Annotated in this window: 101 protein-coding genes, 3 pseudogenes and 1 riboswitch (1 of these 105 running past the window's edge); of the genes and pseudogenes, 63 read left to right on the top strand and 41 right to left on the bottom strand. The window is 71.6% G+C overall.

The genetic code is table 11. The features are described from left to right. Positions 1-19 precede the first annotated feature (19 nt). Positions 20-445, bottom strand: coding sequence for a MarR family winged helix-turn-helix transcriptional regulator (locus tag ACTMTJ_RS25690; RefSeq protein ID WP_441220281.1), 426 nt, complete (start codon positions 443-445; stop codon positions 20-22). A 74-nt stretch (positions 446-519) separates the two neighbouring features. On the opposite strand from ACTMTJ_RS25690, the gene ACTMTJ_RS25695 reads away from it, so the two are divergent. Next, positions 520-1,362: an NAD-dependent epimerase/dehydratase family protein gene (locus ACTMTJ_RS25695; protein ID WP_441220282.1), complete on the top strand. Its 843-nt coding sequence runs from the start codon at positions 520-522 to the stop codon at positions 1,360-1,362. An 829-nt stretch (positions 1,363-2,191) separates the two neighbouring features. After that, positions 2,192-2,545, top strand: a complete 354-nt coding sequence (locus tag ACTMTJ_RS25700) for an HIT domain-containing protein (RefSeq protein ID WP_441220283.1) — start codon at positions 2,192-2,194, stop codon at positions 2,543-2,545. On the opposite strand, the gene ACTMTJ_RS25705 is transcribed toward ACTMTJ_RS25700, so the two are convergent. Genes ACTMTJ_RS25705 through ACTMTJ_RS25730 form a run of 6 tightly spaced genes read right to left on the bottom strand, consistent with a single transcriptional unit; the run spans position 2,522 to position 9,944 of the window. Continuing rightward, positions 2,522-4,678: a glycoside hydrolase family 31 protein gene (locus ACTMTJ_RS25705; protein ID WP_441220284.1), complete on the bottom strand. Its 2,157-nt coding sequence runs from the start codon at positions 4,676-4,678 to the stop codon at positions 2,522-2,524. The genes ACTMTJ_RS25700 and ACTMTJ_RS25705 overlap by 24 nt on opposite strands. Continuing rightward, the gene (locus ACTMTJ_RS25710) at positions 4,678-5,718 is read right to left on the bottom strand and encodes a glycoside hydrolase family 15 protein (RefSeq protein WP_441220285.1); all 1,041 of its coding nucleotides are present in this window, start codon (positions 5,716-5,718) and stop codon (positions 4,678-4,680) included. Before ACTMTJ_RS25710 ends, ACTMTJ_RS25705 begins: the two co-directional genes overlap by 1 nt. Continuing rightward, on the bottom strand, positions 5,715-6,983 hold the full coding sequence (locus tag ACTMTJ_RS25715) for an ABC transporter substrate-binding protein (RefSeq protein ID WP_441220286.1): 1,269 nt from the start codon (positions 6,981-6,983) through the stop codon (positions 5,715-5,717). The genes ACTMTJ_RS25710 and ACTMTJ_RS25715 overlap by 4 nt, the downstream gene beginning before the upstream one ends. Before the next feature lie 12 nt (positions 6,984-6,995). After that, positions 6,996-7,808 (bottom strand): carbohydrate ABC transporter permease, encoded by an 813-nt coding sequence (locus ACTMTJ_RS25720; protein WP_441220287.1) that lies wholly within the window; start codon positions 7,806-7,808, stop codon positions 6,996-6,998. Then, positions 7,801-8,736 carry a carbohydrate ABC transporter permease gene (locus ACTMTJ_RS25725; RefSeq protein WP_441220288.1) on the bottom strand — a complete coding sequence of 312 codons (936 nt, stop codon included), beginning with the start codon at positions 8,734-8,736 and terminating at the stop codon, positions 7,801-7,803. Before ACTMTJ_RS25725 ends, ACTMTJ_RS25720 begins: the two co-directional genes overlap by 8 nt. Then, positions 8,733-9,944 (bottom strand): ROK family protein, encoded by a 1,212-nt coding sequence (locus ACTMTJ_RS25730; protein ID WP_441220289.1) that lies wholly within the window; start codon positions 9,942-9,944, stop codon positions 8,733-8,735. Before ACTMTJ_RS25730 ends, ACTMTJ_RS25725 begins: the two co-directional genes overlap by 4 nt. A 121-nt stretch (positions 9,945-10,065) precedes the next feature. On the opposite strand from ACTMTJ_RS25730, the gene ACTMTJ_RS25735 reads away from it, so the two are divergent. From ACTMTJ_RS25735 to ACTMTJ_RS25775, 9 genes are all read left to right on the top strand, one after another. Continuing rightward, on the top strand, positions 10,066-11,412 hold the full coding sequence (locus ACTMTJ_RS25735; RefSeq protein WP_441220290.1) for a serine hydrolase domain-containing protein: 1,347 nt from the start codon (positions 10,066-10,068) through the stop codon (positions 11,410-11,412). Between the two features lie 54 nt (positions 11,413-11,466). Continuing rightward, a complete protein-coding gene (locus tag ACTMTJ_RS25740) occupies positions 11,467-12,552 on the top strand; it encodes a hypothetical protein (protein WP_441220291.1) in 1,086 nt (361 codons plus the stop codon). After that, positions 12,549-13,073, top strand: a complete 525-nt coding sequence (locus ACTMTJ_RS25745; RefSeq protein ID WP_441220292.1) for a SigE family RNA polymerase sigma factor — start codon at positions 12,549-12,551, stop codon at positions 13,071-13,073. Before ACTMTJ_RS25740 ends, ACTMTJ_RS25745 begins: the two co-directional genes overlap by 4 nt. A 166-nt stretch (positions 13,074-13,239) precedes the next feature. Continuing rightward, on the top strand, positions 13,240-14,280 hold the full coding sequence (locus tag ACTMTJ_RS25750; protein WP_441220293.1) for a PhoH family protein: 1,041 nt from the start codon (positions 13,240-13,242) through the stop codon (positions 14,278-14,280). Positions 14,281-14,303: 23 nt separating this feature from the next. After that, positions 14,304-14,771 (top strand): rRNA maturation RNase YbeY, encoded by a 468-nt coding sequence (gene ybeY / locus ACTMTJ_RS25755; protein ID WP_441220294.1) that lies wholly within the window; start codon positions 14,304-14,306, stop codon positions 14,769-14,771. Then, positions 14,768-16,114, top strand: a complete 1,347-nt coding sequence (locus ACTMTJ_RS25760; protein WP_441220295.1) for a hemolysin family protein — start codon at positions 14,768-14,770, stop codon at positions 16,112-16,114. The genes ybeY and ACTMTJ_RS25760 overlap by 4 nt, the downstream gene beginning before the upstream one ends. A 139-nt stretch (positions 16,115-16,253) precedes the next feature. After that, on the top strand, positions 16,254-16,583 hold the full coding sequence (locus ACTMTJ_RS25765; protein ID WP_441220561.1) for a cytidine deaminase: 330 nt from the start codon (positions 16,254-16,256) through the stop codon (positions 16,581-16,583). Beyond that, a complete protein-coding gene (gene era / locus ACTMTJ_RS25770) occupies positions 16,580-17,452 on the top strand; it encodes a GTPase Era (protein ID WP_441220296.1) in 873 nt (290 codons plus the stop codon). The genes ACTMTJ_RS25765 and era overlap by 4 nt, the downstream gene beginning before the upstream one ends. Before the next feature lie 110 nt (positions 17,453-17,562). After that, positions 17,563-18,651, top strand: coding sequence for an acyltransferase family protein (locus tag ACTMTJ_RS25775; RefSeq protein WP_441220297.1), 1,089 nt, complete (start codon positions 17,563-17,565; stop codon positions 18,649-18,651). On the opposite strand, the pseudogene ACTMTJ_RS25780 reads toward ACTMTJ_RS25775, so the two are convergent. Next, positions 18,600-19,478: pseudogene (locus ACTMTJ_RS25780) on the bottom strand (DUF4097 family beta strand repeat-containing protein); the annotation flags it as partial. The gene ACTMTJ_RS25775 and the pseudogene ACTMTJ_RS25780 sit on opposite strands and share 52 nt — an antisense overlap. Here ACTMTJ_RS25780 and recO point away from each other — a divergent pair. Next, positions 19,396-20,142: a DNA repair protein RecO gene (gene recO / locus ACTMTJ_RS25785; RefSeq protein WP_441220298.1), complete on the top strand. Its 747-nt coding sequence runs from the start codon at positions 19,396-19,398 to the stop codon at positions 20,140-20,142. The pseudogene ACTMTJ_RS25780 and the gene recO overlap by 83 nt on opposite strands. 26 nt (positions 20,143-20,168) lie before the next feature. Further along, a complete protein-coding gene (locus ACTMTJ_RS25790) occupies positions 20,169-20,951 on the top strand; it encodes an isoprenyl transferase (protein ID WP_441220299.1) in 783 nt (260 codons plus the stop codon). On the opposite strand, the gene ACTMTJ_RS25795 is transcribed toward ACTMTJ_RS25790, so the two are convergent. The 7 genes from ACTMTJ_RS25795 to ACTMTJ_RS25825 all read right to left on the bottom strand — a co-directional run bounded on the left by ACTMTJ_RS25795 (position 20,944) and on the right by ACTMTJ_RS25825 (position 28,628). After that, a complete protein-coding gene (locus tag ACTMTJ_RS25795; RefSeq protein WP_441220300.1) occupies positions 20,944-21,861 on the bottom strand; it encodes a hypothetical protein in 918 nt (305 codons plus the stop codon). The two genes, ACTMTJ_RS25790 and ACTMTJ_RS25795, sit on opposite strands and share 8 nt — an antisense overlap. Beyond that, complete coding sequence (locus ACTMTJ_RS25800) at positions 21,858-22,385, bottom strand: hypothetical protein (RefSeq protein ID WP_441220301.1); 528 nt, start codon at positions 22,383-22,385, stop codon at positions 21,858-21,860. The genes ACTMTJ_RS25795 and ACTMTJ_RS25800 overlap by 4 nt, the downstream gene beginning before the upstream one ends. A gap of 742 nt (positions 22,386-23,127) precedes the next feature. Continuing rightward, positions 23,128-24,534: a peroxidase family protein gene (locus ACTMTJ_RS25805; protein ID WP_441220302.1), complete on the bottom strand. Its 1,407-nt coding sequence runs from the start codon at positions 24,532-24,534 to the stop codon at positions 23,128-23,130. Between the two features lie 299 nt (positions 24,535-24,833). After that, complete coding sequence (locus ACTMTJ_RS25810) at positions 24,834-25,532, bottom strand: HAD family hydrolase (RefSeq protein WP_441220303.1); 699 nt, start codon at positions 25,530-25,532, stop codon at positions 24,834-24,836. Between the two features lie 4 nt (positions 25,533-25,536). Further along, entirely contained in the window at positions 25,537-26,040 is a 504-nt protein-coding gene (locus ACTMTJ_RS25815; protein ID WP_441220304.1) for a hypothetical protein, read from the bottom strand. Continuing rightward, the gene (locus ACTMTJ_RS25820; RefSeq protein WP_441220305.1) at positions 26,037-27,737 is read right to left on the bottom strand and encodes a histidinol-phosphatase; all 1,701 of its coding nucleotides are present in this window, start codon (positions 27,735-27,737) and stop codon (positions 26,037-26,039) included. Before ACTMTJ_RS25820 ends, ACTMTJ_RS25815 begins: the two co-directional genes overlap by 4 nt. Positions 27,738-27,863: 126 nt before the next feature. Next, positions 27,864-28,628: a hypothetical protein gene (locus tag ACTMTJ_RS25825; protein ID WP_441220306.1), complete on the bottom strand. Its 765-nt coding sequence runs from the start codon at positions 28,626-28,628 to the stop codon at positions 27,864-27,866. A 180-nt stretch (positions 28,629-28,808) separates the two neighbouring features. Between ACTMTJ_RS25825 and ACTMTJ_RS25830 the strand changes: the two genes are divergently transcribed. The 3 genes from ACTMTJ_RS25830 to ACTMTJ_RS25840 are packed head-to-tail and all read left to right on the top strand — an operon-like array spanning position 28,809 to position 30,850. Then, the gene (locus tag ACTMTJ_RS25830) at positions 28,809-29,327 is read left to right on the top strand and encodes a hypothetical protein (RefSeq protein WP_441220307.1); all 519 of its coding nucleotides are present in this window, start codon (positions 28,809-28,811) and stop codon (positions 29,325-29,327) included. A gap of 31 nt (positions 29,328-29,358) precedes the next feature. Next, positions 29,359-29,784 carry a hypothetical protein gene (locus tag ACTMTJ_RS25835; protein WP_441220308.1) on the top strand — a complete coding sequence of 142 codons (426 nt, stop codon included), beginning with the start codon at positions 29,359-29,361 and terminating at the stop codon, positions 29,782-29,784. A gap of 13 nt (positions 29,785-29,797) precedes the next feature. Continuing rightward, a complete protein-coding gene (locus ACTMTJ_RS25840) occupies positions 29,798-30,850 on the top strand; it encodes a hypothetical protein (protein ID WP_441220309.1) in 1,053 nt (350 codons plus the stop codon). Positions 30,851-30,859: 9 nt separating this feature from the next. On the opposite strand, the gene ACTMTJ_RS25845 is transcribed toward ACTMTJ_RS25840, so the two are convergent. From ACTMTJ_RS25845 to ACTMTJ_RS25855, 3 genes are read right to left on the bottom strand one after another with little or no spacing between them, the layout of a single operon-like run. Then, the gene (locus tag ACTMTJ_RS25845) at positions 30,860-31,612 is read right to left on the bottom strand and encodes an energy-coupling factor transporter transmembrane component T family protein (protein ID WP_441220310.1); all 753 of its coding nucleotides are present in this window, start codon (positions 31,610-31,612) and stop codon (positions 30,860-30,862) included. Beyond that, on the bottom strand, positions 31,609-32,985 hold the full coding sequence (locus ACTMTJ_RS25850; protein WP_441220311.1) for an ABC transporter ATP-binding protein: 1,377 nt from the start codon (positions 32,983-32,985) through the stop codon (positions 31,609-31,611). Before ACTMTJ_RS25850 ends, ACTMTJ_RS25845 begins: the two co-directional genes overlap by 4 nt. Further along, positions 32,982-33,554: an ECF transporter S component gene (locus tag ACTMTJ_RS25855; protein WP_441220312.1), complete on the bottom strand. Its 573-nt coding sequence runs from the start codon at positions 33,552-33,554 to the stop codon at positions 32,982-32,984. Before ACTMTJ_RS25855 ends, ACTMTJ_RS25850 begins: the two co-directional genes overlap by 4 nt. A gap of 53 nt (positions 33,555-33,607) precedes the next feature. Then, positions 33,608-33,725, bottom strand: a riboswitch (TPP riboswitch). Positions 33,726-33,883: 158 nt separating this feature from the next. Here ACTMTJ_RS25855 and ACTMTJ_RS25860 point away from each other — a divergent pair. From ACTMTJ_RS25860 to ACTMTJ_RS25880, 5 genes are all read left to right on the top strand, one after another. After that, positions 33,884-34,840: a permease gene (locus ACTMTJ_RS25860; protein WP_441220563.1), complete on the top strand. Its 957-nt coding sequence runs from the start codon at positions 33,884-33,886 to the stop codon at positions 34,838-34,840. Next, complete coding sequence (locus tag ACTMTJ_RS25865; protein ID WP_441220313.1) at positions 34,837-35,571, top strand: TIGR03943 family putative permease subunit; 735 nt, start codon at positions 34,837-34,839, stop codon at positions 35,569-35,571. The genes ACTMTJ_RS25860 and ACTMTJ_RS25865 overlap by 4 nt, the downstream gene beginning before the upstream one ends. Continuing rightward, positions 35,564-36,319, top strand: a complete 756-nt coding sequence (locus tag ACTMTJ_RS25870) for a sugar isomerase domain-containing protein (RefSeq protein WP_441220314.1) — start codon at positions 35,564-35,566, stop codon at positions 36,317-36,319. The genes ACTMTJ_RS25865 and ACTMTJ_RS25870 overlap by 8 nt, the downstream gene beginning before the upstream one ends. Positions 36,320-36,721: 402 nt before the next feature. Beyond that, positions 36,722-37,192, top strand: a complete 471-nt coding sequence (locus tag ACTMTJ_RS25875; protein WP_441220315.1) for a DUF6328 family protein — start codon at positions 36,722-36,724, stop codon at positions 37,190-37,192. A gap of 49 nt (positions 37,193-37,241) precedes the next feature. Then, positions 37,242-39,128, top strand: coding sequence for an acyl-CoA dehydrogenase family protein (locus ACTMTJ_RS25880; RefSeq protein WP_441220316.1), 1,887 nt, complete (start codon positions 37,242-37,244; stop codon positions 39,126-39,128). Positions 39,129-39,360: 232 nt separating this feature from the next. Here the strand turns inward: ACTMTJ_RS25880 and ACTMTJ_RS25885 are convergent, their stop codons facing one another. From ACTMTJ_RS25885 to ACTMTJ_RS25915, 7 genes and pseudogenes are all read right to left on the bottom strand, one after another. Continuing rightward, on the bottom strand, positions 39,361-39,960 hold the full coding sequence (locus ACTMTJ_RS25885) for a hypothetical protein (protein ID WP_441220317.1): 600 nt from the start codon (positions 39,958-39,960) through the stop codon (positions 39,361-39,363). Between the two features lie 30 nt (positions 39,961-39,990). Continuing rightward, positions 39,991-40,401: a Fur family transcriptional regulator gene (locus ACTMTJ_RS25890; RefSeq protein ID WP_441220565.1), complete on the bottom strand. Its 411-nt coding sequence runs from the start codon at positions 40,399-40,401 to the stop codon at positions 39,991-39,993. Positions 40,402-40,478: 77 nt separating this feature from the next. Further along, positions 40,479-40,769: pseudogene (locus tag ACTMTJ_RS25895) on the bottom strand (ArsR/SmtB family transcription factor); the annotation flags it as partial. 30 nt (positions 40,770-40,799) lie between these two features. Continuing rightward, positions 40,800-41,675, bottom strand: a complete 876-nt coding sequence (locus ACTMTJ_RS25900; RefSeq protein ID WP_441220318.1) for a metal ABC transporter permease — start codon at positions 41,673-41,675, stop codon at positions 40,800-40,802. Continuing rightward, positions 41,672-42,433, bottom strand: a complete 762-nt coding sequence (locus ACTMTJ_RS25905; RefSeq protein ID WP_441220319.1) for a metal ABC transporter ATP-binding protein — start codon at positions 42,431-42,433, stop codon at positions 41,672-41,674. The genes ACTMTJ_RS25900 and ACTMTJ_RS25905 overlap by 4 nt, the downstream gene beginning before the upstream one ends. Next, entirely contained in the window at positions 42,430-43,386 is a 957-nt protein-coding gene (locus ACTMTJ_RS25910; RefSeq protein WP_441220567.1) for a metal ABC transporter substrate-binding protein, read from the bottom strand. The genes ACTMTJ_RS25905 and ACTMTJ_RS25910 overlap by 4 nt, the downstream gene beginning before the upstream one ends. A gap of 47 nt (positions 43,387-43,433) precedes the next feature. Beyond that, complete coding sequence (locus tag ACTMTJ_RS25915; RefSeq protein WP_441220320.1) at positions 43,434-43,682, bottom strand: DUF6703 family protein; 249 nt, start codon at positions 43,680-43,682, stop codon at positions 43,434-43,436. Between the two features lie 24 nt (positions 43,683-43,706). Here ACTMTJ_RS25915 and ACTMTJ_RS25920 point away from each other — a divergent pair, with 24 nt between their 5' ends. From ACTMTJ_RS25920 to ACTMTJ_RS25930, 3 genes are all read left to right on the top strand, one after another. Further along, positions 43,707-44,039 (top strand): antibiotic biosynthesis monooxygenase family protein, encoded by a 333-nt coding sequence (locus tag ACTMTJ_RS25920; RefSeq protein ID WP_441220321.1) that lies wholly within the window; start codon positions 43,707-43,709, stop codon positions 44,037-44,039. 25 nt (positions 44,040-44,064) lie between these two features. Next, on the top strand, positions 44,065-44,577 hold the full coding sequence (locus ACTMTJ_RS25925) for an Rv0361 family membrane protein (RefSeq protein ID WP_441220322.1): 513 nt from the start codon (positions 44,065-44,067) through the stop codon (positions 44,575-44,577). Positions 44,578-44,687: 110 nt separating this feature from the next. Beyond that, positions 44,688-46,067, top strand: a complete 1,380-nt coding sequence (locus tag ACTMTJ_RS25930) for a glycine--tRNA ligase (RefSeq protein WP_441220323.1) — start codon at positions 44,688-44,690, stop codon at positions 46,065-46,067. Positions 46,068-46,152: 85 nt separating this feature from the next. On the opposite strand, the gene ACTMTJ_RS25935 is transcribed toward ACTMTJ_RS25930, so the two are convergent. Beyond that, complete coding sequence (locus ACTMTJ_RS25935; RefSeq protein WP_441220324.1) at positions 46,153-46,677, bottom strand: XdhC family protein; 525 nt, start codon at positions 46,675-46,677, stop codon at positions 46,153-46,155. Between ACTMTJ_RS25935 and dusB the strand changes: the two genes are divergently transcribed. Further along, the gene (gene dusB / locus ACTMTJ_RS25940) at positions 46,668-47,822 is read left to right on the top strand and encodes a tRNA dihydrouridine synthase DusB (RefSeq protein WP_441220325.1); all 1,155 of its coding nucleotides are present in this window, start codon (positions 46,668-46,670) and stop codon (positions 47,820-47,822) included. The genes ACTMTJ_RS25935 and dusB overlap by 10 nt on opposite strands. Positions 47,823-48,000: 178 nt before the next feature. Beyond that, a complete protein-coding gene (gene ppdK, locus ACTMTJ_RS25945; protein ID WP_441220326.1) occupies positions 48,001-50,685 on the top strand; it encodes a pyruvate, phosphate dikinase in 2,685 nt (894 codons plus the stop codon). A 57-nt stretch (positions 50,686-50,742) separates the two neighbouring features. On the opposite strand, the pseudogene ACTMTJ_RS25950 reads toward ppdK, so the two are convergent. After that, positions 50,743-51,027, bottom strand: a pseudogene (locus tag ACTMTJ_RS25950) (hypothetical protein); the annotation flags it as partial. A gap of 130 nt (positions 51,028-51,157) precedes the next feature. Further along, positions 51,158-51,595: a hypothetical protein gene (locus ACTMTJ_RS25955; protein ID WP_441220327.1), complete on the bottom strand. Its 438-nt coding sequence runs from the start codon at positions 51,593-51,595 to the stop codon at positions 51,158-51,160. A gap of 328 nt (positions 51,596-51,923) precedes the next feature. Here ACTMTJ_RS25955 and ACTMTJ_RS25960 point away from each other — a divergent pair, with 328 nt between their 5' ends. The 3 genes from ACTMTJ_RS25960 to ACTMTJ_RS25970 are packed head-to-tail and all read left to right on the top strand — an operon-like array spanning position 51,924 to position 54,805. Then, complete coding sequence (locus ACTMTJ_RS25960; protein WP_441220328.1) at positions 51,924-52,277, top strand: VOC family protein; 354 nt, start codon at positions 51,924-51,926, stop codon at positions 52,275-52,277. Between the two features lie 9 nt (positions 52,278-52,286). Then, entirely contained in the window at positions 52,287-53,558 is a 1,272-nt protein-coding gene (locus ACTMTJ_RS25965) for a deoxyguanosinetriphosphate triphosphohydrolase (RefSeq protein WP_441220329.1), read from the top strand. Between the two features lie 5 nt (positions 53,559-53,563). Next, positions 53,564-54,805: an NAD(P)/FAD-dependent oxidoreductase gene (locus tag ACTMTJ_RS25970; RefSeq protein WP_441220330.1), complete on the top strand. Its 1,242-nt coding sequence runs from the start codon at positions 53,564-53,566 to the stop codon at positions 54,803-54,805. A 566-nt stretch (positions 54,806-55,371) separates the two neighbouring features. Here the strand turns inward: ACTMTJ_RS25970 and ACTMTJ_RS25975 are convergent. After that, positions 55,372-55,509: a hypothetical protein gene (locus tag ACTMTJ_RS25975; RefSeq protein WP_441220331.1), complete on the bottom strand. Its 138-nt coding sequence runs from the start codon at positions 55,507-55,509 to the stop codon at positions 55,372-55,374. 330 nt (positions 55,510-55,839) lie between these two features. On the opposite strand from ACTMTJ_RS25975, the gene ACTMTJ_RS25980 reads away from it, so the two are divergent. From ACTMTJ_RS25980 to ACTMTJ_RS25990, 3 genes are read left to right on the top strand one after another with little or no spacing between them, the layout of a single operon-like run. Then, positions 55,840-58,590 carry an AAA family ATPase gene (locus ACTMTJ_RS25980; protein WP_441220332.1) on the top strand — a complete coding sequence of 917 codons (2,751 nt, stop codon included), beginning with the start codon at positions 55,840-55,842 and terminating at the stop codon, positions 58,588-58,590. Between the two features lie 31 nt (positions 58,591-58,621). Beyond that, positions 58,622-59,479 (top strand): metallophosphoesterase family protein, encoded by an 858-nt coding sequence (locus tag ACTMTJ_RS25985; protein ID WP_441220333.1) that lies wholly within the window; start codon positions 58,622-58,624, stop codon positions 59,477-59,479. Continuing rightward, positions 59,469-60,182 carry a 4'-phosphopantetheinyl transferase family protein gene (locus ACTMTJ_RS25990; RefSeq protein WP_441220334.1) on the top strand — a complete coding sequence of 238 codons (714 nt, stop codon included), beginning with the start codon at positions 59,469-59,471 and terminating at the stop codon, positions 60,180-60,182. The genes ACTMTJ_RS25985 and ACTMTJ_RS25990 overlap by 11 nt, the downstream gene beginning before the upstream one ends. 4 nt (positions 60,183-60,186) lie before the next feature. Here the strand turns inward: ACTMTJ_RS25990 and ACTMTJ_RS25995 are convergent, their stop codons facing one another. Together ACTMTJ_RS25995 and ACTMTJ_RS26000 are read right to left on the bottom strand one after the other, a co-directional pair. Further along, positions 60,187-60,873: a LuxR C-terminal-related transcriptional regulator gene (locus ACTMTJ_RS25995; protein ID WP_441220335.1), complete on the bottom strand. Its 687-nt coding sequence runs from the start codon at positions 60,871-60,873 to the stop codon at positions 60,187-60,189. A gap of 110 nt (positions 60,874-60,983) precedes the next feature. Next, the gene (locus tag ACTMTJ_RS26000; protein WP_441220336.1) at positions 60,984-64,958 is read right to left on the bottom strand and encodes a galactose-binding domain-containing protein; all 3,975 of its coding nucleotides are present in this window, start codon (positions 64,956-64,958) and stop codon (positions 60,984-60,986) included. A gap of 373 nt (positions 64,959-65,331) precedes the next feature. Between ACTMTJ_RS26000 and ACTMTJ_RS26005 the strand changes: the two genes are divergently transcribed. The 8 genes from ACTMTJ_RS26005 (at position 65,332) to ACTMTJ_RS26040 (ending at position 74,977) form a co-directional block, all read left to right on the top strand. Beyond that, positions 65,332-66,936 carry a substrate-binding domain-containing protein gene (locus ACTMTJ_RS26005; protein ID WP_441220337.1) on the top strand — a complete coding sequence of 535 codons (1,605 nt, stop codon included), beginning with the start codon at positions 65,332-65,334 and terminating at the stop codon, positions 66,934-66,936. An 82-nt stretch (positions 66,937-67,018) separates the two neighbouring features. Beyond that, positions 67,019-67,573 (top strand): helix-turn-helix transcriptional regulator, encoded by a 555-nt coding sequence (locus ACTMTJ_RS26010; protein ID WP_441220338.1) that lies wholly within the window; start codon positions 67,019-67,021, stop codon positions 67,571-67,573. Beyond that, positions 67,570-68,307, top strand: coding sequence for an ABC transporter ATP-binding protein (locus ACTMTJ_RS26015; protein ID WP_441220339.1), 738 nt, complete (start codon positions 67,570-67,572; stop codon positions 68,305-68,307). Before ACTMTJ_RS26010 ends, ACTMTJ_RS26015 begins: the two co-directional genes overlap by 4 nt. Positions 68,308-68,310: 3 nt before the next feature. Beyond that, a complete protein-coding gene (locus ACTMTJ_RS26020) occupies positions 68,311-70,572 on the top strand; it encodes an FtsX-like permease family protein (RefSeq protein WP_441220340.1) in 2,262 nt (753 codons plus the stop codon). Continuing rightward, positions 70,572-71,747: an acyltransferase family protein gene (locus ACTMTJ_RS26025; protein ID WP_441220569.1), complete on the top strand. Its 1,176-nt coding sequence runs from the start codon at positions 70,572-70,574 to the stop codon at positions 71,745-71,747. Before ACTMTJ_RS26020 ends, ACTMTJ_RS26025 begins: the two co-directional genes overlap by 1 nt. 13 nt (positions 71,748-71,760) lie before the next feature. Beyond that, positions 71,761-72,123 (top strand): hypothetical protein, encoded by a 363-nt coding sequence (locus ACTMTJ_RS26030; protein ID WP_441220341.1) that lies wholly within the window; start codon positions 71,761-71,763, stop codon positions 72,121-72,123. A gap of 51 nt (positions 72,124-72,174) precedes the next feature. After that, positions 72,175-74,364, top strand: coding sequence for a protein translocase subunit SecD (gene secD, locus ACTMTJ_RS26035; RefSeq protein ID WP_441220342.1), 2,190 nt, complete (start codon positions 72,175-72,177; stop codon positions 74,362-74,364). A 118-nt stretch (positions 74,365-74,482) separates the two neighbouring features. Next, positions 74,483-74,977 (top strand): hypothetical protein, encoded by a 495-nt coding sequence (locus tag ACTMTJ_RS26040; RefSeq protein WP_441220343.1) that lies wholly within the window; start codon positions 74,483-74,485, stop codon positions 74,975-74,977. A 22-nt stretch (positions 74,978-74,999) separates the two neighbouring features. Here the strand turns inward: ACTMTJ_RS26040 and ACTMTJ_RS26045 are convergent, their stop codons facing one another. Both ACTMTJ_RS26045 and ACTMTJ_RS26050 read right to left on the bottom strand, forming a co-directional pair. After that, positions 75,000-75,662 carry a hypothetical protein gene (locus tag ACTMTJ_RS26045; RefSeq protein WP_441220344.1) on the bottom strand — a complete coding sequence of 221 codons (663 nt, stop codon included), beginning with the start codon at positions 75,660-75,662 and terminating at the stop codon, positions 75,000-75,002. A gap of 60 nt (positions 75,663-75,722) precedes the next feature. Then, on the bottom strand, positions 75,723-76,160 hold the full coding sequence (locus tag ACTMTJ_RS26050) for a GNAT family N-acetyltransferase (RefSeq protein ID WP_441220345.1): 438 nt from the start codon (positions 76,158-76,160) through the stop codon (positions 75,723-75,725). A gap of 277 nt (positions 76,161-76,437) precedes the next feature. Here ACTMTJ_RS26050 and ACTMTJ_RS26055 point away from each other — a divergent pair, with 277 nt between their 5' ends. The 4 genes from ACTMTJ_RS26055 to ACTMTJ_RS26070 are packed head-to-tail and all read left to right on the top strand — an operon-like array spanning position 76,438 to position 81,007. Continuing rightward, on the top strand, positions 76,438-76,692 hold the full coding sequence (locus tag ACTMTJ_RS26055; protein WP_441220347.1) for an acyl carrier protein: 255 nt from the start codon (positions 76,438-76,440) through the stop codon (positions 76,690-76,692). Continuing rightward, positions 76,682-77,890 (top strand): beta-ketoacyl synthase N-terminal-like domain-containing protein, encoded by a 1,209-nt coding sequence (locus ACTMTJ_RS26060; protein WP_441220348.1) that lies wholly within the window; start codon positions 76,682-76,684, stop codon positions 77,888-77,890. Before ACTMTJ_RS26055 ends, ACTMTJ_RS26060 begins: the two co-directional genes overlap by 11 nt. A gap of 1 nt (position 77,891) precedes the next feature. After that, positions 77,892-78,863 carry a beta-ketoacyl synthase N-terminal-like domain-containing protein gene (locus ACTMTJ_RS26065; protein WP_441220350.1) on the top strand — a complete coding sequence of 324 codons (972 nt, stop codon included), beginning with the start codon at positions 77,892-77,894 and terminating at the stop codon, positions 78,861-78,863. Then, on the top strand, positions 78,860-81,007 hold the full coding sequence (locus ACTMTJ_RS26070) for an alpha/beta fold hydrolase (protein WP_441220352.1): 2,148 nt from the start codon (positions 78,860-78,862) through the stop codon (positions 81,005-81,007). The genes ACTMTJ_RS26065 and ACTMTJ_RS26070 overlap by 4 nt, the downstream gene beginning before the upstream one ends. Before the next feature lie 294 nt (positions 81,008-81,301). Here ACTMTJ_RS26070 and ACTMTJ_RS26075 read toward each other — a convergent pair whose 3' ends face one another. Then, complete coding sequence (locus tag ACTMTJ_RS26075; RefSeq protein WP_441220354.1) at positions 81,302-81,946, bottom strand: LuxR C-terminal-related transcriptional regulator; 645 nt, start codon at positions 81,944-81,946, stop codon at positions 81,302-81,304. Further along, on the bottom strand, positions 81,898-83,199 hold the full coding sequence (locus ACTMTJ_RS26080; protein ID WP_441220356.1) for a sensor histidine kinase: 1,302 nt from the start codon (positions 83,197-83,199) through the stop codon (positions 81,898-81,900). Before ACTMTJ_RS26080 ends, ACTMTJ_RS26075 begins: the two co-directional genes overlap by 49 nt. A gap of 133 nt (positions 83,200-83,332) precedes the next feature. Here ACTMTJ_RS26080 and ACTMTJ_RS26085 point away from each other — a divergent pair, with 133 nt between their 5' ends. Then, positions 83,333-85,441: an MMPL family transporter gene (locus ACTMTJ_RS26085; protein WP_441220358.1), complete on the top strand. Its 2,109-nt coding sequence runs from the start codon at positions 83,333-83,335 to the stop codon at positions 85,439-85,441. 684 nt (positions 85,442-86,125) lie between these two features. Here ACTMTJ_RS26085 and ACTMTJ_RS26090 read toward each other — a convergent pair. Continuing rightward, complete coding sequence (locus ACTMTJ_RS26090; RefSeq protein WP_441220360.1) at positions 86,126-86,599, bottom strand: hypothetical protein; 474 nt, start codon at positions 86,597-86,599, stop codon at positions 86,126-86,128. A 248-nt stretch (positions 86,600-86,847) separates the two neighbouring features. Here ACTMTJ_RS26090 and ACTMTJ_RS26095 point away from each other — a divergent pair, with 248 nt between their 5' ends. From ACTMTJ_RS26095 to ACTMTJ_RS26110, 4 genes are all read left to right on the top strand, one after another. Further along, complete coding sequence (locus ACTMTJ_RS26095) at positions 86,848-88,518, top strand: fibronectin type III domain-containing protein (protein WP_441220362.1); 1,671 nt, start codon at positions 86,848-86,850, stop codon at positions 88,516-88,518. Positions 88,519-88,586: 68 nt separating this feature from the next. Continuing rightward, entirely contained in the window at positions 88,587-89,192 is a 606-nt protein-coding gene (locus ACTMTJ_RS26100) for a hypothetical protein (RefSeq protein WP_441220363.1), read from the top strand. Further along, complete coding sequence (locus tag ACTMTJ_RS26105; protein ID WP_441220365.1) at positions 89,189-89,902, top strand: HoxN/HupN/NixA family nickel/cobalt transporter; 714 nt, start codon at positions 89,189-89,191, stop codon at positions 89,900-89,902. Before ACTMTJ_RS26100 ends, ACTMTJ_RS26105 begins: the two co-directional genes overlap by 4 nt. 65 nt (positions 89,903-89,967) lie before the next feature. After that, positions 89,968-91,290 carry a jacalin-like lectin gene (locus ACTMTJ_RS26110; protein WP_441220367.1) on the top strand — a complete coding sequence of 441 codons (1,323 nt, stop codon included), beginning with the start codon at positions 89,968-89,970 and terminating at the stop codon, positions 91,288-91,290. A gap of 34 nt (positions 91,291-91,324) precedes the next feature. On the opposite strand, the gene ACTMTJ_RS26115 is transcribed toward ACTMTJ_RS26110, so the two are convergent. Then, positions 91,325-92,950, bottom strand: coding sequence for an alpha/beta fold hydrolase (locus ACTMTJ_RS26115; RefSeq protein ID WP_441220369.1), 1,626 nt, complete (start codon positions 92,948-92,950; stop codon positions 91,325-91,327). A gap of 146 nt (positions 92,951-93,096) precedes the next feature. Between ACTMTJ_RS26115 and ACTMTJ_RS26120 the strand changes: the two genes are divergently transcribed. Continuing rightward, complete coding sequence (locus ACTMTJ_RS26120) at positions 93,097-93,612, top strand: FHA domain-containing protein (RefSeq protein ID WP_441220371.1); 516 nt, start codon at positions 93,097-93,099, stop codon at positions 93,610-93,612. A 24-nt stretch (positions 93,613-93,636) separates the two neighbouring features. Here ACTMTJ_RS26120 and ACTMTJ_RS26125 read toward each other — a convergent pair whose 3' ends face one another. The 4 genes from ACTMTJ_RS26125 to ACTMTJ_RS26140 all read right to left on the bottom strand — a co-directional run bounded on the left by ACTMTJ_RS26125 (position 93,637) and on the right by ACTMTJ_RS26140 (position 99,153). Further along, on the bottom strand, positions 93,637-93,966 hold the full coding sequence (locus ACTMTJ_RS26125; RefSeq protein ID WP_441220373.1) for a hypothetical protein: 330 nt from the start codon (positions 93,964-93,966) through the stop codon (positions 93,637-93,639). Positions 93,967-93,990: 24 nt separating this feature from the next. Beyond that, positions 93,991-96,219, bottom strand: a complete 2,229-nt coding sequence (locus ACTMTJ_RS26130) for an esterase-like activity of phytase family protein (protein ID WP_441220375.1) — start codon at positions 96,217-96,219, stop codon at positions 93,991-93,993. 247 nt (positions 96,220-96,466) lie between these two features. Beyond that, positions 96,467-98,086: an extracellular solute-binding protein gene (locus tag ACTMTJ_RS26135; protein ID WP_441220377.1), complete on the bottom strand. Its 1,620-nt coding sequence runs from the start codon at positions 98,084-98,086 to the stop codon at positions 96,467-96,469. Between the two features lie 11 nt (positions 98,087-98,097). After that, entirely contained in the window at positions 98,098-99,153 is a 1,056-nt protein-coding gene (locus ACTMTJ_RS26140; RefSeq protein WP_441220378.1) for a hypothetical protein, read from the bottom strand. Between the two features lie 119 nt (positions 99,154-99,272). On the opposite strand from ACTMTJ_RS26140, the gene ACTMTJ_RS26145 reads away from it, so the two are divergent. The 13 genes from ACTMTJ_RS26145 to ACTMTJ_RS26205 form a co-directional block, all read left to right on the top strand. Further along, positions 99,273-100,856, top strand: a complete 1,584-nt coding sequence (locus ACTMTJ_RS26145; RefSeq protein ID WP_441220380.1) for an alkaline phosphatase D family protein — start codon at positions 99,273-99,275, stop codon at positions 100,854-100,856. Positions 100,857-100,900: 44 nt separating this feature from the next. Then, positions 100,901-101,767, top strand: a complete 867-nt coding sequence (locus ACTMTJ_RS26150) for a CHAD domain-containing protein (RefSeq protein ID WP_441220382.1) — start codon at positions 100,901-100,903, stop codon at positions 101,765-101,767. A gap of 80 nt (positions 101,768-101,847) precedes the next feature. After that, positions 101,848-102,579, top strand: a complete 732-nt coding sequence (locus ACTMTJ_RS26155; RefSeq protein WP_441220384.1) for a hypothetical protein — start codon at positions 101,848-101,850, stop codon at positions 102,577-102,579. 269 nt (positions 102,580-102,848) lie between these two features. Continuing rightward, positions 102,849-103,292, top strand: coding sequence for a hypothetical protein (locus ACTMTJ_RS26160; RefSeq protein WP_441220386.1), 444 nt, complete (start codon positions 102,849-102,851; stop codon positions 103,290-103,292). Further along, on the top strand, positions 103,292-104,353 hold the full coding sequence (gene pstC / locus ACTMTJ_RS26165; RefSeq protein ID WP_441220388.1) for a phosphate ABC transporter permease subunit PstC: 1,062 nt from the start codon (positions 103,292-103,294) through the stop codon (positions 104,351-104,353). The genes ACTMTJ_RS26160 and pstC overlap by 1 nt, the downstream gene beginning before the upstream one ends. A 4-nt stretch (positions 104,354-104,357) precedes the next feature. Then, positions 104,358-105,578: a phosphate ABC transporter permease PstA gene (pstA, locus tag ACTMTJ_RS26170; protein ID WP_441220390.1), complete on the top strand. Its 1,221-nt coding sequence runs from the start codon at positions 104,358-104,360 to the stop codon at positions 105,576-105,578. Continuing rightward, positions 105,575-107,197 (top strand): phosphate ABC transporter substrate-binding protein PstS, encoded by a 1,623-nt coding sequence (locus ACTMTJ_RS26175; RefSeq protein WP_441220392.1) that lies wholly within the window; start codon positions 105,575-105,577, stop codon positions 107,195-107,197. Before pstA ends, ACTMTJ_RS26175 begins: the two co-directional genes overlap by 4 nt. Continuing rightward, positions 107,197-109,770: a hypothetical protein gene (locus ACTMTJ_RS26180; RefSeq protein WP_441220394.1), complete on the top strand. Its 2,574-nt coding sequence runs from the start codon at positions 107,197-107,199 to the stop codon at positions 109,768-109,770. Before ACTMTJ_RS26175 ends, ACTMTJ_RS26180 begins: the two co-directional genes overlap by 1 nt. Positions 109,771-109,939: 169 nt before the next feature. After that, positions 109,940-111,088 carry a hypothetical protein gene (locus tag ACTMTJ_RS26185; RefSeq protein ID WP_441220396.1) on the top strand — a complete coding sequence of 383 codons (1,149 nt, stop codon included), beginning with the start codon at positions 109,940-109,942 and terminating at the stop codon, positions 111,086-111,088. Positions 111,089-111,176: 88 nt separating this feature from the next. After that, entirely contained in the window at positions 111,177-112,856 is a 1,680-nt protein-coding gene (locus tag ACTMTJ_RS26190) for an Ig-like domain-containing protein (protein ID WP_441220398.1), read from the top strand. Beyond that, positions 112,853-113,860: a sortase domain-containing protein gene (locus ACTMTJ_RS26195; RefSeq protein ID WP_441220400.1), complete on the top strand. Its 1,008-nt coding sequence runs from the start codon at positions 112,853-112,855 to the stop codon at positions 113,858-113,860. Before ACTMTJ_RS26190 ends, ACTMTJ_RS26195 begins: the two co-directional genes overlap by 4 nt. A 28-nt stretch (positions 113,861-113,888) precedes the next feature. Beyond that, the gene (locus ACTMTJ_RS26200; RefSeq protein ID WP_441220402.1) at positions 113,889-114,767 is read left to right on the top strand and encodes a phosphate ABC transporter ATP-binding protein; all 879 of its coding nucleotides are present in this window, start codon (positions 113,889-113,891) and stop codon (positions 114,765-114,767) included. 146 nt (positions 114,768-114,913) lie between these two features. Then, positions 114,914-115,098, top strand: the 5' end (the start) of a protein-coding gene (locus ACTMTJ_RS26205) for a hypothetical protein (protein WP_441220404.1). Its footprint extends 649 nt past the window's final position; only the first 185 of its 834 coding nucleotides appear in the window; it begins with the start codon at positions 114,914-114,916; its stop codon lies off the right edge, out of view.

Raw genomic sequence — 115,098 nt, forward strand, 5'->3', positions numbered from 1 at the left:
CGATGCCATCCCAGCTACGTCATACCGTCGGGGTCGTGAGGTTTGCCCGGACCTCGTTCAGGTATCCGATGAAGCGCTCACGGTCGGCCTCGTCCAATGTGTGCAGTGCCTTTTCGGTGAGCTTTGCCACCTCGGCGGCCATGATGTCCTTGAGCTCGCGGCCCCGGTCGGTGAGGCGGAGCTGGACCAGCCGGGCGTCGGTGGGGTGCGGCTCGCGGCGCAGGATGCCGGCGGCCTCCAGTCGGGTGGCGGTGCGGGTGACGGTGGGCACGGCGAGGCCCAGTCGCTTGGCCAGCTCGCCCGGGGTGAGGCCGTCTTCGGCCCACAGCTCGTAGAGGAGGAACTGCTGGCCGGCCCGCACGCCGTGCCGCTGGTAGGCCTCCTCGGAGGCGGCGCCGATTGCCCGCTTCGCCGCCCAGAACGCGGCCTGGAACTCACCGCCCACCCTTGCCCCACAGTCATTAGCCGGCTAACGTATTATCATTGTCTGGCTAATGATACCTACGGAGGGAGAGGGTCGTGCGCACCCTCATCACCGGGCCCACCGGACGGGTGGGCAGCCGCTACGTGCGGCGCCAGCTCGACCTGCATCGGCCGGTGCGGGTGCTGGTGCGGACCGAGGCCCAGGTCACCCCCTGGTGGAACGGCGGGGCCGAGGTCGTCGTCGGCGACCTGCGTGAGCCGGAGACGTCCCGGCTGGCGGTCGAGGGCGTCGACACGGTGGTGCACATCGCGGCGGCGTTCCGGGGCGTGCCCGACGACGAGGCCTACGCGGTCAACCGCGATGCCACCATCGCGCTGGCCCGAGCCGCGCTCGACGCCGGTGTGCGCCGGTTCGTCTTCGTCAGCACCAATCTCGTGTACGGCCCGGGACGCGGCCGGCCGTGCGACGAGCGCGACGAGCCCCGGCCGGCGGGCGCCTACCCGACCGGCAAGGCGGCCGCCGAGGTGGAGCTGCTCCGGATGCACCGCGAGCAGGGCCTGCCGGTGCGCGTCGCCCGGCTCGCGTTCGTGTACGGCGACGGCGACCCGCACCTGGCCGAGTCGCTGATGTGGGCCCGCCGCTGGCCCCCGCACCAGCGGCTGCACCTGGTGCACCACGCCGACGTGGCGCAGGCCCTCGATCGCATCCTCGCGGCCGAGGGAGTCGACGGGCAGATCTTCAACGTGGCCGACGACGCGCCGGTGACCGCGCTGGAGCTGCTCCGGGCCAACAAGGAGGAGCCGGACCCGGCGGCCGCCGACCGCCCGCTCGACGATCCGTGGGTGGGCATCGTCGACACCTGCCGCATCCGCACCGAGCTGGGCTACCGCCCGCTCTACCCGACCCTCTTCGTCGCCCAGGCCGCCGGCGCGCTCTAGGGAGCTAGGGTCGCCGCCTGCCGGGACGTTACTTCCAGGGCAGATTTTGCCCACGCCCGCGTCAGCTGTAGACCGTATGCTCCCGCGGGCACCGCTCCCGGCCGGCGGCTCGCAGACCGAGCCGAAACCCCCGGCCGTCCACTGCCAGGCCCGCGGTGCAAGCCCTCGGGCAAGACCATGCTCGGCGGCTGGCCCCCGGCTGAGCCACTGATCTGACTTTCGCACAAGACCTGGACCCACACATCAAGGAACCCAGCCACGGCGGGCTCCCCGGCACAGCAGATCTTGGTACGAATTGGCCCCCAGAGGGGCACCTTCATACCAAGATCTACCCCCTCGCCGGCAGCGAAGGTCGGCGAGCCCCGGCGAGCCGCCGACCGCAGCGGTGCCCGCGGGGAGTAAGCGGCCCGCAACTGACACGGACGGGGCAAACTGAGTTTCGAGACCGCAGCGACCTTGGCTCCGAAGGGTCTCTGGAGGCCTTTCGGATTCGGGGGTTTCGCCATCGCCCGGCCGGCGGCGCGTCGACTGAGCCGACACACCCGGGGGCACCGATCCGACAAGGGTTCGCGCCGTGGGCTTGCACCGCGGGCCTCGCAGCGTGGGTCGGGGACCTCGGCGAGCGCCAGCTCGCCGCCGACCGGCGCGGTCTCCGGCGGGAGCGGCGGTCCGCAGCTGACACGGACCCGGGCGAACTCAAGCTCGAGGAACACGACGGCGGCGTCACCCCTGATCCCGGAAGATCTCAAGTGTGGCGGCCAAAACGTTGGCCGGCTTGGTCGGCCCGGGTGAGCGGCGGGCCGAAGGCCGCCGCACTAGCATTCAGCGGATGACCACCACAGACTGCCTGTTTTGCAAGATCGTCGCGGGCGACATCCCCGCCGCCAAGGTGCACGAGACGGCGACGACGTTCGCGTTTCGGGACATCGGGCCGAAGGCGGCCGTGCACGTGTTGGTGATCCCGAAGGCGCACCACGCCGACGTCGCCGCGCTCGCCAACGCGGACCCGGCGCTCGCCGGCGAGGTGCTGACCGCGGCCGCCGCCGTGGCCGAGGCCGAAGGGCTGCTCGACGGCGGCTTTCGGGTCATCTTCAACACCGGGCCGTACGCCGGCCAGGAAGTCTTCCACGTGCACGCGCACGTGCTCGGCGGCGAGCCGCTAGGCCCGATGATCTCCAAATAGGTAGACCGGGATCTCGTCGAGCGGCACCGGCCGGTCCACAGTGACCGGTCCGGTGTGGTGCTCGCCGGTGAAGTAGTCCACCCACTTACCCGCCGGCAGGTACACCGGCCACGTCGTGGCACCGGGTGAGGTGACCGGCGCGACGAGCAGATCGTCGCCGAGGCGGTACTGGAGCGGAAAGTCCCACACCCGCTCGTCGCCCGGGTGGTCGAAGAAGAGCGGCCGCATCAGGGGACGTCCACTCTCGACGGACACTCGCGCCTGCTGGACAAGGTACGGCACGAGGTCGTCGCGGAGCTTGGCGAACCGGCGGTACACCGCCAGCACGCTCGCGTCTCCGGTCCGCGCGGCGATGTTCCACGGCGTGCGGTCGCGCGATGGCACGCGGTGGTGGTTGAACTCCGAGTGGTACTGCATCAGCGGCGCGAAGCAGGCCGCGGCCGCCGACCGCAGGTAGAGCTCGGCGTCCGGGATCTCGCCGGAGAAGCCGCCGAGGTCCCAGCCCCAGAAGAAGATGCCGCCGACACCCGCGGTCAGCCCGGCCGTGATGGAGGCGCGGAAGCCCTCCCATGTGGAGTCTTCGTCGCCGGCCCAGTGCGTGGGAAACGCCGCCGACCCGGTGAACCCGGCCCGGCTGAACGTGACGGGCGCGAGCTCGTGGTAGGCGGCGGCGTACCGCACGGCGTACAGGTTGTTGGCCGCGTCGCCCCGGGAGCCGTCGAAGTAGCGCAGGTCGTGACCCCACGGATGCTCTCCACCATCCGTCTTGAACCCGTCGATCCCGAGGTCCTCGACGAGATAGCGGCGCTTGTCCAGCCACCACCGGCGGGCGTCCGGGTTGGTCCAGTCGGGCAGCAGCGCGCCGGGAAACCACCAGCCGCGGTTGTGGTGGGCGGAGCCGTCGGCCTCGCGGACCGCGTAGCCGCGCTCCTCCATCGTGGACAGATCCGCCGCCACCTGCCCGGTGGAGCCCCGATCGACGGGCACGAGCGGGATCTGCCACAGCAGCACCTTGACGCCGGCCGCGTGCAGCTCGTCGACCATCGCCTTGGGGTCGGGCCAGGCGCCGTCGGGTGGGAAGTCGAAGTCGGCCAGCCGGTGCGGCGCGCCGTCCGGGTGCACCTCGTACTTGGCGTCGCGGAACGCGACGAACGTCTCCTCGTCGCTCCACGCCTCGATGACCACGGCGCCCACCGGCACGTCCTCGGCTAGGCTGCGGCGCACCTCGGCCAGCACGCGCTCCTGGGTGTTCCACTCGTTGCCGCTCATCCACGGCCGGAACACCCACTCCGGCGGCAGGCTCGGCCGTCCCGTGTCGGCGAGAAACGCGCTCACCACATCGGACGGTGTGCCGGCGTAAAAGCGCAGCGGCAGCACCGGGTCGATCGGGTCGATCTCCGCCTCGACCAGCAGCCGGTCGGGAGCGGTGGCGCCGACGTCGTACCAGGTGCGGCGGCTCGTCGCGACGTGGAACCCCCAGCATCCCTCGGCGCCGACGACGAGCGCGAACGGCATCGGCAGGTAGGTGCGGTGCCCCTGCCGCTTGTACTGCTCGAAGACGGTGGCGTCGAGGATCTCGCCGCGCTGGTCGAGGCCGTGAAACCGCTCGCCGAAGCCGACCACGTGCGCGCCCGGCGCCAGCGCCAGGGCGAACCGCACCCGTCGCGGCCCCTCGCTCCCCACCAGCCATTCCACATCGGACACCGCGCCTGGCCCGGTTACGTCGAGCCGCCCGCCGTCGCGGCGCCAGTCCAGCGGCCTTACCTCGAACGGGCCCACCGTCGTGGTCCCACCGCTGATCGTGTACGAGTCGTCGCCGCTCGCCACCGCGCGGGCGATCCATACGGCGTCGCCTCCGGTGGCCGGAGCCGCCGCCGCGGCATCCGCGAGATGACCACCCGCGCTACGGGCGGGCGGTGCCGGCCGCGCCCCGAAGTCGAGGGTCAGCGTCGCGGGATCGACCCGCTCGGCTTTTGCGATCTTGCCACTCGCAAAGGACACCTCCACCGCGTCGACGTCGGGCGAGGCGAGCACGCGAATCTCGTATTCGTCGCCGGCCGAGGGCCGGGCCGGCACCCGCTGGTCGAGGTCGTACCGGTACGGGTGCTCGGTACCGAAGGGACGATGGCGCATCACAGGACTCCCAGTTCGACGGCGAGCGTCACGTACATGGCGTGCGACCACAGCAGGGGAGTGGCCACCGGCCCCCACCGCGCGGTCCACTCCGCGATGAACTCCGGCCGCTGGGTCGCCCCGCTCACCTGCTCCGGCAGGTGACCCTCCGGTGTGGCCTGAGCGGCGACCCAGTCCAGCCTGGACAGTGCCAGGTCACGGCGGCCCGTGCGTGCCTCGTGCCAGCCGAGCCAGGCGGTCAGGATGAGCCACTCGCCGCCGCCGTAGAACGTGTCGCCGAGGTACCGGTACACGCCGCCGCGCAGCAGGTCGCTCACCACCCGCTGGTACGTGCGCTCGGCGGCCGGCCCGGCCGGGTCGACCACTTCGAACGGTGTCAGGCAGGCCAGCAGGCTGCCGTCCACCGCCGTGCTGCCCACCCACTTGCTCAGGTGGCCGCCGGCCGGGATGAGCGCGTCGACCGCCGGGCTGGCGGCCCCGGCGGCGCGGAGCCCCGCCGAGACCGCACCGAGCGTGGCGACGTGCCGGTGCTCGGCGTGCTCCTCCCACCAGTCGTAGCAGGGCCGGTCGCCGAACGCGACCAGGTAGTCCACAGTAGACTTGATCGCGCCGGCGTAGGGCTCCACCGACCGCCCGTGCCGCGCCGCGTGCGCGTGCAGCGCCCACAGCCACGTGCCGTACCCGTCGAGCTGGAAGTCCCACCACGGCTCGTCGCCGTCGCCGCCCTCCAGCGTGTATCGGGTCGGCAGCATGCGCTCGACCGGCGCCGCCTCGCCCAGCGCCACGAGCTCCGCGATCCGGCCGGACCGGGCCTCGATGACCCCCGCGCACCACGCGAAGAACGCCTCGGCGCTCTCCGGCCGGCCCGCCCGGCTCATCGCGTCGGCGATGAACGCCCCGTCCCGCAACCAGCAGTACCGGTAGACGGGATAGGTCGGGCAGGCCGGGTACGCCCCGGACGGGTGCTGGTGCGCGGCGATCAGCGCGACGCTGGACTCGGCGAGCGTGCGCAGGTCGGCGCGGCGGGCGGTGTCGGTCACAGCAGCGCGTCCACCGACTTGGCGGCCTCGTCGAGAGCCTCCTGCGCGGTCGCCTGCCCGGACGCCGCCTTCTCCAGCGCCTCGGTCACGATGTCCTGCATCTTGGCCTGCTGGGTGTCGACGACCGGCGGCAGCGCGATCGCGTCCAGCGCGTCGAAGACCGCCTTCCGGTTCGCCGGCGGGGTCTGCTTCAGATACGTGTCGAACGCGGCCTGGTCGTTGACCGCCGGAAGCTCCCAGTTGGAGGCGAGCCGGGTCTGCACCGTCGTCTGCGAGGTGGACAGGAAGCGGGCCCACTTCCACGCCGCGGCGCCCTTGGACGTCTTGGCCGACACGGCGGTCGCGTTCATGAAGACCGCGTTCGCCTTGGCCGTGTTGCCCGGCTCGGTGACGACGTCGTAGTCGAGGCCGGCGCCGGCCAGCCCGGCGAACTGCCAGATCCCGTTGTGCCACATGGCGAGCTTGCCCGACTTGAAGAGCGCCGTGTCGTAGTCGGCCTTGCCACCGATCTCCGCCACGGTCGGCTGCACCGTGCCCGGCTTGCCCAGCAGCCAGTTGGCCGCTTCAAGGCCCTTGGCGTCGTTGAATGTCGCCTTCTTGCCGTCGGCGGAGAAGAACGAGCCGCCGGCCTGGGCCAGCGCCTTGTAGAACTCGTGGAACGTCACCGGCTGGTAGTCGCCGTAGACGCCCTTGGCCTTGTCGGTCAGCTTCTCCGCCGCCGCCTTCTCGTCGGCCCAGGTCCAGTCGGCGGTCGGGTACGCCACGCCGGCGGCGTCGAAGAGCTTCTTGTTGTAGAAGAGCACGACGTCGGAGAACGTCGTCGGCACCGCGTACTGCTTGCCGTCGTGCTTGAACGCCTCCAGCGCCTTCGGGTAGACCCGCGCCGGGTCGTAGCCGTCGTCCTGGCCGGCGAGCTTGTCGAGGTTGAGCAGCGCGCCCGAGCGGGCGTACGTCACGAAGTTCTCGTAGTTGAGCTCGAACGTGTCCGGCGCGCTCCCGCCCGCGATCGCGGTCTGTAGCTTGGTGAAGTAGTCGTCGTAGGCCGCGGTCTGCACCTGCACCGTGATGCCGGGGTTCTGCTTCTCGAACTCGGCCTTGATGGTGTCGAGGTCCTTGAGGTGGTCGGGGGCGGCGGAGAAGGTGAAGTACGTGACCGTGCCCGTGGCGCCGCTGTCGCCCGAGTCGCCGGAGTCGCCGCCGTCGCCGCACGCGGCGAGCAGACCCGCCGCCGCGACGAGCGCCGCGACCTTCCTGAACGTGCCCATTGGTGGTTCTCCTTAGGACTTGATTCCGGTGAACGTGATGCCGCGCACGACGTACCGCTGCGCGAAGACGTAGAGCGCGAGGATGGGCAGGACGGAGACCGTCGAGCCGGCCATGACGACGTTCCAGGCGGTGCTGTACCGGCCCTGGAGCAGCGACAGGCCCACGGGCAGCGTCATGTGCGCCTCGGTCTGCGCGATGACGAGCGGCCACAGAAACGCGTTCCAGCTGGACATGAACGCGAAGACGGCGAAGGTGGCGAGCGCCGGGGCGACGAGCGGGAGCAGCACCTGGGCGAAGACCCGCACGTGCCCGGCACCGTCCACATAAGCCGCCTCGTCCAGCTCCTTGGGCAGGGCCAGGAACGCCTGGCGGAGCATGAACACGCCGAAGCTGGAGACCACGGTGGGCAGCAGCAGGCCGGCGTAGCTGTCGACGAGGCCGAGGTACCGCATCTCGATGAAGAGCGGCACGATGATGACCTGCATCGGGATCATCATGGTGGCCAGGTAGAGGAGGAAGACGAGGTTGCTGCCGCGGAAGCGGAGGCGACTGAACGCGTACGCCGCCGTGGCGCTGGTGAAGAGCTGGAGCAGCGTCGAGGCGATCGCCACGCCGATGCTGTTGGCCGCGAACCGCCAGAACGGAAACGCGTCACCAAGCCGCCCGTAGGTGTCCACTGTGGCCGGATCGGGCAGCAGCGGCGCGCCGGCCCGGCCCAGTTGGGCGTCGCCGGTGACGCTGGTGAGCACCATCCACACGAACGGGCCCACCATCGCGAGCGCGCCAAACGTCAGCGCCGCGTACCGCAGGATCGTCTTACTCATAGTGCACCCACCGGCGCTGGAGGCGGAGTTGTACCGCGGTGACGGCCAGGATCACGAGGAAGAGCACGATGCTCATCGCCGAGGCGTAGCCGACCCGGCCGTACGAGAACGCGTACTCGACGATCTGCTGGACCACGACGGTGGACGCGCCGCCCGGCCCGCCCTCGGTCATCACCCAGACCTGGTCGAAGACCTGGAATCCGTTGATGAGGCTGATGACCGTGACGAAGAACAGCGACGGCGAGAGCATCGGGAGCGTGATGCCGCGCAGCTTGCGCCACGGGCCGGCACCGTCCAGCGAGGCCGCTTCGAGCAGGTCGCGGGGGATCGCCTGGAGCCCGGCGAGGAGGATGACCGCGACGAAGCCGACGTCCTTCCACACCGAGGCGAGCACGACCGAGGGCATCGCCCAGTCCGGGTCGGTCCACCAGCCGGGCCCCGCCACGCCGACCCAGCCGAGCGCCCGGTTGACGAGCCCGTCGGCCGGGTTGAGCAGCCACTTCCAGAGCAACGACACGGCCACCCAGCTGCTGATCACCGGCAGGAAGAAGGTGGCCCGGTAGAGCGTCATCGCCGGCAGCTTGGCGTCGAGCAGCAGCGCCACGGCCAGCCCGAAGACCAGCACGAGCGGCAGGTAGCCGGCGAGGTAGAGCAGTGTGTGCCCGAGCGCGGCGCGGAAGTCGGCGTCGCCGGCGAGCTCGGTGTAGTTGTCCAGTCCGACGAACTCGGCGGTGCCGATCAGGTTCCAGTCCTGGAGGCTGACCCAGAGCGTGCCGACCATCGGGCCGATCCAGAATGCGAGCAGCAGCACCAGGCTGGGGGAGAGGAACGCGGCGGCCGCGCCCGCGGTCCGCCACCGCCGGGCCCGGCCCGGCTTGCGCCGTGCGGCCGGCTTCGTCGCCGGCGGCCGGGTGGCGACGGCGGTCATTGCGCAAGCTCCGCGCCGGGAAACGCGGCCATCCGCGCGCGCACCGCGTAGGCCTGTGGCTCGGCGCTCAGCGTGAACGGCGTGCGGAGCACAAGGGCGGCCGCGCCGAGCGCCCACTTCGCGTCGTCCCACGGGTCGACGTGCACGCCCACCGCGTCGGCGAGCGGCGGAAACATCCCCTCGCGGAACGCCCGCAGGAAGCCCTCGGACAGGTGTGCCCAGGCGAGCGTGCCCTCGCCGCTGACCAGCACGGCCTGTGGGTCGAGCACCGCGGCCAGGCCGGCGGTGATGCCACCCAGGCGGGCGCCGGCTTCCCGGTAGACCTCGCGGGCGCCCCGGTCGCCCGCGTCGGCGGCCGCGCGCAGGTCGGCGGGACCGTTCGCGGCCACCCCGGCGGCGCGGGCCCGCTCGACGAGGGCGGCGTCGGACACGTAGGTCTCCAGGCAGCCGCGCTTGCCGCAGTGGCAGGGCGGCCCGGCCGGGTCGACCGGCAGGTGGCCCAGCTCGCCCGCCGCGCCGTGCCCGCCGCGGCGCAGGTCACCGCCGCTGACCACGGCCGCACCGACGCCCTGCCCGAGCGTGACGGTGAGGAAGTCGTCGTAGGGGCGGCCGATGCCGTACAGGTGCTCGTAGGCCGCCAGCGTGTTGACGTCGTTGTCGACGAGCACCGGCACGTCGAGCAGGCGGCTCAGGTATTGCGGGAGGGGCATGTGCCGCCACCCGATCAGAGGCGCCTCGACGAGCCCGCTGCGGCCGTCGACGAAGCCGGGCACGCCCAGCCCCACGCCGAGCAGCGGGGTGTCGGCGGCCTCCGCCACGTACGGCCGGAGCAGCTCGGAGAGCGCGTCGAACGGGTTGGCCGCGATCGCGTCGAACGGCGCCGAGAACTCGGCCAGCACGGTGCCGTCGAGGTCGGCGCGGATGCCGGTGACCCGGTCGGAGGTGACCTTGACGCCGATCGCCACGGCGGCCGAACCGACGACCGCCAGCAGCTCGCCGGGGCGGCCGCCGCGCGGCTCGGCGTCGTCGACCTTGCGGATCACGCCGGCCTCCATGAGTGCCCGGCTCACCGCGGTGACGGTGGGCGGGCTGAGCCCGAGCCGGCGCGCGATGTCCGCCCGCGAGATCGGGCCGTGCCGGCCGACGAGGGCGAGCACCGCGACGCGGTTGACGTCTCGCAACCGCGGTCCCGACGTGGCGGAGGTCATCGGCGGCATCCTTCCTTCAGTACCTTTGTTAGGTGGCTGAAGAAAGTTTCCGAATGTTTGTGTCCCGTGTCAAGGTCCATTCGGGCGATACGATCGCCGGGATTTCGGGGAGGAGCCGCGGATGTCGAAGAAGCTGGCGAGGCTCGCACAGCAGGTGCAGGCCGAGGCGCGGGTGCCGGCGCTGTCGGCGGCGCTGCACCGGGCCGACCGGCCGCTCTGGCAGGTGCAGGCCGGCGCGGCCGGCGCGGAGAGCCAGTTCCGGATCGGGTCGGTGACGAAGACGTTCACCGCCGTGCTCGTGCTCCAGGCCCGCGACGACGGCCTGCTCGACCTGGACGACCCGATCGGCCGCCATCTCGACCTGCCGGCGCACGGCGACCTGCCGCTGCGGCGGCTCCTCTCGCACACCTCCGGGCTCCAGCGCGAGCCGTACGGCGACGTATGGGACACGCTGCTCGCGCCCGACGCCGACCGGCTGCTCGCCGAGATCGACCGGGCCGAGCGGGTGCTCCCGCCGGCCCGGCGGTACCACTACTCCAACCTGGGCGTTTCGCTACTCGGGCACGCGGTCGCCCGGCTGCGCGGCGGCACCTGGGGCGAGGTGTTGGAAGATCGCATCCTGCGCCCGCTCGGCCTCTCCGCTACGACGGTCCAGCCCACCGGCCACGCGGTGACCGGCTACCTCGTCGACGCGTACAGCGACCACACCCGCCCGGAGCCGTCGACCGACTTCGGTGGCGTGGGCCCAGCGGGGCAGCTCTGGAGCACTGCCGGCGACATGGCGCGCTGGGCCGCGTTCCTCGCCGACCCGGCCGCGCTCGACCCGGGAGCGGACGTGCTCGCTCCGTCCACTCTGGACGAGATGCGTTGGCCGCTGACCGCCACCGACGAGGCGTTGTGGGCGGCCGGGTTCGGGCTCGGACTGATCCTGATCCCGCAAGGGGAGCGCATCGTCCACGTCGGACACGACGGCGCGATGCCCGGCTTCCTCGCCGGCGTGTACGGACGCCGCCCCGCGCCCGCCGGCGTCGGCGACGGCACGCCGCGGGCCATGGGCTGCGCCGTGCTCGGCTCGTCCGGCACCGCGGTCGCCACCATCGACCTGCCGCACAAGCTGCTCGCCGCGGCTGTCGAGGAAGACCCGGCCGAGATCGCGCCGTGGACACCGGGTGAGCCGGCCCCGGAGGCGTACCGGTCGGTGCTGGGCCGCTGGTGGGGCGAGGGCTTCGAGTACGTCTTCTTCTGGCGGGACGGCGCCCTGCGGGCCCGCGGGGCGGACGACCCGCCCAGCCGCCCGCCGGCCACCTTCGCGCCCGTGCCGGACCGCCCCGACGTGCTGCGCGGTGTCGCCGGCCGCGAGGTCGGCGAGCTGCTGCGGCTCACCCGCGACGCCGGCGGCACCGTGGTACGCATGCACTGGGCCACCTACCGCTTCACCCGCGACCAGCAGACGTTCTCCGGAGACTGAGGGAACCCCGCGCCGCCCCGGCTGCCTTTGGGGTGGTGACGAGGGAGGTGCGGCATGTCGCATCGAGTGAAGGACCTGCTGGACGAGGCGTGCGCAGGGATCGAGCCGCGCAGCCCCGATCCGGTGGCGGCGGTGGTGCGCCGCGGCCGGGCCGGGCGGGTCAGGGCCATCGCCGCCGCGGCGCTGGCCGTGGTCACGGTGCTCACGGGGGGCACCGTCGCCGGGACGCGCCTGCTCGACAATTCGCCGCCGGAGCCGGCGACGGAGACGACGGCCGCCGCCAAGCCCGCCACGCGCCCCGACCGGCCGCCGGCGCCGCGCGAGGTGAAGGGTCGGGTGGTAGCGGGGAACGTGAGCCTGGCGGTCCCGGACGGCTGGAAGGTGTATCCCCCGTACCCCGAGTACACGCCGCCGCCGTCCGACCCTGGATGCGGCGCCCACTACGCCCGGACGGTCCTGGTCGGCGAGGGCGGAAACCCGGATGGACCGCCAATCTGGTGTACGACCGGCGAGATCGAGGTGCAGAGCCTCTACGACTTCCGCCCGTACGTCTACACGCGGTCCGGTGACGCCACGACGCCCATCGTCCCGCCCCGGATGATGACGCTGGACGGCGGCGAGTCGGCCTGGCTGCGGACCGACGCCGACGGTGTGTACTGGCTCGTGCTGCCGTGGTCACGGGTCGAGGTGCGGATCCGTGCCGGCGCGGACCTGCGGCAACAGGTCCTCGACTCCCTCGAGACCGGCCGCTGGGCGACGGCTGCCCTCGCGCTGCCCCTGCGTGCCGAGTACGCCAAGCTCACCGTCTCGACCGACGCCGAGCGGGCGCGCGAGCACGAGCTCACCGACCAGGCGAAGGTGCGGCGTGCGATGGAGCTGCTGCGCCAGGCGCCCAAGGTGGCACAGGGCGACAGCTGCGCCCGCGAGGACCAGCCGACGGTCGAGCTGGAGATCGGCCTGCCGCCCGGCGTCCCGGCCCCGCCGCAACAGGACTTCGTGAAGAACCCGGTGCTGTCGTCCTTCCTGATCGGTCTTGCGGACGGTTGCCACGAGGTCGTCTCCGAGGAGGGCGGGCGGGTGCGCCTCGACGGCGCGAGCCTCGCCGAGCTGGGCGACCTCTTCGGAGTGGAGTTGCCGTGACCGGGGCTAGTCGAGGGCCGGAGGGGTTCGCCGAGTTCGTCCGCGACCGGTACACGGCGCTGGTCCGGCACGGCGCGATCCTCACCGGCGACCCAGGTCACGGCGAGGACCTCGCCCAGGAGGCACTGGTCAAGACGTACCGCGCGTGGCGGCGGCTGCACCCGGACGGCGATCCGGAGGCGTACACCCGGCGGGTGATGGTGCGGGCGGCCTGGCGGGCCGGGCGGCGGCTGTGGCGGGGGGAGGTGCCGACCGAGGCGCCGCCCGAACGCGCCGGCTCCGACCCGTACGACGGCGCGGACACCGCCCACCTCGTCCTCCAGGCGCTGCGGACGCTCCCCGCCCAGCAGCGTGTGGTGCTGGTGCTGCGCTACTGGGGCGGGCTGTCCGAGCAGGAGATCGCGGCCGACCTGGGCTGCTCGGTGGGGACGGTGAAAAGCCGGGCCAGCCGGGCGGTCGCGACCCTCCGGCGGGGTGGCGGGCCGCTGGCCGACGCGTTCGTCACGGCCGACATCCGGTAACTGCTCGTTTGTCCGTTTCGGAAATCCGCAACCAACCGGTCGCGCGCGCGGAAATGGGCGCGGTGGTCAGGGCGTTGAGCCGATACGATGGAGCAGTTCCGCATGTCGCGCCACGGGGCGCGGCACCGAGACCGAGAGCAGGTGGCGTTGGCCCGCGGGCCGATCTATGACCACGACATCCCCCACCGAGCAGACCCGCGTGCAGACCAAGATCACGGTTCCTAACTCGCAGATCATGGTGAACCTGCTCGGCGCCGGGGATGAGATTCTCCGGCTCGTCGAGCGTTCTCTCGCGAGTGACGTGCACGTGCGGGGCAACGAGATCACCGTCACCGGCGCACCGGCCGACAACGCGCTGGCCGAGCGCCTCTTCGCCGAGCTGCTCGAGTTGATCGAAAAGGGTGAAACACTGACCACCGACGCTGTCCGGCGCACCGTCGGCATGCTCGAGCAGGGCACGGCCGAGCGGCCCGCCGAGGTCCTCACGCTCAATATCCTGTCCCGGCGCGGGCGCACCATCCGCCCCAAGACGCTGGGGCAAAAGCGCTACGTCGACGCGATCGACGGGCACACCATCGTCTTCGGCATCGGCCCCGCCGGCACGGGTAAGACCTACCTGGCCATGGCCAAGGCCGTGCAGGCGCTCCAGGCCAAGCAGGTCAACCGGATCATCCTGACCCGGCCGGCCGTCGAGGCGGGCGAGCGGCTCGGCTTCCTGCCCGGCACGCTCTACGAGAAGATCGATCCTTACCTGCGGCCGCTCTACGACGCGCTGCACGACATGCTCGACCCCGAGTCGATCCCGCGGCTGATGCAGGCCGGCACGATCGAGGTCGCGCCCCTGGCGTACATGCGGGGTCGCACGCTCAACGACGCGTTCATCATCCTCGACGAGGCGCAAAACACCACGCCCGAGCAGATGAAGATGTTCCTGACCCGGCTCGGCTTCGGTTCCAAGATCGTGGTCACCGGTGACGTCACGCAGGTCGACCTGCCCGGGGGCACCACGAGTGGCCTCAAGGTCGTGCGCGGGATCCTCGAAGGCGTCGAAGACGTCCACTTCGCGCAGCTGGGCAGCTCCGACGTGGTGCGCCACAAGCTGGTCAGCGACATCGTCGACGCGTACGCCCGGTACGACGCGGAGCGCGAGACGCAAAATGTGCACGCGGTGCCCGACCGCACCGCCCGCGCCGGCCGTCGCCGGTAGTCCGTCTTCTGGGGGAAAGCACGTTGTCCATAGAAATCGCCAACGAGTCCGGCGTCGACGTCGACACCGACGCCGTGCTGGCGGTGGCCCGGCACGCCCTCGACGAGATGGGTGTCAACCCGCTCGCCGAGCTATCCGTCCTGCTCGTCGACGTCGACTACATGACCGAGCTCAACCACCGCTGGATGGGCAGTGACGGCCCGACCGACGTGCTCGCGTTCCCGATGGACGAGGGGAGCGTCGACCACGGGCCGGGTGAGGCGGGCGCGGGTGAGCCGGCGCTGCTCGGCGACATCGTGCTGTGCCCCGAGGTGGCGGCCAAGCAGGCGGCCACCGCCGGCCATTCCGCGGCCGACGAGCTGCACCTGCTGACCGTCCACGGCGCCCTGCACCTGCTCGGCTACGACCACGCCGAGCCGGAGGAGGAGCGGGAGATGTTCGCGCTTCAGGCCCGGCTGCTGTCCAGCTGGCGGGCCTCCCGAGGCCAGTGACTTCCGCGGCGGCCGCCGCCGGCGGCGGGTTACCCGACTTACAACTGCTGATCTTCGCGGCCGGGCTCGTCGTCCTGGCCGGCATCGTGGCGATGACCGACGCCGCGCTCGCCGCCGTCTCGCCCGCGCGCGCCGCCGAGCTGGCCCGCGAGGGGGTACGCGGCGCCCGCGCCCTCCAGATCGTCGCCTCCGACGTGGTCCGCCACCTCAACCTGCTCCTGCTGCTGCGGCTGCTCTGCGAGCTGACCGCCACCACGCTCGTGGCGCTGGTGGCCGTCGACACGTTCAGCGCCGGATGGACGGCTGCGCTGGTCACGGCCGGCGCGATGACCGTGGTCAGCTTCGTCGTCGTGGGCGTCGGCCCGCGCACGATCGGCCGCCAGCACGCGTACGCCGTGGGCCGCGCCACCGCGCCGCTGGTGCGCTGGCTGGGCCGGGCGCTCGGCCCGCTCGCCTCGCTGCTGATCCTGATCGGCAATATGGTCACGCCCGGCAAGGGCTTCCGGGAGGGCCCCTTCGCCACCCAGATCGAGCTGCGCGAGCTCGTCGACCTCGCCGAGCAGCGGGGCGTGGTCGAGCACGGCGAGCGCCAGATGATCCACTCGGTCTTCGCGCTCGGCGACACCATCGCCCGCGAGGTGATGGTGCCGCGTACCGAGATGGTGTGGATCGAGTCGCACAAGTCGCTGCGGCAGGCGCTGGTGCTCTTCCTGCGCTCCGGCTTCTCCCGCATCCCGGTGATCGGCGAGAGCGTCGACGACGTGCTCGGCGTGCTCTACCTCAAGGACGTCGTGCGGCGCGCACAGAGCGGCGACCCGGGGGCCGACGCGACCGCGGTGGCCGACCTCATGCGCGAGGCGACCTTCGTGCCGGAGTCCAAGCCCGTCGACGACCTGCTCTCCGAGATGCAGGCCGCCCGCACCCACCTGGTGATCGTGGTCGACGAGTACGGCGGCACCGGCGGCCTCGTCACGATCGAAGACATCCTCGAAGAGATCGTCGGCGAGATCACCGACGAGTACGACGTCGAGCGCCCGCCGGTCGAGCGGCTCGCCGACGGCGCCGTGCGGGTGACCGCCCGCCTGCCCGTCGAAGACCTCGGCGAGCTGTTTGGCGTCGAGCTGCCCGACGACGAGGTGGAGACCGTCGGCGGCCTGCTCGCCCAGTCGCTGGGGCGCGTGCCCATCCCCGGTGCGGAGGCTACGGTGAGCGGGCTGCACATGGTCGCCGAGGGCACCACGGGCCGGCGCAACAGGATCGACTCGGTCCTGGTCCGCCCCGCGTCTAAGGGCGACGTCCCCGCCGATACACCCGAGCAAGAGAGGCAAACCGCCGATGCCTGAGCCGTCGTCCATCGTCCCGGGGCCGGCGAGGTCCGCACGCGAGGAGCGTAGCGACGAGGGCGGACCGATCCGGCCGCCCGGGGCGACAGCGAGCGGAGCGAGCGCGGCCAGCAGGGCAACCGTCGGCGCGCCCACCGACCTGGACGCCGAAGACGCGAAGCTGGTCCTGTTGGCGCGCGGTGCGCGGGCCCGGATCGGCGCTGTCGAAGGCGCCGCGGTGCGCGACCAGGACGGCCGCACGTACGCGGCGGCGAGCGTCTCGCTCCCCTCGCTGACGGTCACCGCGCTCCAGCTCGCCGTGGCCTCCGCCGCGGCGGCCGGTGCGAAGCGGCTGGAAGCGGCGGCCGTCGTCACCGAAGCGTCCACTCTGGACGGCGCCGGCTACGCCGCCGTCCGTGACCTGTCCGCCGACGCGCCGGTCCACGTCGCCGGGCCGGACGGCAAGCTCATCGGCACGGTCGTCGAGTGAAGGCCGGATTCGCCTGCTTCGTGGGCCGGCCCAACGCCGGCAAGTCCACGCTGATGAACGCGATCGTCGGGCAGAAGATCGCCATCACCTCCAGCAAGCCGCAGACCACCCGCCATGTGATCCGGGGCGTGCTGCACCGGGAAGACTCGCAGCTCGTACTCGTCGACACCCCCGGCCTGCACCGGCCGCGCACGCTCCTCGGCGAGCGCCTCAACGACCTCGTGCGGCAGACCTGGAGCGAGGTCGACGTGATCGGCCTGTGCGTGCCGGCCGACGAGGAGATCGGGCGGGGCGACCGCTTCATCACCGGCGAGCTGTCCGAGCTGAAGGCCGCGGTGATCGCGGTCGTGACCAAGGCCGACCTCGTCGACAAGAAGCGGCTGGCGGAGCAGCTCCTCGCGGTCAGCGAGCTCGCTGACTTCGCCGAGGTGGTGCCGGTTAGCGCGGTCTCCGGATACCAGGTCGACAGGCTCGTCGACGTGATGACCAAGTACCTTCCGGAGTCGCCCCAGCTCTACCCCGACGACATGCTCACCGACGAGCCCGAGCAGGTGATGATCGCCGAGCTGGTCCGCGAGGCGGCGCTGGAGGGCGTGCGCGACGAGCTGCCCCACTCGATCGCCGTCGTGGTCGAGGAGATGCTTCGCGAGGGCGGGCTGACGAAGATCTACGCCGACGTGTACGTCGAGCGCACCAGCCAGAAGGCCATCGTGATCGGGGCCAAGGGCAGCCGGCTCAAAGACGTCGGCACCCGCGCCCGCACCGAGATCGAGGCGCTGCTCGGCACCAGGGTCTACCTCGATCTGCACGTTCGCGTGGCGAAGGATTGGCAGCGCGACCCGAGGCAGCTGCGCAAGCTCGGCTTCTGACGGGCTTTGTGCGCTTCGTCACGCGGACGTTTCCGGGTGGGCGGGTTCATCGGTTGGTCAGCGGGGTAGGGCGGTAGCTACCCCCGAGCCCCGGCCTCCCGATTGGACCCATGCGAAACAGATACGTGGATCTGCTGCGCGCGCTGGCCATCGTCCGAGTCGTCGTCTACCACACCACTCACTGGGCGTTCCTCACGATCGCTTTCCCGGCCATGTCGGTGATGTTCGCGCTCGCCGGCTCGCTCATGGCGGCCTCTTTGGACAGTCACGGCGTGCGCGCGGTCGGGCGGCGGCTGCGCCGGCTGCTGCCCGCGCTGTGGGTGCTCGCCGCGGTGTTCGTGCCGGCCATGCTGCTCACCGGGCTGGCCGTGGACTGGCGGCTGCTCTACTGGGGACTGCCGCTGCTCGACCCGCCGTCCAACGCGTGGGGCGCGCTGGCGCTCAGCGCGATCTGGTACCTGCGGGACTACCTGTGGTTCGTGCTCCTCTCACCGCTGGCGCTGCCGCTCTTCCGGCGCTTTCCGATCCCCACGCTCGCCGCGCCGTACCTGCTGCTGGTGCTCATCGAGTTCGGTGTCATGCCGGCACACACGGTGCTCAAGGACGTGGGTCTCTACTTCGGCGCGTGGCTGCTCGGCTTCGCGCACCACGACGGCATGCTGCGCCGCCTGTCCTGGCGGGTGCTGGTGCCGTGCGTGGCCGCGCTGGCGGTGGCGGGCGCGGCCTGGTGGCTCACCCACCCGGGCCCGCGCGGCTACGACCTCAACGACATCCGGCTCGGCAACGCCCTGTGGTCCGCCGCGTTCGTTGTCGCGCTGCTCGGCTTCGCGCCGGCGACCACGGCCTGGCTGGAATGCCGGGCCGGCCTGCTCCGCGCCGTCACGGTGCTCAACAGCCGCGCGCTCACGATCTACCTGTGGCACATGCCGATCGTCATCGGCGTGACCGCGGTGCTCCCGCTCGGCATGGCCGCGCGGCTAGCCGTCGTGACGGCGTTGGTGGCCGTCGCCGTCGCGCTCTTCGGCTGGGTGGAGGACGTGTCGGCACGCCGCCGGCCGGTGCTGCTGCCGGTGCCTCACACCTCCCGCAGGGTGATGTCGCCGCTGCCGGTCTCCAGGTCCAGCAGGAATGTGCCGGTGGGCGAGCTCGCCACCCCGAGCGTCTTGTCCCCGGAACCAGTGCGCGCGTCCACCCGGTAGGAGCCGGCCGGTACGGCGACGTCGACGTTGCCGCTGCCGGTGTGGGTGCGCACCGCGCCGCTCTTGTCGAGCGACAGCGTGACGTCGCCGGAGCCGGTGCGGGCCGTGTTCAGCGGGCCGGACAGGCCGGTGGCGTCGATGTTGCCCGAGCCGGTGCGGGCGTCCAGCTCGCCGGCGACGTCAGTGATCACCATGTCGCCGGAGCCGGTCTGCACCTTTACCTTGCCGGAGGCCTCGGTGATGCCCACGTTGCCCGAGCCGGCGTCCAGGTCCACCGTGGACACACCGCTCAGCGAGAGGTCGCCGGAGCCGAGCTTGCCGCGGACGGCGACACCCTTAGGGGCCACGATCTCGTAGTCGACTCGGCAGAAGTCGATGCGCCCGCAGTCGGTGGCGAGCTGTAGCACCGCCCCGTTGATCTGGTACGACGTGTCGGGCTCGTCACCGTTGTAGTGGACCACGCGGCGGATGTCGACCTGCTGCGTGTCGCTGGTGGTCACCGTCACGTCACCCGAGCCCGGCTCGACGACGATCTCTTTGATCGCCACCTTCTCGGTGTTGCTGTAGTCAAGGCGGGACCGGGCGACGTCGTCGCAGCCGACCAGGCCGGCGAACGCGACCACGCCGACCACCGCGAGCAGCTTTCGGGGATCCATGCTGTGCACGCTACGGGCGCCCGACCCCGGGACACATCCGGAGTGGTCACCGAGACGACCCTGAGACGGCGTAGGGGAGAATGGGCCGGTGCCCGGATTTCGCCGCCCGCTGTACCGCGACGACGCGGTGGTGCTGCGCGTGCAGAAACTGGGCGAATCGGATCGCATCATCACGTTGCTGACCCGCCGGCACGGCCGGGTGCGGGCGGTGGCTCGGGGGGTGCGCCGCACGAGCTCCCGCTTCGGCGCGCGGCTGGAGCCGTTTGGCCACATCGATCTCCAGCTCGCCGAGGGGCCGTCGCTGCACACGGTGAGCCAGGTCGAGGGCATCGAGCTGTACGGCAAGCGGTTCCTCGAAGACTATCCCCGCTACACGGCGGCGAGCGCGATCGCGGAGACCGCCGAGCGGCTCACCCCGGTCGAGCTCGAGCCCTCGCTGCGGCTCTTCCTGCTCACGCTCGGTGCCCTGCGCGCGCTGGCCGAGGGGGCGCACGCGAGCACGCTGGTCCTCGACGCGTACCTGCTGCGGAGCATGGGTGTGGCCGGGTGGGCGCCGGCGCTCGCCGAGTGCGCGGTGTGCGGTTCGCCGGGGCGGCACGGCGCCTTCTCCGTACCAGCGGGGGGTTGTGTGTGCCCGGATTGCCGGCCGCCGGGAGCGGCCCACCCGGCGCCGGCCACGATCGACCTGATGTCCGCCCTCACGTCGGGCGACTGGCGCGTGGCCGACATCGCCGAGGCGGCCAGCCGCCGCGAGTGCAGCGGGCTGGTGGCGGCGCATTTGCAGTGGCACCTTGAGCGCGCGCTACGCTCGCTGCCGCTGGTTGATAGGGGTTGATTGTGGTTCGTTCGTTACGACGTCGGGTGCCGGTGGCGCCGACGCCGCATCCGTCCGGTGCGCGTCCGCCCGCGCTGCCCAAGGAGAGCCTGCCGCGGCACGTCGCGATCGTGATGGACGGCAACGGGCGCTGGGCCAAGGAGCGCGGCCTACCCCGGACGAAGGGGCATGAAAGGGGCGAATACTCCCTGTTCGACGCGATCGAGGGCGCGATCGAGCTGGGCATCCCGTACCTGTCGTCGTACGCGTTCTCGACCGAAAACTGGCGGCGGTCGCCGGAGGAGGTCCGCTTCCTCATGGGCTTCAACCGCGACGTGATCCGCCGCCGCCGCGACCAGCTTGTCGACCTCGGCGTGCGGGTGGTGTGGTCCGGACGGGCCGGCCGGCTGTGGAAGAGCGTGATCTCCGAGCTGGTCACCGCGGAGGAGATGTCCCGCGGCAACTCGACGCTGACGCTCCAGTTCTGCGTCAACTACGGCGGGCAGGCCGAGATCGCCGACGCGGCCGCCGCGATCGCCCGCGACGTCGCGGCGGGCAAAGTTTCACCCGACAAGGTGAACGAGAAGATGATCTCGCGGTACCTCTACCACCCCGAGGTGCCCGAGGTCGACCTCTTCCTCCGCCCCTCCGGCGAGCAGCGCACGTCAAACTTCCTGCTGTGGCAGTCGGCGTACGCGGAGATGGTCTTCCTCGACACGCTCTGGCCCGACTTCGACCGGCGCCACCTCTGGTACGCCTGCGAGCTCTACGCCCAGCGCGACCGCCGCTTCGGCGGGGCGCTGCCCAACCCGGTCGCGCCGCCTAGCTGAGCCGGCCGGCGGCCCCGAGGACGGCCAGCGCGTCGGCGGTGACCCATTCGTTCGAACGGCCGGCGCCGGTGACGCCCCAGTCGAGCGGATCGCCCGCCTTCGTGGCATACACCTTCTCGGCCGGCCAGCCGCCGTCCGGCAGCCGCTTGGACTCGAGGAGGTCGAGCGCGCCCGCGCACCGGGGATCGCCGATCGTGCCCACCTCGACCATGCCGACCAGGCCGCCGAGCACGTCGTAGTGCCAGTAGAGCCGGTGGTGCAACCGGGCGAAGTCGGGATGGATCAGCGTGCCCGTCGTGCGCCGCCAGGCCAGCCCGCGGGCCAGGAATACCTCCGCGGCACGCCTGGCGGCGCCGGCGTCGTGTGGCGCCAGCCCGCGCATAGGCAGCAGCGTCTCCATGAACGACGAGGTCCGCGCGGTGGGGTTGCGGTCACAGTTCCACCCGCCGTCCGGCCACTGCCACTTGACCAGGCGCTCGGTCAGCGTGCGCGCGTCGGTGTCGTCGAGGATGCCGAGCGCGGTCAGGTAGCGCAGGGCGTTGCCCTGCTGGGAGGCGCAGCGCCGGTATCGCCCTTGCACGACCGGCACCTCCACGTCTCGCAGCCACCGGCGCAGCACCTGGTCGCGCAGCGGATGGAGGGACTCGTCGCCGGGCGGGTAGCCGAGGTCGGCGAGGGTGGCGAGCACCCAGTGGGCGCCGCGCCACTTGGCGTACACCTGCTTGGGGTTGGTAATCCGCCCGTCGGCGTCGCGGGCCGCGAGGAGCCGGCGCACCCGCGGCGATTGGCGGATCTCCTCGCGCAGCCGGCGGGCGGCCTTGCCGTCCGTGGGCTCGCCGAGCACCCCCGTGCGCACCTTCCACCTGATGGACGGCTCTTCCGAACGCAGCAGGACGTCGACGGCGCTCACGAGCGTTTATGTTCCTCCTCGGGGCGGGCGTGCGAGAAGAGGACCGGAGCGACCGGGCGAGCCGGCTTCTCGGACGGCGGTGGCGGCGGCGGTGGTGGCGGTGCCGGCGGCGGTGCGGCCGGCTGGTGCTCGCCGGTCAGGACCAGTAGCTGGTACGCCCGCTCGACCGGGATCCGCTCGGTGCTGATCGCGATCCGCAGCGGCACCGGCGTGGCGGCGCCCGGAAAGGCGTCCACCGGCAGGTCGAGCACCCGCGGCTCGACCCCTCGCTCGGCCAGGTACGCGGCGGCGGCCGGCGGCAGATCCTGCCAGGCCCGCACGGTCTCGACGGTGAAGCCGTGCGCGAGCCACTCGTCCGCCCGCTCGGCGACCCGGTCCGCCACGTGCCCAGGCACGACGTCCCGGCCACCGAGGTCGTCGCTGAGCAAGGCGCGGGCCATCGGGGAGAGCTCCGCCACCGGCACCCACCGGTCACGCGGCCCACGGCGACGAGCCGGCAGGTCACGGCGGTCGGGGTTGGGCATAAGCCCATCCAAACATGATCGACACTCAGGGTGTGCGCGTGGGTGCCGCATCGGCGTGCCCAAACCCAATTCTGGGAAAGGATATCGAGCTACCGCGATGTTCGTCGTGGTCCATGCCGTTGCTCCCGCGGCCTCACCCGTCCGCTGTGGGGACGCGAGCAGATCTTGGTACGCGATGGCCCCGGGCTGGGCCACTCGACTTTCGCGATCTTGGCCGGCTTGTGGCCGGGCCGAGCAAGGCTCCGCGAGCCCCGGGCGTCCACCACGCTTCGATGATCGTTAGCCCGAATCCCGCGTTCTCGCCCGTGTGTCACACGGGTTCCGGGCTAACGATCATGACGCCGCCCAATGGCCGAGCAGATTCTCCCGAACAGTGCAAAGGTGCCCGGCGATCCGTTGACCATCGCGTTTCGCGGTCCAGCCAACCCCGGAAGCCGCAGGCAGCGTGCGAAGGCTGCGCGCGGCAAGGCCTCGGGTCCAGTCGCGGGCGCCTACCGGCGACATCCTGACGTAGCGTCACCAGCGTCGGGAGCCGGACTGTGAGATCTAGGAGACCCAGGGGCATTGCCCCGGGTGGAGCCACCCTGATCCCGAAAGGTCTCTAGATCGCCAAGGCAAGCTGGGTCAAATCCCGGCATCATTTGTTCACCCCCCCGGGGGGTGGTGAGCTCGCGGTCGAGATGACGGGCGGGTGCGCCCGGCCCCACGCCGGGCGCACCCGCGTCCCTGTTTACGGCCAGGTTTACTGGCCGCGGCTCGCCGGGTCGACGCGAGCCCAACGGAGCAGGTCGGTCATCCTGAAGGTGCCGGGTGTCGCGGAGGGCAGGGTGGGCCTCCAGTTGGGCTGTGTGCGCACCCAGCTGTTGGGGTCCAGCTGGAGCAGGCCGATGAATACCTCGGCGATGATCCGGCCGCCGCACGGGCCGAGGGTGACGCCGTTGGTCATGCGCTCGGCTTCGGCCAGCACGTAGTACCAGAGCGGGGTGTGGTTTTCCAGCGCGACCCCGTAGTGGGCGAGCTCTTGCAGCAGCAGCTGCGGGTAGCCCATGCGCTGGGCGATCAGCTGCCCGGCCGGCACACCCCAGGTCATCGTGCGCAGCAGGTTGCGGGTCGCCAGGGAGGTCGGCGGGTCGCCGCTCGCGATGGCGCCGAGCGGCAGGTTGAACAGCGGCGTCGAGATCTTGGTGTCGATCCGCTTGTTGGGGCGTACGTGCTGGGTCTGGTCGCCGCCGAAGTCGAAGAACGTCTGCCACCCCACGAAGCGCCGCCGGGCCCGCGCGCCGCCACGCAGGTCGACCGGATCGGCCTGGCCCTCGCCGGCCGGTTCGAAGATGAAGCCGAAGAACGGCGTGCCGTCGGGGTTTCCGGCGAGGTTGAGCCGGTACGAGGGGCGGATCATGCTGTGCCCGAAGCGGTACGCGATCTGGAACTCTACCGGGATGAACGCCGGCGACGGGTCCGGACGGAACCAGCGACGGCCCCCATTGAGCACTGTGTTGACCATCGGCTGGCCCACGATGTTCGGCAGGAACTCTTTGAGGATGATCCAGTGGTAGTGCCAGGTGAGGATCCGCCGGGCCTGCGCGAACTGCTGGTCGGCCGGCACGCCCTGGCTGCGTAACTGGTCGACGATCCGGTTGTGGGCGAGGATGAACGCGCTCTGGAAGCCGGAGATCATCGTGTTCTCGTCGTTGCGCGGGTCGCCGATGATCGCGGTGCCGTTCGACTGGCGGGGCACGTCCTCGAAGAGCCCGCCGTTTTCGATGCGCAGCTTGACGCGGTCGGGCTCGTAAAAAGCCGGGCTCGCGACCGGGCCGCCGCCGTACACGGTGTCGAGGTCGAAGGAGGGGGTGCGGCTGTTCGGCGACGACTCCGGAGTCGTGGGGATGCCCAGCGGCGAGGTCGTGTCGAACGTCATGTCGTGGTCGAGGAACTGCCCGAAGAACGTCACGCCCGCCGTCATGTGGATGGTCGTGCCGTCCTGGCTGTCGCGGTTGTTCGGGCTGAGTTCGGGGTTGGTGATCAGCCGGACCGGCCCCTCCGCGAGGGGGTCCTTGGCGTCCAGGATCCCGCCGGGACGTCCGATGTCCATGAGCGCCGCGCGCCGGCGGTCGTCCGCTGGGATGAAGGGCCCGAGGTCGGGGAACATGCGCCCGAAGCGGTCAGGCGGAGTCGCCGCGTAGGCGGCGTGTGAGCCGGCGAACGGGGGTGCCGCGCCGATAGCAACGGCACCGGCTGCCGCCCCGCCAACGCGCGTGATGAATCCCCGTCGGCTGACGGAGGGGGTCGAGTCGGACCGGGGTCGACGTCGCGTAGGCATGCGCTGCCGCCTTTCCGGAGCATTGTGAGATCGGGCTAAAGGGATTAGCCAACTGGATTCCTTCTAGAGTTTGGAACCGCTCCCACAACGCGCACAGGACCCCAAGGGGGTTTTAGGCGATCAGGCTCCTATCCGGCGAGCAAGGTCACGACCGCATCGACGTCGCTCAGATCGTCGAGGACGACGTGTGCGCCGGCCGCCGCGAGTGCCTCGGCAGATGTGCCGCCCGTGGCGACGGCCACGCAGGTGACGCCGTTGGCCAGCGCGGCGTTGACGTCGTGCGCGGTGTCGCCGACGACGATCACCTCGGACGGGTCGAACGCGCGGCCGTGCTTGGCCGCCGCCCGCTCCAGCGAGCGGCGCACCAGCGTGGCCCGGACGACGTCGTCGGTGCCGTATCCACCGATGTCGAAATCCACCAGCTCGGCCAGGTCGAAGGCGGCGAGCTTGTCGACGGCGACCGGCCGGATGTTGCCCGTCACCAGCGTCTGCACCACGTGCGGGCGGGTGCCGAGCGCGGCCAGGACCTCGCGGACGCCGGGCAGCACGAAGCCCTGGCGGAGCAGCATGTCGCGGCGGGCGGCGAACTCGGCCGCGAAGACCGTGAAGAACGCGTCGAGGTGCGGCTCGCAGTCGTCGATGCCGTGCATCGCGAACGTCTCCACCGCGATGTCCCAGTCGGTGCGCCCGGCCGCGAACGCCATGTCGCGCCACTCGACGCCGGTGACCGCGGTGAACGCGGGGGCGTACGCGAGCTGGGCGACGCCCCCGGCGTTCAACAGCGTGCGGTCGACGTCCCACATGACCAAGCGGGTGCCACGAGACATGGATTCAGTGTGCCCCACCGCAACATGGTGTCGGATTGGGGAACTCGAACGGCGCGAGCCGGCCACCCGGCGCCGGCGAGGTGACCAGCGTCAGCTCGCCCTCTGTCCACTCTGGACGGACGAAGTCGCGCGTGACGACCTCCGTCGCGGGATCGGGGTCGGGACCGCCGAGCACCCTGACCCGGGAGATCGCGCTCTTGGCGAGCAGGTCGGCGACCGTCACGGTGCCGGTGAGGGCCTCGACGCCGGCGAAGAGAAACGCCCGGCCGCCGCGCCGCGCGGCGTGGTCGGCGGCCGCCTCGGCCGCCGCCTTCGACAGGTCGTCCGGGGTCTGGGGTAGCTCGGCGTCGACCCCGTCCGGCAGCGCGAGGCTCACCACCACATGGGGGTACGGCGTGCGCGCCAGGTGCGTGCACGCCTCGACACCGGCCGGGAGGCCGAGCGAGTGAAGCCAGTGCTCAGCCTCCCGGTTGGCCCCGTGACCGAGGCTCAATCCGACGTATCTCAACTGGGGAGCACCCAGATGGGGTTGCCGTAGAACCACAGGTCGAGCCACGGGTCGGCGTCGCCGATCACGTCCATGGCCGGGCCGGCCGGGTCGACGGCCGCACCCATGAAGCCGGGCGCGCCGCGCTTGCCGTCGGTGCCCCGCACGCGCACGTAGAACGGCTCGTCCACGCGGCCGAAGGAGTACGTGAACGAGGCCTTGCCGGTGCCCTTGTCGACCTCGAACGACTTGACCACCTTGGTGTTCGGGGCGGTGAAGGTGTCACGGTCGGTCGCCGGACCGGTGACCGAGCCGGCGATCACGTCGACGCGGGCCAGTACCGGCACGAACTGCGCCCAGTTGGGGCGGTTCGCCAGGTCGATGTCGATGGTGAGCTCGACCTTGGCGCCCTTGCGCACGCGCAGCACGCCGCCGAGCGGGACGCCGGTGCCGGGGTGCCGGTCGCCGGCCACGCGGGCGCGGACGTCGAGGCCGCTGATCAAGCCACCGTGGTCGACCCACACCCGGCCGGCACGGAGGCCGTCCATGACCGCGCGGTACGAGAACGAGGTCGAGCCCACGTGCGTCCGGCTGTACTGGCCGGGCCAGTAGTCGCCGGCCTCGGTGAGCAGCGGGCCGTACACCGGGTCGTTGTACCGGCCGTTGAGCTCGAAGTTGCTCTCCGGCCCGCGCTGGGCCGTGTCGAGGTAGTTGCTGTGCGAGTCCGAGTTGGCGCTGATCCACCACGCCTTGCCCTCGGCGAGCAGGCTGTCCCAGAGACCGCCGACGGTGGAGGTCATCCAGTCGAAACCGCCCCAGGTGCGGTAGCTCTCCAGCGGGTATCCGGGAAACGAGGCCGCCGAGGGGCTGCCCTCGTAGAAGCCGCGGCCGCCGGCGTTGCCGATCGGGCCGGGCAGGCCGGCGGCCTGGTGGCCGGGCGCGCCCTCGAAGCCCACCGCGACGCTCGGGTCGGCGTCGCGCCAGGCCCGGATCTCGTGCGGCGAGTCGATGCCCCGGCGGGCCGGGTGGTTGGCGAGGAAGAGCGCACCCTGGACGCGCCGCTTGCGGACCTGCTCGCCCAGGAACTGGATGCCGGCGATCGCGAGCGCCTCGTTTTCCGGGGTGTTCGCGCCGGCGCCCTTCACCGAGCCGTCGTACGCGTTTTCGAACTCCTTGAGCACCGCGACCTCGTTGCGGCCGGGGTGGACGAAGACCGTCGCGTGCTCGGCGGCCGGGATGTTCCACTCCAGGCCCTGGAAGACCAGCAGGTCCTTGAGCTCCTCACGGGTGGAGACGATGTCCGGGTTCACCTTCTCCACGCCGATCTTGGCGTGCGTCACGCTGCCGTGGTCCGTGATGACCATCCAGTCCAGGCCGTACGCCCGCCCGTGCCGGGCCTGGTCGTACACCCGGTACATGGCGTCCGAGCTGTACTGCGTGTGGATGTGGTGGTCGCCGGCGAGCCAGCGGAAGCCGCCCTTGCGGCCGTGGTCGCCGCCGGGGCCGTGATCGTGGTCGTCGCCGTGCGCCTGCGCCGCGCCGGGCGTCGCCAGGACACTCGCCGCCGCACCGGCACCCAGCAGACCGGCACCGCGCAGGAAGCCGCGCCGCGAGACGTCCGCGGGCGAAAGCTCACTGTCCGGGATGGACAGATCAAGAGCCTCGGGTACGTCGGCGGGCTGCCCGCCGACATCGTGATGGTGGTGGCCGTGGCCCATGCGATTACTCCTCGTGTTGCCCGATGATCCAGCGCTCAATCTCGTCCTCATCGGAGAACAGGAGGTGGCCTCACGGCTGCGCACATGCGAACATGCGCACTCGTACACTCCGTGATCAGGGCATTCTCAACGCGCGCGAAACGCCTCGGGCGTCGGATAGACGTACACCTCGGTGCGGCCCAGGTCGACGCCCGCCGGCGCGCCGCCGATGCTCTCGATCTCACCCGGCGACCGGCCGGGCGGGAAGTCGCCGAGGCTCGCCTGTGCCTCGTCCGGCCCGGTGCCGCCGACGATCGCACCGGCCGCGTCGCGGAGCAGTGCCATCGCGACGCGCTTGACCGGGACCGGGTATCCATTGTCGACGGTGAACCGGACGTGCACCACGTCGTCGGTGGTGGCCGTCACGCCGGACGTGGTGAGTGGGGCGATCCGCGCGGCCGAAGCCGGCAGCCACCACGATTCGCCGATCTCGACTTTTAGGCTGGTAACAGCGCGGCCACGATCAACATAAACGTATTGGCCTAGGCCAACGCGTTGTTGAGGGGCGGAGAACCGCAGCGTCTTGGTGACCCGGGTGGACTTTTCGAGGCGATCGCTGACCGGCTGCCCACTGGCGTCGAGCATGGTGACGGAGATTTCCGCGTCGTAGGCGAGGTGGTCGCGACTCGTATTTTCCAGCAGCAACCCGTATGTCGCCATCGTGTCGCCGCGACCGTCGGTGGTCATGGAAACGCCCGACTCGACCACTTTGAGGCCGCCGCCGCCGGGCGCTTGGGCGCCTTTGACCGGCGCTGCCGGGACCTGACCGCCGGTGGCCTGAGGGCTTTCGCCGGGTGCTGGTGTGTCGTCGCAACTCGCCGCTGTCAATCCCACGGTCGCGCAGGCCAGCACGGCCAGTGTGGCCACGCGGAAACTGCGGATTGCCGACCTGACGGACATCCGACCCCCCATGCCAATTGGCGCGACGTGGTTGAATCATATCGACCACTGCCATGATGTCGGACCGAGCGGATTTACGAGGGGACCGCTGTGGGTGTTCTGGCTGAGCAAATGGAGCGTCTTGTCGTTCGCGTGACGTCACCTGACGGGTGCGTCAGCGCGGTGCTGACCCATCCGTCCGAGTTGGACGTGACGTTCACCCCTGGATGCTACGGCCGCTATCGGGAGGACACGCTGGAGCGCCAGCTGGCCGCGGTGGCGACCGGTCTGTGGGCGGGGCACCGGCGCGGCTTCCTGGCCGCGCTGAGCGAGGCGCTGGGCGAGCCGGCTCGAGGCGACGGGCAAGAGCTGGACAGCGAGCGGGACAGCCAGGGTTACCGGGAGGCGGTCGCGGCCGTCGTCGCCGACCGCCGGTCACCGAGCGGGCGCATCCGCGCGACTACCACGGCGCTGGTCCGGTGGGACTTCGAGATCAGCCCGGGCACCGTGCGGGCGTTGAGCGAGGAGGAGTTTCGCCAGGAGCTCCTCGCCGTGGGCCGGGCGACGCTCGACGACTTCTTCGCCCAGGTGCGCGAGTTGAAAGACGAGCACTACGGCCGGCCGGAAAGCCGCTTCTTCGACCCATGGGCGGATGGCCGGATCTCGGCGTGACCGGAGGTCGGTTCAACGGGGAGGACGAGAGATGACCGACAAACACCAGGTGTCGCTGACACTTGGCGAGATGTGGCTCGCTGGCAGTTCGTATCTTCCGCAGGCCGGTGACCACTACGCCGGCCTGAGCAAGGAAGCGGGCGGCTCGGACAACGCCGGGGCGAGGTTCGAGCGATACGGCACCATCCCGGGGACGCCGGTCAGCGGCACGTTTCCCGGTCCGGTCTTTCCGGTGTGGGAGAAGGTCCGCGACCAGTTCCAGGGGATATTGGCGGAGTCGGCCACCAACCTCTACGACGCCGGAGACCTGGTCATCCGGGTTGCCGAGTTGTTCGCGAGCGAAGATCAGGAGATCGCGGCCGGCTTCCGGGCCGAAGTCGCCAAATACCAGGGCGACCCAGAATTCAAGCTGGTGGACCCGCACTCCCGGCAAGAGCCGGACCAGCCGGACGAGTAGGGGAGAGAAACCCATGTCCGGAGAGATTCCGTACGTGAGCCGGGATCAGATCGTGGCGCAGGCCGAAAAGCTTCGTGACGCGGCCATCAAGGTCAAAGGCGAGATGGAGCTGCGTTACATCCCGCGCGACCCCGACCACCCGGCGCGCAGCATCGTGGGCAAGAGCGCCTCGGACTACCAAGGGCACGCCTACGCGATCGACGAAAATGGCAACTACATGGGCACCGACGCCCACTGGGCCGAGCTCGACTCGCAGTACAGCTGGATTCCCGACTTCTACGGCCACAGCATCGGGCCCGAACCGTCCGGTATGGAGCAGTTGATCAATACGATGAAGTCGGTGTCGAGCAAGCTGTATTTCGCACCGACGGCGAGCCCGGGTGCCGCACCCTCGGCGCCCACGGACCCGATCGGAGGGCTCCTCAGACCGACCGAGGCCGCGCTCGACGAGTGGATAGGCGCCGCGGCCGTCGCTTTCCGCAACAACTTCATGCTGAAGATCCCGGACGCCGCGCAGGCGCAGGCCTACCTGGCCGCCGCGCTCGCCCACGCGGTGCAGGGCAACCGGGACATGTTCCTGGCCCAGCGGGTAGACCTGCTGGACAACGCCACCAAGGCGACCACGGCGGTGGAGCAGAGCAACTACTGCAACCCGGACACGGTCAAGAACGTCTTTACCGTCATCGGCGCGGTGGCGACGGTCGCGGCCGGTGTCGCCGCCATCCCGGTGACCGGTGGTGCCTCGCTCGCACCGGCCGGGGTGGCCACGTTCACCATCATCGCCGGCGTCTCCTCCGGCATCGGCTCGCAGGACCTCGGCAAGAAAGAGGACACCCCGCTCAACGCCGACACCGTCGACGGCGTGCTGTCCAAGGCCGTCGACGCGGTCATCCGCATCTCGACGGAGATCTCCGGCAAAGAGCAGCAGATGGTGACGGCGTTGAACGAGATGTTCAGCGTCATCTCCAGCGGCGAGTCCGCCAAGGTCTACCTGGTGCCCCGGCCCGGCGTCCTGGCCATGAGCGACAGCGACATCAAGCGGGAGACCGACTACCAAGGCTTGTAGGTGCCCTGGTCACGCCAGGGAGAGCACCGCCGCGGCGAGTACGACCGCGCCGAACACGAGCGCCGCGTCGGCGGCCCGAAAGCGCTGCGTGCGGGCCTGGCTGCGCGGGCCGCCCCGGTCGAATCCGCGCGCGTCCATGGCCACCGCCAGCCGCGTGCCGCGCCGGATCGCGCCCACGAGGAGCCCGAACGCGGTCGAGACGAACAGGCGCGCCGCGGCGACCGGGTTGCGGCCGGCGTCGACGCCCCTCGCTCGGCGGGCGAGGCGGAGCATCTGCCACTCCTGGCCGAGCAGCGGCACCAGGCGGAACGCGGCGAGCGCGCCGATCGCGAAGCGGTACGGCGCGCGCACGTTCTGCACCAGGGCGTCGGCGAGGTCGGTCGGGTCGATGGAGGCGAAGACGAGCACACCGGGCAGGGCGATCGCGATCACCCGCAGCGCCAGCCCGAGCGCACCGTTGAGCACGCTCGTCGTGACCTCGATGGGCCCGGCCTGCACGACCGTGTCGCCGGTGCGCTCGGCGGCGAAGAGCACCATCGTCAGCGCGATGCCGGCGGCGCTGATCAGCAGCGGCCAGGCGCGGCGGGCGAGCGTGCGGTAGCGGACGCCGAAGAGCGGCACCAGCGCGAGCTCGATCGCGATCGCCGCGGCCGGTGGCACCGGGTCGAGGGTGGTGACGAGTGCGACGGTGAAGACGAGCGCCGCGGCCACCTTGGCGACCGGGTTACGCCGCGCGAGGACGGCGTGCGGGGTGCGTTTCACAGCCTGACCGTCCGGTCAGCCAGGGCCGCCACGAAGTCCGGGTCGTGCGTCACCGTCACGATCCCGCGGCCCTCGTCGCGCAGGCCGGCGAGCAGGTCGACGAGCTCGATCCAGGTGCGCCTGTCCTGCCCGAACGTAGGCTCGTCCAAAACCAGCAGTGCCGGGGCTGCCGCCAGCGCCGTCGCCACGCTCAGCCGCCGCGCCTCACCACCGGAGAGGGTGTACGGGTTGGCGCCGGCCAGCCGTTCCAGTCGCAGGCGGGCGAGCAGCCCGTCCACTGTGGACCTGACCGTGGCGTCAGGCAGTCCCGTTCGCCGGGGGCCGAACGCCAGCTCGTCGTACACAGTGGACGTGACGAACTGGTGCTCGGGGTCCTGAAACACCGATCCGATCCGCCGCGCCAGGGCGGGCGCGCGCCAGCGGTGCGGGGGAGTGGCCACGTCGGGGCCGGCGAGCGCGGCGGTGGCCGCGATCCGACCGCCGTCCGGCTTGAGGAGCCCGCCGAGGAGGAGGGCCAGCGTCGACTTGCCCGTGCCGTTCGGACCGAGGATGGCGAGTGCCTCGCCGTCTCGTACCAGAAGATCGACGGCGGGCAACCGACCGCGGACGGTGGCCCGTTTCGCGGCGAGCAGCCCTTCTCCCGGCGGCGCGTCAGCGCGCCGGGGCGCCACCGGATGGCCCGGCACCCACACGCCCTCGGCGGCCAAGCGGTCGCCGTGGTTGGCGAAGACCTCGTCCGGCGGGCCGTCGGCGCGGAGCCCGCCGCCGGGATCGAGGACGACGACCCGGTCGACGAGCGGGAGTGCCTCGGCGACCCGGTGCTCGACAAGGACGACGGTGGTGCCGGCGTCGAGGGCTTCGCGGAGGGCGCCACGTACCAGGTCGGCGCCGGCCGGATCGAGGTTGGCGGTGGGCTCGTCCAGCAGCAGCACCTCGGGGCGGAGGGCGAGCGCGCCGGCCAGCGCCAGCCGCTGCTGCTCGCCGCCGGACAGGGCGGCGGTGGAGCGGTCGCGGCCGTAGGGAAAGCCGACCCGGGCCAGCGCCTCGTCGACCCGGGGCCAGATCTCCGCGGCCGGCACGGCGTGGTTTTCCAGCCCGAAGGCCACGTCGTCGCCGGCCCGCGCCATCACGAGCTGGGTCTCCGGGTCCTGGAAGACGATGCCGACCCGCCCGTCGACCTCTACCGTGCCCTCGGACTCGCCCGAGTCGGCGGCGAGCAGCCCGGCGAGCGCGGCCAGCAGCGTGCTCTTGCCGGCGCCGGACGGTCCCAGCAGCAGCACCCGCTCGCCGCGCTCGACGCGCAGGTCGAGCCCCCGGACGGCCCACGCCTTGCGCCCCGCGTGCCGCCAGCCGAAGCCCTTGGCCCGGATCACACCAGTGCTCGGTCGCGCCCCGCCGGGAAGCGGTCGAGCACGCCCGTCTGGGCCAGCGCCCTGGTCAGCGCCCAGGCGCCCACGCCTGCGATGACCGCCGAGCTGAGCACGAGGAGGGCGGCGTAGGCCCACTTCCAGGCGGCGCTCGTGTCGGGGTAGTACCTGCTCAAGTCGAGCAGAGTGGCCGCGACGCCGGCCAGCGCCCCGCCGACGATCGCGGTGGGCAGGCGCCAGCTCCGGTAGCCGGTCGCCGCGAACGCGAACTCGCCCGCCGCGCCCTGAAACAGCCCGTAGAGCAGTGTCTCCAGGCCCCACGGTGAGCCGAAGAACGTCGAGACGGTGGCGGCCACCAGCTCGGTGAAGACGCCGGCGCCCGGCTTGCGGATGACCAGCGGGCCGAGCACGGCCGGGACCAGCCAGATGCCGTAGACGAGCGCGCGGCCGGGCAGCGGGATGGCGCTGGCCGGGCCGTCCCACAGCAGGCCCCAGGCCCAGAAGATGACGCCGAACGCGACGCCGAGCACGGCCGCGACCACGACGTCGACGGTGCGCCAACGGTTGTTGTTCATGTGAAAACCTCCCAGTCCTCGCGAACCAGGAGAAGACGCACGCCGGCGATCGGCGAGCCTGAGAATCGACTCCCTGCGCTGGCATTACCCAGATCAGGTTCGAGGGTCTGCGGCCGCCTCGGTCCTGCGGCAACCGCACTCTCAGCGCTGTGCGCTCCCCTGTCGGTTGTTTCCGCCAACGTTAACACCGGCTACCCTGAGGCGGGCCGCGCGAGTGAAGGGAACCACCTGCTGTGACTGCCGCAGACCGCGCGACTGTGCAGCCCGACGGCGACGAGATCGACTGGACGCCCCCGCCACCACCCGAAGAGCCTCAGCCGCGCCGGCGGATCTTCGGCGACCGCATCGGTTCGGTCGAGATCCTGGCGGTGCTGCTCGTCCTGCTCGTGCTCTTCCGGGGCCCGGTCGCCGACGCCATCTCCAACCCGCGCCTACAGACCTGGACCACCGTGTTCGTGTCGGTGATGGTGCAGGCGGTGCCGTTCCTCGTCTTCGGGGTGGTGCTCTCCGCCATCATCGCCGTGTACGTGCCGCGCTCCTTCTGGGCCCGCGCGCTGCCCCGCCACCCCGCGCTCGCCGTGCCGGTGGCGAGCTGCGCGGGCGTGGTGCTGCCTGGCTGCGAGTGCGGTGCCGTGCCGATCGCCGGCTCGCTGATCCGCCGCGGGGTCACGCCCGCGGCCGCGCTGGCCTTCCTGCTCGCCGCCCCGGCGATCAACCCGATCGTGCTGGCCGCCACCGCCGTCGCGTTCCCGAACAACCCGGAGATGGTGGTTGGCCGAGGGGTGGCCAGCCTGATCGTCGCCATGATCATGGGGTGGCTCTGGCTGCGTCTCGGCAAGGCCGAGTGGATCCGCCTGCCACACCGTCCCGACATCGACGGCATGCCGAAGGCGCGGGCGTTCTGGGCGTCGGTGCGGCACGACGTCGTGCACGCCGGCGGCTTCCTCGTGCTCGGCGCGATGGCCGCCGCGACCATCAACGTCGTGGTGCCCGAGCGCTGGCTGCAAACCCTCGCCGACAACCCGGTGCTCTCCGTGCTGGCGCTCGCCGTGCTGGCCGTGCTCCTGTCGATCTGTTCGGAGGCCGACGCGTTCGTGGCCGCTTCGCTCTCCCAGTTCTCGCTCACGTCGCGGCTGGTCTTCCTGGTGGTCGGCCCGATGGTCGACCTCAAGCTGATCTCGATGCAGACCGGGGTGTTCGGCCGCCGGTTCGCGTCCCGGTTCGCCCCGGCGACGTTCGCGATCTGCGTCCTCGCGGCCGTCGGCGTAGGGGCGGTGGTTCTATGAACAAGCAGGCGCAGGCGGTGGTCATGCTGCTGTTCGGCGGCGCGATCGTCCGGGCCAGCGTGACCGACATGTACCTGCGGTACGTGAAGGAGTCGCTCCGGCCCTTCCTGATCGCGGCTGGTCTCGTGCTGATCGCGGCCGCGGTGATGACGCTGGTGCACGAGGTGCTCCGGCCCCGGGACGCCTCCGCCGGCGAGCACGCCGACCACGACCACGGTGACGGCAAGCCGCACCGCGAACCGTGGGTGGCCTGGCTGCTCATCCTGCCGGTGCTGGGCCTGCTGCTGGTCGCCCCACCGGCCCTCGGGTCGTACGCGGCGGGCCAGGCCGGCACCGCCCTCTCCAGCCAGCAGATATCCGACTACCCACCGCTGCCGGCCGGCGACCCCGCCAAGATCAGCGTGCTCGACTACGCGTCGCGGGCGGTCTTCGACAAGGGCGTCTCGCTCGGCGACCGCACGGTGCAGCTGACCGGCTTCGTGGCGCAGGGCCCCAACGGCGAGCCCATCCTGGCCCGGATCATCCTGAGCTGCTGCGCGGCCGACGGGCGCCCGATCAAGGTGGGCATGTCGGGCAACGCGCCCGCCGGGCTGGCCAACGACACCTGGGTCGAGGTCGTCGGCAAGTACACCGACCAGACCGTCACCGACCCGGTCAACGAGGAGAGCATCCCGTACATCGAGGTCGAGACCTGGACCCAGATCGACCCGCCGAAACAGCAGTATGAGTGAGGAGCTGAGCGCGGACGGCTTCCTGCGCACGGCTGTCTCGACCATGGAAAAGGTCGCGGCCAGCCAGCGCTCCCAGGTCGCCGTGGCGGCCGACCTCATCGTCGCGGCGCTGCGGGCCGGCGGGGTGGTCCACGCGTTCGGGAGCGGCCATTCCGAGGCGTTCGCGATGGAGATCGCCGGACGGGCCGGCGGCCTCGTACCCACCAACCGCATCGCGCTGCGTGACCTCGTGCTCTTCGGCGGCGAGCCACCGAGCGTGCTCGGCCCGATGCTGGAGCGCGACCCGTCGGTGGCCCACCGCCTGTACGCGCTGGCGCCGGTGCGGCCCGCCGACGCCTTCGTCTTCGCCTCCAACTCGGGCGTCAACGGCTCCATCGTCGAGCTCGCCACGCTGGTCAAGGAGCGCGGCCACGCGCTGATCGCGGTCACCTCGCTGGCCCACTCGGCCGGCGTCGACTCCCGCCACCCGTCCGGGCGCAAGCTCTCCGACATCGCGGACGTGGTGCTCGACAACGGCGCCCCCTACGGCGACGCCACGCTCCCGCTGGCCGGTGGCGGCGCGGTCGGCGCGATCTCCTCGATCACCGCCGCGCTGCTCGCCCAGCAGATGGTGGTCGAGGTGGTGCGCCGGATGCTCGACGCCGGCGAGGCCCCACCGGTCTACCTCTCCGCCAACATCCCCGGCGGCGACGAGCACAACCACGCCCTCGAAGCCCGCTACGAAGGCCGCCTCCGCCGCGGCGCCTAGGGCCTGCTTTCAGGATCGAGGGCCCGCTGGCGTCGAGGCCATTTCCAAATCTTTGGGCTACCGCGATGTCCGTCGTGGTCCAGACCGTTGCTCCCGCGGCCTCACCCGTCCGCTGTTGGTCGCGGTCGCCGCTTCGCCTGTCGAGCTGCCCCGTTTGTGCGTCCGGGCGGCGACCGGGCGGTTCAGGGGTGGCACTTGTCTCGCGGACGTGGCAGCGGAGGTCGGGGATCTCGGCGAGCGCCAGCTCGCCGCCGGCCGGAGCGGTCTCCGGCGGGAGCGGCGGTCTGCCGCTGACGCGGACCCGGGAACGAAGCATTCGGTTTCACGCTCTGTTCGTCCTGACCGAACGGCCTTGATCAGGAGCGGGTTTGATCTTGGGGTGGCCGGGGCACTGTCGGCGGCGTGCCGGAGACCGACAAGGAGCGCTATGAGCGCAACTTCGCCGACCTGCTTCAGGAACTGCGGGTGGCGCAGACCGGTGTGCAGATCCTCTTCGCCTTCCTGCTGACGCTGCCGTTCAGCGCGGGCTTCGACAAGGTGAACGAGTTCCAGCGCGACGTGTACATCGTCTCGCTGCTCGCCGCCGCCGGCGCTGCCGCCACGCTCATCGCGCCGGTCGCGTACCACCGGGTGCTCTTCCAGCGCGGGCGTAAGCCGGAGCTGGTCCGGTCGGCGCACCGGATGGCCTCCATCGGGCTCGTGTTCATGCTGGTGGCGATGGTGAGCGCGGTACTGCTGATCACCGACTTCATCCTCGACCGGTGGGTGGCGTGCCTGCTCAGCGGGCTCACGGGGGCGTGGTTCCTGTTGTTGTGGCTCGTGCTTCCACTGCTGCGCCGGGACGATCGGGACGAGAACCCTACCGCCCAGTAGTACCTACGGGTAGCGTGGCACTAAGCCGTCCTCGCCAAGGGGGTTAGCCGTGACCGCGACCGTTTCGGAAAAGCAGGCCAGGCAGGTCGCCGAGGCCGCGCGCGAGTCGGAGTGGCGCAAGCCGAGCTTCGGCAAGGAGCTCTTTCTCGGGCGCTTCCGGTTGGACCTGATCGATCCCTGGCCGGCTGCGGAGGAGCGGCCCGACGCCGAGGAGTTCCTGGCCAAGCTCGACGCCTACGTGCGGTCCGATGTGGATGGCCCGCGGATCGAGCGTGAGGCGCGCATCCCGGACGAGGTCTTCCAGGGGCTGGCCGGGCTCGGCGCGTTCGGCATGAAGATCGACAAGAAGTACGGCGGGCTCGGGCTGTCCAATTTGCACTACTGCAAGGCGCTCACGCTCGCCGGCTCGGTCAACCCCTCGATCGGCGCGCTCCTCTCGGCGCACCAGTCGATCGGCGTGCCGCAGCCCCTCAAGATCTTCGGCACCGACGAGCAGAAGCAGAAGTACCTGCCCCGGCTGGCCGGCGGCGAGGTCTCCGCTTTTCTGCTCACCGAGCCCGACGTCGGCTCCGACCCGGCCCGCCTCGGCACCATCGCCGAGCCGGTCGAGGGTGGGTACAAGCTCAACGGCGTCAAGCTCTGGGCCACCAACGGCACGGTCGCCACGCTGCTCGTCGTGATGGCGCGGGTGCCCGACAAGGGCATCACCGCGTTCGTGGTCGAGGGCGACGCCGAGGGCATCACGATCGAGCGGCGCAACGCGTTCCTCGGCCTGCGCGGGCTGGAAAACAGCGTCACCCGCTTCCACGACGTGTTCGTGCCCGCGGAAAACGTCATCGGTGGGCTGGGCAAAGGGCTCAAGATCGCCCTCACGACCCTGAACACGGGCCGCCTCTCCCTCCCCGCGATGTGCGTCGGCGCCGGCAAGTGGTCGCTCAACGTGGCCCGCGAGTGGTCCGCGGAGCGGGTGCAGTGGGGGCGGGCGGTCGGCAAGCACGAGGCGGTGGCCAAGAAGATCGCCTTCATCGCCGCCACCACGTACGCGATGGAGTCCATGTTGGACCTCTGCTGCCTCATCGCCGACGACGACCGCAACGACATCCGCATCGAGGCCGCGCTGGTCAAGCTCTTCGCGAGCGAGATGGCCTGGCAGGTCGCCGACGAGCTGATCCAGGTGCGCGGCGGCCGGGGATACGAGACGGCCGACTCGCTGGCCGCCCGCGGCGAGCGCGCGGTCGAGGTCGAGCAGCTCCTCCGCGACCTGCGGATCAACCGGATCTTCGAGGGCTCCACCGAGATCATGCACCTGCTGATCGCCCGCGAGGCGGTCGACGCCCACCTCTCCGTCGCCGGCGACATCATCGACCCGGACGCCGGCCTGGGGCGCAAGGCCCGGGCGGGCGCGAAGGCCGGCGCCTTCTACGCCAAGTGGCTCCCCACCCTCGCCGTCGGGCGCGGGCAGGTCCCCAACGGCTACGGCGAGTTCGGCCCGCTGGCCAGCCACCTGCGGTACGTGGAGCGCGCTTCCCGCAAGCTGGCCCGCTCGACGTTCTACGCGATGTCCCGCTGGCAGGGAAAGCTGGAGCGCAAGCAGGGCTTCCTCGGCCGGATCGTCGACATCGGCGCGGAGCTGTTCGCGATGTCGGCGGTGTGCGTGCGCGCCCGCTCCGAGCGCGAGACGCGGCCCGAGGGTGTCGAGCTGGCCGACCTCTTCTGCCGCCAGGCGCGGCTGCGTGCGGAGGCGCTCTTCGCGGCGCTGTGGGACAACACCGACTCGCTCGACACCAAGGTCGCGAAGCGCGTCCTCGAAGGCCGCTACACCTTCCTGGAAGAGGGCGTGGTGACGTCCACATCGGACGCGGCCTGGGTCGCGACCTGGGAGCCCGGCCCTTCGACCGCGGAAGACGTTCGGCGCCGCATCCCGCCACCCAGCTGAGTTCAAAACCGATTCGAGCTACCGCGACGTTCGCGGTGGTCCAGACCGCTGCTCCCGCGGCCTCACCCTGCGCGGTTGGTCGCGCTCACCTTTCGCCTCCGGCACTGTGCAGGCCCGCCGCCAAGAGGGCAGCCCTCTTGGGGGTGGGGCGTGACCAGACGATCAGGGTGAGGCCGCGGGAGCGACGGTCCGTACCACCGCGGACATCGCGGTAGCTCATCTGTTTCAAGGGTCAACCACGGAGGCCGAGACCCTTGAGTTCGAGCGCGGCCAGCGCCGCCACCGCGTCTTCGTCGCCGCGGCGCCAGGCTTGCGCGACATCGGGGTCGATCTTCGTCAGCTTGCGCAAGGGCTGGGTCGCCAGCGCGCGTAGGGCCAGCAGGTCGCGTCCCGCGGGGGCCGCGCGCAGGCTCGCCGCGGCACCGGCCCGGCGGATCCAGCGGACCCGCAGCGGCAGCCACACGAAGAGCACCAGGCCCAGCGGGAAGACGAGCAGGCCCAACGAGAGGGCGAGCGACAGGTCGTCGACGATGCTCTGTTGCTGCTGCCCGGCGTCGGCCATCGAACGGGCGGCGTCGGCCGCGCCGTTGAAGGGTGCGGTCAGCTCGTCACCAACGAGCGGGACGCGGCCGATTTTGCTGCCCACATCGGACAGGCCGTCGGCGAGCCCGGTGCTCGCCCCCTCCAGGCGCTGGCCGGGTATCGCCAGCTTTTGCACCAGGTCGTGCAGCCACATCGCGGCCCGGATGGCCGCGTACACCCAGGCGGCGACGAGTACATCGGTGACTATTTGGCGTGCGGCGGTGGGGGCGCGGTCGGCGTAAATCTTCACGGGAACCAGCGTCCCGCACGCCCTCCAAGATCACCCGGTGCGAATGGCGCACTCCGGGCAGGTGCCGAAGATTTCGAGCGTGTGGCTCACACCGACGAAACCGTGCTGTGCGGCCACGCGGTCGGCCCAGCTCTCCACCGCGGGACCCTCGACCTCGACGGTGCGGCCGCAGGAGCGGCAGACCAGGTGGTGATGGTGGCCCTCGCTGCACCGGCGGTAGAGGTGCTCGCCGCCCGGCGGCCGCATCACGTCGACCTCGCCCGAGTCGGCCAGGCCCTGAAGCGTGCGGTAGACCGTGGTCAGGCCGACCCGCTCACCCCGCTCGCGCAGCATCGCGTGCAGCTCCTGCGCGCTGTGGAAGCCCTCCACCTCACCCAGCAGGGAGCTCACGGCCGTGCGCTGGCGCGTATTGCGGACCGCGGCCCCGGTCCCCTCCTCGATGGTCAATGCTTCTCCTCGATCGCTCGCTCACCGCCGTCGTGCGCCGCCGCCGTCGGGCCACGCTCTCTCACGTGTGCCTCCCGCGCGTGGCTGACGGCGTCCGCCACGATGTGCGCGATGTGCTCGTCGACCAGCGTGTATGCGATCTCACGGCCGCGCCGGGCGCCTCGCACCACGCCGGCGCCACGCAGGACGCGCAGGTGCTGGGAGACGAGCGGCTGCGGCGCGCCGAGCTTGTCAACCAGCTCGTGCACGCAGCGCTCGCCGCCCGCGAGCTCGGTGACGATCGCGACCCGGATAGGGGCGGACAGGGCGCGGAGCAACTCGCCCGCACCTTCGTACGCCTCGTATCCGGCCGTCGTGGTCATCCCGCAACCGTAGACCAAATCGGCGCGGGATCAGCGCTCGAGCACGACGTCAGGGGGTTCCACGTCGGCGGTTTGGGGGAAAGCCTGGACGCGGCGACGCAGCAGCCGCCAGGCGGCGGCCCCGGCGGCGATCGCGATGAACCCGCCGATGGCCAGCACCACGATCGTCGCGCCGGCGGCGGTGTCCGCCTCGCCGGCCAGCCAGACTCCGGTGCCGGCGGAGAGCACGCCCAGCCCCATCGCGAGCGCCATCGTGCCGCGGAAGCCGCGGGTGACCTGCTGCGCGGCCGCCACCGGCACCACCATCAGCGCGCTGACCAGCAGCAAACCGACCGTGCGCATGGCGATCGTGACGGTGACCGCGGCGGTGACCGCGATCAGCACGTTGAGGGTGCGGACGGGCAGGCCGGAGACGCGGGCGTACTCCTCGTCGTGGCAGATCGCGAAGAGCGCCGGGCGCAGCAGCAGCATCGCGGCGAGCACCGCCGCACCCAGCACGACGATCACCACGAGGTCGTCGCGAGAGGTGGTGGTGAGCGAGCCGAAGAGGTACGCCATGAGGTTGGCGTTGCTGCGGTTGCTGGAGAGGCCGACAAGCATCACACCGCCCGCGATGCCGCCGTAGAAGAGCAGCGCGAGCGCCTGGTCGCCGGAGGTGCGGCCGCGCTCGCGGAGCAGCTCGATCGCGACGGCGCCGATTGTGGCGACGATCACCGCGGTGAGCACGGGGGAGCGGTCGAGCAGCAGGCCCACGCCGACGCCGGTGAGCGCCACGTGGCCGATGCCGTCGCCGATCAGGGACATCCGCCGCTGCACGAGGTAGATGCCGAGCGCGGGCGCGGACAGCCCGATGACCAGCGCGCCGATCAGCGCGCGGATCATGAAGTCGTACTGGAACATGCTCACGTCTGGAACACCCCGTGCGGCGCCGGATGTTCGTGCGGGTGGACGTGGTCGTGGCCCGGGAGGGCGTGATGGCCGGCCGGCGGCGGGCACGCGCCGTCGTGCGCGATCTGTCCATCGTGTACGACCACCGCGCGCCCCACCAGCGGCTGGAGCGGCCCGAGCTCGTGCGCGACGAGCAGCACCGTGCCGCCGGCGGCCACGAAGCCGCGCAGCGCCTCCGCGAACGCCTCCTGGCTGGCCGCGTCGACGCCGGCCGTCGGCTCGTCGAGCACCAGCAGCTCGGGCCCGCCGGCCAGCGCGCGGGCGATCAGCGTGCGCTGCTGCTGGCCGCCGGAGAGGGTGGCCACCGGGTCGCCGGCCCGCTCGGCGAGGCCGACGGCCGCCAGCGCGGCGACCACCGCGGCCTTGTCCGCGGCACCCGGCGGGCGGAGCACGCCGCGGCGGGCGAGGCGGCCCGAGGCGACGACCTCGCGCACCGTGGCGGGCACGCCGCTGCCGGCGCCGACCCGCTGCGGCACGTACCCGATGCGGTGCCACTGCCGGAAGCGACGCAGCGGCGTGCCGAAGAGCGCGATCGTGCCCTGGCGGAGCGGGATGAGCCCGAGGATCGCGCGGATCAGCGTCGACTTGCCCGAACCGTTGGCGCCGAGGATCGCCACCACCTCGCCGGCGGTGACGCGGAGGGAGACGTCACGCAGGACGGGGCGGTCGCCGTATGCGACCACCCCGTGCGAAACGTCGACGACGTTGTCGGTCATGTGCAGCCGAGCGCCGGCTTGAGCGCTGCGAGGTTTTTCCGCATTACCGAAAAGTAGTCGTCCGAGCTGCCCGGTTGCAGCCCTTCGATCGGATCGAGCACCGCGGTCTTCGCGCCGACCTCGCTCGCGATGGTCTCGGCGACCTTGGGGCTCACCAGCGTCTCGAAGAAGATCGTGGTCGCCTTGTGCTCGCGCGCCTCGTTGGCCACCTCGGCCAGGCGGGCGGGCGAGGGCTCGTCCTCCGGAGTGAGACCGGTGATGCCGATCTGGTCCAGGTCGTACCGGTCGGCCAGGTAACCGAACGCGGAGTGGCTGGTCACGATCTCCCGGCGCTGGCAGGTCTTGAGGCCCGCCGCGTACTCCTTGTCCAGCGCGTCGAGGTCGGTGCGGAGCGTGGCCGCGCGGGCGGTGTAGTCGGCGGCGTGGTCCGGGTCGGCCTGCCCGAGGCGCTCGGCGACCTTCTCGCCGATGGTGGCCAGGCGGGTGGGGTCGAGCCAGACGTGCGGGTCCTTGCCGCCGGTCGCCTCTTCCTCGTGCCCCTCCTCGGCACCGGCCTCCTCGCCCTCGTGCTCGTGGCCGGCGGAGGCGTCGAGCAGCGGCACGGCTGTCGAGACGTCGAACGCCCGGTCGGCGCCCTGCTGCTCCACCGCCTCGTCGACGGCCGGCTGGAAGCCCTTGAGGTAGACGACGACCTTGGCGTCGGCGATCTGGGCGACCTGGTCGGCGTTGAGCTCCAGGTCGTGCGGCTCGGCGCCAGGCTTGGCGAGGTTGGTCACGCTCACCGCGTCGCCGCCGACCTTCTCCGCGACGAACTGGAGCGGGTAGAAGGCGGCCACGACGTCGAGCTTGGTCGGGGCAGTGCCGGCGTCCGGGGCGTCGTCGCCACACGCGGTGAGCGTGCCGATCACGAGAGCCGCGGCGAGGAGTGCCCGAGGGGTGGGGCGGTTTCGCATGTACCCACTCTCCGCCGACATGACAATGATTGTCAAAAGCGCATGGGTTACAGGATCTTGAAGAGGGCCACGAGGAGCAGCACGCCGAGCATCACGACCCGGATCGTGCGGGTCCGCTGCGCCGTAATCGGCCAGGTGCGGGTCATCAGGTAGATCATCCCCGCCGCCAGTGCCAGCAGCACCACCCCGCCGATCACCCCGGGCGCGAAGAGGCCCACGAGCACGACGACCAGAGCCCCGAGGAACGCGGCGGTCGGGTTGACCCGGGCCAGCCGGGCGTCACGCGTACCCTTCATGGGACTCACTCTAAGGAGGCGCGCGTGCTCGTCCTCAACCGGTTCGTGGTCGAGGAGGACGCGGCGGGTTCGTTCACCGAGCGGGCACACGCCGCCCTGGCCGCCCTTGCCGCACGTCCCGGCTACCGGCGCGGCCGGCTCACCCGCTCGCTCGACGAGCCCGCGCACTGGTGCCTGGTCACCGAGTGGGAGTCGGTCGGCACCTACCGGCGGGCCCTCGGCGCCTTCGACGTCAAGGTGTACGCGACGCCGCTGCTCGCCGAGTCACTGGACGAGCCCTCGGCGTACGAGGCGCTGGCCGAAGCGGCACCCGGCGGCGAGGTCGTCACGGCCGCCAGCGACCGCGCGACCGAGTGACCCCGCGCGCACTACTCTTGCGGTCATGACGCTGGCAGCCGGCGCCCCCTCGCCCACCCACGCGCCACCGCCACCACCCGGTCCGGGCGTGACGCCGCCGTTCGCGGCGCCGCCGACCGAGGGGCGCACCGCGCGCATGTGGCTGTCCCTGGGTGTGGCCGGCCTCGCCGCGGTGCTGTGCTGCGGCGCCGGGGGCACCGCGCTGGTCGGGCTCGTCGTGACCCAGGCCGACGCGCTCAACGAGCAGGCCCAGACGATCGTCGGCGACTATTTCGACGCGCTCTCCGACCAGAATTACGAAGACGCGTACAAGCTGCTCTGCGACCAGCGGCAGGAGGACGAGACGCCCGCCCAGTTCACCGCGCGGGTGTCCCGGGAGCCGCGCATCACGTCGTACCAGGTGGGCGAGTTCAAGCTGACCAGCCTGACCGTGCCGGCCGACGTCACGTACGCCACCGGCGGGAGTGACCGGCTGGAGATCACGCTGGCCCAGGACAGGGGCACCGGCGAGTTCGAGGTGTGCGGCGTCGCGGGGTAATCTGCTGGGGTTTGGGCAGCCGGTAACCGTACGGTGTCGGTAGCCGTTGTAAATCCCGTCCGAAGCACCTTTGTCCCCGCCGACCGCCAGCCGGCGCAGGAGGAACTCACATGCCAGCCGACCGCATCGACGCCGTTGTCAGCCTCGCCAAGCGCCGGGGCTTCGTCTTCCCCTCCAGCGAGATCTACGGGGGCACCCGGTCGGCCTGGGATTACGGCCCGCTAGGCGTCGAGCTCAAGGAAAACGTCCGCCGCCAGTGGTGGCGCACGATGGTCCAGCAGCGCGACGACATCGTCGGCCTCGACTCCGCCGTGATCCTGGCCAAAGACGTGTGGGCCGCCTCGGGCCACCTCGACGCGTTCGTCGACCCGCTGACCGAGTGCCTCTCCTGCCACAAGCGCTTCCGCGCCGACCACCTGGAGGAGGCGTTCGAGCACAAGCACGGCCGCCCGCCGGCCGGCCTCTCCGAGATCAACTGTCCCAACTGCGGCAACAAGGGCACCTTCACCGAGCCGCGCATGTTCAACGGCCTGATGAAGACCTACCTCGGCCCGGTCGAGAGCGAGGAGGGCCTGCACTACCTGCGGCCCGAGACCGCGCAGGGCATCTTCGTCAACTACCGCAACGTGGAGACGGCCGCCCGCAAAAAGCCGCCGTTCGGCATCGCGCAGGTCGGCAAGTCGTTCCGCAACGAGATCACCCCGGGTAACTTCATCTTCCGCACGCGCGAGTTCGAGCAGATGGAGATGGAGTACTTCGTCGAGCCCGGCACCGACGAGCAGTGGCACGAGTACTGGCTCCAGCAGCGGTGGGACTGGTATATCGACCTCGGCCTCTCGCCCGAAAACCTGCGCTTCTACGAGCACCCGAAGGAAAAGCTCTCGCACTATTCGAAGCGGACCGTCGACATCGAGTACCGCTTCCAGTTCGGCGGCACCGAGTTCTCCGAGCTCGAAGGCATCGCCAACCGCACCGACTTCGACCTCACCACGCACAGCAAGCACTCCGGCATCGACCTCTCCTACTTCGACCAGGAGAAGAAGGAGCGCTGGGTGCCGTACGTGATCGAGCCGGCCGCCGGCCTCACCCGCGCGGTGCTGGCCTTCCTGCTCGAGGCGTACGACGAGGACGAGGCGCCCAACACCAAGGGCGGCGTCGACAAGCGCACGGTGATGCGCTTCGACCCGCGGCTGGCGCCGATCAAGGTCGCGGTGCTTCCGCTCTCCCGCAACCCCGAGCTCTCGCCCAAGGCCCGCGAGCTGGCCGCCACGCTGCGCAAGCGCTGGATCGTCGAGTTCGACGACTCGCAGGCGATCGGCCGCCGCTACCGCCGCCAGGACGAAATCGGCACCCCGTTCTGCGTAACGGTCGACTTCGACACCCTCCAGGACGACGCCGTGACGATCCGCGACCGCGACACGATGCAGCAGGAGCGGGTGCCGCTGGCGGAGGTCGAGCGCTACCTACTCGACCGCCTCCCCGGCTGCTGACCTGCGCCTTACCCCCACTACGCCCTTTGCTGCCCCAAGAGGGCTGCCCTCTTGGGAAAAGCGCGGCGGCGGACGCGGGCGGGAATCAGAAGGTGAAGCCGCCGGGGCGGCCGTTGCGGTCGGCGATCAGGCCGGCCAGCGTGGCGAGGGCGATCTCGGCGGGGGTCTTGGAGCCGATGTTGAGGCCGATCGGGCGGTGGACCCGGGCGATCGAGTCTTCGTCGACGCCGAGGCCCCGCAGCGCCTCGATGTGCGGGGCGGAGTGGCGTTTGGCGCCCATCACGCCGATCCAGCGCGCCTTGCCGTCGAGCGCGTCGCGCAGCAGGGTGCCCAGCTCGGGCCGGTCGTGGTCGGTGATGACGACGTCGGTGTGCTCGTCGAGCCCGGCGGCGCTCACGCTGGCGACGGTCTGGTCTCCGTGTGGCTTAGGGGTGCCGGCCAGCAGCCGTGGCTGGGGCTCCACGAGCACCGTGCGGTAGCCCAGGTCGGCGGCGAAGCGGATCAGATGCTCGGCGACGGGCGTCTCGAAGACGGCGACGAGCGTGCGTGGTCCATGATCGGGCGGGAGGTCGCCGTGTGCCGTGGCGCACGCCGGATCGGATGTGGTCACCTGACCAAACTACCCTGGTTGCCGTGAGTGGAACGTTGACGTTGGGTCGGCACGGGATCGACCCGCCGGTGGTGCTGGCGCCGATGGCCGGCATCACCAACGTGGCGTTTCGCCAGCTCTGCCGCGAGTACGGTGCGGGCCTCTACGTCTGCGAGATGATCACGACGGTCGCCCTGCATCACCGCAACCCGAAGACCGAGCGGCTGATCCAGTTCGGGCCCGACGAATATCCGCGCAGCATGCAGCTCTACGGCGTCGACCCGGAGATCACCGCCAAGGCCGTGCGCCGGGTGGTCGACGAGGGCCTGGCCGACCACATCGACCTCAACTTCGGGTGCAGCGTCAAAAAGATCACCAGCAAGGGCGGCGGCTCGGCGATCCCGTGGAAGCGGCGCCTCTTCGGCGCGATCGTGCGCGCGGCCGTCGACAACGCGGCCGGGCTGCCGGTCACCGTCAAGATGCGCAAGGGCATCGACGACGATCACCTGACCTACGTGGAGGCGGGGTTGACCGCCCAGGACGCGGGGGTCGCCTGGGTCGCCCTGCACGCGCGCACGGCCGCCCAGCGCTACTCCGGCGCGGCCGACTGGGAGGCGATCGCCACCCTCAAGCAGGCGCTCGACGTGCCGGTGCTGGGCAATGGCGACATCTGGGAGGCCGACGACGCCCTGCGCATGGTGGCCGAGACCGGGTGTGACGGTGTCGTCGTCGGACGGGGCTGCCTGGGCCGCCCGTGGCTCTTCGCCGACCTGGCCGCCGGGTTCGCGGGCCGCGACGAGCGCGTGCTGCCCAAGCTGGGCGAGGTCGCCCGGGTCATGCGCCGCCACGCCGAGCTGCTCGTCGACTGGTGGGGCGCCGAGCGGGAGGCGGTCACCGACTTCCGCAAGCACGTCGCCTGGTACCTGAAGGGCTTTCCGGTCGGCGCCGAGCTGCGCCGGGCGATGGCGATGGCCTCGTCGCTGGCCGAGCTCGACGACCTGCTGGGCAAGGTCGACGCCGACGAGCCGTTTCCGACCGACGTCCTGGGCCTGCCCCGCGGCCGCACCAACGCGCCGGCCCGGGTCGTCCTCCCGTACGGGTGGCTCGACGACCGCGACTCCGAAGCCGTCCCGGACGACGCCGAACACGACGACTCCGGCGGCTGACCGCGCGCGAATCTGAGCGTGGGAGCGTACCCAGAAACGGGCGTGAACGTCACACTCCCGGCGCGTGTGCCGATGGTCACCGAACCCTCCCGAGACGTGGCGTATCTCGCTTAACCTTCGCCCACCATTGGGTACTAAACCCTCGTTCAATGGTGAACGCGGGTGGCAGGAGGCTCAGGTGGCAGCGAACGACGTCTACGTGTACGACTTCGCCGAAGGCAACAAGGACATGGCGGACCTCCTCGGCGGCAAGGGGGCCAACCTCGCCGAGATGACAAACCTGGGGCTGCCGGTGCCGCCCGGCTTCACGATCACCACCGAGGCGTGCCGCGCCTACCTTTCCACCGGGCGTGAGCCCGACGGGCTGCGCGAGCAGGTCGAGACCCACCTGGCGACCCTGGAGGAGGCGCGCGGCAAGCGCCTCGGCGACGCGGCCGACCCGCTGCTGGTGTCGGTGCGCTCGGGTGCCCGCTTCTCGATGCCGGGCATGATGGAGACCGTCCTCAACGTGGGGCTCAACGACGAGAGCGTGGCCGGCCTCGCCGCGCAGGCCGGTGGCGACGAGCGCTTCGCGTGGGACTCGTACCGGCGGCTGATCCAGATGTTCGGCAAGACCGTGTGCGAGGTGCCGGGCGAGGAGTTCGAGCACGCGCTCGACGAGGCCAAGCGGGCCCGCGGCACGGAAAACGACCTCGACCTCGACGCGGGCGACCTGCGGGCGCTGGTCGACGAGTACAAGAAGATCTTCGCCAAGCACGCCGGGCGTGAGTTCCCCCAGGACGCGCGCGAGCAGATGGACCTCGCGATCCGCGCGGTCTTCGAGTCGTGGAACGCGGACCGGGCCGTGCTGTACCGGCGCCAGGAGCGCATCCCGGCCGACCTCGGCACCGCGGTGAGCGTGGTGGCGATGGTCTTCGGCAACCTCGGCCCCGACTCCGGCACGGGCGTCGCCTTCACCCGCGACCCCGCCTCGGGCACGCAGGGCATCTACGGCGACTACCTCGCCAACGCGCAGGGCGAAGACGTGGTCGCCGGCATCCGTAACACGATCCCGCTGCAAGAGCTGGAACGGCTGGACAAGAAGTCGTACGACGACCTCCTCGGCATCATGGCCACATTGGAGGGTCACTACCGCGACCTGTGCGACATCGAGTTCACGATCGAGCAGGGCAAGCTGTGGATGCTCCAGACCCGGGTGGGCAAGCGCACGGCGGCCGCGGCGTTCATCATCGCCGGCCAGCTCGTCGACGAAGGGCTGATCGACCTCGACGAGGCCGCGCGGCGGGTCAGCGGCGCCCAGCTCGGCCAGCTGATGTTCCCCCGCTTCGACCTCTCGGGTAAGCCGAAGTCGCTCGCCAAGGGCGTCGGCGCCTCACCGGGGGCGGCGGTCGGCAAGGTGGTCTTCGACGCGGCCCGCGCGGTCGAGCTGGCCAAGGAGGGCGAGGCCGTCATCCTGGTACGCCGGGAGACCAACCCCGACGACCTGCCCGGCATGATCGCGGCGCAGGGCATCCTCACCTCGCGCGGCGGCAAGACGAGCCACGCGGCGGTCGTGGCGCGCGGCATGGGCAAGACGTGCGTCTGCGGCGCGGACACGCTCGAAGTGGACACTCGCGCGAAGAAGTTCACAGTGGATGGTCAGGAGGTCGCCGAGGGAGACGTGATCTCCGTCGACGGCACCACCGGTCGGGTGTACCTGGGCGAGGTCCCCGTGCGACCGTCCGAAGTGGTGCGCTACTTCGAAGGAGAGTCGACGTCCACGGAGGACCCGCTCGTGACGGCCGTACACCGGATCATGACGCACGCCGACGAAAAGCGGCGGCTGCGGGTGCGGACGAACGCCGACACCGGGCAGGACGCGGCACGGGCACGGCGCTTCGGTGCCGAGGGGATCGGCCTGTGCCGCACCGAGCACATGTTCCTGGGCGACCGGCGCGAGCTCGTCGAGCGGCTCATCCTCGCCCGCACCGATACCGAGCGGCAGGCGGCACTGGACGCGCTGCTTCCCTTGCAGCGGGCCGACTTCGTCGAGATCTTCGAGGCGATGGACGGGCTGCCGGTGACGGTGCGGCTGATCGACCCGCCGCTGCACGAGTTCCTGCCGTCGCTGGAGGAGCTGGCGGTGAGCGTCGCCGTCGCCCACGAGCGCGGCGAGAAGGCCGGCAAGACCGAGGCACTGCTCGCGGCCGTACGCCGGATGCACGAGTCCAACCCGATGCTGGGACTGCGTGGCGTCCGGCTCGGCCTGGTCATCCCGGGCCTGTTCGGCATGCAGGTACGCGCGATCGCCCAAGCCGCCGCCGAGTGCGCACGCCGCGGCGGAAACCCCCGTCCGGAAATCATGGTGCCGCTCGTGGGCGCCGTGCAGGAGCTGGAGACGGTACGCGCCGAGGCCGAGCGCATCATTTCCGAGGCGGGTGCCAGGGAGGTGTCGATCGGCACGATGATCGAGGTGCCGCGCGCCGCGCTGACCTCGGGGCAGATCGCCGAGGCGGCCGAGTTCTTCTCCTTCGGCACCAACGACCTCACCCAGATGGCGTGGGGCTTCTCCCGCGACGACGTCGAGGGCGCGTTCTTCTGGCGCTACCTCGAGCTGGGCATCTTCGGCATCTCGCCCTTCGAGTCGATCGACCGGGACGGCGTCGGCCGCCTGGTGCGCATCGCGGTGGACGAGGGCCGCGCCGCGCGCCCGGATCTCAAGCTCGGCGTCTGCGGCGAACACGGCGGCGACCCCGAGTCGGTGCATTTCTTCCACGAGGTCGGGCTCGACTACGTCTCCTGCTCGCCTTTCCGCGTGCCGATCGCACGGCTCGAAGCCGGCCGCGCCGCGATCGAGACCGCGGCCGCCTCCGACAGCCGCTGACGGTGGTCCGCCGGCCGGGGAGGGCGTGCTCCCCGACCGGCGGACGTCTCGACCCGCTCAGACGTCCATGTTTTCTTCGATCTGGCGCAGCTGGTGGCGGGCCATGGCGAGGTTGGCACGGCTCTTCAGCAGCGCCACGTACAGGAACAGGCCCTTGCCGGCACGCCCGGTGAGCGGCCGGATCATGTGGTACTGAGTGTCCAAAGTAATCAAGATATCTTCGATGGTTTCCTTGATGTTGAGCATCTCCATCGCGCGCAGCTTGGCCCGCACCACGTCGGTGTTGCCGGCGGCGGCGACGCCCAGGTCGAGGTCTTTGGTGCCGCCGATGGTACCGAGCGCCGTCAGTCAGGTACACGATGCCGCCCGGCTCGCCCTCCACGTACAGCGCGCCGGTCTCGCCGGCGGCGGCCAGCTGGGTGAGGGTGCGGCGAGGAGGCACGGCTCGGCCCGTGCGCGCGGTCTTCACCGCCTACCGCCCGGCGGACGGGACCGGAACAGCGGCCGTGGCCCGCGCGGCCACCGGAGCCGGCGCGCCGGACAGGCCGTCGGCGAGCTGCCGCAGCCGCCGGCGGGCCACCGCCAGGTTGCCCTGCGCGCGGTCGAGCCACAGGTAGAGCACCAGCCGGCTGTCGAAAACCGTGTGCACCTGCTGGATCAGGTGGTAACCGTCGAGGGTGGTGATGATGACGTCTTCGACACGGTCACCCGGCCGAGCGGAGGCGAACGGCGCACCCGTGACCGCGACGTTGACGATCTCGGCGGCGCCGGCCCAGGTGGCGTCGGGGTCGTCGGTGGGCGCGCGGCCGACCGCGCCGACGGCGAAGCCGGTGGTGTGGTCGATGAGGCTCGCGCCGATGGCACCGTGGATGGCCATCGCCTGCGTGAGGCAGTCGTCAATGCCGGACACGTTTGCTCCTCGGCCCGGAAGTGCGCCCGCCACCCAGTCCGGCCTGGTGGGTGTCGAGCTCGGGCATAGATATATGTCGACCAGCAGCCGCCACGCCGGTCCGGTCGTTGTCGCGCGAGCACGTTACCGCGTGCGGCGAAGCGAATACGGCCGGCGATCGGTCAGCATGTCTCGGATGATCGGTGGTTGCCGTTCGCCCTCCGCCGGGGTCCCGCGTACCGCCGACACCCGCAATGATGATCCTGGGCGTAACGTGGTCGTCACTTTGGCGACGTCTGGCGATAAGGCGTCGTCAGGCGACAACTGGGGCAAAACGGGAGGCGTACCTATGGGCAGCCGTTGGGAGCACCTGGTCGTCGACGCGCTCGATCCGGCGCGCCTCGCGCGCTGGTGGGCCGAGGCGCTCGGCTACCAGATCACCTACGAGCGGCCCGACGAGGTGGAGATCCGCCGCAAGCCCGACGAGCTGCCCGGCTTGATCTTCGTGCCCGTGCCGGACGCCAAGGCCGGCAAAAACCGCCTGCACGTCGACCTTCGCCCCGCCGACCAGGAGGCCGAGGTCGAGCGCTTGGTCAACATGGGTGCCCGGCACGTCGACGTGGGCCAGGGCGGTGCCGCCGGATGGGTGGTGCTGGCCGACCCCGAGGGCAATGAGTTCTGCGTCCTGAAGCAGCGCGAATAGACTCTTCGCGTGATCGAGGCCGAGCGGTTCGTGCCCGAGCCGCGCAAGGACACGGGACACGGGCGCAGCCCGTTCGAGCGGGATCGGGCGCGGGTGCTGCACTCCGCGGCGTTTCGCCGGCTGGCCGCCAAGACCCAGGTGCACACCGCGGGCTCCGACGACTTCCTGCGTACCAGGCTGACCCACTCGCTCGAGGTCGCCCAGATCGCGCGGGAGATGGGCGCCCGGCTGGGGTGCGACCCGGACGTCGTCGACGTGGCCGGGCTCGCCCACGACCTTGGGCACCCGCCGTTCGGCCACAACGGCGAAGACGCGCTCGACGCGGTCGCGCAGGAGTGCGGCGGGTTCGAGGGCAACGCCCAGACGCTGCGTGTGCTCACGCGCCTGGAGGCCAAGGTCGACGGCGCCGGGCTCAATCTCACCCGGGCCTCGCTCGACGCGACCTGCAAATACCCCTGGCCCCGTGCGGAGGGGCGGCGCAAGTTCGGCGTGTACGCCGACGACGCGGAGATCTTCGCCTGGGTGCGCGAAGGCGCGGCCGGCGCGGCCCGTTGCCTGGAGGCCCAGGTCATGGACTGGGCCGACGACGTGGCCTATTCGGTGCACGACGTCGAAGACGGCGTGTTCGGCGGCTACATCGCGTTCGGCCGCCTGCTGGCCGACGCGGGCGAGCGGGCGGCGCTCTGCGCGGACGTGGCGGCCACCTACTCCGCCGAGACGCCCGGCGACCTGGCCGAGGTGCTCACCGACCTGCTCGCCGACCCCGCGCTCGCGCCGCTGGCCGGATACGACGGCAGCTACCGCGCCCAGGCCGCGCTCAAGGGCGCCACGAGCGTACAGATCGGCCGCTTCGTGGCCACCGCCGTGGAAGCCACCAAGGCGGAGTATGAGATTCCCCCAGATGCTGTTCGTCTCGTCGCGGGCCCGCGACGAGACGAACAGCCGGAGAAAGCAAGTGTGGGGCCGCTGCGCCGGTACGCCGCCGACCTCGTCGTGCCGCGCCTGATCCGGGCGCAGTGCGCGCTCCTCAAGGGCATGGCCCTGCGATATGTGATGCGCCGAGAAGGCGCCGAGCTCTGGTACGAGCGGCAGCGGGAGATCCTCACCGACCTGGTCGGCGCGCTCGCCACCCGGGCTCCAGAAGGGCTCGACCCGATCTTCGCACCATTGTGGAAGGCCGCGCCCGACGACGCCAGCCGGCTTAGAGTGGTCATCGACCAGGTGGCCTCTCTGACCGATCCTGCCGCCGTGGCCTGGCACCAGCGACTGACCGGAGGATGAGCGGCATGTATCTGATCATCGGCGCGTCACTCGCCGGGGCGAAAGCCGCGCAGACGCTGCGCGAGGAGGGTTACGCGGGGCGGCTGGTGCTGGTGGGTGAGGAGATCGTGCGGCCGTACGAGCGCCCTCCGCTCTCCAAGGGCTACATGAACGGCAAGGAGCCGCGGGAAAAGGCGTTCGTGCACGACGCGGGGTGGTACGAGGAGCATGACGTCGAGCTGATCCTCGGCCGCCGCGCCACCCACCTCGACACCCTCAACCACGCGGTCACGCTCGACGGGGTTGACCAGCTGCGCTACGACAAGCTGTTGCTGGCCACCGGCTCGCGGGTGCGCACCCTCGACCTGCCCGGCGCCGACGCACACGGCATCCGCTACCTGCGCACGATGGACGAGGCCGAGGCGCTGCTCGCCGGCCTGCGCACGGGCGGCAACGTGGTCGTGGTCGGCGCCGGCTGGATCGGCCTGGAGGTCGCCGCGGCCGCGCGCGAGCACGGCTGCACCGTCACCGTCGTGGAGATGGCGCCCCTCCCACTGCACAACGTGCTCGGCCACGAGGTGGCCGCCGTCTTCCGCGACCTGCACGAGGCCCACGGCGTGCGATTCCACTTCGAGACCGGCCTGCGCGAGTTCGGCACCGCCGGCGGCCAGCTGTCCAATGTGGTCCTCGACGACGGCACCGAGATCCCGGCCGACCTCGCCGTACTCGGCGTCGGCATCCGCCCCTCGACCGAGCTGGCCGAGACGGCCGGCCTGGCGGTTGACGACGGCGTGCTGACCGACGCGTCACTGCGCACCGCCGACCCCGACGTCTACGCCTGCGGCGACGTGGCCCGCTTCCTCAGCCCGTTGGTCGGCGAGCGGATCCGCGTCGAACACTGGTCCAACGCCCTCAACGGCGGCCCGGCCGCGGCCCGCTCGATGCTCGGCCAGCCCGTCTCCTACGACCGCGTCCCGTACTTTTTCACCGACCAGTACGACCTGGGCATGGAGTACGCCGGCTGGGTGCCACCCGGCGGCTACGACCGCGTCGTATTCCGTGGCGATCCGTCCATCGTGGACGGCAAGACCCCGGAGTTCCTCGCCTTCTGGACAAAGGAGGGCCGCGTGCTCGCCGGCATGAACGTCAACATCTGGGACGTGCAGGAGCAGCTCCAGGCCCTCGTACGCGCCGGATACGCCGGCCGCACCGCCGACCTCGACCGCCTCGCCGACCCGTCCGTGCCCCTGGACTCCCTGGCGGCGTAACGATCGCGGGAAACCTTTCGGATTCGGGTGTTTCCGCTTCGTGAGTGGCCGGAGACATATTTGCCCACGTCCGCGTCACGTGCAGACCGTATGCTCCCGCGGGCACCGCTCCCGGCCGGCGGCTCGTAGACCGAGCCGAGATCCCCGGCCGTCCGCTGCCGGGTCCGCGGGACAAGCCCTTGGGCGGTCTTCGTGGGCAGTCGACACAGCGTGACCAGCCCAGGATCGGTACGTCGAGATCTAGCAGACTTAGGGTTGAAATAGCGCTAACTCTCCTAGATCTCGAATCTCGCGCCGCTCGCACGGCCGGAGCGGTTTACTGGCGGCGACGAAACCCCCGCTGCTTTCCCAGATTGCCGATCCGGCAACGGGCATTGTGGACAAACGTCGACCACCGCCTGGCGGGAGCTCGATTCACTCCCCGCCGGTGGCGCGCCTGGGGAGCGCGACCAGCGGCGGACGGGTGAGGCCGCGGGAGCAGCGGTCTGGACCACGACGGACATCGCGGTAGCCCAAATCTCTGTCTAAATAGGTGGGTCGAAGCCACCACGACTCCGGAAGGTCTCCTAGAGGGTGACGTCGACGGCGGTGCCGGTCTTCGGGGTTACGCGCACGTGGGGGTGGCGGTGGACCTTGGTGCGCTGCGGCGTGATCGGCAGCACGGCCGCGCCGTCGTGGAACTCGACCCGCCGGAACGTCCGCACGCACCGGCCGTCGGGCGCGTAGCTCCCAGATCTCTTATCACTTATGACATCCGCGGGTCGGTGCGGTTTACGCGAGAAGTGCTCAGTTAGGCAGCCCGTTACCTGCGCGTGATCTAACGAACCTTGCTGGGATTGCATCCATAGCGTTTCATGTGTGAATGGTTGTCGCGCACGACGCCATGGAGACGCTGATGCCGCAGCGTCGCGGGATGTGCGTTTCCGTGTGCGGCTGGTCGTGCACGTGCCTTGTATGCCGTGTATCTGTAAGCGACCTTGCGAATTGAATCGCCCCTTGGTGGTTTTGCCGAGCCCAAGCTTATGGGGGGTTTCATGCTTGTCGGACGAGGCAGAGAGCTGGTTGAACGCGACAGGGAGTCAGCGCAGCTGGCGTCCTCGTTGTCGGAATGCTTAAGCGGTAAGGGCGGCGTGGTTACCGTCAGCGGTCCGGTCGGTGCCGGTAAGACCGCATTGCTCCGGCAATTCACCCATCGCGCCGTGCAATCGGGTTTCGCGCACCTCAGTGCCAAAGCGTCCCGCGCCGAGCGCCGCGCACCGATGGGCGTGATGGGCCAGCTCCTCGGCGGCGCCCAGCTGCCGGAGGAGGCCGCCGAGAGGGTCATGCGGCTGCTCGACGACGCCGCGCTGACCGCGATGCTGCGCGACCGTGACGACGAGTCGGTCGAGCAGGTCGACATGCGGGTGCGGCGCGGATTGGCCGGGGTGCTGCTGGAGCTGGCCGAGCGGGCGCCGCTGCTGATCAGCGTCGACGACACCCACTTCGCCGACGCGGAGTCGATGCACTGCCTGCTCTACCTGATCCGCCGGATCGAGAGCGCCCGCGTGCTCGTCGTGCTGACCAGCACCGCGGGTGTGCGCACGCCGTGGCCGCGGCTGGCCGCCGAGCTGCTGAGCCAGCCCAACTGCCGGCGGCTGCGGCTCAGCCTGCTCTCGCCGGATGGGGTGGCCTCGCTGCTCGCCGGCCGCACCGGCCTCGGCGACACCGAGCCCGAGTCATGGCACAGGCTCAGCGGAGGGAGCCCGTTGCTGCTCGGCGCGCTGGTCGAGGACTACCGGGTGGAGGGCATGGCCGGCGAGGCGTTCAGCCAGGCCGTGCAGACGGCCCTGTACCGCGGCGACGACTCCATGCTGCCGGTCGCGCAGGCCCTCGCGGTGCTCGGCGAGCCGGCCTCGCCCACCCTGCTCAGCGAGCTGCTGGGCGACGCCTGCCCGTCGGCGGCCAGCGGGCTCGCGGCGGCCACCGACGCCGGCATCGTCGACGCCGGCCGCTTCCGCCACCCGCGCTCAGCGGTTGCCGTGCTGGAGGCGATGAGCACGCACGATCGCACGGAGCTGCACGACCGGGTCGCGCACGTGCTGTACCGCAACGGCGCCGCCGCCGTCACGGTGGCCCGGCACGCGGTCGCCGCCAGCCGCACCGAGGCGCCCTGGTCGGTGTCCCTGTTGCGGGAGGCCGCCGAGCAGGCGATGGCGCAGGACGACACCGGCATGGCGCTCGACTGCCTGCGCCTGGCCGAGCGCAGCCGCGTCGACGTGTCCGAGCGGGCGGGCATCCACGCCGCGCTGCTGCGGGCCAAGTGGCGGCTCGACCCGACGTCCGCCGAGCGGCACGCGCGCGAGCTCCTGCCGGTCGCGCGGGCCGGGATGCTCCGGCCCGACCTAGCGTTGATGCTGGTCAAGCACCTGATGTGGTTTGGCCGGTCGGCCGAGGCGGTCGAGGTGCTCGACAGCATCGACAGCTCGGCCAGCCCGGGCGCCGCGCTCGCCACCTCCTGCGTGCGGATCCGCTTCGGCTACTTCTATCCCGGCACCGCCGCCGGCCACACCGGCGATGCCCCGCTGCGGCGGGCCTCGGCCCTCACCGCCTCGTCCGGCCGGCTGCGGGTCCGCACCGCCAACATCATCGACGCGGTACACCGCGACGGCGTCACCGAGGAGGCGGTCGCCGACGCGCAGGCGATCCTCCAGCAGTACCGGCTCGACGACCACACCTGGGAGTCGATCATCGTCTCGCTGGAGGCGATGGTGCTGGCCGAGTGCCTCGACAAGGCGGCCGACCTGTGCGACGGGCTGCTGAAGGAGGCGGAAGACCGGCGGGTACCCACCTGGCGGGCGCTGCTGTCCGCGATGCGCGCCACGATCAGCTTCCGGCAGGGCAACCTGCCCGAGGCGGAGCGGCACGCACAGGCCGCGCTCTCGCACATCCCGCCGAAAGGGCTGGGTGTCTTCGTCGGCGGCCCGCTCTCGGTGCTGCTGCTGGCCGCCACCCGCCGCGGCCAGTTCGACGAGGCGCTGCGCCTGCTCGCGATGCCGGTGCCGGAGGCGATGTTCCAGACCCCGTTCGGGCTGCCCTACCTGCGCGCCCGCGGCCGCTTCCACCTGGCCAGGGGCAGCCACCGGGAGGCGATCGAAGACTTCGAGGCGTGTGGCGAGCTGATGGTGCGGTGGGGTCTCGACGTGCCCGGCCTCGCGCCGTGGCGCACCGACCTCGCCGAGGCCCGGCGCGGCCTCGGCATCCAGGCCCGCGACCTCGCCGCCGAGCAGATGGCCAAGCTGGGGCCGTACAACCGGCGCACCCGGGGCATCTCGCTGCGCGAGCTGGCCGCCACCGCGGAGTTGGAGCAGCGCGCCGGCCTGCTGCACGACGCGGTCGAAGAGCTGCGGGCCGGCGGCGACCAGCTCCAGCTCGTCGAGGTGATGGCCGAGCTCGGGGAGGCGCAGCACGCGCTCGGCGAGCACGCCAAGGCCCGCCTCACCACCCGCCGGGCGCAGCAGCTCGCCACCAGACACGAGGTGGCGGACCTGGTCTCGGCCGGCGCGACCCCGGACGACGGAGAGCCGGAGTCCACGGAGGTGTCGGCCATCGACGAGCTGAGCGACGCCGAGCGGCGGGTCGCCGCGCTCGCGGCGCAAGGCAACACCAACCAGCAGATCGCCCGCCAGCTCTTCATCACCGTCAGCACCGTCGAGCAACATCTGACCAGGGTGTACCGGAAACTGCGCATCAACCGCCGGTCGGATCTGCCCTTCAGTCTGGTTGCGGGGCTGCGCAACACCGCCTGAACGCTCGAGCCCTCGCGGATACCATCGTTGGGTGCCCGTACAGCCGAAGCTCCTGGCCATCAGTGACCTGCACGTGGCGTATGCGGACAACCGCCAGCTCGTGGAGGGCTACCGTCCGGAGACCGACGACGACTGGCTGCTCGTCGCCGGTGACGTCGGCGAGATGGTGAAAGACGTCGAGTGGGCCCTGCGGCTGCTCGCCAGCCGGTTTCGCAAGGTGGTGTGGGCGCCGGGCAACCACGAGCTGTGGACGCCCAAGGAAGACAGCGTCCAGCTGCGTGGCGAGGCACGCTACAAGCACCTTGTCGAGCTGTGCCGCGGCCTGGGTGTGGTGACGCCGGAAGACCCCTACCCGATCTGGGAGGGCGAGGGCGGGCCGGTCACCGTCGTGCCACTTTTCCTGTTGTACGACTACACGTTCCGGATGCCGCAGTTCACCACCAAGGAGGCGTCCCTCGCGAATGCGTACGACGTGGGCGTGGTGTGCACCGACGAGTTCATGCTCCACCCCGACCCCTACCCGACGCGCGACGCCTGGTGCGCGGCCCGGCTGGAGCTGACGCTGCGGCGGCTCGCCGAGCGCGAGCGGCCCGAGCTGCCGACCGTGTTCGTCAACCACTTCCCGCTCGTGCGCGCGGTGACCGACATCCTGCGCCATCCCGAGTTCGCCCAGTGGTGCGGCACCGTGCACACCGCCGACTGGCACGTGCGGTTCGACTCCGCGGCCGTCGTGTACGGACACCTGCACATCCCGCGGGTCAGCTGGTTCGACGGCGTGCGGTTCGAGGAGGTCTCGCTCGGCTACCCGCGCGAGTGGCGGGCGCGCGCCGCGCCACCGCGGGGGCCGCGCCAGATCCTGCCCACTGTGGATGGTGCCCGTGTTGGCTGAGCTGCTCCCGACGGCCGTGGTGGCCGTCGAGGCGTACGACGACTCGGCGCCGGTCGAGCTCTTCCCGGAGGAGCAGGCCATCGTCGCGCGGGCCGTCGACAAGCGACGGCGGGAGTTTACGACCGTGCGTGGCTGCGCCCGCCAGGCGTTGGCCCGCCTCGGCTACGGTCCGGCGCCGATCCTGCCCGGCCAGCGCGGCGCGCCCCAGTGGCCGGCCGGGATCGTCGGCACGATGACCCACTGCGAGGGATACCGGGCCTGCGCGCTCGCGCTCGACCGCGACGTGCGGACGCTCGGTGTCGACGCCGAGCCCGACGCGCCGCTCCCCGAGGGCGTGCTGGAGGCGATCGCGCTCACCGACGAGCTGGCCATGCTCCGCGACCTCGACACGCGGAGCAGGGGCGTGCACTGGGACAGGCTGCTCTTCAGCGCCAAGGAGGCCGTCTACAAGGCCTGGTTTCCGCTCGCCGCCAAGTGGCTCGACTTCAGCGAGGCGCGGATCGCGATCGACCCCGACGCGGGCACATTCGAAGCGACGCTGCTCGTGCCCGGTCCGGTGACGCCCGAGGGGCCGCTGGCCGGCTTCTCCGGCCGGTGGCTGAGCCGGCGCGGGCTGCTGCTCGCGTCCATCGTGGTCACCGCACCGTCCGCGACGGATGGCGCTTCCACGGCCCCCGCACCGGCGGAGAGGCAACCCGGATAGGGGGTTACTTGATGAAATCTTGCGCTACGACAGGGGGCCACACGCCGGCGGTGAGCACGCCCATCGCGTAGGCGCGTGACACCAGCGCCGCCCGGTTGGGTGCCTTGAGCTTCTTCATCATGGTCGCGACGTGGTACTCCACGCCTTGGCGGCTCAGGTAGAGCTTGGCGGCCAGGTTGACGGTGGACATGCCCATCGCCACACCCAGCAGGATGCGGGCGTCGAGCTCGGTGAGGACCTTGTGGCGGGTCGAGCGGGTGGCCGCGTCGGCCGCCGACTCGTCCCACTGGAGCATGACCAGGATGCTCGACACCAGCGGCGAACGGTCCCGGATGGACACGGCGGTCAGCTGCGCGGGCATCAGGCACTCTTCCGAGCGCAGCCCCAGCACCCGCTCGTTGATCCGCTCGCTGCGCCCCTCGATGAGGCGTACGAACTGGCGGCGGAGCGTGCTCTGGCTGCTCACCCGGAGGTAGTCGAACAGCTCCCGCCCGACGGTCTCCTCGGCCCCGCCGAGCTCCCGGCGAAACGGTTCGTTGGCCTCCTGGACCCGCAGCGCCAGGTCGACGGTGGCCATGCAGATGCCGGAACGCTCGAAGAGCGACCGGTATGCGTTCGCGTGCCGGTGTGCCGGTGAGGGGCCCGCCGGGTGGCGGATCTCATTGGTGGGTTCGGCAATGGCTTGGGTCACGGACCCATGATTGTCGGGTGTTCCCCTTAGGGGACACCCGTAGATGACCCCTAAAGCAGGGACGGGACAGGGCCCTCGCGTAACCGCGAAGACCCTGTCCCGGTGGGGAACTAGTTGACGTTGATGGTGAATGTTGACGTCGTGTTTCGGATGTTCTGCGCGTTGTTGCTGAACCGCAGGTTGTTGAAGGTCACCGAGCCGCGCGCCGGGCCCTCACCCGGCTCGGGCAGCTCGTTCGCCCAGATGCCGAAGCCGGACTTGGCGTCGAACGCGTCGCCGCTGCGCTGCGCCCCCGAGATGGAGACGTTCGTGAAGACGGTGTCCGTCACGGGGAACAGCGGCTGGCCGCCCACGTAGTCGGTCTGGAACATGATGCCGTGGTACGTCGGGTCGACGATGTCGACGTTGTTGACCCGGATTCCTTGGAAGACCTTGCTGGCCGAGTAGACCCAGATGCCGGGGAAGGTCTGCGCGCCCCAGAAGTGACCACCGGCCCGGACGATCGAGAGCCCGTCGAAGACGGTCGGCGGGCTGGCGCCGAAGCCGTCCATCGGGATGCCGAAGTCGAGCGAGCTGATGGTGATGCCGGAGTACACCAACGTGTCCGCGACGTAGATGTTGCGGAACTGGTTGTTGAACCCGCCGTAGACCGCGACACCGGCGGCGCGCCAGGTCAGGACCGAGGTGAGGTTTTCGAACACGTTGTCCCGCTGCTCACCGCCGCCGCCGTCGGTGGCCGCGAAGAGCGCGAAGCTGTCGTCGCCGGACGCCCGCGACTCGTTGTTGCTCACCAGGTTGCCCGTGCTGCCGTTCGTCATGTTGATGGCGTCGGCGAAGAGGTTGCGCGAGCGGGTGTTCCGGATCGTCGTGTTGTCGGTGTTGAGGCCCCAGAAGAGGCACATCTGGTGCTCGGCCCAGATCCCGTCGATGGTGATTCCGGAGACGTTTTGCAGGTCGAAGACCTTGCCCGGACCGTCGTTGCGCTGGGTGTAGTTGCCGAAGTACGAGAACCCGGTAAACAGCGAGCCGCCCGACGCGCCTTCCACGCGGAAGCCGACGTCGGTGTTCTCCTGGTTCTGCGGCGCGACGAACCGGGTGTACCAGGCGCCGGCGCCGACCACGCGCACGGCCTTGCCGTACACCTGGAACTTGCTCGACGTCGGGTACTCGCCGGCGGGCAGGTAGACGCCGATCAGGTTGCCGGTGGTGTCCATCCGCACCCGGTCGAGCGCGTTCTGCACGTCCTGGTGGGTGAAGCCGGCCGGCGTCGTGTACCGCGCCGGGTCCGGGTTGCCCACCTGCGACACCTGCTCGGTGCTGATGAAGTCGATCGCGAACGTGCCGCTGTTGGCCGCGTCCTTCTGGAGCTTGATGCGGCTGCCGGCGGGCACGGTCGAGTTGAGGAAGATGTTCGCCTCGTCGTAGATGTGCCGCGGGCTGCCCGCGCCCGGCGAGTTGCCGGGACTGGCCTCGGCGCCGTACAGCCAGGCGTACTTCGAGGTCAGCGGGATCGCCTTGTGGAACACGTCGTTGACGTACACGTTGAGCGTGCTGGTGGTGCCGTCCGGGATGGAGAAGCGGGTGACCAGCGTGTTGGTGTCTCCGCGCGTGGTGAACTGGACGGACGCGCCGTTCTGGTTGAGCGTGACCGCGCGCCGGCCGGACGCCTCGCCGGCGAGGTCGCCGATCGTCCGGTTCGGACCGACGACGGCCGCGCCGCCACCGACCGCGCCGTCCTCGGCCTCCAGGATGTCGAACGGCATGTTCGCGCCCCGGCCCACGAAGAGCGGCCGCTCGCTGGTGTTGTTGGCCTGCTTGACCGGCAGCTCGTTGCCGTCGTTGGCGAGCACCACCCGCACCGTGTACCGGCCGTTGGCGGCGGTCCACGTGCCGAGGTTGAGCACCGGCGTGGTGGCCCCGGCCGCGATCGCGCCGCTGTGCGAGCCGGTGAGCGTCCGCACCACCGTGCCGGAGTCGTCGAGCACGGTCAGCGTGACGCCGTGCGCGCCCGCCGCCGAGGCGATGTTGCCCTGGTTGCGGATAGACGCGGTGAACGTGACCGTGTTGCCGTTGGACGGGTTGTTCGGCGTCCAACCGACCGCCGCGGCGACCAGGTCCGAACTGGACACCGGAGTGACCACAAGGGACGTCGGGCTGGTGAAGGCGTTGTTGGCGTCGTTCTGCTCGATGATGTCGTTGTCCTCGTCCACCTTGGCCGTCACCTGGTAGGTGCCGGCGTCACGCGGGCCGATGTTCGCCGACACCGTCGCGGAGGCGCCAGCGGCGAGCCCACCGACGGCGGCGGTGCCGGCACGCGTCGTACCCAGGTAGAAGTTGACGTCCGTGGCACCGGAGGCCGCGGTGCCCGCGTTGCGCACGGTGGCGGAGAGGGTGATGGCGCTGGTCTCCACCGGCGCGGCCGGGCTCGACGTGATGCCGGTGACGGTCAGGTCCGGGTTGGGTGCCGGCGAGCCGATCACCTGGAACTCCGCGACCTGCCCTCCCGGCGCGCCCGAGTTGGCGGTGAAGCGCAGCTGCACGTCCGCGACGGTCGCGGTGACCGGGATCGTCACGCTGTTGCTGGAGGCGGGGTTGAACGTGTACGTCTGCTGGGACACCAGGTTGGTGAAGCCGGACGCGCTCTGCTCCCGCCCGAGCACCTGGAGCGTCTGCGTCCGGGTGCCCCAGATCGGGTCCGGGTTGAGCCGCAGCACGACCGAGTTGACGCTGGCGTTCGAGCCGAGCTGCACGGTCAGCGTGCCGGGGAACCCGTTGGACTCCCAGTAGGTGCCCACGTTGTCGTCGTTGGCGTTGGTCGCGACGAACGTGTGCACGTGGCCGGACGCGGTGACCGGCTTGCCCACGGCGAGGTTGGTGCCGCCGGTGGGGCCGCCCGGCCGGGTGACCGTGTTGCTGTTGCCCGACTGGTTGCCGGCCGCGTCCCGGGCCCGCACGTGGTACGAGACCGTGGTGCCGTCCGGCTGGTTGTCGGTGAACGTGGTGACGTTGCCGGCCACGCTCGTGCGCAGCTCGTTGTTGGCGTAGACGTCGTAGGCGGTGACGCCGACGTTGTCGGTCGACGCGCCCCAGGTGAGCCGGATCTGGCCGGTGCCCGGCTGGGTGTACGCGAGGTTGCCGGGCGTGCTCGGCGCCTCGGTGTCACCGGTCGCCGGGCCGTACACCTCGAGCTCGGAGATCTGCCCGGCCGGCCAGCCGGTGTTGGCGGTGATGTTCAGCCGCACGTAGCGCGTGGTGGTCGCGGTGAAGTCGATCGTCACGGTGTTGCCGCTCGCCGGGTTGAAGACGTAGCCGGCGGAGGCGACGAGCGTGCCGAACGACGAGCCGTTGGTGCTCGACTGCACGGTCAGCGTCTGGGTGCGGGTGCCCCAGCCGGCCGGCAGCTTGAGCACCAGCTGGTTGACGCTCACCGACGAGCCGAGGTCCACCTGGATCCACTGTGGAAACGCGTTGTTCGCGCTCTCCCAGTAACTGCCCTGGTTGGCGTCGTTGGCGTTGCCGCCGGGGTAGCCACCCTGGGAGCTGCTGACCTGGATCGCCTTACCCGCGGCGAGGTTGGGGCCCGCGGCGGCGACGGCGAAGACGTCCAATGTGGATAGCTGGCCGGCCGCCGCCCCGGTGTTGGCGGTGATGTTCACCCGGACGTACCGCGCGGTGGTGGCGCCGAAGTTGATCGTGACGGTGTTGCCGCTGCCCGGCGCGAACGTGTACGTGGCCGAGGAGACGATCGTGGCGAACGTGCTGCCGTTGGGGCTGCCCTGCACGGACAGCGTCTGGTTGCGCTGGCTCCAGCCCGCCGGGAGCTTGAGCTGCACCTGGTCGATGCTCCGGCTGCTGCCGAGGTCGACCTGTGCCCACTGCGGGAAGGCGCCGGAGCCCTGCCAGTAGGTGGCCTGGTTGCCGTCGGTGAGGTTGGCGACGGGGAAGGCGCCGTCGCTGGCGCTGGCCGCGGCCGGGTGGCCGGCGGCGAGGTTGGGACCGCCGGCGGCTTCGGCGGGCGTCGCGACCGCGACACCCGCCACCAGCAGGAGGGCGGCGACCAATGCTCTCGGGGATCTGCGGGACATGGCGGTGCGGCACCTACTTCCGTGGGCGACAGAGGGGGCCAGACCGGTGACGTCGCCACGCCCGGGCGCGTGGGGCGTACCGCCGTGCGCTTGTTTCGTGACGATGACGATACAAATACAGACTGATCAACGCAAGAAGCGAATCAACAGCCTGCAAAAAATCAACTTGGCCAACTAGCTCGCCCAGGTGGTCCCAGTGCGGCGCCGATCCGCCAGTTGTCCGTTCTCGGATGAGCGCGGCACGAGGGTCGATGCGATGCTGAACGGCGTTGATCCCACGACGAGGGCGGTGGGGACGCCGTCGGGGGCCGTCGGGAGGTCCGTGTGGCCGGGGGTACCGATGGGGAGACATTCGGCGAGCGGCATAGCGCGGGTGCGACCGGTTCTGGCCGTTGCCGCGTTGGGTGCGGTGGCGTTGCTGGTCGCCACCGGCCTGTACATCCGTGTTCGTGACGAGCCGGGCGGCGCGACCCGGCTGACCTCGGCCTGCCCGCACACCGTGCGCGTGGTGACGGCCTCCTCGTTCGCCCCGGTGCTGGACGCGCTGGCTCCCGGGACGAGGGCGGACGACAGCTGCGTCAACCTTCAAGTCGCGGTCGCGGACGGGCGCGCGGCGCCGGAGGCTGTCGAGCGGATCGACGCTGACGTGTGGATACCCGACGACTCGTCGTGGGCCGCGGTCGCCGGTGGCGGGCTTCTCGCCGCCAAGGAGGTGGCCGGCTCCGGCACCGTGCTGGCGGAGACGCCCATCTACATGGTCACCGACGCCGCCACGGCGGATCGGCTTCGCGCGGCGGGCGGCTCGTGGCTGGCGCTGGCCAACCTCGTCGCGTCGGATTCCGGTGTCCGCCTCGCGGTGCGCGACCCGGCGGGCTCGGGCGACGGCATGGTGGGCGCCGGTGGTGTCGCCGAGGCGGTGTGGCTGGCGAAAGGCATGGACGCCTCGGCGCTGGCGCTGGCTCGTGCCATGCGCGTCACCCGCACGGTGACCGGCCGCGATCCGGCACTGCCGGCGGGGCGCGGCGAGGTCGGGCTGGTGCCCGAGTACGCGCTGCTGCCGCGCCTCGGCTCGGCGCCACCGGCGGTGCTTCCCGGCAGCGACTACGCGGTCGTGCTGCGCTACACCTGGCTGCCCACGAGGGCGGCTGTGAAGGACCTCGCCCGGGTGGCCGCGCTGGACCGCTTCCGGACGCTGCTTGCCGGCGAGGCCGGCGCTGCCGCGCTGGACGACGCCCGGCTGCGCGCGCCGGGCGCGGACACGCCGCCGGGCGCCGACGTCCAGTTGCCGGCGTTGGCTCGCGCCCGGATGGGCGTGCTCGGTCCGCACCATGTGGACCACGTCCTGGCCACCTGGTACGCGCCCGATCGGCGGACCAACCTGCTGGCCGTCGTGGATGTGTCCGGATCGATGGGGCAGCAGGCGCCCGGCTCTGGTGCCAAGCTGATCGACCTCGTGCGCGAGGGCTGCCGCGCGCTGGGCCGGCTGCTCCCGGACGACAGCCGGGTGGGGATCTGGGAGTTCGGCCTGGCGCTGGACCCGCCACGTGACTACCGGGTGGTGCTCCCCACCGCTCCACTGGCCGCGGGGCATCGCGCCGCGATGGACGCGGCCGTCAGCCGGCTGGCCGCGCGGCAGACCGGCACCGGCCTCTACGACACCATCCTGGCCGCGTACATCGCCGGGCGGGACGCCGCCGAACCGGGTGTGTCGACGCAGGTGCTGATCTTTACCGACGGGCGCAACGAGGGCGACGCGCAGGGCATGACCCTGGCGCAGCTGACCGCGGGGCTCCAGCGGGCGAAGGATCCGGCCCGCCCGATCCACCTCAGCGTGGTCGCTTTCGGCCAGCGGCGGGAGGCGAAGCTGCTGGCGGGCGCGGTCAAACCGGTCGACGGGTACGTCGCGGATCTCGCCACGGCCGAAGAGGTGACGGCGGTGTTCATCCACACCGCGGCTGGCGGTCTCCACGGCGACTAAGGCCGTTTTCGCAGGTGAGTGCCCCGTTGACAGGGGATACCTAACAGCTAAACTCTAGCTGTTAGGTATTGGAGGAGCGTCCATGAAACACGTCGTGCTCGGCCTGTTGGCGGCCGGCCCCGCGCATGGGTACGAGGTGCGTCGGCGCTACGACGAGCTCTTCGCCGGCGCCGGCGTGGAGGTCAACGTCGGGCAGATCTACATCACGCTCGGTCGCCTGGAAAAGGACGGCCTCGTCACCTACACACCCGCGTCGGGCGGAGATCGGCGAGACCGCAAGGTCTACCGGCTCACCGACACCGGCACCAAGGCGCTGCGCGAGTTCCTGGCCGAGCGCCCCGACACCCCGATCGTCAAGCCGGACGTGCTGCTCAGGCTGGTCACGGCCCGGCTCGCCGCGAGTGTGATCCCGGGCATCGACGCGCGCGCGATCATCGCCGATCACCGGCAGCGGTGCTACGAGGCGCTGCGCGACCTCGACCGCCAGGCCGGGCAGGCCGCGCCGGGCAGCGTGAGCGGCCTGCTCCTCCAGGCGACCGCGCTGCACCTTCAGGCCGAGCTGCGCTGGCTGGAGGCGTGCGAGCAGCAGCTCACCCAGATCCTTCCCCAGACGAAGCCGGACGGAGACCAGCCATGACCGACCCGTTGCTGCGCGCCAGCGCGCTCAAGCGGACCTACCGCGGCGGAGCCCGGGAGCACGCCGCCCTGCGAGACGTTTCCCTGACCGTGGCCCCCGGCGACTGGGTGGCCATCACCGGGCCGAGCGGCTGCGGCAAGTCGACGCTGCTGCACCTGCTCGGTGGCCTCGACAGACCGGACAGCGGCGAGGTGTGGCTGGCCGGCACCCGCCTGGACGACCGCGACGAGAGTGGCCGGGCCCTGCTGCGCCGGCGGCACGTCGGCTTCGTGTTCCAGTTCCTCAACCTCGTGCCGACGATGACCGTGATCGGCAACGTCGAGCTGCCCCTGGTGCTCCAGGGCGTCGGGCGCCGCGAGGCGCGCGGCCGCTCATTGGAGGTGCTCGAGGAGCTGGGTGTCGGCGACGCCGCCGACGCCGCGCCCGCCGAGCTCTCCGGTGGCCAGCAGCAGCGGGTGGCGCTGGCCCGTGCGGTCGTGCACGGCCCCGACGTGCTCCTCGCCGACGAGCCGACCGGCGCCCTCGACTCGGCGTCGGCCGAAGTCGTGCTCGACCTGCTTCGCCGCCGCCACGACGGCGGCCAGAGCATCGTGCTGGTCACCCACGACCACCGCGTCGCGGCCGCGGCCGACCGGGTGGTGACGATGCTCGACGGCGAGATCGTCGACGAGCGCGACCTCAGCGGCACCAAGCAGCGCCCCACGTACGCCAACCTGATCAACCTGGAGGGCTGAGCCGTGTCGGCCACCCTTCGCCTGGCGATGTCCGGGCTGCGCGGGCGGAGCAAGGTCGCCGCCGGCGCCACCGCGCTGGTGGCCGCGCTCGCCGCGGCTGCCGTCGTCGCCGGGCTGTCCGTGCAGAGCCAGGGCGGCCCGCAAGTCGACGACATCTACCGCGACTCCGGCCGCCCCGACCTGGTGGTCTACGGCGAGCCGGTCGTGCTGGAGGGGCTGCGCGGCGACGCCGCCTTCGCCGCGACCGGCCCGGTCACCACCTACACCACGGGCGACGTCACGCTCGGCGACGGATCGGTCGAGGCACGCGTCGACACGCTCCCGCCGGCCTCCGCGCCGGGCGCGCCCCAGCTGCGCACCGGACGCTGGCCGTCGGCGCCGGGCGAGGTCGTGTTCGACCGCGCGGCCGCCGTCGAGGCCGGGGTCCGCGACGGCGATCGGGTACAGGTCAACGTGGCCGGCCGCCCGGCGACCCTGACCGTGGTCGGCACCGCCGTCGACCTCACCGACTGCTTCTATCCCGACTGCGACCCCATCCGCCTCTTCGTCGACCAGGCCGGGCTGCGGGCGCTCGCGCCCGACGTGGCCGACCGGCACACGCTGCTCATCGCCCGGCTCACCGACCCGGACGCAGCCGACGCGGCCGCCGCCCGGCTCGGCGGCAGCGCCGGCGTCGACGGCGTGCAGCCGTGGCCGGACACCCGCGCCGACATCCTCGCGCGGGAGCTCATCTTCGGTGCCTCACTCGCCGCGTTCGGCGTCTTCGTCCTGCTCGCCGCCGCGTTCGTCGTGGCCGGCACGGCGGCCGCGCGGCTGCTGGCCCGGCGCCGCGAGATCGCGCTGCTCCAGGCGGTCGGATACACCAACCGGCAGATCATCGGCGGCCTCCTCGGCGAGACGCTGATCCTCGGTGTCGCCGGCGCGGTCCTCGGCTGGGTGGCGGGCACGCTGATCGCACCGTCCCTGCAAGTGGGGCTCTCCGCGGCGATGGGCCGCGGCGGCTTTCGGGTGAGCGTGGTGTCGCTGCTTGTCGCGGTCGCGTTCGTCGGCGTGATCCTGACCGCCGCGACCGTGCTGCCCGCGCGCCGGGCCGCCCGCCAGCCGGTCACCGACGTGCTCCGCGACGCGCCGCCGCGTTCGGCCGCGCCGGCCCGCGTCGCCCGGCTGCTGGAGCGGACGCGGCTGGGGCCGGCCACCCGCTTCGGGCTCGGCAGCGTGCTGGCCCGGCCGGCCCGGTCGGCGCTGACCGCCGCCGCGCTCGCCATCGCCGTGGCCGCGGTCGTGGTGGCCGCCGGTTTCCTGTCCACGATGGACAGGTTCGTCACCGACCCGGCCCGCTCCGGCGACCCGTACGACGCGGTGGTGGCCGGCGACGGCACGGACGGTGCGGGCACAGCCGCCGCGCTGTCGGCGATGCCCGAGGTCGCGAGCTGGTACACCCAGACCGACCGGCGGGCGACCCTCGGCGACGCGACGTTTCTGGCCCGGGCGATCGGAGGCGACCCGGCCCGGGCGGGCTTCGTGCTCCGCGAGGGCCAGCCGCTGCGGGCGGCGGGGGAGGCGCTCGCCGGATACGGCTTCCTGAAGCGCTTCGACCTCGACGTCGGCGACACCGTCGACATCCGCGCCGGCGAGACACCGCTCTCGCTGAGGATCGTCGGCTGGTACAGCGAGACCGAGGACACCGGCGAGGTGCTGATGTACCGGGCCGAGATGCTCCCCGGCGCCACACCCGACGCGTTCCTCGTCTCCGCCGGGAGCGGCACGCCGGAGCGGCTCGCGACCGCGCTGCGCGACAAGCTCGGCCCGGCCGCGATCGTGCGCCCCATCGAGTCAGACCCCGACGAGCTCGCCCTCTTCACCTATTCGATGCTCGTCATGGCCGGGCTGGTGCTCGTCGTGAGCCTCGCCAACCTGGCCGCCGCACTGCTCAGCGGCGCGCGGGAGCGGGCCCGCGTGCTCGGCGTGCTGCGCACGGTCGGGTTCACCGTGCGGCAGACGCTCGCCCAGTCGGCGAGCGGCGGGGCCGCGCTCGGTCTCGCCGCCGGCATCGTCGGCCTGCCCGCGGGGCTCGCCCTCTTCCAGGTGCTCTCCGACCAGATGACCATCGGCATCGGGGCCGGGCCGGGGCTTGCCCGAAACCCCTCGTGGGTGGTGCTCGTCCTGACCGTGCCGGTGGCGGCGCTCGTCGGCGCCCTCGCCGGTGCCGCGGTGACCCGCCGCCTGGCCGGCACGGCGGCTTCCACGCTGGTCCGGTGGGAGTGATGGCGATGGCCGTCGACGTGGTGCGACCGGCGCGCCGGTCCGAGTTGGACGCGATCCGCGCGTTCGTGGTGATGGGGCTCGTGTTCTTCCACTCGGCGCTGGTCTTCGACGCGCGCGACGACTTCTACGTCAAGAACCCCGAGACGACCGGCGCGATCACCATCTTCGCCGGGCTGGCCGTCGTGTGGGCGATGCCGATGCTCTTCATGGTCGCCGGCCTCGGCGTGTGGCACTCGCTGCGCCGCCGCGGCCCAGCGGGCATGGCGGCGGAGCGGTTGCGCCGGCTCGGTGTGCCGCTGGTGTTCGTGACGGTCGCGCTCGTCCCGCTGCCGCAGTGGCTCCGGCTGCGCGGCGAGACCGGCTCCGACGAGTCGTACCCGCGCTTCCTGCCCCGGTTCTTCGACGTACACCTGGACCTGTCCGAGTTTCCGTTCGTCCTACAGGGCGAGCACTTCGAGACCGGTCACCTGTGGTTCGTGGTGCTGCTGCTCGCGTTCTCGCTGATGCTGGCGCCGGTCGCGGCCTGGCTCCCGCGCGACTCCGGCCGCCAGGTCCTGGATCGGCTGGCCACCGCGGCGCGGCGCCGCGGCGCGATCCTGCTGCCGGCCGTGCCGGTCGCGGTGCTCTGCGCGCTGGTGGGGCTCGAAGAGTCCTACGCGGGCTGGAGCCGCTGGGCATACCTGCTGTTCTTCGTGTACGGCGTGGTGCTGGCCGCCGACCGGCGATTTCGCGAGGCGATGCGCCGCGCGGCCGGGCTGGCCGGTGTGCTGGCGATCGCCCTCTTCTCGGTCGGCGCGGTGGCGTTCATGTCGGCGGACGACCCGTTCACCGACATGACCGGGGTGGCGATCGCCGCCCGAACGCTCTACGGGCTGACCGGCTGGTGCGCCCTCGTCGCCATCGCCGGCTTCCTCGACCGCCCAACGCGCTCCACATCGGACACGCCGGGAGGCGGGCGCTTGTCCGGCTACGTGAGCACGGCGGCGCTGCCGCTGTACCTGCTGCACCAGCCGATCCTCGTCGCCGTCGCCTATGTCGTCGTGCGCTGGGACGCGGGGATCCCGATCAAGTATGCGGTGCTCGTCACGGTCACGTACGCCATCACGGTGGCCGCCTACGAGCTGCTCGTGCGGCGCACGCGCCCCACAAGGTTCCTTTTCGGCCTGCGCGCTTGATACATTCACGAGCGTGACGGATTCGGCGCACCCGCGACGGGTCGCCGCGCTGCCCCTGCTCCTGGCCCTCTTCGTCACGCTCCTCGTCCCGCCGCCCACCGCGCGGCCCGCATCGCCCGCGTCGACAGCCGCCGGCGCGGGCGTCGCCGCTTCCGGGCGGTTCGCGGCGACCTCCGCCTGGCCGAGCGCGTTCGCCGTCGTCGCGGCGATCGGGTCCGCCGCCGCGTCCGCACCGGTGTCGGGCGCCGTCACGGCCGCCGCGATCGCGACGCTCGCGCCACCCGTGGCCGGCTGGTCCGTCCCGCTGCGCTCCACAGTGGAGCGAGCGGTCGGCGCGCCACTCCTCGCCTTCCGGGGCCGGGCTCCGCCTGCCTGACGGCACGCGTCGAGTCCACTTCACCCTTTCACCCAAGCGAGGAGAGTCATCGTGTCGCGCGCCAATGCCGCGCGCGCCGTCCTCGCCCTTGTCGTCATCGTCGTGTCCGGATGGCTCATCGCCGTCCGGCCGGCGCGGCTCGGGCTGGATCTGCGCGGCGGCACCCAGATAGTGCTGGAAACGAGAGACGGCGAGCTGGCCAAGGCCACCGCCGAAACCACGGACGAGGCGGTCGAGGTGCTCCGCCGCCGCGTCGACGCGCTCGGCCTGTCCGAGCCGACGCTGGCCCGGGCCGGCGAACGCCGCATCATCGTCGAGCTGCCCGGCGTCAGCGATCCGCGCCAGGCGACCGAGGTGATCGGCCGCACCGCCCAGCTCACCTTCCGCCCGGTACTCGCTCCAGGATCCACTGTGGACGGCGGGCAGACGCTGCCGGACGAGCGGGGGCAGCAGCTCCAGCTCGGGCCGGCCGCGCTCACCGGCAACCAGGTGGCCGACGCGGTCGCCGGGCGCGGACAGTTCAGTGGCTGGGAGGTACAACTCGACTTCCGCGACGCCGGGAAGGCCGCGTGGGCGAAGCTGACCGGCACCGCCGCCTGCGCACCGCAGGGCGACCCGACCCGGCGCGTGGCCGTCGTGCTGGACGACCGGGTCCTGGTGTCCGCCGAGGTGGACACCGAGACCCCGTGCGGCACCGGCAACGCCAGCGGCCGGGCCCGCATCACCGGTACGTTCACCGCGGCCGAGGCGCGCGAGCTCGCCCTGCTGGTCCGGGCCGGCGCGCTGCCCACGCCGGTCGAGATCATCGAGCAGCGCACGGTCGGGCCCACGCTCGGCCAGGAGGCGATCGAGGCCTCCGCGCGGGCGGCGATCATCGGGGTGCTGGCCACCGCGCTGTTCGTCGTCGCGGCGTACCGGCTGGTCGGCCTCATGGCAGCGCTGGCCCTGGGCGCCTACGGGCTGATCTCGTACGCCACCCTGCTCGCCTTCGGCGCGACCCTCACCCTGCCGGGACTGGCCGGCTTCGTCCTGGCGATCGGCATGGCGATCGACGCCAACGTACTCGTGTTCGAGCGGGCCCGCGAGGAGTACGCGACCGGCCGGCGCACGCCACGCTCCGCGCTGCGGACCGGGTTCACCAAAGCCTGGTCGGCGATCGCGGACGCCAACGTGACCACGCTGCTCGCGGCCGGACTGCTGTTCTTCCTCGCCGCGGGGCCGGTACGCGGCTTCGGCGTCACGCTGTCCGTGGGCGTGCTCGTGTCGATGTTCACCGCGCTCGTGCTGAGCCGCGTGCTCACCGAGGGCGCGCTCGGCCTCGCCCGCCGGCCGCGGTGGACCGGCCTGGCACACACCGGCTGGGTGCGCCGCGCCCTCGCCCGCCGCGAACCCGACATCATGGGCCGCCGGCGCCGCTGGCTCGCGATCTCGGCGCTGGCCGTCGCGCTCGCGGTGACCGGCATCGCCGTGCGCGGGCTCAACCTCGGTGTCGAGTTCACCGGTGGCCGGCTCGTCACGTACACGACGAGCGCGTCGTTGAGCCCCGAGGCCGCGCGGGCCGCGGTGGTCGGGGCCGGCCTGCCACGTGCTGTCGTGAACGCTCAGGGCACATCGGGGGTGAGCGTTCGCGCCGGCTCGTTCGACGACGCGACCGAGGCACGCGTGCGGCAGGAGCTGTCCGAGGCCGGGGGAGGCGACGTCCGGCGCGAGCGGGACGACCGCATCGGCCCCAGCCTCGGCGAGGAGCTGCGCCGCAAGGCCGTGGTCGCCCTGGTAGTCGCGCTCGCCGCGCAGCTGGCATACCTGGCGGTGCGCTTCCACTGGCGGTGGGGCCTGTCCGCGGTGGCGGCGATGGCGCACGACGTGCTGCTGTTGCTGGGCGTCTTCGCCTGGCTGGGCCGTCCGGTCGACGGCGTTTTCCTCGCCGCGCTGCTCACCGTCATCGGCTACTCGGTCAACGACTCGGTGGTCGTCTTCGACCGGGTCCGCGAGCTGGTCCGGGCCGGCCCCCGCGGCCGCAAACGGCCGGCGTTCGCGACGCTCGCCAACCGGGCCTGCCTACAGACCGTGCCGCGCACGGTGAGCACCGGCCTGGGCGCGATCTTCGTGCTTGTCGCGCTCGTCGCGCTCGGCGGCGACTCGCTGTTCGACTTCGCGCTGGCCCTGCTGATCGGCGTGGTCGTCGGGACCTACTCGTCGGTGTTCGTAGCCACCCCACTGGCCGTCGAACTGGAGCCCTAGACGGACCGGAGCGGTGCGGGTCGCGGCGGGGGCGGGGCGCCGCCGCGACCCTGCTAGGGTGCCGCACGTGAGCGGGGGCGCCTTCCGCGCCACGCGAACGAGCGAACCAGGAGACACAGTGACCGACGCTGACGTGCACCTCGTCGCCCAGCCGCGCATCGACACCGTCGTGACGGACTTCCACACGGAGAGCCGGCGGCTGCGTAGTGACTACGCCGGGATGGCCTGGATCGGCGAAGAGCCGGACGGCGAGACCGGCATGATGGGCCCCAACTACCGGCGCCGCATGGTCGACTCGCAGCTCTTTCTGCCCGACACCCACTGGTACGACGTGGACGCCCTCGACGACGTCGAGGTGCAGCTCACGGTCGGGCTGGTGCAGGTGCCCGCCACCGACCGCGGCACGCAGGGCCTGGTCGGCGCGATCGGGGAGCCCGAGGTCGACTTCTTCGAGCACCCGGTCGGCCTCGACGGCGTCGGCCTATGCCTGAGCCTCCACGGGGAGATCTGGTCGAACGTCGGTCTCTCCTACCGCGTCACCGTCCTGGCCCGCCCAGAAGCGCTCCTCCGTAAGGGGGACACCCCTCAGCAGGAGGAGGAAGACGACTCCTGACCCGACCGCGGCGTCGCCCGCGTCAGGCGCGCACCGCGGAGTGGCTCACGGTCGCCGCGGGCCGGGCCGCCACCACGTCGTCGATCGCGCCGGCGAGCAGGTCGCGGAGCGTCGTGTCGGGGTCGGGGATGCACGCCTTGGCGATGCCCTGCACCGCGAACTCGACGGTGCGCGGCGCGCCATGCCGCTGGTACATCCTCCGGGACACGGAGACGTCGTAGGTGAACCGGTGTGCCCAGCGTGCCGCGAGTGGCGCGCGGAGCAACGCACCCCGGCTGGACGGCCTGAGCGTGTCCGGCGGGCGGCCGTCGAGGCCCGCCAGCAGGCGGTTTCCGCTCAGCACCGAGACGGCCATCGCGTTTTGCATCTCGGCGGAGACGACCGGGAGGGCGGTCTCGGCGGCGCGCAGCGCGATCAGCGCGTCCCACCGGACGTCGTCGCTGGTCAGGCCGATCACCGAGGGGATCAGCTCGGCGAGGCGCTGGCGGCCGGGGTCGCTGGTGTGGTCGTTGACCAGGCGGGCGAGCGAGGCGAGCAGCGGGTGTGTGCAGGCCGGGTGGTCGCTCCACCGCTCTCCGGCGAGGTAGGACGCCATCTCCATGAAGCAGGCACCCTTGCGTGGGTTGCGGTGGCGGCCGCGGGACAGCAGCGGCATCGAGTCGGGCAGGTGGACGTCGGTCGTCATGGGCACCTCCAAGCCACAGGTGCGGGTCAGACTCCTCTCAGTTTCCCCCTTGTGGCCGCTCTAGTCACGGGCATTACCGTCCGCCCGGACTAGTGGGCGAATCCATCGCGTCCAGGATGAATCAGGCATATAACCGGCGGTGCGGTAGAGCTCGTGGGCGCCCGGGTTGCCGTCGTCAACCATCGCGTCGGAGCGGCGGCCGCCCAGCTCGACGAAGCGTTCCTCGGCGGCGGTGAGCAGCGCGCGGCCGATGCCCTGGCGGCGGTGGTCGGGGGAGACCGCGAGCCGGTAGATGTGGCAGCGCCACCCGTCCCATGCGGCGATCACCGTGCCGACGAACGCGCCGTCCGACTCGGCGATCAGCACCGACTCCGGGTCGTGGCGCAGCAGCCGGGTAACGCCGGCAAGGTCGTCGCTCACGCTGCGGCCATGGGCCGCCGCGGTCCAGAAAGCGAGCAGTCGCTCGGCGTCGTCCAGCCGGCCGGCGCGGATCTTCATCACTACACTCTTGCCCGGCGGCGCCCTGTATGTCGAGGACGCGTGCGCCAAAATCCCCGACCTCCGCCGCCATGTCCGGTGTGCAAGACCAAACCGCGGGACGCGCCCTGGTCGCGGCTCCGCACCCCAAACGACGCACGCCGTGTGCGACCGGCCGCGGCGGCCCCGTTGTCTGATCCCCGGGGTTGATCGTTCCGGCGAATCTGGCCGCTCCCAAAGACGGTTGACCGCAAGTACCGGGCCTGGGGAGGCAGTACGCGGTAAGGGGAGAGAGACCATGCCACAGGAGACGTCCGCAACGCGGCTGCGCGCGATGGCGGCCGAGGTGTTCGACGTACCGGCGGAGGAGATCACCGACGGCGCGGCCTTCTACGAGGATCTCGGCGTCGACTCGCTTCAGAAGGTCGACTTCGTCGTACGGATGGAGCGGCAGCTCGGTCTGAAGCTCACCGACGACGAGGCGGCCGGCATGCGGGACCTCGGCGGGGCCATCGCCATACTGCGCAGCCGGGGACTGAGCGTTGGACCGTGACGGCGTCGCGGTGTCCGGCGTGGGCGCGGTCTCGCCCGCCGGGCTGGGCGTGCACGCGTTGTGGCGCGCCATCGAAGACCGCCGGGTGCTCACCGGGCCCGTAACGCGATACGACCTGTCCGGCTACCCGACGCAACGGGCGGCCGAGGTGCCACCCGGCGCGGTGGCGGCGCTCGACTCGCTGGTGCCGCCGCACGAGTCGCTCGCCGCCCGCTACCTGGCCGCCGCCACGCTGGAGGCGCTCGGCGACGCGGGCCTGCCGGCGCACCGGCGGCGGGGACGGCTGGGACTGTTCGTGGGGACGGTCATGGGCACCCGGCCGCTGCTGGACCGGGCGATCGGGCGCGGACCGCTCGGCGTGGCCGACCGGGCCTGGGCGCGCCCCGACGAGCTGCTCGCCGCCGTCCGCCAGGTGGTCACAGTGGACGGTCCCGCGGTGCTGCTCGCGCCGGGCTGCTCCGCCGGCAACGAGGCGATCGCCGCCGGTGCCGCCGCGGTGGCCTCCGGCGAGGTCGACGTGGCGATCTGTGGCGGGGCGGACGAGCTGTCGCTGGAGGTGTTCGCGTTCTTCACGTCGATGCGGGCGCTCGCCGGCGACGAGATCCGGCCGTTCGACGCGGGACGCAGGGGCACGATGCCGGGCGAGGGCGCCGCGGTGCTCGTGCTGGAGCGGGCGGAACGGGTCGCCCGCCGGGGGCGCCGGCCACTCGCCCGGGTGCTCGCCACCGCGTCCGCCGCCGACGCGCACAACCTGACCCAGCCGCACCCGGACGGCGCCGGCCTGATCGTCACGATCCAGAACTGCCTCGACCGCGCGCGGGTCGAGCCCGACGACGTCGACTGGGTCTGCGCGCACGGCACGGGAACCCCGGCCAACGACGCGGTGGAGGCCCGGGCGGTCGCCAAGGCGCTCGGCGGCCGGCGGCGCCCGGTGGTCTCCTCGGTCAAGGGACAGCTGGGCCACGCGGAGGGCGCGGCCGCCGTGCTCGAGGCCGTTATCGGGGTACGTGCGCTCGCGCATGACCTCGTGCCCGGCAACGTCACGCTGCTCGACCCCGACCCGGAGTGCGCCGGCGTCGACCTCGTGGAGCCGGGTGGCCGGCGGGGACCGGTGCGCCGGGTGCTGAGCCAGGCGTACGGCTTCGGCGGTGCGGTCTGCACCGTGCTCCTGGGGAAGGGGACGCCCGATGCCGGCTAGCGTGACAGTTCGCGGCGCCGGCCTCCGGCTGTCCGAAGTGGACGATCTGGCGGGGCTCGCCCGCTGCCTTTCCGCCGCACCGGTCACCGCCCCGGTGCGCCGGTTCACCGCGCCGGACACCGTGCTGGCACCGGTGGAGCGGGCCGTGTACGGGCCGGTCGAACCCCGCGTGCCGGCCCGCGCCGGCTCCCGCGGGCTGCGCAGCGTGCCGCACGAGTCGCTGCTCGCCCTCGGGTCGGCCGCGGACACCCCTGAGGCGCAGGCGCGAAACGACACCACGGCGGTGGTGTGGGCCAGCTCCACGGCCGGGCTGCCGGAGTACGCCACCGTGTGCGCCGAAGCGTCCACATTGGATCCTGGCTTCGTCGCGCCCGCGCTCGGGCCGGCGTCCGCGTACAACTGGCCGGCCGCCACCGTCTCCATCCGCCTCGGCCTCGCCGGGCCCAACCTCACCCTCACCGGCGGTGCCACGGCGGGCATCTCGGCGATCGCGGAGGCGATGCGGCTCATCGCCTCCGGCGACGCCGGCGCCGCGGTCGTCGGCGCTTCGGCGGCCGTGACCCGCTGGAGCCTGACCGCCGCCCAGGACCACCTCACCCCGGCCGAGGGCGCCGCCTGCCTCGCGCTGGACCCGGCCGGCGGGCCCGGCGTCACGCTGCGCGACTGCCACCGCACCGACCTCGTCCGCGCGACAGCCCGCGTGATACAGGCCGCCGCACGGCCGGAGACCCGCCCGGACGGCCTCGTCATATCCACATTGGACACGCAGCTCGTCGACGCGCTCGCGTCCGGACAACCCTTCCCCGTCTGGCACGTCGAGCGGGTGCTCGGCGACCTCGGCGCGGCGGGCGGGTTTCTCGCGGTGGTGGGTGCCGCCGCCATCTGCGCCACCGCTTCAGGCCCCACGAACATCCTCGCCCTCGCGGTCGAGCCGTGCGGGAGCACGGCCAGCTTGGAGGTTTCGTCATCGTGAACAACAACATCGTCGAGCACCTGCTCTCCGCCGGTAAGCCCGACGCGACCGCGTACGTGGACGCCGGCGGGCAGGTCACGTATGCCGAGCTGGCCCGGGCGGTGCACGCGTACGCGGCACGGCTCGACGGCTCCGCCTTCCGGCCGGGCAGCCACGCGCTGATCGTCGCCGACGACTCGATCGCCACGGTCGTGGCGATCCTCGGCGTGTGGTGGGCCGGTGGCGTACCGGTGCCGGTCAGCCCGATGCTCACCCCGGCCGAGATCGAGTTCATCGCGGCCGACTGCTCCGCCACGTACCTGCACCTGGACGAGCGGGCCGAAGAGCGCCTGCCCGCCACGGGCGCCCTCGACCTGCCCCGCGGCCGGGCCGACCGGATGGCGCCCTACGACGGCGAGATCCCCGCGCCCGCGCACCAGGGCGACGGCGACGTCGTGCTGATCCAGTACACGTCCGGCAGCACCGGCCAGCCCAAGGGCGTGCTGCACACACGCGCCGGCATCGACAGTGTCCTCAGTGGATTCGGCCGGATCCTCGCGCTCTCGCCGGCCGACACCGTGCTCTCCACCGCCAAGCTCTCCTTCGGGTACGGCTTCGGCAACTCGCTGCTCTTCCCGCTCGCCGCGGGCGCCCGCACGGTGCTCAGCGCCGGCCCGCCGGACGTCTTCCGGGTCGCCGCCACGCTCGCCGCGCACCGGCCGACCGTGCTGTGCTCGGTGCCCCGGGTGTACGCCGCGCTGCTGGAGCGGGTCCGGCACGGCGAGGCGCTCGCGTTCGACTCGCTGCGGCTCGCCGTCTCGGCCGGTGAGCACCTGCCCGCGCCGATGTGCGGCGAGTTCGCCCAGGTGTGCAGCGCCCCGCTGGTCAACGGGCTCGGCGCGACCGAGGTGCTGCACATCGTGGTGGCGACCAACGGCAGCCGTCCCGGATCGACCGGCATACCTGTGCCGGGCGTGCGGATCACCGTGCGGGACGACCAGGGCGAGATCGTGCGCGACGGTGTCGAGGGGCGGCTGCACGTCTCCGGTGGCTCGGTCGCGGCCGGCTACCTCGACCGCCCGGAGGCCACCGCCCGCACGTTCGCCGACGGCGGCGCGTACACCGGCGACATCGTGCGCCGCGCCGCGGACGGCGACCTGGAGTACATCTGCCGGCGTGACGACCTCATCAACGTGGGCGGGTTCAAGGTGTCGCCGTTCGAGGTGGAGGCCGCCGCCCGCGATGTGGACGGGCTCTCCCAGGTCGCTGTCGTGGGCGCGCGGGACACGAGCGGGCTGGAGCAGGCGGTCGCGTACCTGGTGCCGGAGAACGGCGTCGACCGGGCCGTGCTGCGCTCGGCCGCCCGCCGCGCCTTCCGCGACCAGCTGCCGGTCTTCAAGCGCCCGGCCGTCATCGAGGTCGTCGACCAGCTCCCGGTCACGTCGACCGGCAAGCTGGCCCGCTTCAAGCTGCGTACCGGCGAGGTCGACGTCACGCTGCGGGTGCTCCGCGAGGGGCAGGGGCGGACCGTGATCTGCCTGCCGTACGCGGGGGGCTCGGCCGGCTCGTACACCCGGCTGGCCAAGCACCTGCCGGAGTCGTGGCGGGTGGTCGCCGGCGAGGCGAACCTGCGCGGCCCGGTCACCGTGCCGGACGTGGCCGACGCCTGGTGGAAGGCGATCACGCCCTATCTGACGGAAGGCACCGTCCTCTTCGGACACAGCCTGGGCGCGCTCGTCGCGGCCGAGGTCGCCAACCGCGCCGGCGCCGGTCTGGAGCCGGCGCACGTGGTGCTCTCCGCCCCGCCGCTGTCCGGTGCGACCGCCAAGGCGATCCGCGCGCAGGACGACGCGGAGCTGGTGGCCGACCTGACCCGCAGCGGGCTGATGCCGCCGACCACGCTAACGGCGGACGAGGTCGGGCGGCTGCTGCTCCCGCGCTTTCGGCGTGACTTGTCGCTGGTGCCGGACGAGTGGACGCCGTCGCTGGAAACGCCGGTGCACGTGCTGGTCGGTGCCGAGGACACACTCTGCACGCTGCCCGGCGTCGCCGCCCGCCTCCGCCCGTCGATGGTCGCCAGCACGCATGTGGTCGACGGCGGTCACTACTTTGTGGTGACCAACCCGGTGCAGACCGCCACCGTGCTGGCTGGCCTCTACCCGTAGACCGGCGGGGCGCGGGAAGAGGCCCCCCGCCCGCCCGCCGTTGCCGCGGCGGGCGGGCGGGACCTGGCTTCACTTCGTGGGCACAGCGCCGGTTAACGCACGCCGGGTTTCGCCATTGGGGACCGTGGGCGAGGGCCCGTGGCGTGGTCTCGCCCACGGTCGCCGCCGGCCGCTCCGGCGGTAAGCCCAGACGCAGCGACTGGCCCCTCGAACATCGCACCTGGAAGCCCGGAACGCTTCGTGCGAACGGACGACCGGTTTTGCTTGCGCTCCCGCCAAAACTGTGATTGGGGTTCAGGCGTTCAGGTAGGCGACCACGGCGAGCACGCGGCGGTTGTCGTCGTCCGACGGTGGCAGGCCGAGCTTGGTGAAGATGTTGTTGATGTGCTTGCCGACCGCCTTGTCCGTGACGAAGAGGCGGCTCGCGATCGCGTTGTTGGAGCGTCCCTCGGCCATCAGGCCCAGCACCTCGCGCTCACGCGGCGTGAGTGCCTTCAGTGGCTCCTCGGCCGAGCGGCGGGCGAGCAGCTGGCCCACCACCTCGGGGTCGAGCGCGGTGCCGCCGGCGGCCACGCGCTTGACCGCGTCGACGAACTGGCTCACGTGCGAGACGCGGTCCTTCAGCAGGTAGCCGACGCCGCCCGTGCGGTCGGAGAGCAGCTCGCGGGCGTACAGCTGTTCGACGTGCTGGGACAGCACGAGCACCGGCATGCCGGGCACCTGCTCGCGGGCGGCGATCGCCGCCCGGAGTCCCTCGTCGGTAAACGTGGGTGGCAGGCGCACGTCGACGACGGCGACGTCCGGGCGGTGCTTGAGGAGCGCGGGGAGCAGGGAGGGGCCGTTGTCGACCGCCTCGACGACCTCGAAGTCGTACGCGTTGAGCAGCCGGATCAGCCCGTCCCGGAGGAGGGCAAGGTCTTCGGCGATGACAACTCGCACGGCAGCTCCATGGTCACGACGGTCGGGCCGCCGGGCGGGCTGCTCACGGCGACCGTTCCATCGAATGCTGCCAGGCGCCGTTCCATCCCGCGCAGGCCGGTGCCTCCCTCGGGGTTGGCGCCGCCGATCCCGTCGTCACTGACCGTCATGCCGAGGCTGCGGCCGTCGTGCCGGACCAGCACCCAGGCGCGGGTGGCGTGGCTGTGCTTGACCACGTTGGCGAGGGCCTCGGCGACCGCGAAGTAGCCGGCCGACTCGACCGGCGCCTGCGGGCGCCCGGCCAGCTCGATGTCGACCTCGACCGGGATGGGCAGGGTGAGCGCGAGCGCGCGCACCGCGCCGTCGAGGCCGCGCTCGGCGAGCACCGGCGGGTGGATGCCGCGGACCAGGTCGCGCAGCTCGGACAGGGCCTTGTCGCTGGCGTCGCGTGCCTCGGCCAGCAGCTTTTGCGCGGCGACCGGGTCGCGGGTGACAAGGTCTTCGGCCAGGCCCAGGCTCATGCCCAGCGACACGATCCGGGCCTGCGCGCCGTCGTGCAGGTCGCGCTCGATGCGGCGCAGCTCGGCGGCCTGCGCGTCGACGGTCTCCGCGCGGGTCCGGGTGAGCACCCGGACCCGCTGGTCGAGCACCGCCTGGCGGGTGGGGCCGAGCAGCAGCTTGGCGAACCGGTCGTGCAGCCGCAGGATCGCCGGCGCGGCGGCCAGGCCGAGCGCGAGGACGAGGACGCCCTGCGGGATCGCCACGATGCCCTCGAACGGGATGTCGATCAGCCAGCCCGGCCCGTAGTGGTAGCCGTCGACGAACTGGAGCACGGTCGGCATGACCAGGATGCCCTCGACCCCGTATCCGACGATGGCCGCCGGCAGGATGCCGAGCGCCAGCGTGATCGGGGAGCTGAGCAGCCACAGCAGGTCGCGCCAGGTGGCCGGGTCGCCGAGCATCCACCGGCAGCGCTGCCAGGCCCCGACCACGCCGAAGGACTCCATCGGCGGCCGCGGCTTGTACGGCGCGGGGATCTCCACGCCGGACCACTGGCCGGCCAGCTTGCGCCGCTCGTTGGCGAGCCCGCGGACCGCGACGGTGACCAGCGGCACGAGGAAGATGCCGACGCCGAAGACCGAGATGAACGAGATCGAGACGATCGACAGGACGAGGAGCACGATCCCGCCGACGTAGAAGACCAGACCCACCACGAAGCTCCGGACGCTCGCGGCCAGGCCGCGGCTCACAAAGCGGGTCAGCTCCTCGTTCACGCCACCCATTCTGGCCGACCGGCCGGCGATTGCCGGTAGGGCTAGGCCCACCCCCCTCGGGGTGCTGTGCCCAGTGTCCGGCGGCGGCACCGGCCGAAGGATCGGAGGCAGTCATCCAGAGGAGGAACCCAAAATGTCGTGGCACTGGATCACCAGACTGCCGTCCGGCCGGCGTACGAAGTTTCTGGCCCTCGCGCTGTGGCTCGCCATCGCCTCCGCGGTCGGGCCGCTCGCCGTCAAGCTCGCCGACGTGGTCACCGACGACGCGGTGGCGTGGCTGCCGCGCACCGCCGAGGCCACGCAGGCGTACGAACGCGCCGAGGCGGCCTTCCCCGGCTCCGACCGGCTCGTCGCGGTCGCGGTCTACGCCCGGGACAGCGGCCTCACCGGCGCCGACCGGGCCAAGGCCGAGGCGGACCGCACCGCGTTCGCCCGGTACGCCGAGGGCGGCGAGGTGCCGCCGGCCATCGTGAGCGACGACGGCAAGGCGCTGCTGATCTCCTTCCCGCTCGCCGGAGACGAGGACCAGCAGACCGACTCGACCGGCGCGGTACGCGACCAGCTCGCCAACGCGCCACCGGCCGGCCTGCGTACCGGCCTGACCGGCTCGGCCGGCGCCACCGACGACCTGTTCGACGCGTTCGGCGGGATGGACATCACGCTCGTGCTGGTCACCGCCGGCGTGGTCGCGCTGCTGCTGCTCTTCACCTACCGCAGCCCGATCCTGTGGCTGGTGCCGCTGATCTGCGTCGGCGTGGCCAGCCAGGTGGCGAGCGCGGTGGTCTACCTGCTGGCCAAGCACGCCGGGCTGACCGTCGACTTCCAGGGGCAGAGCGTGCTCACCGTGCTTGTCTTCGGCGTCGGCGTCGACTACGCGCTGCTGCTGATCGCCCGCTACCGCGAGGAGCTGCGCCGCCACCGCGACCGGCACCAGGCGATGGGCGTCGCGCTGCGCCGCTCGTTCCCGGCGATCCTGGCCTCCGCGGCGACGGTCGCGCTCGCCCTGCTCTGCCTGCTCGCCGCGGACCTCAACTCGACCCGCAGCCTCGGCCCGGTCGGCGCGATCGGCATCGCCGCCGCGTTCCTCGTCATGACGCTGCTGCTGCCGGCCGTGCTCGTCCTCTTCGGACGGTGGCTCTTCTGGCCGTTCGTGCCGCGCTACACCCCGGACGCGGTCGGCCACGACGTGGCGGAGGACCACCGCGTGTGGGGACGCGTGGCGGCGTTCGTCGGGCGGCGTCCGCGCGCCGTGTGGGTCGGCACCGCCGTCGCGCTCGCGGTGCTCACGCTCGGCGTCGGCAACCTCAGCATGGGGCTGCCCGGAGGCGAGACGTTCACCAATGAGGTCGGCTCGGTCACCGGCCAGAAGCTCATCGCGCAGCACTTCCCGGAGGGCTCGGCCGCACCGGCGGAAATCACCGCGCGATCCGCCACGGCGGACGGCGTGACCGCGGCCATACGTGGCGTCGAGGGCGTGGCGTCGGTGCAGGCGCACGAACGCTCCTCCGACGGGCAGTGGACGATGGTCCGCGCGGTGCTGGCCGCCGAACCGGACAGCCCGGCCGCCAAGGACACCGTGGAACGGATCCGGGACGCCGTGCACGCGGTCCCCGGGGCGGAAGCCCTCGTCGGCGGCGAGACCGCGATCCAGCTCGACACCGCGGCCGCGTCCCGGCGGGACGAGCGGGTGGTGATCCCACTGATCCTCGCGGTGGTGTTCCTGATCCTCGTGGTGCTGCTGCGCGCGCTGGTGGCCCCGCTACTGCTGATCGGCAGCGTGGTCCTCTCCTACGCGGCCGCGATGGGTGCCGCCGCCTTCGTCCTGGACGCGATGGGCTACACCAAGCTCTTCGACGGCCTACCGCTCCAGACGTTCCTCTTCCTGGTGGCGCTCGGCGTCGACTACACCATCTTCCTGATGACCCGCGCCCGCGAGGAGGTCGGCCAGCTAGGCCACAAACGCGGCGTGCTGCACGCCCTGACCGTCACCGGCGGCGTGATCACAAGCGCCGGCCTGGTGCTCGCCGCGACGTTCGCCGCCCTGTCGATCCTCCCACTCGTGCCGTCGGTGCAGATCGGCGTGATCGTCGCGGCCGGCGTACTGCTCGACACGTTCGTGGTCCGCAGCCTGCTGATCCCCGCACTGTCGGTGCACCTGGGCAAGAAGATCTGGTGGCCCAGCCGCCCGGCCGCCGCACCCTCGGCCGAAACACCGGCGCCGCCCATGCTCAGCCGCGTCTGACGCCACACGCCTTCCGGGTCCGCCCGCCACGCGCGCGGACCCGGAAAGACCGGCCAGACAAGAGACTGCCAGCGTGTTTGTCGCGAGGCCTTGATCGGCGAGGTCCTGGCGATCGTGGTCGTTTAGTCCCCCTGGAGGGGGTCCAGGTGACCGCGATCTGCAAGGTGGCCCGCCGATCAAGTATCGACCCTAACTGTTCTAAAGATCTTTCGGGTTCAGGGTGGCGCCGTCGTGGTGTGCCTCGAGTTGGAGTTTGCCCGGGTTCATGTCAGCTGCGGACCGCCGCTCCCGCCGGAGTACGCGCGGGTCGGCGGCGAGCTGGCGCTCGCCGAGATCCCCGACCCGCACTGCCAGGTCCGCGTCGCAAGCCCATGGGGGGCCGGACCTTGTCGGACGGCTGCCTGCGGGGTAGGTGTGGTTGTCGCGGTTACTCGCGGTGACGGCACCTCTGTCCGGTCCGGCGCCTGGCGCCTCGGTAAGGGGCATTGTGGACAAACGAACCGTGCGCGGCTTGACCCGGGGTGAGCGTGACGGGTGAGGCTGTGGGAGCGGCGGCCTGGCAGCTTCTCCGAGCTGGCGCTACGCGGAAGGTTGTGGGCTTGAACCGCGGACCTGGCGGCCCGCGGGAGCGTGCGGTCCGCAGCTGACGCGGACGTGGGCAAATCTGCTTCCAAGAATGGGGTCTCAGCGGGTGTCGGCGGGGGAGAGGCGGCCGGTCGGGCGGTAGCGGACGCACATCACCGTGCGGTCGCCGTCGGCCCAGGTTTCGGCCGTCGGGAGCACGGGGTAGAGCGAGACGCCCGGGTCGCCGGCGGGCCAGCGGCGGGTTTGGGCCGCGCGACAGCCGTCCCAGGCGAGCGCTCGCAGTGCCGGCTCGTCCCAGGGGCCGTCGGGGACCTGGAAAAAGCCGAACGACTGGTTTTGCGCGCCCTCGACGCAGGGGCGGTAGACCACGATCACGTCGGCGAAGGAGACGTCGTAGGTCGGGTCGTCGAAGCACTCGCCGGCCTCGATGTTGAGGACGCCGGGCGTCTCCGCGTCGATGAAGCCGTCGCCCTTGACCGTCGCGTCGGGGCGGGACGCGCCGGTGACGAACGCGCCGAGCAGCGCGGCGGAGAGCAGGAGGCCCGCGGCCCGCGCGCCTAGTGAGGTGACCATCGCGACCGCATCCTAGAAATCGATCTTCGAACATGGCATCACGGCCCGACGGCGTGCCGCTCGCCGCCGGATGAACAGTACTGGAAAATCGGTCGAAACGGGCATACGGGCTGCTGGTGTCGATCATGAGTTCACCGTTCGGCCAGGCGCCTGTCGCGGAGCCGTTGGCTGCCGCTGGCTCAATGCCCGTCGAGCCACCGCTTGCTGGTGGTGGCCGCTGTCCTTCTACCCCGAGGGGTGAACCAGCATTGTCTGACCAGAGAAGACCGTGGGCGACCGGGCCACGGCGCGCGATGCTCGCCGGCATCGGCGCCGCCGCGCTGCTCGCGGGCGGCTTCGCGATCGGGCCGTCGGCGTTCGGTGAGGCGGCGCCGGGCAAGCACCCGGCGGCCGAGATCCACAAGCCGTCGCCGGTGCCGGACCGCATCATGCTCACGCCGACCGAGACGCCGGCGACCTCGCAGCGGGTCACCTGGCGTGCCGAGGCCACCGCCGAGTGGGCGCAGGCGGAGATCCTCGAAGCGCCCAAGGCGCTCGGCCAGGTGGCGCCTCCGACCGGGGCGGTGACCAACGTCAAGGCGATCGCCACGACGCCGGTCAACACCTCGCTCGGGTACGCCTCGACGTACCACACCGCCGAGTTCACCAACCTGAAGCCGAACACCCGCTACACGTACCGGGTCGGCGACGGCACCAACTGGAGCGAGTGGATCGACTTCACCACCGCGGCCGCCGACTTCCAGCCGTTCTCGTTCATCTACTACGGCGACGCGCAGAACTACATCGACACCGCGGTGCCGCGCGTCTTCCGCCAGGCCTTCGCCGACCGCCCGCAGGCCAAGGCGATCGTCAACGCCGGTGACCTCATCGACTCCGCCAACAGCGAGGAGCAGTGGGGCCAGTGGTACAAGGCCGGCAGCTTCATCGACGGCCAGATCAACAACATCTCGATCACCGGCAACCACGAGTACAGCGGAAGCTCGCTGTCGTCGTTCTGGGCGCCGCAGTTCCCGTACCCGAAGAACGGCCCGGCGTGGGGTGACAACCCGGCGCTGGACCGCACCGCGTACTACGTGGACTACCAGGGCGTGCGCTTCGTCGGCCTGAACAGCAACGTGCAGAGCATCCCCGACGTGATGGCCGCGCAGACCGCGTGGCTGGAGAGCGTGCTCGCGACCAACCCGCACAAGTGGACGGTCGTCACGTTCCACCACCCGGTGTACTCGACGGCTTCCGGGCGCAACAACCCGATCGTCCGGGCGCAGTGGGGCCCGCTGTTCGAGAAGTACGGCGTGGACCTCGTGCTCCAGGGCCACGACCACACGTACGGCCGGGGCAGCACGACGGCGTCGCGCAAGTCGGTGACCGTGCACGACAGCACCGTCTACGCCGTCTCCGTCTCCGGCGGCAAGATGTACGACGTGGACGGTTCGGTGTGGACGGGCAACGGCGCCGACATCATGAGCAAGAGCCAGGACACGCAGCTCTACCAGCTCGTCGACGTCACCGCCGACACGATCCGCTACGAGGCCCGCTACGCCAACGGCCAGCACCACGACGGCGTGCTCATCCGCAAGAACGACGACGGTGAGCGCACGGTCAACGAGATCCGCACGCCGCAGAACACCGTCGGCGAGCAGGTCGTGGTCAACAAGACCACCGTCGAGACGCAGGGTCGCCTCAAGGTCACCGCGTACGGGTACGACCCGGGCGAGAAGGTGACCGTCTACCTGCGCAACACCAAGGCCGAAGAGGGCAAGAACGGCGTCTTCGTCGGCTACAAGACGGCGGACGAGCTGGGCCGACTGTCGTACACGTTCGAGCTGCCGCCGAGCGCCAAGGCCGGCAGCACCCACGTGGTCTACCTGGACAGCCCCAACCAGCAGATCACCAGCCCGGTCATCACCGTAACGAAGTGACGCGCCGTGGGCCCGCCGCCGGTGTGTGGCGGCGGGTCCACGCGTGTCCATCCTGGACGGAGGTCCGGTTGAAGCTCGCGTTCGTCGCCGCGGCGGTCCTTTTCGCCGCCACTCCCGCCAGCGCACACCCCTTCGGCCCGCCCTCGACCGCGCGGGTCAGTGCCGACGGCTCGCGGGTCGCCGTGTCCTGGCACGCCGCCGAAGACGACTGGGTGGCGCTCGGCCGCCACGTCGGCGCGTTCGACGGCGCCAGCCCGGACGTGACCGGCGCGGAGCTGCTGCGGCGCTCGCCGGGTGTACGCGACTACCTGCTCGGCCGCATCGCGGTCAGCCAAAGTGGACGGAAGTGCGCCGGTGACCTGGCCGCGCTCGGCGACGTGCTGGCCGACGGCGCCCGGCTCACGTTCGACTGCCCCGGCCCGGTGGTCGACGTCGACATCACGGTGACCGCGCTGACGGACCTCAACGACGCGTACCGCACGATGCTCCGCGCCGACACCCCGGCATCGCCGGACCAGGCGCTCTTCACCGCCGCGGCACCGATGCAGCACATCACGTTCAACGCCTCGGGCGGGGGCGTGCGGCGCTCGGTCCTCACCCTCGCCGCAGGGACGGGGGCCGTGCTCCTGCTCGGCCTCGTCCTGCTGGTCGCGCTCCGGCGGCGGCGGGCATGAGCGCCTTCGACAACCGGCTCGTGACGCTCTTCGACGGGCGGGCCGTCTTCTGGCTGGCACTGGTCACCGCGCTCGCCGTCGGCGCCGCCCACGCGGTCGCGCCCGGCCACGGCAAGAGCGTCACCGCCGCGTACCTCGTGGGCACCCACGCCCGCTATCGCGACGCCCTGCGGCTCGGCCTGATCGTGGCGCTGATGCACACGTTCTCGGTGCTGGTGCTCGCGCTGGTCTGGGTGGGCCTGTCGAGCGCCGCCGCCCTGGGCACGGAGACGGTCACCGCGTGGATGCAGGTGGTCGCGGGTGTGGTGGTGATCGCCGTCGGCGCCCACCTGCTGTGGCGCCACGTTCGCCACCGCCGCCACCATCATCATCACCATCACCACGTGACGGAGGCTCCGTGGTCGCGGCGCGGGCTTGTGGCGCTAGGCCTCTCCGGCGGCCTGCTGCCGTCGCCGTCCGCGTTCGTGGTGCTGGTGAGCGGGCTGCTCACCGGCCGCGCGCTCGGCGCGGTGGTGCTGGTGATCGCGTTCGGCGCCGGCATGGCCGCCACCCTCACCGCCGTCGGCGTGCTCAGCCTGCGCGGGTGGTCGCTGCTGTCCGGCCGTGCCCGGAAATGGTCGACGGCCTGGGTGCCGGCACTGGCCGGCGCCGGGGTCTGCTTCGGCGGCGCCCTCTACCTTGTCGCCGCCGTCTCCGTGCTCGCCGCCTGACCGGCGCCACCCTTTCGTCACCCAGTGGTAGTGAGAAATATTCACATACTTGATAGCGTGCGGCGATGAAGCTCGTTTCCATGGTCGGCGTAGCGGCGCTCGGCGTCGCCGGCCTTACCGCCGCACCGGCCGCCGCCGTGCCACCGGCCTCGGGCACCTTCTCGGTGCTGACCTACAACGTCGCGGGCCTGCCGCTGGGCCTGGGAGACGGAAACCCGGAGCAGAACACGCCGATCATCGGCCAGCGGATCGGGGCGTACGACATCGTGCACGTCCAGGAGGACTTCAACTACCACGCCGCGCTGTACGCGAACGACACGCACCCGCACCGCACGCCGACCAGCGGCGGCGCAGGGTTCGGCGATGGTCTGAACACGCTCTCCGACTTCCCGTACTCCGACCTGACCCGCGACGACTGGAACGCGTGCAACGGCACCGACTGCCTGACCCCGAAGGGCTTCACCTGGTCGCGGAAGCGGCTCGCGGAGGGCGTGTACGTCGACTTCTACAACCTCCACCCGAACGCGGGCACCACGGACGCCGACCTGGCCGCCCGCCGGTCGAACATCTCCGAGCTCTCCGCGTTCATCGCGGCCAACTCGGCGGGTAACGCGGTCGTGGTCGCGGGCGACACGAACACCCGGTACACCCGCGCCGGCGACAACATCCGGGACCTTGTGGCGGCCAACGGCCTTACCGACGCGTGGGTCCAGGAGGAGCGCGGGGGCGTCCCGCCGGCGGCCGGCAGCCCGGCGCTAGTGTGCGACGACGCGAGCGTCACGGACGCGTGCGAGGTGGTCGACAAGATCCTCTACCGGGGAAGCCGGTACGTCACGCTCGGCCTCGACTGGTACCGGAACGAGAACGCGGGCTTCCGCACCACCGACGGCGAGATGCTCTCCGACCACTACCCGATCGCGGCCGGGTTCCGGTGGACGCTCCACCCTGACCTGTCGCTCAGCGACGTGTCCGGCGGGCCGCACGGCACCCCGTTCACCGACGTCGCCGCCGTGCCCGTGGGCCAGCGGGTCGGCCAGCTACGCCTGCGCGCCGGTGCCAGAGTGGACGCGGTCGGGCTCACGACGGCGGGTGGTGTCGCGTTCGACCACGGCGGCTCCGGCGGCACGCTGGGCACCCTGACGCTGGGCGCCGGCGAGCACATTGCCTCCGCCACCCTCCACTCGGGACAGAAGGACGGTCGCACCCGGATCTTCTACGCCCGCTTCACGACGAACCTCGGCCGTACCCTCACGGGCGGCTCCACGACCGCGAACATCGTCACCTACACCGCGCCGGCGGGCTGGCAGATCGCCGGTTTCCACGGCCGGTCGGGTGCGGAGGTCGACAAGCTCGGCGTGATCTACACCCGCGTGCCGGCCGCGGGCTGAGGGCGGCTTTCCACCGCCCTCAGCCGTTACGGCGTCAGATCCGGGACTCGACGCCGGCACTTCGCAGGGACTGCGCCGACCGGTCCTCGGGGCCGGTCGGCACCGGCACGCCGGCGCAGCCGCCGTCGATCCGGCCGGTGTCGAAATAGGACACGACATCGGTGGCGCAGGCCGGCTCCATCAGCGCCGAGCCGTGCACGTCGTCGTCCACTGTGTACACCTTGCCGCCGACGATGGCCTTGGTCTCCAGCGTCCACTCGTACGGAGACGGTGTCTCCCACCGGTGCCCGGACAGCACCAGCGAACCGCCGCCGGGACGGAGCTGGACGGTCTGCACCGGCAGCGGCCAGCCGGCACACCCCGCCGAGAAGCCGCCGGCCCGCGCGGTCAGCGGATTGCGCGCGAGGCGCTCCTGGTACGCGGCCCAGGCGGCGTCGAAGCCGAGCCGGCTGGGGTCCTCGTTGCAGAACGCGGCCTGGTTCATCGTCCGGTTGAACCGCTCCGGCAGGTCCGCCGGCGGCTCGGTCGGCTCGCCCTCCGGCTCCCCGCCGAGCACCTCCTTGACCGTAGGTGGCGCGGTCGGGCCGGTCGCGTCCCGCAGCTCCTTGAGCACCTGGCTGGCCAGCGGCCAGATCGGCGCGTCCTGGCTGGCGGACAGCGCGATGAACGAGCCGTCGACGGGCATGTCCACATCGGTGAACCGCCGCGGGTTCGCGTCGTAGTCCGCGCGGAGGGCGATGATCGCGGCACGCACCTGCTCCGCCGTCGTGCCGAAGCCGTACGTGTCGTGGTGCTGGGCGATCCACGCCGCCATCCGCCGCGCGTTGCGCTCGGCCGCCGCCTGGCGACCGTCCTCGAAAGCCACGAGGCTGAACCTGGGGATGGCGACGCTGTCCAGGAACATGCGGCCGACGTTGCCGGGGTGTTGGCTGCGGTAGACCACGCCGAGCCAGGTGCCCCACGAGACGCCCAGGAAGTTGAGCTTTCGCTCACCTAGCGCGGCCCGGATGCGGTCGAGGTCGCGGGCCACGTTGGCGGTGGTGAGCTGGCCCAGGAAGTCCGGGTCCGACCGCCCGCAGGCGGCGTTGGCGCTCACCTCCAGGTCGTAGAGGCGGCGGGCGGCCTCCTTCGTGATCGGGCCGACCGGCCGCGGGCCCGGGTCCCCGCTCGGCGGCGGGCAGTTGATGTTGGTGCTGTAGCCGACGCCGCGCGGGTCGAAGCCGATCAGGTCGTACCGCTCGTTGAGCCCGGCGTTCGTGTCGGTCATGGTCAGCAGCTCGACCGGCATGAGGTATCCGCTGCCGCCCGGCCCACCCGGGTTGAGCGCGAGGCTGCCCAGCCGGTGTGCCTGGTCACGAGCCTTGAGCCGGGTGAGCGCTACCGTGATCGTGCGGCCGTGCGGTCGGCGGTAGTCCAGCGGGACGCTGACCGTGCCGCATTCCAGCCGGGCCAGCAGCGCCGTGAAGCGCTCCAGCCGGTCCGGCGGGACCATGGCGCGGAGCGCCTCGTCGGAGTAGGTGGGACACGGCTTCCAGTCGACCGTCGTGGGTGGCCTCTCCGCGGCAGCGGCTGGCGCGACGGTGACCGGCGCCGTCAGCCCGAGCCCGGCGACGACCGCCACCGCGGCCGCGCGCGTGGTCAGGGACGCACGTTGAGCCATTCGCAGACCTCCAACTTCGAGAAAGGAGTCGGCGAAAGTACATCGGCGCCGCCGTATGCGTGGCGTAAGTGAAAACGGTGACGCGGAATTGACAACCCCGGAAATCGGGGGTGGGCTTGACAGAGGGCAGCGTCGATAATGGGGCGATGACGGCCGACCCCGAGCAGGCGCGGATATCCCACCGCGAGCGGTTGCGGGCGGTCCGCGCGCTGCGTGACAGCGCTCGTGAGGGGCGGTTGTCCGACGTCACGTTCCTCCACCGGCTACGCGTGGTGATCGACGCCCGCCGCCGCCGTGACCTCGACGCCGCGGTCGGCGACCTGCCGCCCGCCGGCTTCTGGGCCCGCGCCGAGGCAGCCTTCCAGACCTGGTGGGAGCGCACGTTCGGGGCCCGGCAGGCGGCCCAGCTCGACCTGCGGCTGCCGCCCGCGCCGGGGCGCTACGTGATCGGCCGCGACTTCGGCTGCGACCTGCGGCTGGCCCACGACTCGGTGTCCCGGCGGCACGCCATGCTCACCTCGGTCGAGGGGCAGTGGATGGTGGTCGACCTCGGCTCGACCAACGGCACCCGGATCAACGGCTGGCGCCTCCAGGTGCAGACCCCGCTCCGCCCCGGCGACGTGCTCGACCTCGGCCTACAGCGCCTCCGCGTGGTCGCCTGACCGGCCTCGCCAGGCTGCGGCCCGTCAGGCGGGCGGCGGATCGGCGACGTCGACCGTGACGTCGAGGCTTTCCAGCCGGGCCAGCGCCGCCACACTCTCCGGATCGGCGATGGTGAGGCGGGCGAGCCGCGGGAGCTGTCGCAACTCGGCGATCTCCTCGTCGCTCGGCACCCCGGCCATATGTAGCCGCTCCAGCTGGGCGAAGCGGCTGATGCCCAGCAGCCCGCGGTCGTCGGCGCGGTTGCGGATGACCAGCTCGCGCAGCGGCAGATCGGCGGAGAGCGCGCCCCCAGGTCCGCGTCGATCGTCGTGACCGACGCGTCCAGCGTAGGAGACGGAACGGCCCCGGCGCACCCGCCGGGGCCGTCCATCGTGGACCTACCGCAGTCCGGGAACGTCCAGGACGATCAGCTCGGTGTCGTCCGCGCGGCCGGGGATGCGGCCGTCGTTGCCGGGGAAGTTGTTGTCGTTGGCCACCAGCACGCGGTCGCCGCCGAGCGGGAGCACCGACTCGACCGACTGGAGCGGGAAGCTGAAGAGCTCGCCCACGCCGTACTCGTTGGGACGCGCCGGGGAGGAGACGCCGTGCGGGTCGGCGACGCGCATCAGGTCGACCGCGGTGCGCCGGCCCAGGTAGCCGTCGGCGCCCACCTCGTCGAGGTCGGTGACCATGAGACGCTTGACCACCGACTGCGGGCCCATCGCGTTGTCCCGCTCGATCAGTACGAGCCGGCGGCCGTCGAGCACGCCCGCGTCACCGACCACAAGGGACGGATCGGCGACCCGGAACCACCACGTGCGGCCGGTGTAGCGGTTGGCCCGCACGTCGAACTCGTACACGATGCGGCGCCGCTGGTCGGCGTCGTCGGTCTTGGCGCCCTCCAGGATCGGGTACAGCCACTTGCCGTCGCGGCTCACCGCCATCGCCTCGAAGCCGCGGCTGGCCGGCACGGTCGGCGTCTCACCCGGCGCCAGGTCGGGCGACTGCGGCGACTTGGCCCCGTCCGGCAGCGGGATCGGCGCCTGGAGCACCTTGCCGGTCCGGTCGGTGCGGACGAGGTACGGCCCGAACTCGTCACCGATCCACAGGTCGCCGCGGTAGTCCCGGGCCAGCGACTCGATGTCGAAGTCGGCGCCGGTCAGGAGGCGGTCGGCGGTGTTCTCGTTGACGATCGGGAACGGCACCTTGTGCGACGGGTCGCGGAAGCTGATGAACCCCTTGACCTTCACCTCGTTGCTGCCCCACCGGGGCTCGACGGAGTAGGCCCGCAGCAGGAAGTCGGCCGAGTTGTTCTTCGCGCCGAAGCCGTTGTCGGGCATGGCGAGCAGGCGCCCGTCGTTCCCCTGTATCACCGCGGAGAAGCCGGGGATCGGCTGACCGGGGAACGGTGGCGTGATGCCGTTGACCGGGGTGGGCGCGAGCTGCGTGCCGGAGATCGGGCCCGGCTGGTACGCGGTCGCGGACAGGATGGCCCGGCTGCGAAGCTCCGGCTGCGGGCGGAGCTTGACCGACAGCGCGTACACCCGGGTGATCTGGGTGGCACCGCCGTTGTCGTCGGACATCAGCCACAGCAGCCGGCGGCCGCCGGGCAGCGCCTCGCCGAGCGCCATCGCCTCGATGTTGTCCAGCAGCGGGTTGGGCTGCGGCTGCTTGGCCACCGCGCCGGAGGGCGGGCAGTCGGCGATGTCGACGAGCAGCTCCTTGCCCAGCCACGCACGCGGGTCGGAGAGCGTAGACAGCGAGGCCACACCCGTGACGTCGGGCACGCCGGTCGCGGTGACGCGGTACAGCCGCACGGTGTTGCCCACGCCCGCGGTGAAGCCGCGCTCCATGGCGAGTAGCTGGTCGTCACCGAGCGCCACGAGCTCGACGAGGCCGAGGTTGGGGTCGGTCCGGTACGCCAGCTGGGAGACCGGCGTGTAGCCGGCGCCCTCGCGGCCCGCGTACTGGATGACGCGCTGGAGGCCACGCCCTTGTGCGTCGCGCCCGTCGCCGGACAGCGGCCCCTCCATCCCGGCGTAGAGCGTGCGGTGGTCCGGGGTGGCGGTCAGCGCCTCGAAGGTCTGGTTGACCGCCGCCTCGCCGGCCGGCGTGACCTGGAAGCGCGCCGGTACCGGCAGGCTGGCGATCTCGCGCCCGTCGGAGAGCCGGAAGCGCCGGATCGACGGCTCCCGCTCGGAGCTGGCCAGGACCGTCTTGCCGCCACGCTCGGCGACAAGGCCTTCACCGTCGAAGTCGCCGCCGTTGTAGGGCGTGCCGTCCGGCCGGGTCAGCACGGTCATGCCGCGCACCTCGGCCGAGACCCCGCGCCGGCCCGCGTCCAGGTCCACGTCGTACACCCGGGCCGGCGTCGTGCCGATGTTGTCGACCAGCGCGAGCCCGCGCGAGGAACGGGTCAGCGCGAGCGCCGACAGGCCGGACACGGGCGTGCCGGCGAAGGTGGTCTTGTCGAGGGCGTCGGAGAAACCGATCAGCGAAGCGTCCGGCGCGCAAGACGCGCCGGGCGCCGCCCACCCCGCCGAGGCGGAGGACGCCGGCAGCACCGGGAGTGTCGCGGCCGTGGCCACCGCAAACACGGCGGCCCGGACGCGTTTCGAGGAGGTCATCACGGCCTGATGCAAACCCCCTCCGTCCGCCTCGGTGGAACACCGTGCCAAACGCCACGTGAACTCTGCGCGCACGACTGGAACACCAGTGCTGTTATCCGGCCGTTTTGACAGCACTGGTGTTCCAGTCGTCGAAAGCCCACCCTGTAGGCCCGGCGCAGCCGCCGGGGTGAGCGGGACCGCACGCGGAGGGCGAGGCCGCGGGAGCGACGGTCCGGACCACGGCGGACATCGCGGTAGCTCAAAACTATTGGTAGCCGCGGATCTGTTTGAAGACGCCGGCCAGCGAACCGCCGCGGGCGTCGAATGTGCGGCCGCCGCTGACGCGGGCCACCTCGGTCATCTCCTGGACGTTGCCCTCGCCGAAGAGCAGGGTGAAGATCGGGATCGCCTTGACCTTCGCGGGCAGCTTGGCGTGGTAGGTCTTGAAGGCCGGCAGCTTCGGGCCGACCGTCCGCTCGCCGTCGGTGAGCAGCACGATCGAGGTGAAGCGGTTGGGGTCGGCGCCGTCGAGCTGCTTGGCCAGCTCCAGCGCGCGGGTGAGCGCGTCGTAGATGGCGGTGTCGCCGGCCGCGGCGAGACCACGCACGTACCCGCGGATCTGGTTGGTGACCGGCTGGCGGTTGGTGGCCGGCAGGTCGAAGCGGCGGGGTGCCTTCGGCGTGGTGCTGAAGGGCAGCATGATGACCTGCTCGCGGCCGTTGAAGCGGGTCAGCTCACCGGAGAGCGAGTTGTCCGCGCCGGAGAGGCCGAGCAGCGCGCTCTGTAGGCCCTTGATGCGAGCGCCCTTCATCGAGCCGGAGGTGTCGAGCACGTAGATGGTGCGGGCCGGCTTGCGCAGGCTGTCGCCGAAGCCGGTCACCAGCGCGGTCGCGTCGTCGTACCGGGCCGGGAACGGCAGCTCGACAAGGCCGCCGTCGGCGGGGCCGAACGACTTGCTCAGCGCGATGCCGGGCACGGCCGGCCGGCGGAACGTGGTCTCCATGATCTTGCGTTGGGTGGAGGGGCGGCGCAGGTAGTCGGCGACCGCCGCGTAGTTGGTGCGGGCCTGCTCGTTGGCGCCGGCCAGCAGCGTGAGCGGGTAGTCGGCGGTGACGACGCCGTCGGCAGGGTAGACCACCGTGAGCGGCTCCTTGAGCTTGCCGCCCTCGTTGAGCGACAGCAGCACCGACTCGTAGTTGACGAGGCCGTCGATCGGTGCGCCGCCGGACTGCCGCTGCACGTACGCGTCGGCGAGCCAGCCGGACGAACCGGCGGTGAGCGACTGACCCGCGAAGAAGGACTGCAACCGCGGCGTCAGCGCGGAGATCTCGGCACTCGTCAGCGCCCGCCCGGTGCCGGCCAGCGCGGCGGCGACACCGACGAGCGCCGAGTAGCCGGAGTTGGAGGCGGCCGGGTTGGTCATGCCGTACGTGAACTTGCCCGCGCCGGCGGCCTCGGCGATCTCGCTCCATGTTGGACGGTGCTGGTCCCAGCCGAGCGCCTTGGCCTTGCTGGCGCGTAGGCCGAGCACGACGGGGGAGTTGGCCACCTTGGTGCTCACGTCGATGCGGCCGGAGGCCTGCGGGTGCAGCTCCAGATAGCGGTTGTTGGAAAACCAGATCGCGTCCTGGTCGCGCACGGCGGCACCGCTGGCCACGCGCTCGATCCCGTCGAGCGTGCCGATCTCGGTGAGCTTGACGGTCACGCCGGTGGCGGCCTTGACGTCGTCGAGGATCGCCTGGAGGTCGTGCAGCTCACTGCCGGCGAGCACGCGGAGGGTGCCGGAGCCCTTCTTGAACGGGCCCTCGGAGGCTTGCGGTGTCGGGGTGTCGCAAGCGCCGGCCAGCAGCGCCAAACCCAGTATTGGAGCCAGAAAACGTCGCACGGAAGTCCTTGTCATGGTCGAAGGCGCTGGTCGAGCGTCGCGAGGAGGGAGTCGACGACCTCGGGCGCGGGCGCGGGGACGATGTCGGTGAGCTTCGCCGGGAGCGCCGCGCCGCCGGCCGGCACGCGGGCCAGCACCGACGCGATGGCGGCCTCGTCGGCGGTACGAAAGCCGTGCTCGGCGGCGAGGCGGAGCAGCTCCGGGTCGTTGGCGAGCAGGCGGCCCACCTCGTCGCCGGCGCCGTCGAAGGCGACGACCGTGTGCGCGCTGGGCGTGGTGGGCGAGAGGTAGACGAGCGTCGCGTTCGGCGGCAGCGTGCCGGCTTGTCCGGCGTCGACGTACTGCGCCTCGTAGACGAGCACGAGCGGCGCGTAGTTGAGCCCCTGGGAGAGGTACTTTTCGAACGGGTCCTCCGTGGACCGCTCCAGCCCGCCCTGGTCGGTGAAGAGCTTGACCACCTCGTCGAGCGCCTTGGCGCCGCCACCGAGCTGCTGGAGGGCGAGCCAGGCGTACACGCCCGCGGAGTTGGAGTCGCCGGGGTGGGTCGTGGTCACCAGCACGTCGCGCCGGGCCGGGTAGGCCACGTTGCCCTCGAGCTGGTCCCAGCGCACGTCGCGCCGGGCAAGGTCGAGGACCTTGCCGAAGTCGAGCACCCAGTGCCCCTCGGACGCCCGGCTGGCCACGCCCTCCGCCGCCAGCAGGTCGGCGATCGGCGTGAACGTGGCGACGGCGAGCGGCGACCAGAACGGCGTGTACGTGCCGGTGGCCGCACGGGCCCGCTTTACCTGCTCCGCGGACTGCTCGCTGCCGGGAAACGCGAAGTCGTACCGGTCGAGGGGCACGGTGGTGGCCATCTCGCGGGAGCCGCGCGGGTCGATCTCCACGCGCAGCCCGTGGCTGGCGAGGGCGTCTTTCACCCGCTGGTCGGCGAAGAACGCCGCCTTCTCGGAACCGACCACGCCGCGCACGGTGTCGAGGCGGTCCATGCCCAGGTGCCACCCGATGCCGGCACCCACGACGGCCAGCACGACAACGGTCGCGACGATGATCCAGAGACGGCGCTTCACGGCCCGATGGTGGTCGGAGCGGTCAACCCCGACAGTGGACAGATGGTGAATTCCCAATGAACGGATAATTGGGCGCCGCGCGGTTGTGCCGGCTCATTTCCACTCGCGATATTGGCGTAATGGATCTTACAGCTAACCGGCGTCAGGTGCTGGCGGGCGCGGTCGCGGCGGTGGGTGCCTCCACCCTCGCGGCCGGCTCGGCACTCCCCGCGTCGGCGCATGGTTCAGACACGGCGACGCCGTTCCCACTCGGCGTGGCCAGCGGCGACCCGCTGCCGGACGCGGTGGTCCTGTGGACGCGGCTGGTCCGCGACCGCGGGCTGTCCCGCCCGGTCCAGGTGGGTTGGCAGGTGGCCAAGGACGAGCGCTTCCGCCGCGTCGTGCGCTCCGGCACGGCGTGGGCGCGGCCGGAGCTCGCACACTCGGTACACGTGGACGCGCGCGGGCTGGAGCCCGGACGCGAGTACTTCTACCGCTTCAAGGCGCAGGGCCACCTCAGCCCGGTCGGCCGGACCAAGACCGCGCCGCATCCCCACGCCCGGCCGCACCGGCTGCGGTTCGGCGTGGCCAGCTGCCAGGACCTCCAGAACGGGTACTGGCCGGCCTACAACGGCCTCGCCGGCGAAGACTTCGACGTGGTGTTCCACCTCGGCGACTACATCTACGAGTACGACCCGGACAGCCGCTTCGCGGACCGGCGGCACACCACGCCGGAGACGCTCGGCCTGGACCAACTGCGCACATTGGACGATTACCGCAACCGGCACGCGCAGTACAAGGGCGACCCGGCCCTGCGCGCCGCCCACGCCGCCGGCGCCTGGGTGGTGACCTGGGACGACCACGAGACCGAAAACAACTACGCGGATCTTGTCGACGAGCTCGACTCGGGCGCGGCGCACCAGACGCCGGACGAGTTCTCCCGGCAGCGGGCCGCCGCGTACCAGGCGTACTACGAGCACATGCCGATCCGGGCCCACCTGCGCCCGGGGCGCGACCGGATGCGCATCTACCGGCGCTTCGACTTCGGGCTGCTCGCCCGGGTCAACGTGCTCGACACCCGGCAGTACCGCACCGACCAGCCCGGTCCCGGCGACCTCGGTCCGGAGCCCTTCGGCGCCGGCAACACCGCCGGCACGCTCACCGGCGACGAGCAGGAACGGTGGCTGGCGCGTGGCCTCGTGCACTCGCCGGCCCGGTGGAACGTCATCGCCCAGCAGGTGATGATGAGCCGCACCCGCTTTCCCAACCCGACCGGCCAGCCGCCGCCCACGGTGGTCAACCTCGACCAGTGGGACGGGTACATGCCGCAGCGGGAGCGGCTGCTGCGGCTGCTCGCCGACGAGCGGGTGGACAACCCCGTCGTCCTCGCGGGTGACATCCACTCCACCTGGATCAGCGACCTCAAGCTCGACTTCGACGACCCGGCCTCCCCGGTGGTCGCGGCCGAGTTCGTGGGCACCTCCATCAGCTCGGACTTCCCGGTCGCGTTCGACGCGCCGCTCAAGCAGGCCAACCCGATCCTCAACCCGCACGTGCGCTACTTCGACGGGCTCAAGCGCGGCTACCTGCGCTGCGACGTGACCCGCGAGTCGTGGCGCACCGACGTGCGGGTGGTGGACACCATCGAGGTCCGTGAGGCCCCGGTCCGCACGAGCGCGTCGTTCGCCGTCGAGGCGGGTCGCCCGGGAGTGGTGGCTGCCTGACGGAGCATGGTGTGGCGGGTGTTCCGGTCGGGTATGTGATCGGAATGACCGCCACACCATCGGGCGCGGCGGGCGCCGTCGTGGCCTATCTCCGCGCCCAGCGCGACGCCATCGCCGCCAACGAGCCGGGGGTACGCGACGGCGACGAGGACGCCGTACACGACATGCGCGTGGCGATCCGGCGGCTGCGCAGCACGCTCCGGTCGTTCCGTGGCATGTGGGAGCGCGAGCGGGTGGACGCGCTGCGCGGCGAGCTCAAGTGGCTCGCCGACAAGCTCGGGCCGGTGCGCGACGGCCAGGTGATGGCGGCCCGGCTCGCCGGAGCCGTGCGGGCCGAGCCGCGCCAGCTCGTCGTCGGCCCGGTCGAGGCGCGGATACAGCAGCACCTCGGCCACGACACCTCGGACGCGATGGAACGGGTCCGCGGCGCGCTCGACGGCGACCGGTACGCCAAGCTCCTCGGGGAGGTCGACGCGATGGTCGGCGCCGCGGCGGATCGGGGTAACGGGTGGGTGCGCAAGCGGGTCCGCAAGGCGGTGCGCCGGGCCGACCGCATGCTCGACGGCGCGGACGCGGCCGACGACCACGAGCGGGACGTCCAGCTGCACGAGGCGCGAAAGGCCTACAAGCGGGCCCGGTACGCGGCCGAGCCACTCGACCGCAAGCCGGCCCAGCAGCTGGCCAAGCAGCTCAAGGCGCTCCAGGACGTGCTCGGCGTTCACCAGGACACGGTGGTCACCCGCGCGGTCCTGCGCGACCTCGGCATGCGCGCGTTCCGGGAGGGCGGCAACGCGTTCACGTACGGGCTGCTGCACGCCCGTCAGCAGGTCGCGGGGGAGACGGCGCTGGCCGACCTGCCCGACGCCGCCAAGCGCGCCCGGCGCAAGAAGGTCCGCGGCTGGCTCGCCTGACCGATCCCGTTCACCTGTTGTGTGTCCGGCGCGCGATTGGCATTGACATGGCGGTAGCGCGGGGTGAATAGACCGTCGGTGTGACTCGAGCCCGCGCCAGCCTCGCAGCCCTGTCCGCCATCGCCGTCGCCGCCCTTGCCGCGATCGCCTTTCCGGCACCGGCCGGCGCGGCGCCACTGGGTTCGGTGAAGCTCTCGAAGAGCACCGGCACCGTCGACCAGAACCCGATCTTCGGCAGCGCGTCGGCGTCCAGGCCGTGCCCGACCGGCTACGGCAGCGACGCGATGGTGCGCATCGGCCCGCCCGGCGGGCCCTACTCGAACGTGGCCAAGCCGGTCACCGACGGCGGATACGACAAGAAGGCGGTTTCCGTCAAGCCGAACCGTTCGTTCACCACCGCGCTCGCCGGCGCGCCGAAGAGCGGCGAATGGTGGGTCGTCGTCGAGTGCTACAGCGAGACGCTGGGCATGCACCAGGAACGCTTCATCACCCCGATCACGGTGAACGGGCGCAGATGGAAGCTCGGCCCGCCGGTCAAAGGCGCGGCGCCGCTGGACGCGCCCCCGCAGGGCCAGCCCGTGCCGCCGACCGTCCCGGGACCGGAGGTGACCGGTGCCGCGCCGGTCGGCACGGAGGGCGCGCCGGGTCCGGACGTGACCGGTGGCGCGACCGTCGATCCGCGCCTCGCCAGCAACGACCGCTCCGGTGAGGGCTCGCCGCTGTCGAGCGTGCTGTGGACCGGCGGCGTGCTTCTGGTGCTCGCGCTCGTAGGCGGCGTGGCCCTGTTCAGCTGGCGCCGGCGGATGTCCTGAGCCCGGCATCAGATGCCAGCGCGTCGATGTCAGCCGAAGAAAAACTACTAAAACCGCGACGAAACGGCAGGCAGACGTGCGGTTGGCCAACGAGATGATCCGAACGGTGGATGCTGCCTTACCCGCTGTTCACTTCTTGCATGTCCGGCGTGAGTACAGGACTGCTCGGTGAGTCATCGTTCATGTCGAGGCTGATCTCACTGACCGTTGCGAGTCAGTTGGGGAGGCGGTCAGCCACGCGCCCTCTGTGGCGCACCTCGGAAGGGATCATGGTGCAGCATTCACGGTTCGTGTTTCTTGCCGCGCCCATGCCCGAGTCGAAGGACGGTGACGAGGGGGAGGGCATCCTGTGGATGCTGGTCTCGCCCAACAACCGTCCGCTTGGTCGCGGCACCACCTACCACGCGACGTACGGCGCCTGCCGCCAGTCGGTGCTTGATTTGCAGGCCAACTACGAGCGCGCGAAGCCGGTGGAGACCACCGTCGACCTGACCGGGCAGTGGACCTGGCGGATCGACCTGGACGGTGAGCCGGTCGCCGTGTCGAGCCGCTCCTACCTGCGGGCCCGGGAGTGCACGTACAACCTGGAACGGTTTCTGGAGGCGGTGCCGAGCGCGCAGGTGATCGCCGGCACCCGGAGTGTCCGACGTGGACGCCGCCGGGCCAGCGTCGCCGAGCCGCCGCCCGGCCGAGAGCTGCGGAACGCGGGCTGATGACCGCAGCGCTCAGCGACCTGTCCTCCGTCACCGTCACACCGTCCACACCGGACGGCCCAGAGGACTCGCCGCGCCGGATCCGCCTGCGCCGCGCCCGGTCCGACGTGCTGTTTCGCGTGATCGCGCGAGCCGGTGGCAGCGTGGTGCTGGCGGTCATGCTGCTCGTCGGCCTCTTCCTCGGCGTACGGGCGGTGCCGGCGGTGCGGGCAGTCGGTTTCGGCTTCCTCACCACCCAGGACTGGGTGCCGGCGCAGCTCAACTTCGGCGTGGCCGGCGTGCTCGTCGGCACCGTGCTCATCGCGCTCGTAGCGATCAGCATCGCGGTCCCGCTGGCCGGCGGCGCGGCGCTGTACATCTCGGAGTACGCGCCGAGCCGGCTCCAGCCGGTCCTCGTCAACCTCGTCGACCTGATGGCCGCGGTGCCGAGCGTGGTGTACGGGATCTGGGGTTTCTTCTTGCTCCAGCCGCACATCCTGGTCCGCGGCGAGCTGGGCGACGGGCTGCCCCGGTTCCTGACCACCTACCTCGGGTGGATCCCGCTCTTCCAGGTGGACGACTACAACCCCCGCGACCCCTCGGCCAGCCCGACGGCGCTGACCTCGTCCACGTTCGTCGCCGGGATCATCGTCTCGATGATGGTCACACCGATCATCGCTTCGGTCATGCGGGAGGTCTTCTCCCAGGCGCCGCTCGGCGAGCGGGAGGGCGCGTTCGCGCTGGGCGCCACGAAGTGGGGCATGATCCGCTCGGTCGTGCTGCCGTTCGGCCGGGGCGGGATGATCGGCGGCACGATGCTCGGCCTGGGCCGCGCGCTCGGCGAGACGATCGGCGTCTTCCTGGTCATCTCCATGGTGTTCGTGATCCAGCCCCACATCTTGCAGACCGGCGGCGGTTCCATCGCGGCGCTGATCGCCCTGCGGTACTCGGACGACGCCGGTATCGCGCTGTCGGCGCTGATGGCGGCCGGCCTGGTGCTCTTCGGCATGACGCTGATCGTCAACTTCGCGGCCGGAATCATCATCAGCCGCAGCCGTTCGGGCGCGGCGAGCGAGGCGTGAGGACATGACCGTGACCGACGTGCGCGTGGCCGAGACCCACCTGCCCCGGCGGGACGAGCCGGCGGTGCCCGAGGTGCGCCGGACGATCAGCAACACCCGGCGCAGCGGCGTGTTCGCCGTCATCGGGGCGGCCGCCTCCGCGATCGCGCTTTCCTCCGTGATCTTCACCCAGCTGGCGCCGTTCGACGCGATCCTCGGCTTTGTCGTGGTGTCGTACCTGCTGTTCCTCGGCATCTACACGCTGCTTGTCTCGCTCGACGAGTCCGGGCCCACCGTGCGCGACCGGCTGGCGGCGGCGCTCATCCACAGCCTGGCGTTCGTCATGCTGATCGGCCTCGTCCTGGTCGTCGGGTACACGTTCTGGCGCGGCCGCCAGGCCCTGGTGCACCTCAACTTCTACTACGAGGACATGGGCCTGGCCGGGCCACTCCAGCCGCTGAGCGTGGGCGGCGTCAAACACGCCATCGTCGGCACGCTGGAGCAGATCGGCATCGCACTGGCCATCACGATCCCGCTCGGCATCGTCGGCGCGGTGTTTCTCAGCGAGGTGCCCGGCCCGTTCAGCCGGTTCGTCCGGATCATCGTCGAGGCGATGACCGCCCTGCCGTCCATTGTGGCCGGTCTGTTCATCTTCGCGATGGTGATTCTCGGCCTCGGCGTGGACAAGTCGGGGATGGCCGCCGGGCTGGCGCTGAGCGTCATGATGCTGCCCATCATCATCCGCGCCGCGGACGTGGTGATCCGGCTCGTGCCGGGTACTCTCCGCGAGGCGGCGCTCGCCCTCGGCGCGTCGCAGTGGCGGACCATCTGGCACGTCGTGCTGCCCACCGCCCGGTCCGGCATCACGACCGCGGTGATCCTGGGCACCGCGCGGGGCATCGGCGAGACGTCACCGGTGCTGCTCACCGCCGGCTTCGCCCAGACGTTGAACGCCAACCCGGCCAGCGGGGCACAGACCTCGCTGCCGCTGTACACGTTCCAGATGGTGCGGACCGGCGAGCCCGGCCTCATCGCCCGCGCGTTCGGCGCGGCGGCGGTGCTGATGGTCCTGGTGTTGCTCCTCTTCGTGTTCGCCCGCCTGATTGGCGGCCGGGCGCCCGGGCAGCTCAGCCGCGGCCAACGCCGCCGCCGTGCCCGCGGGTCCCGGCGTGACGCGGTGCGCTTCGCCGCTCGGGACAACGCCCGGCGGCCCGACCTCCTCCACACCGACAAGGCTGGGTCATGAAGAGAACACTGATGGCCGCTGTCGCGACGGTCGCCATCGTGCTCGGGGCGGCACCGCCCGCGGCGGCCGCGCCCAAGTTCGTGCCGATCAACGGCGCGGGCTCGACGTGGAGCGCCAACGCCATCGACAACTGGCGGCGCAACGTCCAGCAGCGCGGCATATACATCAACTACGCATCCACGGGTTCCAGTGACGGCCGGGCGCAGTTCCGCAGCGGCACCGTCCACTTCGGAGTATCGGAGATCCCGTACGGCCTGAAGGACGCGTTCGGCGGCGTGGACGCACCACCCAGCCGCCAGTACGCGTACATGCCGATCGTCGCGGGCGGCACCGCGTTCATGTACAACCTCAAGATCGGCGGCCGCCGGGTCACCAACCTGCGGCTCTCCGGCGAGGTGGTGTCGCGCATCTTCACCGGCCAGATCAAGCGGTGGAACGATCCCGCCATCAAGGCCGACAACCCCGGCCTCAACCTGCCGGCCCGCGCCATCCGGCCGGTGGTGCGGCAGGACGGCTCCGGCACGAGCGCGCAGTTCACCCTCTGGATGAGCAAGCAGCACTCGTCGATCTGGAACGCGTACTGCCGGAAGTTCAACAAGCCGGCGCCCTGCGGCCTCACGTCGAACTACCCGTTCCGGGCCAGCGACGGCTTCATCGGGCAGAGCGGCTCGACCGGTGTCGCCGGGTACGTGGCGCAGGACAACGCCGAGGGCTCGATCACGTACGTCGAGTACTCGTACGCCCTCAACGCGCGCTTTCCGGTGGTGAAGCTGCTGAACGCGGCCGGCTACTACATCGAGCCGACCGCGTCCAATGTGGCCGTCGCCCTGACCAAGGCGCGGATCAACACCAACAGGGGCACCGCGAACTACCTGACCCAGATCCTCGACGGCGTCTACACCTCGACCGACAAGCGGACCTACCCGCTGTCGTCGTACTCGTACATGCTGATCCCGGTCACCGAAGGACTCGGCGTCGACCAGGACCGGGGCTACACGCTGAGCTCGTTCGCGAACTACTTCCTCTGCGAGGGCCAGCAGCAGGCGGAGGTGCTCGGCTACTCGCCGCTGCCGATCAACCTTGTCGACGCGGGGATGCAGCAGGTGAAGCGGATTCCCGGCGCACCGAAGTCGAGCATCGTCATCGCCAACTGCAACAACCCGACGTTCTCCCGCAGCGGCGCCAACACGCTGGTACAGAACGCGAAGCAACCGTCCGACTGCGACCGCAAGGGCCCGCGGCAGAACCCGGAGGGCACCGCGGGAGCGCGAAACGTGGCGACGCCCGTCGTCGCGTCGGCCCGGTGCGCCGGCAGCGGCGGCGGCAACAACACCAACAACAACGGTGCGACGACCGCTCCCACCGCGCCCGGAGCCAACCCCACGGCGAGCGCCGGCGCGGTCGATCCGGACACCGGCCTGCCCGCCGGTGACGGGGCGGGCGCCGGCGACGGCGAGCAGGTCGCGGCCGTGCCGGTGGCGTTGGACGGTGAGGGCGGCTGGCGGATGCGGCACACGATGATGCTGATCGCCGGGGTGCTCCTCGTGGGTCTCGTGCTCGGCCCGCCATTTCTGGCCGCCTCGCTGCGTGGCCGCCGTGACCGGCAGGAGCGGACCTGATGCGCCGGAGGGTGGCGGCCGTCATGGTCGCGCTCGTCGCCGCCAGCCTGCTCTTCGTGGTGGAGCCGGCGCGCGGCCAGGTGGAGGTGGGCGGCGGTGGTGGCGCCGCCGGCTCGTCGGCCGTGACGGTGACGGTCGGCGAAGGCGAGTTCAAAGGCTTGCAGATCACCGTCTCGCAGACCCGTGACCTGGCCAACCAGGCCATCGTGATCACGTGGACCGGCGCCACGCCGACGCCGCGCAACCGCCTGCTCGCGTCGGACTACTTCCAGATCATGCAGTGCTACGGCGACCCTGACGCGGCGGACGATCCGAAGGGGCTCAAGCTTCGCGAGACGTGCCAGTTCGGCGTCGAGTTCACCCCGCCGGCCATCCCCAACAGCACCGGCGTCAACTCGAGCACGAGCCTCGAGGCGAGCAGCCGCGCCCGGTACCAGAGCCTGGTCGCCGGCTACCCGGCCGACGACACCGACGAGCAGCTTCCCAAGGAAGCCCAGGTCGTGCCGTTCCGGCCGATCGGCGGTCGGGCCACCCCCAACGGCGGTCCGAACGAACCGTTCCCGGTCATCAAGAGCCCGGTCCCGCCGTTCACCGAGCGGACCGCGACGGACGTGGAGGTGCTGGCCCAGTACTTCTCGACGACGACCACGAACGAGGTGCCCTACGCGCTGAGCGACGGCTCAGGCAACGGCCGGGCCGTCTTCGAGGTGCAGAACGCGGCGCTCGCGCCGCACCTGGGCTGCGGCGCCGGATACACCGACCTGGAGAACAAGCAGCAGCCGGCACCGAAGTGCTCGATCGTCATCGTGCCCCGCGGCCACCAGCAGCCGTACGACGGCAAGCCGGCCACCGCCGTGCACGGCAGCCCGTTCGTGCCGGCGCTGTGGAAGAACCGGATCGTCGTCCCGCTGGAGTTCGACCCGGTCGCCAGCCCGTGCTCGCTCACCAAGGCCGAGCGTGCCACCGCGGGCACCGAGCTCATCGCCGAGGCGATCACCTCGTGGCAGCCGGTGCTCTGCGCCGGTGACGGGCCGGTCTTCGGCTACTCCGGCATCAGCGACTTCGAGGTCGGGCCGCGCGTGCTGGCGCCCGGCACCGGCGGGCCGGGTGTCGGGTTCACCGCCGAGGGGGTGCAGTCCAGCACTCCCGCGGTCCTGCACGCGCCGGTGGCGGTCAGCGCACCGGTCATCGCCGTGAACGTCGACGCGAACCTGCGGGATCTCGTCGAGGGCGACCTGCCGCCCGACGTCAACGCGCTCGCCGGGTTGGCCATCTCCGACATCAAGCTCACACCGCGCCTGGTCGCGAAGATGCTGACCTTCTCGTACACGCTCGACGTGGCCAGCCAGACGCCGCCCAACGAGCTGGCGAACAACTTCCAGTCGATCAGGTTCGACCCCGAGTTCGTCGACCTCAACCCGACGTTCGCGTACTGGACCGCCCGGAAGGCCGCGACACTCAACGGCCTGATGGTGTCGGTCGGCAGCTCCATCGCCGCGCGGGACATGTGGCGGTGGATCGAAGCCGACCCGGCGGCGAAGGCGTGGCTGTCCGGTGTCCCGGACGAGAAGGGCATGGTCGTCAACCCGGCGTACAAGGGCGTGTCGTTCTCGACGCTCGACACGTACCCGAAGCTTGACACGCGGTGTTTCACCGGCCCGGCGCCGGACTACGACCACGTGCAAAACTGCACCTTCGGCTACCGCCCCTACATGGGCAGCATGACCGAGGCGGCGCTGCAAACCCTGCGCGCGGACGTGAAGGCCGCCGGCAGCACCATGACGACGGGTTCGGCCAACCCCAACTTCGACCCGAACAACCCGCGTTTCGACGCGATCCCGCGCCAGCAGCCGGGTGCGCGGCTCGCGATGTCCATAACGGACTCCGCCTCCGCCGCCCGCTACGGTCTTTTCACGGCACAGCTCTGCAAGGCGGTGCGCGGCGCGGACGGAAAGTTCGCCACCACCGACTGCCGCCGCCCGGACGCCCAGGGCATGACCGCGGCCGTCGCGACGGCGGTGGAGGGCCAGGTGCCCGGCGTCCGCGTCGTCGATCCGGCCAAGGCGTGGGCCACCCCGGACGCGTACCCGCTGACCACCATCACGTACGCGGTGGCCGACACCAGCGACCCGGCGGACGCGCGCAAGGACTACGCCAAGCTCCTGCGGTACGCCGCCGGTGCGGGGCAGACGCCCGGGCCGACCGACGGGCAGCTGCCCGAAGGGTACGTGCCGCTGACCCAGGCCATGCGCGAACAGACGATGATCGCGGCCGACAAGCTGGAGAACTGGGTCCAACCCACGACGCCGGCGCCGAGCGACCAGACCTCGACCAGCCCGGAGCCGACCGCGCCGGCGAGCGTACCTGCGAGCGGGCTGCCGCCGTCGGCGTCGCTGACCACGCCGGCCACCCAGCCGCCCGCGGCGCCGGTGGCGCAGACGACGCTCGGCAGTCCACTGGGGATGATCCGGTTTCTGCTCGTCGTGGCGCTGATCGTCGGCCTCGTGGGTGGCGTCGCCGGCCCTGTCATGCAGCGCCTCGCGGCGCGAAGAGGCAAGGCGGGCCCGAAATGACTATTGGCCAAGACTCGTTCATCCGGCCTACGTGTTGGCGAGAGACAGCACCGGCGAAACGTTTGTCTGGCATCGGTTTCGGCGGTCGGACACGCGAAGCGACGATAACCCCGGCTCGTCTGGCATGGAGGCGGGCTCGAGTGTTTTGCCCCGCAGAAAGGGAGCACACATGAAGGTCAAGACGATCGGCAACGCGGTGGTGGTCGGCTTCTGCGCCGCGGTCGCCGTCGCGATGGCGGCCACCCCGGCCGTCGCCGACCCGTCGCCGGTCACGAACTACCGGACCCTGGCCGGCACCGGCTCGGACACCACACAGGACGTCCTGAACGGGCTGGGTGTCGCGGTCGAGGGCGGCGCTACCATCGCCTCCTGGGACGCCCGCCCGCAGCCCTCCACGATCAAGACCAAGGCGACGAACTGCACGTTCAACCGGCCCAACGGCTCGGGCGCCGGCCGCCAGTCGCTGCGCGCCTCGGAGGGTGAGGACCTGGGCGGCACGCACGGTGGCGCCGGCTTCTACCAGGGCGCAAACGTCGTGGGCTGCGTGGACTTCGCGCGGTCGTCGAGCTACGGCGGCGGCACCAACCCGCAGAACACCGGTTCGCTGACGTACATCCCGTTCGGCGTGGACGCGATGACGCTGGGCATCAACGTGAACGGCGACCTGCCGCGCAACATCTCGTTCGCCCAGATGCAGCGGGTCTACCGGTGCTTCTCGACCAACATCACCGGCATCCCGGTGCAGCCGCGGATGATCCAGGCCGACTCGGGCACCTGGCAGTTCTGGACCCAGCGGATGCAGCTCACCGAGGCGGAGATCGCCCTGGGTGACTACCCCTGCCTCGCCACCGGCAGCCCCGTGACGCCGGTGCTCCCGCGCGTGCAGGAGCACGACGGCACGGTCCTCAACGGCAACCTCAACCAGGTGGTGCCGTTCTCGGCCGGGCAGTTCATCGCGCAGAGCCGGGCCGCGACGATCCAGGCGGCGACGGGCGTCACCGTGGCCGACCGCCGCGGTGAGGTCTACCTGACCGGCCTCAGCGCCGCGGAGCAGCCGTTCAACCGCACCACCCTCGTGGTCAACACCAACTTCACGCTGCGCCGCGACGTGTACAACGTGGTGCCGACCGCGGACCTGGGCAACGCCGAGATCGCCGACACGTTCGTCGGTCCCGGCTCGGACGTCTGCTCCGCGACCGTCACGAGCGGTGGCAACACGTTCAACGTCGTCGAGCTGTTCGGCTTCGGCCGGCGCACCACCCAGGTGGCGCCGCTCGACGCCGCCTGCGGCTACGACCAGCTCCGGTTCAACTCCTGACCCGTAGCTCAGCCAAGGGTCCGGGCGGCCGCACGCGGTCGCCCGGACGCTGGCGTCCCGGACCGCCGTCGAACGGAGGAGTGAAGCAATGAGCAGGCAACGGCATCGCCGCTGGCTCGCGCTCGCCGCGGGTGCCCTGGTCTCCGCCTGCGTGCTGGTGACCGGCGTGCTCATCGGACCGGCCACGCCGGCGCGGGCCGCGTCGCTCGGCACGATCACGCTGTCGCAGTCCAGCGGTACGGTCGGCGCCAACCCGATGTTCGCCAGCGCGACCACCTCGGCGCCCTGCCCGACCGGCTTCGGGGAAAACGCGGCGCTGCGCATCGGCAAGCCGGGCGGGCCGTACGCCAACCTGGCGCCGTCGCTCGGTGGCGGCGGGTTCGACGCCGCTCCCGTGGAGGTCGGTGCCACCCGTTCGTTCACCACCGCGCTCGGCGGCACACCCCCCGCGGACGGTGAGTGGTGGATCGTCGTGGAGTGCTTCCGGCTCGTGGAGCCGACCCGGCACGCCGACGAGTTCCGCACGTCGATCTTCGTTTCCGGCGCGAACTGGTCGACCGAGGCGGGCAACAACGCCCAGCCGACCACCACCACGCTGGCCGTGTCGCCCCAGGGCGACATCACGGAGGGCGACCCGGCGACCCTGACCGCCACGGTGACGCCCGGCACGGCCGCCGGCAAGGTGGAGTTCTTCCGAACCACCTCGGACGGCAGTGGCGGCAGTGAGGTCGTCAAGCTGGGCGAGGGCCCGGTGGCCAGCGGGTCGGCGACCCTGGAGGTGACCCTGCCGGGCAACCCCGGCCCGGACCCCAACGCCGTGGCCGAGCACACGTTGACCGCGACGTTCCGCCCCACCGATGCCAACGCGTTCCAGGAGTCGTCGTCGCCGGGCGTGCCGGTCACCGTCAAGCGCGGCACGGTGGCGCAGCCGTCGGACACGGTGCTGACCGTGGCTCCCACCGGTCCCGCTCCGTCCGGCGCCGCCGTCACGCTGACCGCGGCCGTCACGATCGACGAGCCCGGCGTCGCGGCGGCGGGGTCGGTCAGGTTCGAGCGGCGGCCGAACGGCGTCTCCGGTGCACAGTGGACGGAGATTTCTGCCGTCGCGGTCGCCAGCGGGTCCGCCACGCACACCATCGCGGCGGGTGGGCTGCCGGACGGCAGGTACGACTTCCAGGCCACCTTCCAACCCACGACACCCGCGGAACAGGGGACGAGCACCGACATCGAGAACGCGTACCAGATCGGGGAGGCGCCGAGCGGTCCCGCCACGACGACCACCACGCTCGTGGTCACGCCGGAGAACTCGGCGGAAGAGGCGAGTGAAGTCACCATGAAGGCGACGGTCACCCCGGCGGGCGCGACCGGCACGGTCCAGTTCCGCGACGGCACCACGGTGCTCGAGGCCAGCCCGATCAGCAACGGCACGGTCGAGTTCAAGACGAGTGCGCTCGCACTGGGCCAGCACACGCTGACGGCCGCCTTCACACCCGCCACGGAAAGCGCCGACAAGTTCACGGCGTCGACCTCGGCCGCGGTCCAGTACGAGATCGTCACGCCGGACGATGACGACGGTGACGGTGACGGTGACGGTGACGGGGATGGCGACGGTGGTGGTGGCGGCTCGCTGGCCAGCACCGGTACCCCGCTCATCACGATCGGCGCCTCCGGACTGCTGCTCATCGGCGCCGGTGCCGGCGCGATGGTCCTGACCCGGCGCCGCCGCCCGCAGCCCGAGCCGGTGAACTGGCCGGACGAGCGCGAATGACGGTCACGATCCAACCGTCGCCGGCCGCGAGCCCTCCTCGCGAGCCGGCGGCTCCCGTGCCGCCGCCCAGTACACCGGCGGCCGTGCCCCAGCCGGCCGCGACGCCGCCACCGGCGTCCCAGCCGTCGATCCGGCTCGCCCTTCAGGTGCCGGGCATCGCGTTGAGCATCCTCGCCGTGGTCGCCCTCGGCTTCGTCGTACACCTGATCCTCGTGTCGCAGTTGCAGTACCAGCGCAACCAGCAGACCGCGTTCGCCGACTTCCGGGCCGAGCTGGCGCGCGGCACGGCACCGGTGGGCCAGACCCGGGCGGAGTTCACCGACAGCGGTGAGGTCGCCAAGGAGACGGTGGTGGAGCCCGGCTCGCCGGTGGCGGTGCTGCAAATCAGGGCGATCGGGCTGCGCGCGGTCGTCGTCGAGGGCACCAGCGGCGAGAACCTACGCCAGGGTCCGGGCCATCGCCGCGACAGCGTGCTGCCGGGGCAGGCCGGCACGAGTGTCCTCATGGGACGCCGCTCGTCGTACGGCGGCCCGTTCCGCGACCTCGACCTGCTGCTGCCCGGCGACCAGATAAAGGTGGTCACCGGGCAGGGCGAGCACACGTACGTGGTCCGCGGGTTGCGCCATCCCGGCGAGCCGGCGCCGGCTCCGCTGGCCGCGGGGCAGGGGCGGCTGACGCTGACGACGGCTGACGGCGACCCGTTCATACCGCGCGACATCCTGCGGGTGGACGCCGACCTCGTCACGCCGGCCCAGCCCGCGCCGCCGCGCAAGTTCGGTGCCGCGGCGCTGCCGCCCGCGGAGGCGGCGATGGCCACCGACCCGGCGGCGTGGACGCCGTTGATGCTGTGGGGCCAGGCGCTGCTGCTGGGCACGCTCGCGGTCACCTACCTGCGGGCGCGGTGGGGCGGCTGGCAGACCTGGATCGTCGGCGCGCCCGTGCTGGGCGCCTTCGGCTTCGCGATCGCCGACCAGGCGGCGCGCCTGCTGCCGAACCTGCTGTGAACCCGGAAACTCCAGTGAGGACAGTGCCGTGACCGAGTTGCGAGACCCCACCCTGGTCGACCTGGCGCCGCAGGCTCCCGCGCCGGCGCCGTTGACCGCCACGGCGCTGGCCACCGGCCCGGTCCGCGACGGCCTGGCCACCCTGGACGCAAAGTCGATCTCGGCCTGGTTCGGCGACCACAAGGTGCTCGACCGCGTGTCGCTCACCATGCCGGCCGGCCGGGTCACCGCGCTGATCGGGCCCTCGGGCTGTGGCAAGTCGACGTTCCTGCGCATCCTCAACCGGATGCACGAGCTCGTGCCCAGCGCGTCCCTGGCGGGCGAGGTACTGCTCGACGGGCGCGACCTCTACTCGGCCGACCGCCGCATCACCGACGCCCGCCGCCAGGTCGGCATGGTGTTCCAGAAGCCCAACCCGTTTCCGGCGATGTCCATCTACGACAACGTGGTGGCCGGCCTCAAGCTGACCGGCACCAAGGTGTCCCGGCGTGAGCGCGACGACCTCGTCGAGGAGACGCTCACCAAGGCCGGCCTCTGGAAGGAGGTCCGCGACCGCCTGCGCGCGCCCGGTGGCGCGCTCTCCGGCGGCCAGCAGCAGCGCCTGTGCATCGCCCGGTCGCTCGCCGTGCGCCCGCGCGTGCTCCTCATGGACGAGCCGTGCTCGGCGCTCGACCCGACCTCCACCCGCCGGATCGAGGAGACGATCGCCGAGCTGGCGTCCGAGGTCACCATCGTCATCGTCACGCACAACATGCAGCAGGCGGCCCGGGTATCGCACCAGTGCGCGTTCTTCCTCGCCTCGCACGGCACGCCCGGCGTCATCGTCGAACACGGCGCCACGTCGGCCATGTTCGACCACCCGCAGGACCCGCGTACCGCCGACTACGTGCACGGGCGGTTCGGCTGATTGATGGCCGTCTACCGATTGTTTCCCTTTCGCACGTTCGGCGTAGACATCGACCTGCATGCGGAGTCACGGCTCATGTGAACGCTTGACCCCGGGGTCGGCCAAAAGGCTGGCCCGGGAGTCAACCTCTTCGAGGGGAAGTGTCCATGAGCAAGCCTCTCATCGCGCGCGTCGCGGCCCTGCTGGCGACCGCCGCGGCCACCGCCACGGCACTCGTCGGCGTGGCCTCACCGGCGCAGGCCGCACCGCTCGGCACAGTGAACCTGTCGCAGTCGAGCGGCTCGGTGTCGGACTCGCCGATGTTCGCCAGTGGCACCACGTCGGCGGCGTG

Source organism: Phytohabitans sp. LJ34 (assembly GCF_052068095.1).
In the GTDB taxonomy this organism is placed as follows: domain Bacteria; phylum Actinomycetota; class Actinomycetes; order Mycobacteriales; family Micromonosporaceae; genus Phytohabitans.

Bases quoted from the DNA above. Each gene is read 5' to 3' on its own strand.
- ACTMTJ_RS25700 (WP_441220283.1), top strand. From the start codon at position 2,192: ATGACCACCACAGACTGCCTGTTTTGCAAGATCGTCGCGGGCGACATC.
- ACTMTJ_RS25705 (WP_441220284.1), bottom strand. From the start codon at position 4,678: ATGCGCCATCGTCCCTTCGGTACCGAGCACCCGTACCGGTACGACCTC.
- ACTMTJ_RS25715 (WP_441220286.1), bottom strand. From the start codon at position 6,983: ATGGGCACGTTCAGGAAGGTCGCGGCGCTCGTCGCGGCGGCGGGTCTG.
- ACTMTJ_RS25720 (WP_441220287.1), bottom strand. From the start codon at position 7,808: ATGAGTAAGACGATCCTGCGGTACGCGGCGCTGACGTTTGGCGCGCTC.
- ACTMTJ_RS25725 (WP_441220288.1), bottom strand. From the start codon at position 8,736: ATGACCGCCGTCGCCACCCGGCCGCCGGCGACGAAGCCGGCCGCACGG.
- ACTMTJ_RS25730 (WP_441220289.1), bottom strand. From the start codon at position 9,944: ATGACCTCCGCCACGTCGGGACCGCGGTTGCGAGACGTCAACCGCGTC.
- ACTMTJ_RS25735 (WP_441220290.1), top strand. From the start codon at position 10,066: ATGTCGAAGAAGCTGGCGAGGCTCGCACAGCAGGTGCAGGCCGAGGCG.
- ACTMTJ_RS25740 (WP_441220291.1), top strand. From the start codon at position 11,467: ATGTCGCATCGAGTGAAGGACCTGCTGGACGAGGCGTGCGCAGGGATC.
- ACTMTJ_RS25750 (WP_441220293.1), top strand. From the start codon at position 13,240: ATGACCACGACATCCCCCACCGAGCAGACCCGCGTGCAGACCAAGATC.
- ACTMTJ_RS25775 (WP_441220297.1), top strand. From the start codon at position 17,563: ATGCGAAACAGATACGTGGATCTGCTGCGCGCGCTGGCCATCGTCCGA.
- ACTMTJ_RS25800 (WP_441220301.1), bottom strand. From the start codon at position 22,385: ATGCCCAACCCCGACCGCCGTGACCTGCCGGCTCGTCGCCGTGGGCCG.
- ACTMTJ_RS25805 (WP_441220302.1), bottom strand. From the start codon at position 24,534: ATGTTCCCCGACCTCGGGCCCTTCATCCCAGCGGACGACCGCCGGCGC.
- ACTMTJ_RS25810 (WP_441220303.1), bottom strand. From the start codon at position 25,532: ATGTCTCGTGGCACCCGCTTGGTCATGTGGGACGTCGACCGCACGCTG.
- ACTMTJ_RS25820 (WP_441220305.1), bottom strand. From the start codon at position 27,737: ATGGGCCACGGCCACCACCATCACGATGTCGGCGGGCAGCCCGCCGAC.
- ACTMTJ_RS25835 (WP_441220308.1), top strand. From the start codon at position 29,359: ATGACCGACAAACACCAGGTGTCGCTGACACTTGGCGAGATGTGGCTC.
- ACTMTJ_RS25840 (WP_441220309.1), top strand. From the start codon at position 29,798: ATGTCCGGAGAGATTCCGTACGTGAGCCGGGATCAGATCGTGGCGCAG.
- ACTMTJ_RS25855 (WP_441220312.1), bottom strand. From the start codon at position 33,554: ATGAACAACAACCGTTGGCGCACCGTCGACGTCGTGGTCGCGGCCGTG.
- ACTMTJ_RS25865 (WP_441220313.1), top strand. From the start codon at position 34,837: ATGAACAAGCAGGCGCAGGCGGTGGTCATGCTGCTGTTCGGCGGCGCG.
- ACTMTJ_RS25870 (WP_441220314.1), top strand. From the start codon at position 35,564: ATGAGTGAGGAGCTGAGCGCGGACGGCTTCCTGCGCACGGCTGTCTCG.
- ACTMTJ_RS25905 (WP_441220319.1), bottom strand. From the start codon at position 42,433: ATGACCGACAACGTCGTCGACGTTTCGCACGGGGTGGTCGCATACGGC.
- ACTMTJ_RS25910 (WP_441220567.1), bottom strand. From the start codon at position 43,386: ATGCGAAACCGCCCCACCCCTCGGGCACTCCTCGCCGCGGCTCTCGTG.
- ACTMTJ_RS25915 (WP_441220320.1), bottom strand. From the start codon at position 43,682: ATGAAGGGTACGCGTGACGCCCGGCTGGCCCGGGTCAACCCGACCGCC.
- ACTMTJ_RS25925 (WP_441220322.1), top strand. From the start codon at position 44,065: ATGACGCTGGCAGCCGGCGCCCCCTCGCCCACCCACGCGCCACCGCCA.
- ACTMTJ_RS25930 (WP_441220323.1), top strand. From the start codon at position 44,688: ATGCCAGCCGACCGCATCGACGCCGTTGTCAGCCTCGCCAAGCGCCGG.
- dusB (WP_441220325.1), top strand. From the start codon at position 46,668: ATGTGGTCACCTGACCAAACTACCCTGGTTGCCGTGAGTGGAACGTTG.
- ACTMTJ_RS25960 (WP_441220328.1), top strand. From the start codon at position 51,924: ATGGGCAGCCGTTGGGAGCACCTGGTCGTCGACGCGCTCGATCCGGCG.
- ACTMTJ_RS25970 (WP_441220330.1), top strand. From the start codon at position 53,564: ATGTATCTGATCATCGGCGCGTCACTCGCCGGGGCGAAAGCCGCGCAG.
- ACTMTJ_RS25980 (WP_441220332.1), top strand. From the start codon at position 55,840: ATGCTTGTCGGACGAGGCAGAGAGCTGGTTGAACGCGACAGGGAGTCA.
- ACTMTJ_RS26000 (WP_441220336.1), bottom strand. From the start codon at position 64,958: ATGTCCCGCAGATCCCCGAGAGCATTGGTCGCCGCCCTCCTGCTGGTG.
- ACTMTJ_RS26010 (WP_441220338.1), top strand. From the start codon at position 67,019: ATGAAACACGTCGTGCTCGGCCTGTTGGCGGCCGGCCCCGCGCATGGG.
- ACTMTJ_RS26015 (WP_441220339.1), top strand. From the start codon at position 67,570: ATGACCGACCCGTTGCTGCGCGCCAGCGCGCTCAAGCGGACCTACCGC.
- ACTMTJ_RS26025 (WP_441220569.1), top strand. From the start codon at position 70,572: ATGGCGATGGCCGTCGACGTGGTGCGACCGGCGCGCCGGTCCGAGTTG.
- ACTMTJ_RS26045 (WP_441220344.1), bottom strand. From the start codon at position 75,662: ATGACGACCGACGTCCACCTGCCCGACTCGATGCCGCTGCTGTCCCGC.
- ACTMTJ_RS26050 (WP_441220345.1), bottom strand. From the start codon at position 76,160: ATGAAGATCCGCGCCGGCCGGCTGGACGACGCCGAGCGACTGCTCGCT.
- ACTMTJ_RS26055 (WP_441220347.1), top strand. From the start codon at position 76,438: ATGCCACAGGAGACGTCCGCAACGCGGCTGCGCGCGATGGCGGCCGAG.
- ACTMTJ_RS26085 (WP_441220358.1), top strand. From the start codon at position 83,333: ATGTCGTGGCACTGGATCACCAGACTGCCGTCCGGCCGGCGTACGAAG.
- ACTMTJ_RS26090 (WP_441220360.1), bottom strand. From the start codon at position 86,599: ATGGTCACCTCACTAGGCGCGCGGGCCGCGGGCCTCCTGCTCTCCGCC.
- ACTMTJ_RS26105 (WP_441220365.1), top strand. From the start codon at position 89,189: ATGAGCGCCTTCGACAACCGGCTCGTGACGCTCTTCGACGGGCGGGCC.
- ACTMTJ_RS26110 (WP_441220367.1), top strand. From the start codon at position 89,968: ATGAAGCTCGTTTCCATGGTCGGCGTAGCGGCGCTCGGCGTCGCCGGC.
- ACTMTJ_RS26115 (WP_441220369.1), bottom strand. From the start codon at position 92,950: ATGGCTCAACGTGCGTCCCTGACCACGCGCGCGGCCGCGGTGGCGGTC.
- ACTMTJ_RS26120 (WP_441220371.1), top strand. From the start codon at position 93,097: ATGACGGCCGACCCCGAGCAGGCGCGGATATCCCACCGCGAGCGGTTG.
- ACTMTJ_RS26130 (WP_441220375.1), bottom strand. From the start codon at position 96,219: ATGACCTCCTCGAAACGCGTCCGGGCCGCCGTGTTTGCGGTGGCCACG.
- ACTMTJ_RS26145 (WP_441220380.1), top strand. From the start codon at position 99,273: ATGGATCTTACAGCTAACCGGCGTCAGGTGCTGGCGGGCGCGGTCGCG.
- ACTMTJ_RS26150 (WP_441220382.1), top strand. From the start codon at position 100,901: ATGACCGCCACACCATCGGGCGCGGCGGGCGCCGTCGTGGCCTATCTC.
- ACTMTJ_RS26160 (WP_441220386.1), top strand. From the start codon at position 102,849: ATGGTGCAGCATTCACGGTTCGTGTTTCTTGCCGCGCCCATGCCCGAG.
- pstC (WP_441220388.1), top strand. From the start codon at position 103,292: ATGACCGCAGCGCTCAGCGACCTGTCCTCCGTCACCGTCACACCGTCC.
- pstA (WP_441220390.1), top strand. From the start codon at position 104,358: ATGACCGTGACCGACGTGCGCGTGGCCGAGACCCACCTGCCCCGGCGG.
- ACTMTJ_RS26175 (WP_441220392.1), top strand. From the start codon at position 105,575: ATGAAGAGAACACTGATGGCCGCTGTCGCGACGGTCGCCATCGTGCTC.
- ACTMTJ_RS26180 (WP_441220394.1), top strand. From the start codon at position 107,197: ATGCGCCGGAGGGTGGCGGCCGTCATGGTCGCGCTCGTCGCCGCCAGC.
- ACTMTJ_RS26185 (WP_441220396.1), top strand. From the start codon at position 109,940: ATGAAGGTCAAGACGATCGGCAACGCGGTGGTGGTCGGCTTCTGCGCC.
- ACTMTJ_RS26190 (WP_441220398.1), top strand. From the start codon at position 111,177: ATGAGCAGGCAACGGCATCGCCGCTGGCTCGCGCTCGCCGCGGGTGCC.
- ACTMTJ_RS26195 (WP_441220400.1), top strand. From the start codon at position 112,853: ATGACGGTCACGATCCAACCGTCGCCGGCCGCGAGCCCTCCTCGCGAG.